We start from the raw sequence: 115,343 nt of genomic DNA, 5'->3' as shown, positions 1-115,343 counted from the left end.
ACTTCGCCGGAGCTATTCGTCTGTACTCAACGGTCCATATGAAGTTGCCAAAGAACAAGGACTGTTAAAAAGAGCTTAGACATTGACATGCGTCTGAAAATATTCTAATATTAGAGCATAATACAAACGCAAAAGTTGGTTGAGCGACCGGACTTTTCAATAACCCAAGCTGTTGGGACCATAATATCTGAAAATAAAACGTAAGTCAATATCAGATCTGAATATTTTACGTAAATATTTTTCTGGAGGTGCTCTTTTTTGTTAGAAAAGATTCAGAGTTTATGTAAGACTCACAAGATAACCTTAACTCAGCTGGAAAGAGAGCTTGGCTTTGGGCGGGGCGCCCTATACAAATGGACCAAAAGCTTTCCGACGGCAGACAACCTTCAGAAAGTGGCCGATTTCTTTAAGGTATCCACGGATTATTTGTTGGGAATCTCTCCCTTCACTAATGCCAAAGAAGCGGGATGCTCGATTCGTGTTGCCGGAATGAAAGCAGCCCTTGATAGTCCTCAAAATAAGAAGCTTATCTGGGATGCAGCCAGGATTAATATTGATTCAGGTTTTTGGTTCAAAGACAGTACAAGAAAATACATAGAAAGCCTGCTCAAAAAAGAAGCGTTTACCGATGTTGAATATTACGACCTAAGCCTTTTTGTGGTTTGGGAGCTGATCTTACCCCCCGATTTCAGGGAGAATGCTCCGGTTGTGTTTGTCCTCTGGGGGCAAAGTATTACTTTCTATCTTGATTACTGGTCTATCCCCAAACTCACCATTGAGGATGAAGAGAGTAAGATCTTCTACAAAGAAGGTCCCGACGATGTTAATGGAGAAGTTTCGAACGAGTACACTCTGTCCGAATTCATTGACAGACCCACGAGACACTTAGCCGCCGAAAGTGTAGAAGAACAAGACCCTTTGACCGGCAGCTACGAACCGGAAACCATAGCCGCTCATCACGACGGGGAAGAGTGGACCGACGAGGAATTAGCGGAAATCGAGAGGTTCAAGGAATTTGTGCGCTCTAAAAAGCGGGATAAATAGAGGTGAAGATATGACTTTGTACGAAACCCTTTGCGCTGAGCTGGCTCAACAGGAAGTTGGCGTTTATGAAGTCTCTCTGCTGCCCAAAATCAAAGGCTTATATTGCGATAAAATAATCTGGCTTAACCGTAACATCGAGACAGAACGGGAAAAAGCCTGTACCCTTGCTGAGGAGCAGGCCCACTATCTTACTTCAGTGGGAGATATTCTGGATCAGCATAAAGTGAGGAATCGGAAGCAGGAGCGATTGGCCAGACGTATGGCCTATGAAAAATTAATTCCCCTTCAAAGCTTTGTGGGGGCTTCCAGAGAGGGGATCAGGAGCAGATATGAATTTGCTGAATATATGGACGTGACGGAAGGCTTCCTGGAAGATGCTTTAGCTTATTACAAGGAAAAGTACGGTCCGCGCGTTGAGTTGGCAAATTATCTGATTTGCTTTGAGCCGCTGGAGGTTATAGAGCTATTTGATGAAAGGTAGTCATTCACCATTATTTTTTTCAATCGGTTTCCTGTGATTTATTAATTGCTTATTTCGAACTCGCTTATTGCGATAAGCATAAAAAATTGTTATGATAGGGAAGAGGAAAAAATAAATATTTAGAAAACGGCGTTATTATTTATACCAGGCATAAATTTTTACTATTTCCAATTCTTCGAAACATTCGGTGGATCAGAAGGGAAGTAAAATGGGCGACAATCGCATGACCGTACTTAAGGCGATGGCTTTCGGGACAAGTATTGCGACCACTCTGGCCGGACTGGTCGGGGGAGGATTTGTGCTGGGGCGTTTTCTTGATCAAAGATTCGGCACTCAGCCTTGGCTTTCACTTCTCTTGATGATTTTAGGTTTAGGATTGGGAGGATGTTATTTGGTTGTTACACTGAGAAAGTTTGGCGTTATGGATGACAAAAAATAATTTAATCCTCCTGCTGGTAGGAACCTCTTTCATTCTTATGGGAGTGGCAGTGACAGGCAATTCCAATCTCTTAGGTGCGCTCCCGGGCTATGTACTAGGTTTTTTGCTTACTTTTTGGTTACATAGGGATACTCTGCGCAGCGTGGATGACGAAGTGGTTATCGCGATTAAACGCATGCGTCGGAGTTTTTTTGCGCGTTTAGGCATGGTAACTTTGGTGGTTGTTGCAGTGGGCCGTTTCCAAGCGGCCTGGCTGTTTCCTTTGGCTTTGGGTATAGCCCTGGGCCTGGCAATTTCTCTCATGGCAAGCATAAAGAACATTTTAAGCAGTGGAAAGGGGTGAATTGATAGACAATGCATGAAACGATATTGTGGGAAATCGGGGGCATGACACTCCATGGCAAAACCCTGATCATGACTTGGATAGTTATGGCAATTATCATAGTTTTTGTACTCTCTGGGGTTCGGCATCTGACCAGCGGTAAGCCGGGAAAAATGCAGAATGTCCTGGAGTGGATGGTTGATTTTGTTCGCAAGCTCATCTCAGACAATATGGACTATGAAAAAGGCAAGCCCCTTCTAGGTTACTTAGTTACTCTGATTTTATTCGTCTTTACATCCAATGTGTTCGGCTTGGTGCCAAACTTTACTTTTGGTCTTTTGCATAATGTGGAGTTCGCCAAGTTGAACGAGATCTTCCATGGGGCAGCTTTAATGTCGCCAACCGCCGACATCAACACCACGATGGCTTTAGCCTTGATGACTATGGGTCTAGTTTTCTATATGGGAATAAAACATAAAGGCTCTCATTATTTTCATCATTTTTTAGAGCCCCATCCGGTATTTTCGCTGATTCACGTCATTGACTTATTGTCCAAGCCAATGACCTTAGCCTTCCGTCTTTTTGGGAATATCTATGCCGGGGAGGTTCTTATCTCCGTCATTCTGATGCTTCCTGGTATTTGGGTATTAGGCGGAATCTTGCCGGATACCATCTGGCTGGCCTTCAGCGTCTTCATCGGGGCGATCCAATCCTTTGTCTTTACGGTCTTGACCACAGCCTATGTGGCTCAAGCAGTGGCTGAGGATTAAGAAGTTATATCCAATCTTCGTTTATTTTCAGTGCTGAAATATGCACTGAGGAATAATACTTAAAATTTTATCGGGGAAATAAGAAAGGAGGAAACTCTGTGGACGTATCTGCTGCTGCTGCACTTGGTGCAGGGATTGCTGCTGGATTAGCAGCCCTCGGAGCTTCACTTGGTAATGGTAGTGTCATCACGAAAACTGTGGAAGGTATTGCCCGTCAGCCTGAAGCTAAAGGGGCTCTGCAATCCACCATGTTTATCGGTGTCGGTCTGATCGAGGCTTTGCCTCTTCTGACCTGGGTACTTGCCTTACTTCTCATGTTCACTAAGTAGTCTGCAATACATGGGCGAGATCTTAAGTCCCAGCCCGTCAAGAACAAGGGGGAACACTAAGTTCCCCCTTGAAAAAATCATCGCTGGACAAGACTTGAGAGGGGGGTAAATATTGAATCCCATACATTTTGATTTAACATTGGTCGTCCAGGTCTTATCTTTTTTGCTCTTGGTTTATATTCTCAGACGATTCGCTTGGAATCCCCTCATCAATATGATGGAGGAGCGCCGCAGTCAGATTGAGGCTAACATCGCCAATGCCGAAAAAGAGCGCCTGCAGGCTGAACAAATAAAGCGCGAATACCAGGAAGAAATGCGCAAAGCCCGTCAAGAAGCTCAGGAAGTCATTGCCAAAGCAACCAAACTGAGCGAGCAGCGAGCTGCCGAAATTCTCGCCGCTGCCCATGGCGAAGCCGAAAAGATTAAACAGTCGGCTTTGGCTGATATTGAACGGGAACGGGATCGGGCCATTGCTCAGGTCCAAGCACAAGTCGCCGATTTGTCTGTGGCTGTCGCCGAAAAAATTATTCGTAAGAACCTGGATGTCAGAGGCCAGGAAGATATGATTGAGCAATTTATTCAAGAAGTAGGGGAATTGCCATGTTAAAGGGAGCGATAGCTCAGCGGTATGCCCAAGCCTTGTTTGAACTTGCCGTCCAGGAAAATTTGGATGGTATCGAGGCTGAACTTCAGGAGCTGGTGCAGTGTGTTGAACAGAATGCTGAGGTAGCCCACGTCCTTTACCATCCGCACATTTCTCTTTCCGAGAAGAAAGATCTGATGAACAAGATTTTCGCCGGTGAATTAAGTGTCACTGTGCGAAATTTCCTCAACCTGCTGATCGATCGCAGAAGGCAAAACTATCTTCTGGAGATTGCCCGGGTCTTTGCACGTCTGGCTGACGAAGCCCGCAATATTGTGGAGGCTAAAGTTGCCAGTGCAATTCCCCTGAGTGAGACTCAAGAGCAGCGTTTGCATCAGGAGTTGGCCCGCATGACCGGAAAGAATGTACGGATGGTTAAGGAAGTACGTCCGGAGTTAATCGGCGGTGTCATGATTCAGATCGGGGACCGTGTGATGGATGGAACCGTGGCCTTTAAATTACAGAGGATTCGCCAAAGCCTCAGCCACGCTTAAAAGGGTCGAGAGAACCTCAAAAAATAGGGGTGAATAGACGAAGATGAATTTACGTCCAGAAGAAATAAGTTCAATTATCAAACAGCAAATTGAACGTTATGATAGTGCAGTGGAGGTAGTGGATGTAGGTACCGTAATCCAAGTTGGGGACGGAATTGCCCGGGTTCATGGTCTGGAAAAGGCTATGTCCGGCGAGCTTCTGGAATTCCCCGGCGGCATTTACGGGATGGCCATGAACCTTGAGGAAGATAATATTGGCTGCATTATCCTCGGTAAATTTACTGAGATCAGAGAAGGAGACCAGGTCAAGCGGACCGGTCGTATTGTGGAAGTTCCTGTAGGAGAAGCCATGATTGGCCGCGTCGTCAATGCCCTCGGTCAGCCTATTGACGGAAAAGGTGAAATCAAAACCGATAAATTCCGTCCCATTGAAAACATTGCCCCGGGAGTCGTCTATCGGAAATCCGTTCATGAACCACTCCAAACGGGACTCAAATCCATTGATGCCATTGTTCCCATTGGCCGCGGCCAGCGGGAGTTGATCATCGGTGACCGGCAAACCGGTAAAACAGCGGTGGCCGTGGATACCATCATCAATCAAAAAGGCAAGGATGTTATCTGTATCTATGTCGCTGTAGGACAAAAAGCTTCCACAGTGGCCGGGGTGGTAAAAACCCTGGCAGATCATGGCGCGATGGATTACAGCATCGTGGTTTCCGCCACGGCCTCCGAGCCTGCTCCCATGCTTTATATCGCACCCTATTCAGGATGCGCCATGGGTGAAGAATTCATGTACAACGGCAAGCATGTTCTGATCATCTATGATGATTTGACCAAACAAGCGGCCGCTTACCGTGAACTGTCCCTGCTTTTGAAACGTCCTCCCGGCCGTGAAGCCTATCCTGGAGACGTCTTCTATCTCCATTCCCGTTTGCTTGAACGGGCTGCCAAACTCTCCCCGGATTTGGGCAGCGGTTCCATGACCGCCCTTCCCATTATTGAGACTCAAGCGGGAGACGTTTCGGCTTACATTCCCACCAACGTTATTTCCATCACCGACGGGCAGATCTTCCTGGAGACTGACCTTTTCAACGCCGGCTTCCGTCCGGCCATTAACGTGGGGATTTCCGTATCCCGGGTTGGCGGCTCCGCACAGATTAAGGCGATGAAACAGGTGGCCGGACAATTGCGCTTGGATTTGGCTCAGTATCGTGAGCTGGCGGCTTTTGCCCAGTTTGGCTCCGACTTGGATAAGATCACCCAAATGCGCCTCACCCGCGGAGAGCGCATGATGGAAATTCTCAAGCAAAAACAATATGAACCTATGGTCGTCGAAGAGCAGGTCGTTGTTCTCTATGCAGCGGTTAAAGGCTTCTTGGACGATATCCCGGTGGATAAAATCAAGAGCTTTGAAGAAGAATATCTGCGCACCATGCGCACCACTAAAGCTGATCTCCTCGCGAAAATCCGCACGGAAAAAGCCCTTAACGATGAGCTGAATGCTGAGATTGAGAAGGCTATCACTGAGGTTAAGGAAGGTTTCTTAGGGTAATTTTGCCCATAAAGTTTTTCATGCGGAATAACGAATAAAGGGGGTAGGTGAACCAGGTGGCAAGTGCACGTGATATACGACGCAGGATTCGTGGCGTACGGAATATGCAGCAGATTACCAAAGCCATGAAAATGGTGGCTGCATCCAAATTACGTAAAGCTCAGGAAAAGGTCATCGCTGCCCGCCCTTATGCCCGCCAATTACAGGAAGTTCTGGCACGTCTTGCTCAGGATCAAGCGGATGTAACCCATCCTCTCCTTATGGAGCGTCCTGTGCAGCGGGTAGGCTATATCATCATTACATCGGATCGAGGCCTCTGCGGAGGGTATAATACGAACCTGATTCGGATGACCAATAGTAGTATTGCAGAAGAAACTCACGACGTAAGACTCGTTGCCGTTGGACGCAAAGGGCGAGATTTTTACCGTCGTGGCAAAATTGAGACCATTGCCGAATTCGTAGGGCTAGGCGATAACCCATCCTATGGACAGGCTAAGGAAATTGCTCAAGAAGTGATCGGTCTTTATGAAAGCGGAGAATTGGATGAAGTCTATCTCCTCTATAATGAATTCGTCAGTGCAATTTCCCAACGTCCCACCCGGATCAAGCTTCTTCCCATTGAAAAGCCTAAGCAGGTGTCCAACACGGAGTATATTTTCGAACCTTCCGCCGAGGAGATTCTAACCACTCTCCTTCCTAAATATGTGGAGACTCAGGTATTCCGCACCTTGCTCGAAGGCAAAGCCAGTGAGATGGGAGCAAAGATGACCGCGATGGGGGCTGCAACGGACAACGCTAAAGAGGCTATCGAGCGGCTGACCCTGCAGTTGAATCGTGCTCGCCAAGCGGCGATTACCACGGAAATTTCCGAAATTGTCGGGGGCGCCAGCGCTCTCGAATAATCCAGGGCCAAAACGCAAAAAGGAGGTTTCTCGCCTGTGAATATCGGCAAAATTGTGCAAATCATGGGAGCGGTAGTTGACGTAGAGTTTGCTTCCGAGGCACTGCCAGAGATTTATAGTGCTGTTAAAGTCACGGTTCCCGAGAAGAAGATCGATCTCACCCTTGAGGTCGCTCAGCACTTGGGCAACAATACAGTACGCTGTGTGGCCATGTCTTCTACCGACGGCCTGCAGCGGGGCATGGCAGCTCTCAATACCGGAGCTCCCATTACCGTTCCTGTAGGACCGGCGACTTTAGGGCGTATTTTTAATGTTCTGGGAAAGGCCATTGATAATGGGGAAGAAGTCCACACGGACACCTCTTATCCCATCCATAGACCTGCTCCAGCCTTTGTGGATCAAGATCCATCAACGGTCATGCTGGAAACAGGGATTAAGGTTATCGACTTATTAGCCCCCTACTCCAAAGGGGGTAAGATCGGACTCTTCGGTGGTGCGGGTGTAGGTAAAACCGTATTGATCCAGGAGCTGATCAATAACATCGCCATGGAGCACGGCGGTCTCTCTGTTTTCGCCGGCGTCGGCGAGCGGACCCGTGAAGGAAACGACCTTTGGAACGAGATGAGAGAGTCCGGGGTTATCGACAAAATGGCCATGGTTTTTGGTCAGATGAATGAACCCCCCGGCGCCCGTTTGCGGGTAGGACTGACCGGATTGACCATGGCGGAATACTTCCGTGATGTGCAGAACCAGGACGTGCTGCTCTTTATCGATAACATCTTCCGCTTTACCCAAGCGGGTTCTGAGGTTTCCGCCCTCTTGGGCCGTATGCCCTCAGCGGTAGGTTACCAACCTACCCTGGCCACCGAAATGGGTGCCCTCCAGGAGCGGATTACATCCACCCGGAACGGCTCCATCACTTCCGTACAGGCTATCTACGTGCCTGCGGATGACTTGACTGACCCTGCTCCGGCTACCGCCTTCGCTCACTTGGATGCCACCACGGTTCTTAACCGTGCCATCTCTGAGAAAGGGATTTATCCCGCTGTTGACCCCTTGGATTCCAACTCGCGGATTCTTTCCCCGCAGATTCTTGGTGAAGAGCATTATAAGGTGGCCCGCGATGTCCAGCAGATTCTGCAAAAGTATAAAGAACTCCAGGATATTATCGCCATTCTCGGTATGGATGAGCTTTCGGAAGATGAGAAACTCGTCGTCTCCCGGGCCCGCCGGATTGAGCGCTTCCTGTCTCAGCCCTTCCATGTGGCTGAAGTCTTCACAGGCTCACCTGGTAAATATGTTCCGATCAAGGAAACCATCCGCGGCTTTAAAGAAATCGTGGAAGGTAAGCACGATAACCTGCCGGAAGCGGCTTTCCACATGGTGGGAACGATTGAAGAAGCTATTGAAAAAGCCAAAGCATTGGGGGCATAATTATGGCAGGGACGTTTACACTCCGTGTCGTTTCCCCGGAAGGCAATGTGCTTAAAGAAGAAGCGGAATTTGTGGTACTGCCCGGGGGAAACGGTGAAATCGGGATTTTGCCTAATCACGCACCTTTGATTTCCTCCATCGAAATCGGTGTTATTCGCTACACGGTTAATGGCAAAGTAGAAAAAATAGCCACCTCCGGCGGATTCGTGGAAGTATCGGATAATAAGGTAACCATTTTAGCTGATACAGCGGAACCCGGTGAGAGGGTTGATCTGGATCGTGCCCTGGCAGCTAAAGAGAGAGCCGAAAAACGTCTGACTCAGAGAGAGGGAATTGATGTCCGACGTGCTGAGCTGGCCCTCATGCGTGCTGTAGCAAGGATCAACGCAGCTCGGAATTAGCAGCTTTATTATCTGTGTCATCATTCGATTGAAAAAGAGGTTGTCTCTAAACCAGAGTAAAAGCAGTTTTACTCGTCTGAGGCAACCTCTTTCTTTTTGGTTTATATTGGTTTACATGCGGATGAAGAATATTTTAAATCCTTGCAAAAAAACCGTTATCTTTTCGAGGCTTTGGCAAAACTAGAATTAAAGAGAGCAGAAAGCTGAACGAGAAGATAAGGTGTGAGGATATAGTGAAGAGAACAGCGTCCTTGACGTATTTTCGAAATACCCCCTTAAGCGCCCAATTGCTGATCGTATTATTAGGAGTTGCCGTATTTAGCCATGCTTTTCTATGGAATCAAGCATTTTCTCCCGCAGTGAAGGCACAGGATAAGCATCCCTTACTATTAAGTACAGGGCTGCTGGAGGCCCAGGAAGCAGAATTGCGCATCATCCTTTGGTTTGCAAAAGGTAAACCTCAGGAGAATTTTCTTAACAAGCTGCCGCAAGAAGGTTGGGTCTGGCAGGAGTCTCATCCCGCCAATTCAATGAGTGCAGGTTATTCCCTGGCCGGATATACCAGAATTAGTCAGAAGTCGGAACAAGCCGTTTTTTCATGGTACCAAGGATTGGTACAGGATGTCGGCCAAGCAGGCGGCATCGCTTACCTTGATGAAAGAGTCCCGGAAGGGATGGATATAGCTCACTATGCTTTGCAACAGAATATTCTTCCCCGGCAATTTTCCTTGTCTGAGAGTGTCTCTTCAGTGGCAGGCTGGCAAGAATCCTTGTTGCCGAGAGTTGTTGCGGGTAACGATAAAGTCAATATTCAAGTGATCAGCCAAGGGTATGGTCAAGGCAGGACCGCCTTGGCAATACCGGTTTTGCTGGAAGAATTTTAAATCATGGCTAAACCCGGTAATAAGCAGGAAATTCGGGTGCTTGAAGAGAATATAAGCAAGTCGGATAAGTTTTGGCTAAGCTTTTAAACAAATCCAGGGGGATTTGTTGGCCTATAGATAGTTTTACATAATTGGGGGTGCCTGGACACTTGAGCAAAATTATTGTTGCTGGCGGTAGTTCCTTAGAAGGGAAAATCACCGTAAGCGGAGCAAAAAACGCAGTACTGCCTTTAATTGCTGCCAGCTTGTTGTCTCCGGAGCCGATACGCATTGACGATGCCCCGCATTTACTGGATGTGGACGTCATGTGTCAGGTTATAGGAGCATTTGGTGCATCAGTGAGGCGAGAAGGATCGCAATTGTATATAAATACACCGGAAATCACCAGCCTGGAAGCGCCCCATGATTTAGTATCCCAAATGAGAGCATCCATCGTTACCATGGGACCGGTGCTGGCCAGAACGGGGAGGGTGCGGATTTCCCACCCCGGAGGATGTGCCATCGGTTCACGGCCGATCAATTGGCATCTCAAAGGCCTGGAAGCTCTGGGGGCGGAAATTCGCATGGATCATGGCTATCTGGATGTGAGTGCGACAAAATTAAGGGGCGCCCGTATTTATTTGGATTTTCCCAGTGTGGGTGCGACGGAAAACATTATGATGGCCGCAGTCGGCGCCGAAGGCACCACCTTTATTGAAAATGCTGCCCAAGAGCCGGAGATCATCGATTTGGCGAATTTCCTGAACCAAATGGGCGGGAAAGTCCGGGGGGCCGGTACCAGTGTGATTCGTATCGAAGGTGTTCAGGAGTTGCATGGTGCCAATCACACCGTCATCCCGGACCGCATCGAAGCAGGCAGCTATCTGCTCATGGCCGCCGCCGCCGGCGGCGATATCTTTGTTCAAAATGTGATCGCCGACCATTTGAAACCCCTCCTGGCCAAGATAGAAGAGGCAGGGGTGTATTTCCGTGAGGAAGATGATGGCATCCGTGTGGTAGGTGAAGGTGTCTATAATGCTGTTGATATTAAGACCCAGGTTCATCCGGGGTTCCCGACGGATCTGCAAGCGCCCTTCCTGGCCTTCTTAACCCGGGCCAATGGGACGGGGGTGGTCACGGAGACGGTGTTTGAGAACCGCTTCATGCATGTGGATGAGCTCAAACGGATGGGCGCCGAAATTAAAATTGAAGGCCGCAGTGCCATCATCCAAGGAAATTCAAATCTAACGGCAGCCCCCGTCACCGCTACCGACTTGCGTGCCGGTGCAGCCCTGATCCTTGCCGCCTTAACGGCAGACGGTGAAACAGAAATTCAAGGGGTTCACCATATCGACCGCGGCTATGAGTATGTGGTGGAGAAATTAACCGGGATTGGTGCCCAGATTCGCAGAGCAGAGTAAACATATTGTCCCTCCCCTTTGCATAGTGTTAAGCATGGGCTTGGCCTATGAGAGGAGGAGGGACTTTGTGCGCAAAGAATGGCTCAGAATTCTGGTTCTCTTGGTGATAATTATTGTTTTATTTCCTTGGACAGTACTGCGCTGGTACAATCAAAGCGAAGTCAGGACCGAGGACATTGCCATACGGGTCTTGATGCCGGATGGACAAGTAAAATCTCTGGACCTGGAAGACTATCTGGTGGGTGTGGTAGCCGCGGAAATGCCTGCCGAATTTGAAGAGGAAGCTCTCAAAGCTCAGGCCATTGCCGCCCGGACCTATGCCGCCCAACGCATCAGCCAGCGCTCCGGCAATGAGGCCGGCTATGATGTGGACACCACCGTCAACAGCCAGGTTTGGATCTCCGAAGATAAGATGAAAGAGAAATGGAATTTGCTCTCCTATTGGCGCTATCACAGCAAGATAGAAAAGGCGGTAACCAGCACCAAGGATCAGGTATTGGTGGCCGGCGGACAATATATCGATGCCTTTTTCCATAGCAGCACCGGGCGAAAACCCACGGAGCGGGCGGAGGACGTTTGGAGCTCTTCCCGGCCTTATCTGCAGAATGTGGCGGCAGGAGAAGAAAAGCCCACCCGTTATGTAAAAACTTATACCTTTACCCCCAGCGACCTTTATCAAAAAGTCGGTCATTCCAGTACGGCCAAAGCCTTTACAGAATCCGACTTCGTGGTCTTAAGCGAGACAGCGGCGGGACGGGCCAAAGTAGTTCGCGTCCTGGGCAAAAACTACACAGGAGCTCAGATCCGCACCCTGCTGGGGCTGGCTTCCACAGACATGGAGATCACCATAACTCCCCAGCAAATCAAAATCACCACTTACGGTAACGGCCACGCCGTCGGTATGTCTCAATACGGCGCCAATGACCTGGCTAAGGCCGGTAAAACCTGTGAAGAGATCCTCCAACACTATTACCCCGGCACCCAGCTTCTCAACCTTACCAAAGCTTAGGGATGCCTTGTGATTCCCTGGGATTACGGGCAGTTAAAGCGATCTGTCCACCGTTTCGTTTCAGGCTGAATTTCTCTGGATAAGGGATATTCAGCCTTGCGCTTTTTTCCGGATGGAGTGTGTTATACTAAGATAAGGGTCCTGTTTTTGCCCTGATTAAAGCGAATAAACATGGCTGGAACAGCTGCGAAAAAATATAGCTGATAGGAGAGAATCAATGGGAAAGAGTTTAGTTTTAACAGAAAAACCCTCAGTGGGTCGTGATATTGCCAAATTATTAGGCTGCAATCAAAAAGGCAACGGCTGCTTCATCGGCTCCCGCTATATCGTCACCTGGGCCTTGGGGCATCTGGTGACCCTTGCCGACCCGGAAGCTTATGGAGAGAAGTATAAGCAGTGGCGTCTGGAAGACCTGCCCATGCTCCCGAAAGATATGGAATTGGTGGTCATCAAGGAAACCTCCAAGCAATACGCCGCCGTCAAGCAGCTCCTGCGCCAGCCTGATGTGGAGGAACTGATTATTGCCACCGATGCCGGCCGGGAGGGGGAGCTGGTGGCCCGTTGGATTATCGGGAAGGCCGGTTGGAAAAAGCCTATCAAACGGCTCTGGATTTCTTCCCAAACGGATAAAGCCATCCGCGAAGGCTTTAATAATCTCAAACCGGGCAAGGCCTACGAATCTCTCTACGCCGCTGCCGAGTGCCGTGCTCAGGCGGACTGGTATGTGGGCCTGAATGTCACACGGGCCCTGACCTGTAAATACAATGCTCAGCTCTCGGCAGGAAGAGTGCAGACTCCCACCCTGGCTCTGGTAGTGGAACGGGAGAAGGAGATTCAAAACTTTGTCCCTAAGGGTTATTGGACGATCAATGCCCGGGTGCAAGGGTTTTCATTGAGCTGGCAGGATAAGGGCAATGGCCAAAACAGAATGTTTGATCAGAGAAAAGCAGAACAGCTTGTGCAGAAGCTAAGGGGGCATAAGGGCCAGGTTGCCGAGATCAAGAAAGAAGCGAAAAGGGAGCAGCCTCCCCAGGCCTATGATTTAACCGAACTGCAAAGGGATGCCAACCGAAAATACGGATTCTCGGCCAAGCAAACTTCATCCATCATGCAGCAGCTTTATGAACAGCATAAGCTGGTCACTTACCCCAGAACGGATTCCCGTTACCTTTCCGAGGATATCGTCCCTACTCTTCCGGAACGGCTCAAGACCATTGCCGTAGGGCCTTACAGTGAACTGGCCCGCCGGGTTCTGCGCACCAAAATCACCCCTACGAAACGATTGGTGGATAACTCGAAAGTCACGGACCATCACGCCATTATCCCCACGGAACAAACGGTGTTCCTCAATAAACTCAGTCCGGAAGAGGCCAAAATCTATGACCTGATTGTGCGCCGCTTTATCGCGGTCCTGTCCCCGGCCTTTGAATATGAGCAGACCACGGTTAAAGTGGAGATTCAGGGAGAACTGTTCACCGCCAAAGGCAAAATCGTCAAACAAAAAGGCTGGCGAAGTGTCTATGAAGGCAGGGAGGCTGCTGACGAGGAGGCCGACCATGAGGAGCAGGAACAAAATTTGCCGGATCTCCAGCCCAAGCAGACCCTTGAAGTCCTTGACCTGAAACTTTTGCCGGGCAAAACCAAGCCTCCCAAGCGCTACACCGAAGCCACCCTCCTTTCGGCGATGGAACATCCCGGACAGCGGGTGAATGATGAGGCCCTGCGGGAGACTCTGGAAAAAACCAGCGGTTTGGGCACTCCGGCCACCCGGGCCGATATCATTGAAAAGCTCTTTAGTTCTTTCTATATGGAGCGCAACGGCAAGGAAATCGTTCCTACTTCCAAAGGGATTCAACTGATTGGCTTGGTTCCTTCTGAGCTGAAATCTCCGGAGCTCACCGCCAAGTGGGAGCAGCAGCTCAGTGAAATCAGCAAAGGGCGGGAAGACCGGCAGCGTTTCATCCAGGGGATCAAAAGCTATGCCACCCAGCTTGTCTCGGAAGTGTCCGGGAGCGGCCGGACCTATCGCCATGACAATATGACCCGGGCCAAGTGCCCGGAGTGCGGTAAATTTCTCCTGCAGGTCAAGGGCAAACGCGGAGAAATGCTGGTTTGCCAGGATCGGGAGTGTGGTTATCGTCAGGGGCTTTCCGTACAATCCAATGCCCGGTGTCCCCAATGCCATAAAAAAATGAAACTGCAGGGAGAGGGAGAGCACAAGATCTTTACCTGTGCCTGCGGATATCGGGAGAAACTGTCCGCGTTTAACAAGCGCCGGGAACAAGAAGGAAGCAAAGGCTCCTACAATAAAAGGGAAGTCAATCACTATTTGCAGAAACAGGAAAAGGACGCTCCTTTAAATACAGCGCTGGCTGATGCCCTTGCTAAATTAAATCTACCCAAGTAAAAACTACCTAAGTAAAAATTGGAGGAACCCTGACAAAATGTCAGGGTTCATATTTTTTGCAAAAATGTCAGGGTGAAAAGCCTGACATTTTTGCAAACTGCTTCTTCAACATAAGGAAACCGTAGTTTTGCCAAAGTCCCAATCTCCTCTAGACAGCCTTTTCCATAGGGAGGCCGTGGAGCGGATCAGCATAAAGTCGTTGGCATGGCTTTTGCAAGATAAAAGAATCAAAACCAAGCAAGGTATACCTCAAGCTTTAGCAAGCTATACCTGAAGGAACAGAAAGGAGCTAAAAACATGAAAAGGCGTGATTTCATTAAATCCATGGCCGCCGTTGGGAGTGTTACAGCCATTGGCTTAGGAATAGAAAAAATTCCCCGGGTCATCGCCGGCGAAGCCATCACCAATCCTACACCTTATGATGGGGATGCCCTGCCGGTAGAAATGAAAATCGATAAGGCCACCGGGGAAATCATTCTCAATCAGGACGTTGCCTTAAAAAGCAGTGTCTGTCTGGGCTGTTGGAGCAATTGCGGCAATCGGGTGAAAGTGGATAAAAAAAGCGGCAAGATCCTGCGCGTAGTCGGTAATCCTTACCATCCCAGCTGTGCCGAACCGCACCTCCCCTTTGACACTCCGCTGAAGGAGTCCTACCTTTCCTTGGGTCAGTACCAGGAGAATGGCCACACCCAAAGGGCCACGGTCTGCCAAAGAGGGAACTCCGCTTTCCAAATGGTCTATGAGCCCAACCGTATCCTCACTCCTCTTAAGCGGGCAGGTAAACGGGGCGAAGGGAAATGGCAGCCCATCACCTGGGAGCAGGCTTTAGAAGAAACCATCGAAGGGGGCCGGCTTTTTTCCGAGCTGGGAGAAAGTCAAACCATTGAAGGTCTGCGGCAGGTTCGTGACTTAGACACCCCCATCTATCCTGAGCAGCCGGGCTGGGGTGTAAAGGCCAACCAATTTGTCTTCATCGGTGGCCGGGATGACGGACGGACACCTTTCGCGAAGCGTTTTGTCAATAACGCCTATGGTTCCCCCAATCATTTCGGCCATGGCGGTATCTGCGGAATCAGCCGCCGGGTTGCCTATCTGGCCTTCCTGGATACCTGGGATAAAAAACCCCATATGAAGGCCGATTATATGGGAGCGGAGTTTATTATGTTCTTTGGCAATGCACCGGGTCAGGCTGGAGCTCCCTTTCAGCCTATGGCCCGGAAATCGGCTTTAGCCCAGGCTGAAAACGGCATGAAAGCGGTCATCGTCGATCCCGTGCTCCAAAACGGCATGTATAACTCGCCGAAGGCGGAGGAATCCTCCTGGGTACCCATTCGTCCGGGGGGAGACGGCGCCCTGGCTATGGCTATGGTTCGTTGGGCCATTGAGAATGAAAAATACAATGAAAACTATTTGCTATCCCCCAGCAAGGAAGCGGCCCAGAAAAAGAAGTTCCCCTCCTGGACCAATGCCACCTACCTGGTCATTCAGGAAGAAGGACATGCCGACTACGGGAAATTTCTCCTGGGAGAACAGATTGGCCTGGCCGAAAAGGCCGATGAGACCAATCCCAATTATGTGGTTATCGATCAAAAGTCCGGGGAGCCCACTCTCTGTAAAGCTGCAGAGAATGGCACCCTCTTCTACACCGGTAAAATCGCCCTTGGCGATGCCATGGTTACTGTGAAGAGTTCCCTGCAGATTCTCCGGGATGAAGCCACTTCCTATACCTATGAGGAATATGCCAGGGAGTCAGGTTTAAGTCAGGAACGGATCATCAGTTTAGCCAAGGAATATTTCAACCATGGCACCAAAGCAGCCACGGATCATCACGGCGGGGTATCCATGCACTCCAACGGTTTTTATGGCTCCCTGGCTGTGGCGACCCTTAATGCTTTAAATGGCAATATCAATAAAAAAGGCGGCTCAACCAAGAGCGGCGGCGGCTATATCGCCGATGATGCGGGCAAACGCTATGATTTTGCCAAGGTCCCCGGAGGAGTCAAGCCCAAAGGGGTCAAAATCAGCCGGGAAGGAAAAGCCTATGAAGAGACTCCGGAATACAAGGCCAGAAAAGCTAAAGGAGAAAATCCCTATCCCGCTACCTTACCCTGGAGTCCCTTAGCCGATAGTTTGGAGGGTCATGTGATTCCTTCCATGATGGCCGGCTATCCCTACACCGCCAAAATCCTCATGATGTGGATGGCCAATCCTCTCTATGCCACTCCAGGGCTGTTCCAAAAGGATGTGGAGGATTTTCTTAAGGATCCGGAAAAGCTCCCCTTGATTATTTCCATTGACATTATGATGGGGGACTCCACCCAATATGCAGACTATATTATTCCCGATACCACCTTCTATGAAAGCTGGGGAGTGCCGATCATCTGGAATCTGGTCTTAAGCAAGGCCCATGGGGCCCGCCGTCCCATCATTGATCCTCTGGTCCCCAAGACCAAAGAGGGGCACCCCTATTCCATGGAAGCCTATCTGATTGAGATTGCCAAACGCCTGAATCTTCCCGGCTATGGAGAGAAGGGCATTTTAGACGCGGAAGGAAAGCCCACCCCTTTGAACTCGGCAGCAGATTACTTCTTAAAGGCCATGGCCAATATCGCTTTTGATGAAACCCCCATTGCCGATATTGCGGCGGAGGAATTAGCTCTCTCCGGCTTGGCAGAGGATCTGAAGGATGTAAAAGCCAGCCTTTCCCCAGAAGAGTGGCAAAAAGTCTATTATCTGCTGGCCCGGGGAGGACGTTTCGAGGATTATGTGAAGAACTATGACGGGGATAACCTGACCAATAAATTCGGCAAAATCGTCAATATCTACAATCAAAAACTGGGCACCAGCATCAACTGTATGACCGGCCGATACAATCCCGGGACTGCTTGCTGGATTCCCCCTACTTTCGCCGACGGGAGAACCGTGGATGAGGTCTATCCCAGCCAGGAATGGCCCTTTATCGCCGTATCCTATAAGCCCCGCTATCGCACCGGTGCCTGCCTGGACAACGTTCCTCTGCTCAAGGGTCTGCAGGATACCAATCACATCGAAATGAACCTTGAGGATGCCTCAGCCATGGGCATTGCGACAGGGGATAAGGTCAAGCTGATTACTCCCACCGGGGAAGTGGAGGGTATTGCCAAGGTCCGCCGGGGAGTGGGCAAAGGCTCCATCGGCATCGAATACGGCTACGGACATTGGGGCCAATCCGGGGACCAGGGCTTCGAGATTGAGGGCAAAAAACGTGCCGGGGGCGCCAGGGATGGCAAAGGAATTCTTCTCAATCGCCTCGCTTTGCGGGATATCAGCTTAAAGACCCCTCATCCCCTGGTGGATCTGGTAGGCGGCTCAATCGATCGCAACACAGTTAAGGCAAAAATCGTTAAGCTCTAAAAACCCTCATAAGCTGCCTGAGCTGGATAACAGGTTTCATCCTCTGCTGATTCTGCGGCCCGGCAGGGGAGTTGACTATGACAACACCAAAAGGGGGGATAAACATGCCTGAAATTGAAGGAAGTGCCCGGGAGCGGGCTTTAGGCTATGAACTGCTGGCAAGTATTTTCCTTAATGAACCCACCTGGGAGCAGTTTAGGGTTTTAAAGAAATGGGCTGCCGATCTGGAGGAGTCCTGGCTGGAGGAGCTGCTGAGAGAGATAGAGGAAGGGGATCCTGAGCTGGAGGAATTGCAGCAAACTTATTATGATCTTTTCTTCGTTCCTGTCTCGGGACGCTTTGTGCCCCCTTTTGAAGCAGCTATTCGCGGAGCCCGGCGGCAGAAAGGCGGGAAGACCAAGTTCGGAGGATTTTGGGGGGATTCTACCCTGCAGATTAGTCATATTTATCAACAAATCGGCTTTGAGCCGGAAAAAATGACGATCTTTCAACCCCTTAAAGAAATGAATATTCCCGACCAGATTGGTTTTGAGCTTGCCGCCCTTGCCTATCTTTGTCAAACTGAAGAGAGTTGGCAAAAAGCAAAGAAAGACCTGGGAGCCCTTCATCATTGGCAAAAGGTCTTGCTGGAAGAACATTTGAATCAGTGGCTGCCTCAGCTCAGGGAAGATCTGGCCGGAGCCGATCCCACAGGTTTCTACACTTATTTCGCGGGGCTGGCCGCAGAATTCTGCCGGGAAGAAGTGCGGCTCTTAACCGGATCTCCGATACCGGAAAGCACCAGCAATGAAAACATCGAACGAGAGGAGTGGCAATCGTGACTGAACAATCGATTCGTTACGGCATGGTCATCGACTTGCGAAAATGTGTGGGCTGCAACGCCTGCACTGTTTCCTGCAAAATCGAGAACAATGTGCCGGATGGAAAATACCGTACTTGGGTCAAGGAAATGGAAAAGGGAACCTATCCGCAAGTGTCCCGTCATCGCTTGCCCCGCTTATGCAACCATTGTGATAATGCCCCCTGTGAGTCGGCCTGCCCTGTCCGGGCCACTTACCGGACGGAAGACGGCACTATTCTGATCGATTATGACCGCTGTATTGGCTGTAAATACTGTATGGCGGCCTGTCCTTATGATGCCCGCTTTGTTAACCCGGTGCGCAGAACGGCGGAGAAATGCACCTTCTGCTATCACAGAGTACAAATGGGACTGCTGCCGGCCTGTGTTACCACCTGTGTAGGAGGAGCCCGAATTTTTGGGGATCTGCATGATCCCAACAGTCTCGTTTCCCGACTGATAGCCAACAACCCTGTGCAGATTCTCAAGCCGGAGATGAATACCCAACCGATGATCTACTACATTGGTGCCGACCAGGCTGTGCTGGGAGCGGACTATACAGATTTAGAGAAGGGGGGGAAATAAAATGGAAATAACCTATTTAGCCAATGTAGAACATCCGGTTCAGCTGGGTTATTTAATTTCCATCTATTTCTTCTACACAGGACTCAGTGCAGGCTCCTTCGTCCTTTCCAGCCTGGGAACAGTTTTTGGCATCCAAAAATATAAGCCCATCGCTAAGGCCGGGGTGGTCATGGCTATTGCCCTGCTGGCCGTTGCCCCCTTGCATCTTATCGCTGATTTGGAGCAGCCCGCCCGCTTTTATACCCTGTTCTTCCGCTTGAATCCCACCTCCGCCATTTCCTATGGCACCTTCCTGCTTACCCTCTATCCCCTGACCTGTATTTTTTATCTCTGGTTTATGATGCGCAAGGACTTTGCCCTGGGTGCCCAAAAACTAACGGGCTTTCGCCAAGCTCTCTATTCCTTTTTAACCTTTGGCAAAAAGGATCTCTCCCCAGACGCCCTGGCCAAAGACCAAAAATGGATTAAGGGTTTGGGAACTTTGGGAGTACCCCTGGCCCTCTCGGTCCATGGCTACACAGGGTTTATTCTTGCCAATATGCAGGCCAGAGCCCTTTGGCATACGGGACTTATGCCCCTTATCTTCCTCATGTCCGCCATGGTTTCAGGTACAGGACTGCTGATCCTCATCCTGATCCTGACCCAACGCTATTTCTCCCCGGAAAGGGCACTTACCCCCCGGCGCAAAGCTGTTCTTCAGGATATTGCCCGCCTGATGATGTGGTTTATTGTGGTGGATGGGGTACTCATGGCAATTAACTTTATTATCCTCTACTTCGGCAATGCCGCAGGCTATGCCGCTGCCGAGATGCTGCTTGGGGGCAGCCACAGCACCATGTTCCTGGGCGTCGAGATTGGCTTGGGTCTTGTCATCCCTTTCGTCATCACCTTCTGGTCCAAGACCCGGAAATCCCTGGGGCTCATATCCCTGGCCTCCCTATTGACACTGCTGGGGGTTATCGCCATGCGGATCAATTTCGTAGTAGGCGGACAGCAGATTCCTTTAAGCGGGAATGCTCTTAACCCTTATCATGTTGAACCCAGACATCTGATGTTTTTAGGCTGCTTTGCAGTCCTCGAAGTGGTGATTCTCTATCTGGCCTTTAAGTTTTTACCGGTTTATGGCATAGAACCCGAAAAGGAAAGAACCTCAGTCGAACACCATCTTCCTCCTTCCAGTGGGGTTTCAGTCCGCTCAAACTGAAGATAGATCAAGGGACTGTAATCTTACAGTTCCTTTTGCTTATTTTGACACCTCTTGATAGACTAAAAGAGATGTATATCAGCAAAGAGCCGGGGCAATGAATGGGCAAAGGAAAGGGAGAATGCCAATGAAAAAAATGATCGCCTTGCTTTGTAGTGCTATGGTCATAGCCTTTCTCCTTTACGGTCACTTCAGTGAACTCTCCCCGACCCCAAAGCAGCCGTATAAAGTCGGAGTCCTGGTCGCTAATGATTTAAGACTGGTCAAGGTGGACGGGTTGAAGGCCAGGCTCAGGGAAATGGGCTTGATCGAAGGGGAGAACATTGTTTTTCATATCGAAAATGGGGAGAGCGATCTCACTGACCTTACCGAATTAGGGAAAAAGTTGTTGCTGGGAAAGCCCGATATCCTGGTGGCCTCGGGAGCGGTCGAGGCCCTAAGTCTCAAAGAGCTCACCTCAGCTCTGGAATCGCCTCCGCCGGTAGTGTTCATGGGGACACTTTCCCCTAGTGTGATTGGCTTGGTGGAAGACACCCTTCGCCCGGGCAATCATTTAACAGGCTTAAATAATTATCATTACGAGCTGACGCCTAAGCGCTTTGAGTTATTGCACCGCCTGCTGCCGGAGATTAAAAAGGTAGCCATCCTGGGAGATACACGCGTTCCTTTTTTCGAACAAACCCAAGCGGGTCTGTATCAGGCCTCTCAGAAAATGGGCATTGAGCTGAGTACCTATACCCTAACCGACGTCCAAGAAATACAAGAGGTTTTTCGCAAAATTCAAGAGGCTGAGGAAGAAGGCATCGTTCTTTTGCCCGGATTCTTCCTGGAAAGCCATACCGAGGAAATTGTACAATATGCTTTAGCTTTTAAGATTCCCGTCTTTGGGGTTTATCCCCAGGATACTATGGCCGGTTGTCTGGCCTCTTACGGTATGTCCAATTGGAACCAGGGCACCCAGTCCGCCAATATGGTTTATAAAATTCTCCAGGGGCAAAACCCCGGGAAGATTCCTGTGGAGACACCGGACCGGATTATTTTCTCCGTCAATCTCCAAACAGCCGAACAGTTGGGAATCACTCCCTCTCAGGCAGTATTAAGTCTTGCCGATGAGGTGATTGATGATGAGTGAGAAAAGATTTCCCTGGTGGATGAGGATTAAAGCCCGGGTTTTGGTTTTTGGAGTACTGATGTCGGCGGTGCCTTTGCTCATTTTGGGTTTGGCAAGTTTTACGGCAGCCCAGGCTTATCTGGAAGAAAGTATTCAGAAACAAAATTCCGAGCGGGCTGCCCTTTTAGCCGGACAGATTCAGGATTTTATCCAGAATAATGCCGATAGCTTAATCCAGGTGACTTCCACCAACGCTTTGGAATTGGTGGGGGCGGACCCACTGGCCAGAGAAACCGTACTGGGAACGATGCTGCGCGGGATACCCTATCTGGAGAGTTTGCAGGTGGCTGACCCTCAGGTTCAGGTTCTCGGCAAGGTTTCCCGACGGGAAGTGGACTATCCGGTGCAAGCGGGGGAAACTCTTCCCTGCCTGGATTTCTCTGCTTCGGAAAGCTATTCCCTCAGTGAAGTTTTTTTCTCTGTGGATGGCCGGCCCCAGGTGTATTTGACGGTGAATATCATCGATCCCCAGACCCGCAGGAATCTGGGCTACCTCCAAGCGAAGACGGACCTTAAGGCTCTTTTCAATAAATTTACCAGTATCCAAATTGGGCAGGAGGGCATCATCTATCTTACGGATGGGAAAGGAAAGCTCATTGGTCATTCCGATTTCAGCCGGGTGCTGAGTCAAGAGGATATGACCCGAAACCCCAGCGTCCGCAATTTCTTGGCTGGGAAGCCCCCCAGCCTTGCCGGGAATGAGTATCCCAATACCGATGATACTCCGGTCCTTGGACTGTATGCGCCTGTAGGCAGTCCCCCTTGGGGAGTATTTATTGAGCAGCCGGTGCAGGAAGCTTATGAGCCCATTGCCCGCTTTGCCTTGCGGGTGATGGGAATGATGCTGGTTATTATTCTGGGGGTGACCTTGATTAGCATCTATTTTGGTCTGAAACTGACTCAACCCATAGAGAATTTGGAAGCGGGAGTTCGGAGGATTATTGCTACGGAGGATCTACAGGCCGAAGTGACTCAGGAAAGTGATGATGAAATTGGCCGGCTGGTGCAAGCCTTTAATAATCTTCTGCGCCGGCTTGCCGATAAGACGGCTAATCTGCAGGCTGAGCAGGAGCTGTTGGAAACGGTAGTCCATGGGATTGGGGCAGGGATGGCTCTTTTGGATCAGGAAAAACGGCTTATCTGGTGGAATTCCCTATTTGCCCGGTGGTTTGGCTCAGAGAATAAAAACTTTAAGAAGCTGGCCTGTGAAGAACTGCTGCGCGGGGAAGGGCCGGAATCTTCCTTTGAAGAAAACGGCAGGGTACTGGCTTTGGAAGTACAGGGAGACAAACGTTATCTGCGCCATTCTTATTACCGGCTCAACTCCGGAAACCCGGAGAATGCCGCTTATTTGCTGCTTCTGGAAGATGTGACCCAGCAGGTAGAGATGGAGGCCCGGGTCATTCAGACAGAGAAAATGGCGACCGTTGGGCTGTTAGCCTCCGGGGTGGCTCATGAGATCAACAATCCCCTGGCCATTCTTTCCGCCCACAATGAGGATCTGCTGGATCGGCTCCAGGAGGAAGGGGAACTGCCCGGCAAGGCTGAGATTGAAGGTATCCTGAGTATCATCGCCAAACAGATTGAGCGCTGCAAACAGGTGACCGGCAGGCTTCTGGGCTATGCCCGGCCGGGCAGGCATGGTCCGGACAGGATGGATGCCAATAATGCCATTGAGCAGACGGCAGCTCTCTTGGCCTATCGTCTTAAACAAAAGAAAATGGTCCTCATCAAAGAAAGTGAACCCGGTCTCTGGGTGGAGGGTGATGAAAACGAATGGCAGCAGGTGGTGCTCAATATCCTAACCAATGCTATCGATGCCTCTGCAGAAGGCAGTCAGGTCATCGTGCGGGCTCAACGGGTTAAGAGACCTTTTGCCTCGGCGGAGGCCTTGCCTATAGATAAAGGGGATGAAATACAAATTGAGGTGGAAGACCAAGGGCAGGGGATTTCAGCCCAGTACCTTAAGAAGGTGTTTGATCCCTTCTTTACCACCAAACCTCCGGGTCAGGGCACGGGTCTGGGGCTTTTTGTCAGCTATGGTATCGTGCAAAAAATGCAGGGTAAGCTGTTTATTGAGAGTACCGAGGGGAAAGGGACAACCGTTCGCATTAATCTTCCCTTTCAGGGAAGGGGGGTAGGCCATGAATGTTCATCAACGTGTCTTGATCTTAGACGATGAAGAGGATTTGCGTTCGATTCTCGCCCAGCGTTTAGGGCGGCGGGGATACGAGATTATGGAGGCGGCGACGGCTCAGGAAGGGATGGCCTTGCTCCAGGAAACTATTTTTGAGGCAGTTCTTTTGGATATCCGCCTGCCTGACGGGGATGGACTTCAGCTCTTGCAGGCAATGAAGAAGCGCCAGCCGGATCTTCAGGTGATTATGCTCACCGGCCATGGCACTTTGGAATCAGCCATTGAAGCTATGAAGGCAGGTGCTTATGATTACTTAACGAAGCCCTGCAATCTCTCCGAATTGGAGATTACCCTGCAGAAAGCTCTGGAACAGAGAAAGCTCATGGTGGAGAATACAGGGCTGCGGCAAGTGGTTCACCGGCAAAATGCCGAACTCCTGATTATTGGTGATAGTGAGAAAATGCGATCCCTTAAAGCAATGACCCGCAAGATCGCTCAGACGGATACTCCTGTTCTTTTGCAAGGGGAGAGCGGGACGGGGAAGGAGTTGTTTGCGAGGGCTCTCCATGTTTGGAGCCCCCGCAGCGGCCAAGCCTATATTCCTTTAAACGCTGGAGCGGTTCATGAGACATTGATGGAAAGTGAACTCTTTGGTCATGAGAAGGGTGCCTTTACGGGAGCCAATGCGGTTAAACTGGGATTGGTGGAAATGGCTGACCAAGGTACCCTCTTCCTGGATGAAATCGGGGAGATGCCCTTGAATCTGCAGGTTAAGCTCCTGCGCTTTATGGAGACCGGGGAGTTTCGGCGGGTAGGTGATAACCGCTTAAGGCGGGTCAATGTCCGTATTGTCACCGCCACCAACCGCAATCTCCCGGAGGAGGTGAAGGCCGGGCGCTTTCGCAAGGATCTCTACTACCGCTTGACCGGCATGGTCCTGCATATCCCACCCTTAAGGGAACGGAAGGGAGATATTCTCCAGCTGGCGGAACACTTCCTCAGGACAGGGCTAAGGAGACACACCTTACAGGGTGGGAACCCCGCCCAGGATCGCTCACAAAGTCAAACGATTCATTTAGCCCCCGAGACACAGGAGGCTTTGCTGGCCTATGATTTCCCCGGCAATGTCCGGGAATTGGCCCATCTCATGGAGCGGGGGATGATTTTAGCCGAAGGCCCATTGATTCGCATTAGGGATCTTTGGCCGGAGCATGGGGAAGGGCGAAGCAGCATTCAAACAGAACTTCCCTTGCCGGACGAGGAAAGAGCTGCTGAAATGGATGAAAAATCCATCAAAACTGAAAGACAGGGAGATCAGGCAGAACAGGAAAATCAAGGTGATGTCTTAGCGGGATACCTCACTTTAGCGGAGATAGAGAAGGACTATATCCTTGCCACCATGAAAAAAGTCGATGGAAATAAGGCGCGGGCAGCCAGGCTGCTTGGCATCAGTGTCCGGAATCTTTACCGGAAGATGGAGGAGTACAGCTGATCCGGATGGATCCTTGCCGCAACAGGATTTAAGAAAAGAGATAGTATACGCGGACAAAATGATGAAAATTTGGTCTAATTCATTCCCCTCTGGGTAAAGATAGTCCTAGAGGTGATGATGTATGTGGGGATGGAAAGCCTTGTCCGCCGCTCTTATGGCCGGATTGATCCTTTTTGGCGGGAGCGCCCTGCTGGCTGAGGGACAGGAAGACCCCGTAACCAAAAGTGAGCCTGTTGTGCGGACGCTTGAAGATTTCCCTAGTCCAATTCAAGGAAAACCCTTGCGTGTGGCAGGAGAATATTATTCTGAGGAATTAGAAATGACACTCTTTCACTCGGGAACGGATTATGCTCAAGCCGAGGGCGCTGTTATCCGGGTTAAGCATGCCGGTAGAGTAACTTACGCCGGACCTGATCCCTTTCTTGGCCATAAAGTTGAAGTGGATTGCGGTGAAGATTGGAGCGTCATCTACGGTGGTTTAAAAAACCTGCGCGTCAAAGAAGGGGATTGGGTGGAAGTGGATCAGGCTATTGGGCAGATCGGCTACTATCCGGATATCTTCGGCAATCTTGAGCAGACTCATCTTCACTATGAGGTTTGGCATGGAGACCTGGTGGTTACAGGGGATTAAAGTGAGCTTTCCCAGATTGCTTGTCACTTCTGAAAAAATTTCACCAGATTTGAACCCCGAAAAACGAATTGATACAATTTAAAACCTGGCTAAAACACCCGATAACGCTCAGAGATGAGTCGTTATGCTGAGAGAAAGCTCTCCTTTGCTGTTGAAGAAGTTTTGGCATTAAATTTGCATTCTATGACTATCTGGCAAGGCAATATTCGGGTGAAAAGGAGCGTTTCGGATGAATCGAACAGACCAGGAGATATTACAAAGTTATTCAGACGTTTTGGGGAATCTCAAAGAGATATTGGATGAAGATATTATGGTAATTATATCTGATCGAACCCATAGGCTAAAGTACTATCCGGGCAGAAAACTGGTGGTTGATCTGAGTGGAGTAGGTGATGAACTCACGGCTGATAACAGTATGAGAAAAGCTATGCTGGAAGGTAAAGCCCGAACGTTTGTTATCGATAAGGAGAAATTCGGGTTTCCCTTCAGGACAATTGACTACCCTATACGAAATGCCGATAATGAAGTTGTCGGGTGTGTTGGAATAGGAAGAAGTTTAGAAAAAGAATACCAGATCGAGGAGACTGCCCATGCTTTAGCAGCCACCATCCAACAGGCCGATGCCGGTTTGCAGGAAGTGGCAGCAGGCTCACAGGGGTTATCAAACAAAATTAATAAGGTAATCATGTCTTCGGATGTAGCCTCTGCTAAAATTCAAGAGATTAACAAAATTATATCCGCAATTACAGGAATCTCAAATAGTTCAAACCTGCTGGGGCTCAACGCTGCCATTGAAGCCGCGCGGGTCGGAGAACAAGGAAGAGGCTTTGCTGTTGTTGCGGAAGAAATGCGTAAATTAGCAAACCAAAGTAAAGATTCCGCAGGGATGGTCACGGAAATACTTACGGAAATGAAGCAGGCAGTAGAAGGCATTATTTTTGAAATTGATCAAATTGGTGGCATTGCTGAAAATCAAGCAGCGGCTACCCAGGAAATCACAGCGGCAATACAGGAGATAAACGGAAATTCCCAGGCGCTTGCGGAATTTGCGAAGATTTAATACAGCTCATGGCGGAAATGAAGAGGAGTCTTACGAATATAAAATTTCAGATGTTAGAGGACAATAAGGACCGAGGTTGAAATGAACTGCCCCCTGTCAAGTACCACAAGGGGAGCATAGCATTGCAGCCTCGGTTCTTTATTGTCTTAGCGGTGTGATTTGACTCACGCTGAGCAAGAGGAATTTACAGTAAGATGACTCTATGTTGCATTATCTACACTTTATTCGCTCCATTCAATGCTTCATTAGGAAAGGAGGGAATTGAGTTGGATCTTATGGATAGTGCCCAAATTCTTGAAAATGAACAACGGAAAAGTAAACTCATTAAATATCTGGTTAAATTTAAAGGGCATAAAAGAATCACGCCCCTGGTCTCCCCTGCACCAGTAGACATTCTGATTACCTTGCTTGGCACTATGTTAGGTATCTCATTCTTAAGCATCTTACTGTTTATTTACGAGATTCCGATGCTGGCAGCCTCCCTGGGAGCATCAGCGGTCTTAGTCTATGGAGTTCCTGATGCCCCGCTGTCTCAACCACGCAATGTAATTTTAGGGCATACGTTTTCGGCAAGTATAGGGGTATTAACCTATCAGATTTTTGGAATAACATGGTGGTCGGTTGCCTTAGGTGCTGCTCTTGCTTTACTGGTCATGTTGTTAACGAAAACCACTCATCCGCCGGGTGGGGCAACGGCCATGCTCGCCGTGCTTAATGGTGCCGGCCCCATGTTTATTGTTGCCCCAATGATCTCGGGCAGTATCATCTTGGTTTTGGTTGCAGTATTAGTCAATAATTTATCACCTAATCGGAATTACCCGCGCTATTGGTACTAAGCTAGAGGGAGAGGGTGTTATTGTGTTTGCCAAGATTCTTGTTCCAACGGATGGATCGGAATATTCCCGCAGAGCATTATTAGCAGCTTTAGAGATGGGCAAAAAATTTAATGGGGAGATTATACTGCTCAATGTGCTGATGACTCCTGAGGCGCTGGGGTATCTGCTCAGCGAGGATGCAACCGTGGTGCAACAGCAGTTTAATCCTAACGGTGAGGCCACCTTAGCGGCTACAACTAAAAATGTGGATCTGGGAGGAGTAAGGCTGACTTGCCGAGTAAAACCTGGTTACCCTGCCTTAGTAATCTTGGAGGAGATTGTCAGTGAAGATATCGATTTGGTTGTCATGGGTTATCGTGGCTATACTTCCCTGGCCGGAACATTCATGGGGAGCGTAAGTCAAAAGGTTCTCGCCAAAACATCAAGGCCGGTGCTGCTTATTAAGTAAGAATTCCGCCCTGAAACCCTTTGCCCAAATGGAGTGATTTTAACAAAATGGAGTGGAAAGCAGAAGAGCTCCCCTGATAAACTAATAGTATCTTTACATTAAATTGCGCCCAAAGGCGCTTTTTTTAAAAAAGAGGGTTAGCAGCAACTAACTCGAATAGTGAAGGAGGGAACGCTTTACCGTGGATAACACACTCCAGACCAAAGATCTGATCAACGTAGGACTATTTACTGCCATTTACTTTGTAGTGTTCTTTGTGGTGGCCATGGTGGGATACATACCGGTCATGCTGCTGGTCATTCCTTTTCTTTGCCCCTTGGCGGCGGGGATTCCCTTCATGCTCTTTCTTACCCGGGTGCAGAAATTCGGCATGGTCACTATCATGGGAACCATCCTTGGGCTGCTTATGTTTATCCTCGGCCATCCCTGGCCTTGTATCCCGCTTGGCATTATTTGTGCTTTGCTGGGAGATTTTATCTTAAAGGGCGGCAGATACAGAAACTGGACTTCCATCCGCATGGGGTATGTGGTTTTTAGCGAATGGCTGATGGGTTTGATGTTCCCTTTGTTCTTTATGCGGGAATCTTACTTCGCCACTATTCGGGACGGTTATGGAGATGCTTATGCAGATAGCTTGATGGCCATTACTCCTACCTGGTTTTTTGGGTTCTTTGTTTTGATTATCGCTTTGGGAGCTTTAGCCGGTGCCTATCTGGGAAGAGCTGCTTTGAAAAAGCATTTTGAGAGGGCGGGAATTGCCTGAATGAATGGAGTAATTTTAGGTAAGGGCACAAAGACCCGGTTTTGGCTGGATCCCCGAACTAAGTTTATGATGCTTCTGGTCGTTAATATTGTTTTGGTCACCGGAGGATTCAGTGGTCCCTCGGCGGTGCTTCGGCCTGCTTTAGCTCTGCTGCCGTTTTTCTTGTTGCTGGTGGAGGGACGGCATCATCCGGCGCTGCTTTACGGGCTCCTTATACTGGGGGCTTTTTCCGCTGAGATCATGCTAATCAGCCGTAGTCAGGGCATGTGGAATCTGATGATAGTCATCTTCACCGGTGTCATTACCCGTTATCTGCCTGGCTTGGTGATGGGCTATTATGTGGTTACTACCACGAAAATTGCGGAACTTATCGGGGCGATGGAAGGTCTGGGCCTGCCCCAAAAAATCATTATTCCTTTTGCAGTGATGCTTCGCTTTATCCCCACGGTGGTTGAAGAAAATGCGGCCATCAATGACGCGATGCGGATGCGCGGGATCAGATTGGGAGGACAACGTCCGGGAGCTATGCTGGAATACCGGCTGATACCCATGATGATGTGCACGGTAAAGATCGGGGAAGAGCTTTCCGCGGCGGCTTTGACCAGAGGCTTGGGCAGACCTGTTAAGCGAACCAATATCTGCTCCATTGGCTTTGGCCTTATGGACTGGCTTATCATGGTGATTACTTGGGGAGCCCTGGCAATTTGGCTGGTAATGTAGAGGTGAGGAAGAAATGATTGAGCTTAAACAAGTATCTTTTGCTTATGGAAACGGTGAGAGAGACAGCGGGCTTGAGGATATTGAGCTGAAAGTTGAAGAGGGCGAATTTCTCCTGCTGTGCGGCGGCTCCGGCTGCGGGAAAACCACTTTAACACGTCTGCTCAACGGTTTAATTCCCAACTTTTATGGAGGGGTCCTTAAGGGACAGGTATGGGTCGGGGGCCTGGATGTTGCTAAGGCCCCTCTCTATGAGACGGCGGGGAAAGTAGGTTCGGTGTTTCAGAATCCCCGCAGCCAGTTTTTTAATATGGACACCACCGGTGAATTGGCCTTTGGTTGTGAAAATATGGGTCTGCCCCTAAAGGAGATTTGCGCCCGGGTGGAGAGGATTGCCCTTGAATTAGGATTAGAGCCTTTGCTGGATCGCAATATCTTTGCCTTATCAGGAGGAGAAAAGCAGAAAATTGCCTGTGGCGCTGTGGCGGCGCTGGGGCCTCAGGTTTATGTCTTAGATGAGCCCTCTTCCAATCTGGATGCTTTGGCTATCGAAGAATTACGAGCTCTTTTGACCAAGCTGAAGGCTCAGGGCAAAACCGTGATCATTGCTGAACATCGGTTGTACTATCTCCGTGAATTGGTGGATCGGGTGATCTATATGAAGAAAGGACGGATTCAGCAGGAATATTCAGGTCAGGAATTCCGCGCTTTGCCAAGGGGGGAACTGGATGCCATGGGGCTGCGTTCTTTATCCTTGGAGGGTTTACTGGAGGGCGCCCCGGTACATTTACCAAGGACTGAGGGGGCCATTGCCTTGTCCGGCTTTTCCTTCGCCTATCCCCGGGGAGGCCGGAGCCTGGACATCAGGGAAACATCGTTCCCCCAAGGGGCGGTGGTTGCAGTTACCGGCCACAACGGAGCGGGAAAATCCACTCTGGCACGGTGTCTATGCGGTCTGGAAAAGAAGTGCCGCGGCAGGATGGGGATGCAGGGGGAGAGTCTGGGAAGGAAGGAACGATTAAAGCGTTCTTATATGGTCATGCAGGATGTAAACCATCAATTATTTACAGAGAGCGTGCTGGATGAGGTGCTGATTTCCATGGGGCATCCGGATGTGAAGCAGGGGGAGGAAATCCTTAAAGGCCTCGATCTGTTGCAGTTCAAAGAGCGCCATCCCATGTCCCTATCCGGAGGCCAAAAACAGAGAGTTGCCATTGCTTCGGCGATAGCCTCCCGGCGGGAATTGATACTTTTTGATGAACCCACCAGTGGACTGGATCTGCTGCATATGCAGGGAGTAGCCCGGAGTCTGTCTCAATTAGCCGGGATAGGGAAAAGCGTCTTGGTTGTTACTCATGATCCGGAATTTATCCTGTCCTGCTGCACCCATATCCTGCATATGCAAGAAGGGAAAATCATTGATAACAGACCTTTGGATGCTTGTGGCAGGGGAAGGATGCTCTCCTATTTTCTTGAGGCGGTAAAGGAGCCTGGAGAAAGAAGGGAAAGGGTGGTGTGAACAGGATGACTTTAGAAGAAGCCGCTGATCTGGGGAAAAATGTGTCACCCATAGACAAGAGTGAAAGCTGTACCGTCTTCAGGCTTCAGGACAGCACCGGAGACGGTTTAATGAGGGTCTATCCGGTTTTTCCGGGAGTGAGCCTCCTCTATAATGATTTCCATCTGGAATCTTGTACGTCCTATTTTCGTCCCGGAACGGACATGTTTTGCATTGATCATTGCCGGGAAGGGCGGTTGGAGTGGGAGATGGAGGATGGCAGGTGCCAGTATATGGAGGCCGGCGATCTGCAGATGAGCACCCGTGTGGATCATGCCGGAATGTTCCGTTTTCCGCTGCGCCATTATCACGGCATCACGGTTGCCCTATGTCTTGAGGAGGCCGGGGCAGTGCTGCCGGGAATATTGGCAGGTTTTTCAGTGGATGTGAACGCCCTTCGGGACAAATTCTGCAGCAAGGGCCAGCTCTTTATTATGCGGGCAGGGGCAAGCATTGAGCATATTTTTTCCGAGCTTTATTCCGTACCGGAAACGATTCGTGACACCTTTTTCAAAATTAAGGTTCTGGAGATGCTGCTTTTCCTGAGTACCCTGGAGATTCCTGAAGGAAGCAGGGAAAGACCTTATTTTTATAAAACTCAGGTCGAAAAAGTTAAGAGTGTTATGGCCTTGATTACGGAAAACCCCCAGCACCATTACACTCTGGAGCAATTGTCCGTTGAGTTTGATTTTCCCATTACCGCTATGAAAAACTGCTTTAAAGGAGTGTATGGAACCTCGATCTATGCTTATAGCAAGTCCTACCGCATGAATGCCGCGGCTATCAAACTCCGTCAGACCAAAGAAAGCATCACAACGATTGCTCAGCAGATGGGCTATGACAATGCCAGCAAGTTCGCCGCCGCTTTTAAATCGGTCATGGGCATGACTCCGGCGGAATACCGAAAATCCATTGTCTGAATGGAGTGCCGATATCTGGAACGGAGTGGTAAGGAAGTAAAAATAAAGGTATTTTAAAGATGGTTAGCAGATGCTAATCATTTTTCTTTAGGAGGGGAGAACATGAAAAGCAAACAAAGAGGAACCCTTGCCACTATTTTTTATTTTGCCCAGGAGTGCAGGAGCAGAATGGTCCTTTCTGTTTTATGCGCCCTAATCAGTGTGGCAGCCGGTTTGGTTCCCTTTTGGGGTGTATACCAAATCATGATGCTCTTTTTTGGCGGGTCACCGGGAGCAGGGGATATTTTGTTTTGGTCTGGGATAAGTGTGGGGGGTTACGTGCTAAAGATCCTTTTTTATGGGATTTCCACCACCTTATCACACCGATCAGCCTATCAGATCTTAGAAAATATCCGTCTGGGAGCGACAGAAAGACTGATGTCCGCTCCTTTAGGGGAGGTCCTATCCCAACGGGCAGGAAAAATGAAGAACATCGTTGTGGACCGGGTAGAAACCATTGAACTGCCGCTGGCCCATATGATTCCTGAGGGCATTTCCAATTTTCTCTTTCCCTTAGCTATTTTTATTTATCTTGTTTTTATCGATTGGCGAATGGCCTTGGCTTCCCTGATCTGTGTACCTTTGGGAGCCATCGTCTACGGGATAATGATGAGAAACTTCAACAGTCAATATGCCGCCTATATGGAGGCCAGCAATCATGTCAACAGCATCATTGTGGAATACGTGGAGGGGATTCAGGTGATCAAGGCTTTTAATCAATCCACGGAATCCTATGAGAAGTTTGCCGGAGCAGTCTCCTCCTTCCGGGAATTCACCTTAGCCTGGTTTCAGAGCACCTGGAAGCTGATGAATCTGGGCAATGCGATTCTTCCTTCCACTTTGCTGGGAGTTCTGCCCGTGGGAGTGCTCCTTTATATCGAGGGGAGTCTGACTCCTGCTGAACTGACCCTCTCCATGATCCTGTCCTTAAGTATGGTGGCTCCCGTAACCTGGTTTACCGTTGCCGTCAATGAATGGAAGGCTGTTCAGTATGCCGTTAAGGATGTCAATGAGCTCCTGGAGCTCCCCAGTCTTCCGGATACAGCTTGCCCGGTCCAGCTGGCCTCTTTTGATGTAGAGCTTAAAGACGTTTCTTTTGCCTATAAAGAGAGCAAAGGGGATGTGCTCCGGGGCATCAATCTCCAAATCCCTGAGGGCAGCTATACGGCCTTGGTCGGTCCCTCCGGCGGGGGGAAATCCACCATTGCCCGGCTGATTGCCCGGTTCTGGGATGTGGGTAAGGGCTCTATCACCATCGGCGGCACGGACATCCGGAAAATTCCCCTTGCCCAGCTTTCCCAGCTGGTCAGTTTCGTCACTCAGGATAATTTCCTCTTCAACTGCTCTCTGCTGGAGAATATCCGCCTTGGCCAACCTACGGCCAGCGACGAGGAAGTCCATGCAGCCGCCCGAGCTGCCCAGTGTGAAGAGTTCATCTCCCGCCTGGAAAAAGGCTGGGCTACTCCCGCCGGTGAAGCCGGCGGCAAGCTTTCCGGAGGCGAACGCCAGAGAATTGCCATCGCCCGGGCCATCCTAAAAAACGCTCCCATCGTCATTCTCGATGAGGCCACAGCCTTCACCGATCCGGAAAATGAGGATAAGCTGCAGCGTTCCCTTGCTGTGCTGACCAAGGGGAAAACATTGCTGGTGATAGCTCACCGGCTGTCGACCATAAAAAACGCCGACCAAATTTTTGTTCTGCAAGAGGGAAGAGTTGTTGCCGGGGGGACCCAGCAGGAACTTCTGGAAAAATGCGCCCTTTACCAGGACATGTGGCGGGCTCATACCGGAGCAAGGGCTTGGGCGGCCAACAGCGGCAGGAAGGGGGAAATAGCCCATGCTTAAAACCATGCGCCGGCTGATTGCCTGGACCGAAACCCGGAAAAATCGTCTGTACTGGGGGTTTTTTTGGTCTTTTCTCGCCACCTTATTCACGGCTATGCCTGTTATGGCGGCTGCTTATGTCCTTAACCTGATGCTTGAGGATCAGGCCGGCCGGTTTGAACTGACTCCTATCTGGGCTCTTTACCTGCTGATTTTTATGGTGTTTATGATTTTAGGACGATTCTTCTTCTCCTATCTAAGGGCTGTTTTTCAGGAAAGTGTAGCCTATGAAGTGACCGCGGAGGAACGGATGAGCATCGGCAACCTGCTCAAGAGGGTTTCTTTAGGTTTCTTTGATCGCAATACCACCGGGGAGTTGGTGGGGGCAGTGACCACCGATCTATCCTTTGTTGAGATGTTCGCCATGAAAATGATCGACTCTGTGATCGGGGGATATGTCAGTGCCCTGGCCATGATCCTCTGCGTAGCCTTTTACAGCTGGGAGGTTGCAGTGATTTCAGTCCTGGGCATCCTATTATCGGCCTTGGCCCTGGGTCTGATGGGATTTTTCAGCCGCCGGAATGCGCCTGTTCATCAAAAGGCACAAAATGAGATCATTGCGGCTACCCTGGAATATATACGGGGCATTCCTGTAGTTAAGGCTTACGGGAAGGAGGGAGTCTCGGTGGAAAGCATACGCCGGGCCTATGGGAAGCACCGGCAGATCAATGTCAAGATTGAACAGGAGTATGTTCCCTGCAACTGCCTCCATCTTTTGGCTCTCAAATCGGCATCGGTGGTCATCGTGGCGATGTCCGCTTTTCAGGCGGTCCAAGGAAGTCTGCCCATCCCTGTCTTTCTGATGTTGGCGGTGTTTTCCTTTATGATTTTTAACCATGTGGAACAGATCAACAATGCCACCCACGTTCTGCAGGTGATTGGCCCAACCCTGGATAAACTGGAAAAGATCAAGGAAGCAGAGTTTATTGATGAGAAGGGCGAGGACAAGGTATTGGACAACTACACCATAGAGATGGCGGATGTGGTCTTTGCCTATGAGCAACGCAGGATTCTGGACGGAGTCTCTCTGACTGTTCCTCAAAATACGACGACGGCTATCGTAGGGCCTTCAGGCAGCGGCAAGACCACCATCTGCAATTTGATTGCCCGCTTCTACGATGTGGATTCCGGGAGTATTCGTATTGGAGGTACGGATGTGCGGGAGCTGACCTGTGATAGTCTCCTGAGCAATATCAGCATGGTTTTCCAGAATGTTTATCTGTTCCAGGACACCATAGTCAATAATATAAGATTCGGGAAGCCGGATGCCACCATGGCAGAGGTGACTGAAGCGGCCAGGCAAGCCCGTTGCCATGACTTCATATCAGCTTTGCCGGAGGGCTATAACACCATGGTGGGAGAAGGAGGCTCCTCCCTTTCCGGGGGAGAAAAACAGCGGATTTCCATAGCCCGGGCTATCCTAAAGAATGCCCCCATTGTCATTCTGGATGAGGCTACCGCCAGTGTGGATCCGGAAAATGAGCATTTTATTCAGGGGGCTCTCAGTGCCCTGACTCAGGGCAAAACCATCATCGTCATCGCTCACCGTATGCCCACCATTGAACATGCCGATCAAATTCTTGTTCTGGATGAGGGGCGCATCATTCAAAAGGGCACCTATAAGGAGCTGGTGGCCCAGGAGGGGTTGTTCCGGCGCTTTATCACCATTCGCCGGCAGGCTGAAAGTTGGAGTATCTAGTTTCACTGCCCATTAACCAATCCAGAACGTTCACATGCCGGATGCCGTCGTAATCCCGGTTGACGATAATATCATCCAGTGTCAGCAGCACCTTAGGGTAGTTGTCCCTGATCTTCTGAAGGGGTGCCAGTTCACGCTCCAGTGTCCTTTCATCCATCACCGACGCCGCTGCTTGGTAGTAGGTGACGCTTGCCCCATACTGTGCTACGAAATCCACCTCGCCGCCGGGCATTTGGCCCATATAAATCTGGCAGCCCCGGCGCAGCAGTTCCAGGTACACCACATTTTCCAGCAAATGCTCTAGGTCCGGACGGCGTTTGTTGCTCAGAAGCAGCTGGCGCATCCCCAGGTCGGCCATATAATATTTTTCCAAGCTGGCAAGATATTGCCTGCCCTTGATGTCGTACCGCTTGACCTGATAAATCAGCAGGCTGTCCATCAGCCCTTGCAGGTATTTTTCCACAGTACGGGAATCCACCTTGCGCCCGGAGGAGGTTAGGGTGTTGGCGACTTTGGTGCTGGACAAAAGGCTGCCGATATTGTCAAAGACAAATTTGATCACGTCCTCCAGCATCATCACATCGGCAATTCGCTGCCTGGTGACCACGTCCTTTAAGAGAACTGAGCTGTAAATACCCCGCAGGTACTCCAGAATATCCTTTTCACTGCCCGTGAGCTGGAGGGCGTAGGGGAAAGAACTGTCCCGCAGGTAACAATCAAACAGCTCCCGCCGGGGCAGCCGGTTACCCTGCACCGCCATGCCTTCACTATACTCGGCGAAGGAGAGGGGCAGCATCTGGAGTTCCACATAGCGCCCGGTCAGCAGCGTAGCCAGTTCTCCAGACATAAACCACGCGTTGGAACCGGTGATGTAAATGTCCACATTTTTTTGGATGAAAAGACTGTCCACTACTCTTTCAAACTGTTCCACATGCTGAATTTCATCCAGAAAGATGTAGTTCATACGATCAGGGAGCAGCAAAGGTCTGAGATGGCTATAGAGTTCACGATAATCGGTCAGGTGCTCGAAATTCAGCTCTTCGAAATTGATAAAAATGAGCTGGGATGATTCGATGCCATTTGCCAACAACCAATCCCGGTAAATTTCAAACAGAGTGGATTTGCCGCAGCGGCGGATGCCGGAGACCACCTTGATGATCTGCCGATCTTTATTGCGGATGAGAAAATCCAGATAAGTCTGTCGGTTGATACGGTACATGGGAGGCACCTCCTTGACGCTATTATATACATTATAATGCAGTAATAGACGAGGATGAATAGGTTTTTGCATTGGAATGAAAAAGAGAAGGGTTTTCGGACTGTATTTCCAAAACCCCTTCTCTTTTAATGTTTAATTTTAGGAAGTAAGTTTTTTAGAGACTCTCCTTCACCTGTTATGACAAAGAAGTAGTATCCACCCAATCTTTAGCCTCGGCTACGGAATCCTCTGTGGGAATGGCTACCTTGGATTCGGATTTCAATTCCTTGATATCAGCCCGCCAGGCGGCAGTATCATGCCGTTCAACGGGGTTAGCCATGAACTTTTCTTTGGATTTATTCTCGTTCATAAGTAAAGCCTCCTTAACTTTAACGCTGGATTTTGTCTCCGAGGTTAATAGGGCATTTCCGCCATGCGCTTAAGGGTCCGGTATTTATCCTGGGCATGCTCCTCCGCCGCTTTGAACATTTCGTCGGCAATTTCGGGGAAGACGTTTTTGAGTGATGAGTAGCGGATTTCCCCTTGGATAAAGTCCTGGAAGGAGCCTTTAGGCTCTTTGGAATCCAGAATAAAGGGGTTCTTTCCCTGTTCCTTAAGGCGTGGGTCATGACGCCACAGGTGCCAATAACCGGCGTCCACGGCCTTCTTCATCTGCGCCATGCTGGTACCCATCCCTGTCTTGATGCCGTGGTTGATACAGGAAGCGTAGGCGATGATGATGGAAGGGCCTTTATAGCTTTCGGCTTCGGCAATGGCCTTCAAGGTGTGATTCATATTGGCCCCCATGGCAATTTGGGCGACATAGATATAGCCATAGGTAGTGGAGATCAGGCCCAGGTCTTTTTTGCGGACTCTTTTGCCGCCGGCGGCAAATTTGGCGATGGCTGCCGTTGGCGTGGCCTTGGAGGATTGGCCTCCGGTATTGGAGTAGACCTCTGTATCAAAGACAAAGATGTTAATGTCGTCCCCGCTGGCCAGGACATGGTCCACCCCATTGTAGCCGATGTCATAGGCAAAGCCGTCGCCGCCGAAGATCCAGACGGAGGGTTTAATCAGATAGTCTTTTTTAGCCATGATTTCCTGAAGGAGGGGATTGCGGTCAATATTCTCTTTTTGGAGAGCTTCCAGCAGCCGTGCGCTGGCCTTTTTGGACCCTTCACCTTCAGCGAAGTTATCCAGCCAGTCCTGGCAAGCTTCCTTCATTTCGCCGTTGATGTCGCTTTCAATTAACTGACGCATTACTTGAGCGAGTTTTTCCCGGATTTGCTTGGAGCCAAGATACATACCATAACCGAATTGAGCATTGTCTTCGAAGAGGGGATTCATCCAGGCCGGCCCTTTGCCCTCGGCATTGACGGTATAGGGCACGGAAGGAGCACTGCCTCCCCAGATGGAGGAACACCCGGTGGCATTGGCAATAATCATACGATCGCCATAGAGTTGGGTAATGAGGCGGGCATAAGGTGTCTCACCGCAGCCGGGACATGCACCGTTGAATTCCAGCAGGGGCCTTGCCAGCTGGCTGCCGAAGAGGGTTTTGACATCCAGCAGATCCCGCTTTTCCGTAACGGTCATGGCGAATTCCCAATTTTCGGCTTCCATTTCGATTTCATGATCGGCAGGCTCCATCACCAGAGCCTTGCCCGGTGCGGGACAGATATCGGCGCAGTTGCCGCAGCCGGTACAATCCAAGGGAGATACTTGAATCCGGTAATGGTAGCCTTCCAGCTTTTTGTTGATGGGTTTCTTGGTTTTAAAGGTATCCGGGGCTTGGGCTGATTCCTGATCGTCCAACAGGAAGGAACGTATGGTGGCATGGGGGCAGACATAGGCGCATTGATTGCATTGGATGCATTTATCGATCTGCCATTCAGGCACATAAACCGCGATTCCCCGTTTTTCGTATTTGGTGGTGCCTAAGGGGAAAGTGCCGTCTTCCCTGCCCACAAAAGCGCTGGTGGGCAGGTTGTCCCCTTCATGGCGGGCCATGGGGCGCTGAATATCTTTGACGAAAGCAGGCTCCTCTTTGATGGGCATGTTTTCATCAGGAACATCGGCCCAGGCTGGGGGAACGTTGACCTTGATCAGGGATTCAATCCCTTTGTCCACTGCCTTTTCGTTCATTTCTACAATCTTGGCGCCTTTTTTGCCGTAGACTTTATGGATAGAATCTTTTAAGTAACGAATGGCGTCATCGATAGGAATAACGTTAGCCAGCTTAAAGAAAGCGGACTGCATAACCATGTTAATCCGTCCGCCCAGACCGATCTCGCCGGCGATGGATATGGCGTCAATGAGGTAGAACTTAATATCATGTTTAGCGAGATAGCGTTTCAGATAGGCGGGCAGGTGATCTTCCACTTCCTCGGGGGTCCAGGAGCAGTTCAGGACAAAGGTGCCGCCTTTCTTCAGGCCTTTGACAATGTCATAGTTATAAATAAAGGATTTGTTATGACAAGCAATATAGTCGGCATCAAAAACCAGGTAAGAGGATTTTATGGGCTGCTTGCCAAAGCGTAAGTGGGAAATGGTGGTGCCGCCTGATTTTTTACTGTCATATTCGAAATAACCCTGGACATTAAGCTCCGTATTATCCCCGATGATCTTAATGGCGCTCTTGTTGGCCCCTACCGTTCCATCTGAACCCAGTCCCCAGAACTTGCAGCGGATGGTTCCTTCCGGAGAAGCGTCGATGATCTCTTCTTCAGGCAAGGAGGTGTGGCTGACATCATCGATGATCCCGATGGTGAAGCGGTCTTTGGGCTGGGCTTGGTTGAGGTTTTTAAAGACGGCCAGGATCTGGGAAGGAGTGGTATCCTTGGAGCCTAAGCCATAGCGGCCGCCGACGATCACCGGACGGGTTGCTTCATGGTTAAACATTTGGATAATATCCAGATAGAGGGGCTCACCGGTGGAGCCAGGCTCTTTGGTACGATCAAGGACGGCGATTTTTTTCACGGTCTTAGGCAGAACATCGAAGAAATATTTGGAGCAGAAGGGACGGTAAAGGTGAACTTTGATCAGTCCCAAGCGCTCCCCTCTTTGCGCCAGGAAGTCGATGGTTTCTTCAATGGTGCTGCACACTGAGCCCATGGCCACGATAATGTTTTCAGCGTTAGGATCGCCATAGTATTGGAAGGGATGATATTCCCGCCCGCTGATTTTCTTAAATTCTTGGAAATAGTCTTCAATAATATCAGGGACTGCCTCATAAAACGGATTGGAGACTTCCCGGCCTTGGAAATAAATATCCGGGTTTTGAGCCGTGCCTCTTAAAACCGGGTGGTTAGGGTTGAGGGCATTATCCCGGAATTGCTGAATCTTTTCGTAATCCACTAATTGTGCAATGTCTTCATAGGGAGTGACTTCGATTTTCTGCACTTCATGGGATGTTCTGAAGCCGTCAAAAAAGTGAAGATGAGGAATCCGTGATTTGATGGCGGCCAGATGAGCTATGTAGGCCATATCCATGGCTTCCTGAACATCGTTGGAACAAAGCATGGCAAAGCCTGTTTGGCGGCAGGCATTAATATCGGAGTGGTCACCAAAGATAGAGAGAGCATGAGTGGCCAGGCCCCGGGCGCTGACATGGAAGACGGCGGGCACCAGGTTTCCGGCCATCTTATACATTTCCGGGATCATCAGGAGCAGGCCCTGAGAAGCGGTATAGGTTGTGGTCAGGGCTCCGGCTTGCAGGGAACCATGCACTGCGGCTGCGGCCCCCGCCTCGGATTCCATCTCGACCACTTTGACAGGCTGATCAAAGATATTTCTGTGATTGTGGGCAGACCATTCGTCCACTGCTTCAGCCATGGGCGAGGAAGGTGTAATGGGGAAGATGGTCGCCACCTCAGTCAAAGCATAGGACGCTTCGGCTGCGGCTTGATTGGCATCCATCGTTTTCATTTTCTTTGCCACGAAACTACCTCCTTTAAAACAATGAGCATTTGGATTTAGGCTTAGTATTCGTTATTGGGAAACTCTCATACATTTTTTTGCGCTTTTGCTTGAATTTCAACCTATGCCGGGGCCTGGCGAAAAAAGAAAACCGTTTCGAGCCTGACGGCATAGAAACGGTTTTAGTCTACAAGCTGGATTAAGCTGAACCCGGGGTCATAGATCCCCGCCTATAAGAAGATGGGAGTCATAGTAGTGTTTAAGAATAAATAGCTGAACAAAAGGATTTAATTTTTACCGCGTGAACAGACGATTAGAAGCGCCGAAGGCCCCTGCATTCCCAAGACCACCGAAACCGGCACCACCGAAGCCGGCATTCCCAAAACCAAAGTTACCGGTATTAGCGAAACCCCGATCAACAGTAACGTTGCGTGTTATCTGTTGAACATAGGGTTGAGGAACATCAACGATATTCTGACGATTAACCGTCACGACAGGTTGAATAACGGGGATCATTCTAGGGGTAAAAGTATCCCTTACGCAGTATTGTGGTGGGCAACAAATTGGATTACCAACGCAGCCATACATTGCGAAACACCTCCTTTTTATATTACAGTGTATGATGCAAAAACCAAATTGGCAATGATTTACAATTCTTTCTGCAAAAAAATCTTATTTTTGAGTTATACAGCATTTACCAGTCGAAGACATCCTTCTGAGGATGTCTTTTTTGATTTTAAGTGCATATAAATGTATAAAATTTCGGTGCAAAAAAGGAGGGCTCAGGGTGCAGGAATATATCCGTAAACGGGTACTCGATATTGGCAATTATATAATGGAATCGAGCGCCACAGTAAGACAGACAGCAGATATCTTCGGAGTGAGTAAATCCACTGTTCATAAGGATGTCACGGAGAGGCTACCCCTGATCAATGAAAAGCTGGCTATGGAGGTTAAGCAAATACTGGAAAGCAATAAGGCAGAACGTCATATCCGGGGTGGTGAAGCCACTCGGAAAAAATATCAGGAGAGCTGAAAGCAGGTTTAGCAGGTTTATTTAGATAAATGTTCGGGAACTATAAGAAAGCAAGTTTTTCTGGATCATAAGGGGAAATATTAAAGGAATTAGTATAGTTTCATCGAATAAAAGAATGTGGTATATTATGTATAATCTCCCGCAGGGGAGATTGTACTTTTCGTTTAGGGATATATCGGAAAGATGGTTAAAACCAGGAACAGAAAATCAAGGCAGTCAGTGATGAGTGAAGATGGACAAGCAGAAGAGTAAGAAAGGGGTACCACTTAAATGTTCGGTATAGACTTAGGAATTGACTTAGGAACGGCCAGTGTTTTGGTCTTCGCCAAAGGAAAAGGAATTGTTCTTCATGAGCCCTCGGTTCTGGCCATCGATAAGAATACCAATAAAAAAATAGCCGTTGGGGAAGAAGCCAGAATGATGCTGGGGAGAACACCGGGGAATATTGTGGCTGTTCGCCCGATGCGGGATGGTGTCATCGCCGATTATCAAACCACAGAAATCATGCTTAAATACTTTTTGGAAAAGGCGGGGGCCCGGCGTTGGCCTTTGTTTAAGACCCGGGTGGTGGTCTGTATCCCTTCAGGAGTTACCGATGTTGAAGAGCGGGCAGTAAAGCAAGCCGCTTACCAAGCCGGAGCCAAACAGGTCAAAGTCATTGAAGAGCCCTATGCGGCAGCCTTGGGAGCGGGATTGGACATCTCCGGGCCTACGGGCAATATGATCGTGGATATCGGTGGGGGAACGTCGGATGTGGCCGTTCTTTCCCTGGAAGGGATTGTCACCAAGCGCAGTTTACGGGTCGGCGGCGATAAATTTGATGAAGCCATCATCCGCCATATCCGGCGTGAATATAACCTGATGATTGGGGAGCGGACAGCGGAAGAAGTAAAGATTGCTGTCGGTGCGGCTATTCCTGAGGGACGGCCTGATCATGCTGAAATCGATGTGCGGGGCAGGGATTTGGTCACAGGTCTTCCCAAAACCATTAATGTCAACTCCAAAGAGTGTTATCTTGCTCTGGAAGAAAATGTGGAAGCCATCGTGGGGGCGGTGAAGGAAGTACTGGAGCGGACTCCCCCTGAGCTTTCCGCCGATATCTTAAGCAAAGGAATCGTCATGACCGGAGGCGGAGCCCTGGTCTACGGGTTTGACACCCGGATTTCCAGGGAGACCGGTCTGCCGGTAACTCTGGCTGAAGATCCGATCTCATGTGTTGCTTTAGGGACAGGCAAGGTTCTGGATCAAAGCTTTTAGGTCACTGACATCAGGCAGTTTTTCAACAATACATAGAATTCTGGTGAAGACAAGCTTTACAGCCGAGGAAAGGGGCACTATCCGGTGAGCAGATCGGAGAAGCTATTTCTCGGCTTTTTCTTTAGGAATGTGAATGTTTTAGTTTGGAGAGGTTTACCATGAGAGCAGATATACTTGGCGTAAAAGTGGACCGGGAGTCGATGGCGGAAACCGTCCTTAAAATCCGAAAAGCAGTAGAGGAACAGAGGCCCATTCAAGTGGTTACGGCTAATCCGGAGCTGATCTATGCTACGGGAAGGGACGTCCGCCTTAAGCAGCTGATTAATTCAGCTGAGGTTGTGACCCCGGATGGGGTAGGTGTGGTCTGGGCGGCCAAGCGCCTGGGCCATCCGGTAGCTGAGCGGGTAACAGGGATTGACTTAATTGAAGCCCTTTTCCCCATAGCAGCTGAACAAGCCTGGGGGGTCTTTTTTCTGGGCAGCCAGCCCGGTGTTGCTGAAAAGGCAGCTGAGAAAGTTGCCGAAAAGCACCCCGGTTTCCGGTGGCAAGCAGCTCACGGCTATTTCAGCCGCGAAGAAGAGCCGGCCTTGCTGGAGCAAATCCGTGAATTCAAGCCGGATCTTCTTCTGATCGGTTTGGGAGCACCCCGTCAGGAGTTTTGGATGTTTTCCCATCTTGATTTAAACACGGTCAGCATTGGTGTGGGGGGCAGCTTTGATGCTCTGGCCGGAATCAACAAAAGAGCTCCCCGGTGGATTCGCCATATCCGCCTGGAGTGGCTCTATCGTTTGCTTAAGCAGCCCTCCCGTCTGAAACGTCAACTGGTTCTCCCCCGTTTCACCTGGAAGGTCATATGCTCCGGTAAGGAGCAAAAGAGAACCCGGAAAGTAAGGTAGTATTCCTTGCCAGCGGCAGATTAACACTTTATTTCTCCGCACCGACTAAAGACGGCTCCCCTAGGCGTACTAATGAACAGGAGGTTGAAAAATGCCTGAATGGGAATTCAAATGGTCCTGGGAGAAGATAACACTCGACCCACAGGCCAGAGAGGACTTTTTACAGGAGTCTCAGCCTTTTATTCGTCATGTTTCCATTCAGACGTGTCATCGCACTTTAGAATGGGGTAGAGATGAAGAATTATCCGAGGCTTTAATCGCCTTTAATGAAGCTATTGAACATTATGAAGAAGAACGAGGCGTGCCTTTTTTAGCCTATGCCCGGCTCCTGATCAAACGCCGGCTTATTGATTATTACCGCAAGCAGCGTTTGCGGGAAGCCTTGCCTATGGATCAGGATGAGGTAGGGCAGGCTGTTGATATTCATGTAGGGCTCCAGGAATTTCGTGAACGTCAACAAAATCAGGAAAGAGCGGCTGAGATTCAGGAATTTTCCTTAGCCCTGAAAAAATATGGCCTATCTTTTAAAGTCCTGGCTGAAGTGTGCCCCAAACACCGGGATAGCCGGGAAACCCTGCTCGGGGTGGCCCGAACCCTGGCACTGTCTCCGGAGTTATGGCAGCAAGTGGAGAAGACAGGCAAGCTCCCCATGCAAGCCCTGACCTTAAAGACCAAAGTTCACCCCAAAGTACTGGAACGGGGGCGGAAATATATTCTGGCGGTAGCCTTATTGATTGCTAATCAACATGATTATATTTACTTAAGGGAATATGTACTCCCGGAGGAAAGGAGGGCTGAAGGATGAGCCAAATTAAGGCTGTTGTCTTAGAGAAATATAAGAATTCCATTACCGTACTAACGGGGGATGGAGCTTTTCAAACCTTAAAGTACAAAGGGGATGCGGAGGTCGGGGAGGAAATCCAATTGCCGGTCCAAAGCAGAGCAACCTTTTGGCGAATAGGGGCAAGTGTCGCTGCGGTAGTTCTGCTGGCATTGATGGGGATTTTCGGATGGAATGCCTGGCAGCCAAGGACCGCAGTGGCCATGATTTCTCTGGATATTAACCCCAGCCTTCAGCTTACCGTGGATCAAAAGGGAGAAGTTCTGGAGCTGGAATCCCTGAACTCCGAGGCTGAACAGCTGGTCACCGGACTAGCCCTGAAAGGAAAGTCATGGGGAGAGGCCTTGAATAAAATTATTCAAAAATCGGTGGCCTTAAATTATTTGAACGAAGAAGAAAACTGGGTTGTGGTAGGATATTCAGCCGCGGCGCCGGACCAAAAGGAGCCCTCCGCCAAATCCAGTACGATTAATACTGAAGCAATAACCCAACAAGTTCAACAGGCTGTGCATGAGCAAGGGCTTAAGCCTACCGTAGCGGTCTATGAATTGACCTCTGAGCAAAAAAAGCAAGCTGAAGAGACGGGGCTCACCTTGGGAGAGTATGCTTTAGCAGATACTGCTCAGAAGGCAGGTATTAAGGTAGAGCCTAAGGATTTAAAAGCGAAGGAAGAGCGAGCCCGCTTATTGGAAACTCCGGAAATTCAGGAGCAGATGCGTAAAGATAAGCTCATTATTGAAGCCATGAGTAATAAAACCAATCAGGGTGAGGGCAAGGATAAAAAGGAAGGCTACGGTAAAAGTAAGTGGTATAACCTGGATAGAGAGAAAAATAATCAGAAAAGTACCAAAGAACAGCCCAGAAACAGCATAGGCAATCCAAAGCCTTCCCAGGACAGCAATAAGAGCAGCAATAAAGATGACAATAAGAACAGCAATAAAGATAGGAGTAAAGATAAGGACAAAGATAGAGATTACGGTTCCGGCACGAAAGGGAAGGGAACCGACAAAGGGGATGACCTGGAAAAAGGCCAAGACAACAGGTCTGATAGGACTGACAACCAAGGGAACAGTGACCGCAATAATGATCAAAATACCGACAAAGAAAAGCGCGGGGAGAAAAAAGGGGTTCCCGACTCTGAGCAGAAGCAAAGCCCTAAGCAGGCTGAGCCAGCGGAAAAAGCCGGTAAGAGGGATAATCAGGATACTAAACAAAACAGCAATCGCAAAACTGAAGGGGATTCTCGAAATAGCTCCCAGAGTAACTGGAATTTTGGGAACTTCCTGAGAATGAACTATAGTCAACGTACTTAAATATGAAGCTCTCCTGAGGCAGAAGGTTCCAGCGGAACTTCTCCCCAGGAGAGCTTTGTGCTGTCAGCATCTTGTTAATACTTCTTGATAAAAGTTCTCAGTTTGTCTGAGCATTTCCTGAACGCTGAAGTCCTGCCAACGCTGAGCGCCGGAGTCCAGGCAGGATTGAGCGAGCTCAGGGTTCTGGAGAAGGGTGCGGCAGGCCCCGGCAAGTTCCGCCGGTTGTCCCGGGGGAATCAAAAGGCCATCCAGAGAGGGGCGAATCAGTTCCGGTATCCCTCCCACAGCAGTGGCGACAAGAGGCAGATGAGCTTGCATGGCCTCAAGCAGAACGAGGCCCATGCCTTCGCTTAGGGAAGGGAGAATAAAAATATCCATAGCGGGCAGGGTTTGATAGGCATCGGGGAGATAGCCTGTAAAAGTGTGGGGCAGCTCCCAAGCCTCAGCCTGTTCCTCAAGCTCCCTGTGCAGAGGTCCGTCGCCGATGATCAGAATATGGAGATGAGGGAACTGGGGGCGTAAGATGTGAGCAGCTTCTAAAAGCGTGTGCAGCCCCTTGGTGGGATGCAGCCGGGCGACGCTGCCGAGAACCAGGGCATCCTTGGGTATACCCCATGTCCGGCGGAAGCTTTCCCGCAATTCCCCCCGCCGCTCACTGGTGGCCAGCTGAGGCAGAGGCGGGATGCCATTATAGATGGTGCGGATTCTTTGCCCGCCGCGACGGGCCACTTCTTCAGCCAAAGCTTCGGAAACGGTGATAATCCCGGAGGTCAAGGGCAGGGTCAGCCGGTCTAAAGCCAGGGCCAAGCAGGCCGCGGCAGGTGAAAGATAATCCCGCTTTAGGGAACTGTGAACCGTGCTGACCACAGGTAGTTTCAAGCAACCTCCGGCCAGTCTCCCCAAAAGATTGGCCCGGGAGCCGTGGGTATGGATGAGAGAGAACTTTTCCCGACGTATATCGGCCATAAGCTTTGGCAAAGGGGATAAATCCAGAGCGTGCTTCATGGGAAAACGCAAGGTAGGAATGCCTTTCTCTTCAGTGGAGCGGGCGAAAGGCCCATCGATTAAAGAGCCTGAGGTTAAGGAAAAGGCAGCTTTATCGATCCCTTGCAGCAAGGTCAGGACATGCTGTTCGGCGCCGCCGATTTCGCCGCCGCCGATTAATTGCAAAATTTTATAGGTTGGCACGGGGATTCTTCCCTTCTTCCTGAAACTCGGTTATACTAAAGTATAAGCAAATTGTGACTAGGTATCAAAATAGTGGTTTTGAGCAAAAACGAAGCGTATAAAAATGTTGATAAAAAAGTTATAAATCAGGAGGTTTTTTTATGTTAGAAAGTCAGGAGATTCAAAAGATAATACCCCACCGCTATCCCTTTTTGCTGGTGGATAGGATTCTGGAGTTGGAAGATGGCAAACGGGGGGTGGGCTTGAAGAATGTTTCCGGCAACGAGCCTTTCTTCCAGGGGCATTTTCCCGGCTATCCGGTAATGCCCGGTGTGCTGATTATGGAAGCTCTGGCCCAGGTAGGGGCTGTGATTCTTTTGAAAATGCCGGAATACGCAGGACATATTGCGCTTTTTGCCGGGCTGGAAGACGTTCGGTTCCGCCGGCAAGTGATCCCCGGCGACCAGCTACGGCTGGAAGTTGAGTTATTAAAACTCAAGCGGGGGCTTGGTGTGGCACAAGGAAAAGCCTATGTAGGAGAAAATTTAGCTGCCGAGGGCACCTTAAAATTTGCTGTCGGTCCTAAATTAGAGGATTAAGGAACGCCGCTGAGTTTAGTATAGCATAAACATTACATTACCTATAGCGAGTGAAGGGGCCATCATTTCCGAAAAGACAAATTGCCCTATCCTAAACTCTTGCATAGTTTAGGGTAGGGGGGAGTATGATGGGTGTACAGCTTACCGGACTAGGGGTAATTGTGGCTTTGTTATGGATTATCACGGATTATTGGGAGTGGACGGTTCCGGAAAGGATCGGCCATAAAATCACCGCTTGGAAGAGAAAGGCTTACTGCTCCCAAATCACCGTTAAATTTACCAATCAAGAATCTATCTACCGGCAGGAGCAATTTGCTTTTTCTTTAAAACGCTTTCTGGGGGAGATGGAGCGGAAAATGAACTTGCCCGTCCATTGTGAGATTGAGCTGTGGGGAGAGCAGGATGAGTATACTGAGGAAGAGCTCCTCTACCTTAAATGCTTGAATCAATCTTTCTCCGGATTTACATGGTCCATTCAAGAAAGAATCCCCCAACCGCAGTTGGGGGATCAGGGTTCCAGTTAAGAAGGGTCATTTGGTAAGGCGCATGCTCGATGAAGATTTTGCGTCGGGTGTTTCTTTTGAATCGCCCTTGGGTTTGTTGTCGCGATCTTTATGATGCTTTTTCCCAAAATCGACCTTGCCGTTGGCCAGGTCCTCTTCTACTTTCTTTTGCCGTTCTTTAATCGCATCTTTGATCTTTTCAGCCTTTTCCTTTTCCAGGATTCCGGCTTCCACTTTCTTATCGATCATTTGCACCTTGAGCTCGACCATTTGTTGATGAAGAGCTTTGATTTCCGCCAGTTTGGCAGGATCCGGTGCCGTTGTGGTTGCCCCAAAAGCTGTTCCGGCGCCAAAGGTAAGGAAGGCGAGGGTCAATAAACTTACCGCGAACTTCTTCAACAATTTACACTCCTCCTTAATAATAGACGACTTTTTAACTGGAACGTTTTATAGAATACCCAGAAAAAGAAAGAAACATAGTGGTAATCCTTGGATGGATTATTAAAATAAGCAGGGAATAGACAGTTCGGAGCGAACACTATACTCATCGATCAATAAAACCCTTCTTATGGGATGCAAAGAGAGGGTTTTTTATGTTTTACGTTTTTGTTGCCGATTCAGGGGAGATGACACTTTCCCCTTTAATAGACGATAAGCACTTGGCTGAGGAGGCTGAGGTCTTGCGGCCCGGGCTCCCTTTAAGCTTTGCCCAATCCCTGCTGGGAGAGATTGACGAGCAAAGGCAGGGCTCAGGAAGAGGCGGCGTATGGCCCTTATGGGGAGGCTATTCAAGAGAAAGGGGAGAGGACAAGAAGCGGGATGGAGCCTGGGTTAAAAGGGCAATGCTCAGAACCTTGAAAGGCTATCCGGGACTAAGGGATCAAAATTGGCGGTGGGAGAAGGGAAACTCTCCGGAGGCCTCTTGGCAGAATGGACTGAAGGATAATCTGGGGAGTATAACAGATAAGGAAAGGATTGGGGATTTCCTGGCCAGAACTGAGGGAAGATTATTAGCCAAGGCTGACCTGCAGCGGCTGGGGCAGGAATGTCGCTTATCTTATCCGGAGATTTTGAACCTCTGCCATGAGCAGGTCGGGAAAGGGGATGCCCAATGGATTCCGGCCGTGACAAGAGTAGGAAAAGGCTGGAGATGTGAGCGCTGCGGGGAGACTAAGGTCGAAGAGTGGATAAGCATCTATGGGCCGGCTGCCACTTGCCCGGCTTGTACCGCTTTAGGAGCAGTAAGTTCACTCCATGAGCTTTACCGAAGCGGGGGTCCCTCTCAAACTATGTTTTCCTCCTCTACAGAGTCAGATCATCTGAGCTATTCCTCTTTTTCCGACTGTGGGAACATGGCTTGGGAATTTTCACCCCGTTGGGAGCTTAGTCCTGCCCAAAAGCTTGCTGCCCAACAGGTCTTAGAGTTTGTAAAAGAAGGTGCCGGCGAAAGGGGCGTCATTCAGGGTAGAAACGTTGAGAAGGAAGTGTTGCTCTGGGCAGCTTGTGGAGCAGGGAAAACCGAGGTCTGTTTTCCGGCCGCAGCATGGGCCCTTGAACAAGGGAAAAAGGTATTATTCGCGGCACCTCGTCAAGATGTGGTTCTGGATGTAGCCCCTCGTCTTCAGCGGGATTTTCCCGGCTTAAAGCTGAGTGTTCTCACCGGAACAAGCCAGGAGCGTTTTACGCCAGCTCCCTTTGTTCTGGCAACCACACACCAAATTCTGCGTTTTTACCAGGCTTTTGATTTAATCTTCCTTGACGAAATGGACGCCTTTCCCTATTATGGCAGTACAGCCTTGGCTTGGGGAATGGATCGGGCGTTGAGAACGGGAGGGAAAAGGGCCTATCTGACGGCTACTCCCTCCCGGGAAAGTTTGGAGAAGGTTAAAGCAGGGAGGATGGAACTGATCCGCCTGACCGCACGCCACCATGGCAAGGCAGTTCCGTTACCGCAGTGGCGCAAGATTGGGGGAAGTATGGCACCTGAGCATGGATGCTCTGGAGAGCAGGGAGAAAAGGTTCTTCAGTGGCTGAAGGAATTAGCCCTATGGGGTCCGGTGCTCCTCTTTGTGCCCAAGATATCCTGGGTCAACCCTTGGGTCGAAATCCTGAAGAAGGAGTTCCCCCAATGGTCAATCTCAGGAAGCTACAGTGCCGATCCCAATCGTACTGAAAAAATTGCGGCACTGCGGGAGGGAAGGTTCCGTATTTTTGTCTGCACTTCGATTCTGGAACGGGGAGTCACCCTGCCTAATGCTCAAATCATGGTTCTGGAGGCGGACCATGGGGTCTTTGACGAGAGAGCCTTGGTCCAAATGGCCGGACGGGTGGGGAGGACCCAGGAGAATCCCACCGGCAATGCCTTTTTCCTATCCCGCCAAAAGTCAGCTGCCATTGCAAAAGCGATTTATTGGATTAAGGAGCAAAATGAGCTGGCCTTCGCTCAGGGTTTAATTGACAATTAAGGAGGTTCCTTATGTCCGGCTCTATTTTTTCTCTATGGCAAGATATAAAAGACCTTGCCCGATCCCTGCTCTATGATAAGGAGTCAGCCTGTCTTCTCTGTGCAACCCATGTGTCAGGAGGCCAGGTTTTTTGTGATGATTGTAAGCAAACTTATTTCCGGCCGGATTTGAACCGGTGCAGCCATTGCGGCAAGCTTCTTGAATCTCAGCATACAGAATGTGAGGACTGCGTTGCGGGCAGAGGGCCCAAAGGTATGGATCAGGCTGTGGCCTGGGGACATTATACGGGGGCTTGGCGGGAGTTCATTCAGAATGTAAAATTTAAATCCCAGCCTTATTTGCTGAAACAGCTCGGCCCGCCTCTGGGGGATTTTGCTCTTCGCCATCTGCCGCCTCCCCATTGGATTGTGCCTGTTCCTCTGCATGATGAACGATTAGGGGAAAGAGGCTTCAATCAGGCGGCAGCGATGGCCTCCCTGCTGCATTGGGAACTGGGGATTCCTTTGTGGGAGGGTTTGCACCGGGTTCAGCCCACTGCCCCGCAAGTGGGGTTAAGCCGGAAGGAGAGGCTGCATAATCTGGAGTCGGTTTTCCAAATAGTCTCTTCATCACGAGGGCTTAAGCAAATCCAAGGAGCCAGGGTTTGGCTTATCGATGATGTGACCACTACCGGTGCGACCTTGGAGCATTGTGCCAAGGTGTTGAAACGGGGTGGAGCGGCTCAGGTGTATGGGCTTGTTTTAGCCGCAGGTTTGGAGAAAGGACAGAAAAAGGACTATTCAGCCTCAGAATTCGGTGTTATAATAGGGTCGGATAGGCGTGAGTCTGTTACTATTTTTTAAGGTAAGGGGATTTTCTTCATGGCGTTTCAAGACAAAGAACTAGTATGCAAAGATTGCGGAACCACTTTCATTTTCACTGTAGGTGAACAAGAATTCTATGCAGAAAAAGGCTTCGAAAACGAGCCACAGCGTTGCAGAGACTGCCGTAATGCACGTAAAGCCAGCCGCAACAGCGGTGAAAGCCGTCAACGGGAAATGCACACAGTAGTTTGTGCAGAGTGCGGCGTTGAAACTCAAGTTCCATTTCAACCTACATCTGATCGTCCCGTTTACTGCCGCGATTGCTACCAAAACCACCGCGTAGGTCGCTAATCAGATAAACGAGAATATATGTGAGAGCATTGGAGTATATCCAATGCTTTTTTTACAGCTTTTTTTATAAACAATTCTAATTATTATAAGAAAAAGATGTTGAATAAAGTTGCATCGTTATGTATAATAATCAATATCCATAAGACAAGTAAGAAGCTTTGCTAAAAAAGTAGCATGTTTTGCCCGCTGGATAAGTAAAGTAAAAAAGAAAACTAAAAGGAGAGGGATAAAAATGAAAAAGAGTTTACGCAATGGGATCATTGCTGTGGTCATGATGGGCTTGCTGGCCCTTACAGGCTGCGGCGGTAATCAAAGTCAGCCCCCTGCAAACGATGGGGCGAATAATGGAGCGAATGGGGGAGAAGAAAAAGTACTGAAGATCGGCTCCGCTATCGAGTATGCACCCTTTGAATTTATGGACGAAAAGCAAACTCCTACAGGCTTTGATATCGATTTAATGAACGAAATCGCCAAAGACTTGGGATATACCGCGAAGTTTGAGTCATCCTCTTTTGATGGGTTGGTCGCAGCAATTGGCCTGGGAAAATATGATGCCGTCATCTCGGCGATGACGATCACCGACGACCGTGCCAAGTCGGTGCTTTTCAGCGACCCTTATTTTGAATCCGCTCAAATAATCGCTGTTAAAAAAGGTTCAGCAATTAAATCAGAACAAGACTTAAAAGGTAAAAAAGTTGGTGTTCAACAAGGAACCACAGGTCAGTTTGCAGTTGAAGATCTGGGGATCGATCCCAGAAAATTCGATACCATCGGAGATGCCATCAACGATATGATGATTGGCGGCTCTGAGGCAGTGGTTGCCGATACCCCTACCCTTTACTATTTCATTACCCAGAACCCCAATATGGATATTGAGATCATCCCCAGCGCTTTCGAAAAAGAGTATTTTGGCATCGCCTTTAAGCTTGATAATAAAGAGTTGGCCGATCAAGTGAATGCCACGTTAAAGAAGTTTATGGACAATGGAAAATACAATGAGATCTATAAAAAATGGTTTAATGAGGATGCTCCTAAGTTCTAAGCCCGGCTCAGAATGATGATGACTCAAAACGCCTAGCAATGCTGGGCGTTTTGTTTCAGTATAATGTTTGTTTTGAGCGGAGGACAGGGGGATTTCTGGAGAAAAATGTCTGGACTATAATTCTTGAATAAACTTGCGATGAAATGTATAATTACGAAGGATTTAAAGAAGGATTCATGACATGTAATTAAAGGAGGATGTGGGTGTGGAACTCCATTGGGAATTAATGCTTGAGAGCGTCAATCCCTTGCTGAAAGGAACATTGATCACTCTGGAGCTTACGGCCGGGGCTGTGGCTATGGGGATTGTGATCGGCTTGTTTATGGCATTAATGCGTTTATCCAACAGCCGGATTTTACGGGGCTTCGCTATAGCCTATATTGATTTTTTCAGAGGGACGCCGCTTTTGGTTCAAATTCTCATGGTGTACTTCGCTGTTCCTCAGCTCTTGAATTTCCAGATTCCTGATAATTATCAGTTTATTGCCGGTATCTCGGCTATGGGTCTTAACTCGGGAGCCTATATTGCGGAGATTTTCCGGGCCGGGATTCAGTCCATTGATAAAGGGCAGGGAGAAGCGGCCCGGTCTTTGGGAATGACCCAGGGCCAAGCCATGAGACATGTTATTCTTCCTCAGGCCTTTAAACGGGTTATTCCTCCTCTGGGCAATGAGTTTATTGCTCTGCTTAAGGATTCTTCCCTGGTATCTTTTATTGCTCTTCAGGATCTTATGTATTCCGGAAAGCTTATCGTAAGCCGTACCTATCAGCCCTTTGTCATTTATTTAGAAGTTGCTTTGTTCTATCTGGCCATGACCCTGATCCTTTCTCGGTTCGTGAATTATACAGAGAGGAGGTTCGGCAAAAGTGATAACCGTTAAAAATCTGCACAAGCATTTTGGCAAGCTGGAGGTCCTGCGCGGCATCGACTGTCATATTAAAGAAAAAGAGGTCGTGGTGGTTATTGGCCCCAGCGGTTCGGGGAAGAGCACGTTTCTGCGTTGTCTCAACAAGCTGGAGGAGCTCACATCCGGAGAAATCGTTGTGGATGGCATTCCTTTGAATTCGGAAACCAATGTGAACGCTATACGGCGGGAAGTGGGCATGGTTTTTCAACGGTTTAACCTGTTTCCCCATAAGACGGCTTTAGAAAACATTACCTTAGCTCCGGAAATTGTGCGCAAGACCAGCAAGCAGGAAACAGAATGGATGGCCATGGAGCTCTTGAAAAAAGTAGGCTTGGCAGATAAGGCCCATGAGTATCCCGAGCGGCTCTCGGGAGGGCAGCAGCAGCGGGTCGCTATTGCCAGGGCTCTCGCCATGCGCCCTAAAGTCATGCTCTTTGACGAACCTACCTCAGCCCTTGATCCCGAGATGGTCGGGGAGGTTCTGGCCGTCATGAAAGATCTGGCCAGGGAAGGCATGACCATGGTTGTGGTCACTCATGAAATGGGCTTTGCCCGGGAAGTAGGGGACCGGGTGATCTTTATGGATGAAGGAAGAATCATGGAGGAAGGGTCCCCGGCAGAACTCTTTGGCAACCCTCAGAATCCGCGCACTCAATCCTTCCTGAGCAAGATTCTTTAGATTTTTAATGTTTAAATCAGGGTCCTCCTGGGCATCCTTCCTAAGAGACTAGCTTTTTGGCAGATGGCCGGAGCTGTTAAGGAATCAAGGAGGTTTTTTTCTGTGTTGGGTAAAGTAAAGTGGTTTAGCAAACAAAAAGGGTATGGATTTATCGAAGGGGATCATGGACAGGATATTTTCGTTCATTTCTCTTCCATCATGGGTGACGGCTTCCGTACTTTAGAAGAAGGTCAAGGTGTGGAATTCGATATTGTCCAAGGTCCGCGGGGAGACCAGGCTTCTAATGTGCAAGCGAGATAAGTGATAGGGAGCGGAAGAGCTGCCGTATGGAGTTTTGACAAAGTTACTATCACATGAATAAAAAGAAGAATTGTTGGCATAATTTACAACGATTCTTCTTTTTTGCATATGGAAATTTAGTTAAAAGAGAAGAAAATTGTGGAAGGATTTTTTGCGTGAAGAGGGAATAATATATTAAGCAGATATTAAGGGGGTTTTACTATGAACATCAGCGTTCGCGGCAAACAAATGGAAGTCACCGATGCCCTGAAAGAGTACGTTTTAAAAAGGGTAGGCAAACTGGAGAAATACTCTGATGAGTTTATGGATGTTAAAGTAACCCTGCTGGTAGAGGAAGGCCGCCATCGCGTTGAGGTCACTGCACCCCTCCAGGGTATGATTCTTCGCGGCGAGGAAGAAAGCGGAGATATGTACGCTTCCATCGACCTGGTCGTCGAAAAGCTGGAGCGCCAAATTGATAAATACCGCACCCGGATCAACAAACGCATGCGCACTAAAGTCCTTAAAGATCATGAAATTGAGCATCCCGCCCTCTATGAAGATGATTCTGAAGAGGTTGTCCGTCACAAAAAATTCGGTACCAAACCCATGTCCGTGGAAGAAGCCATTATGCAGATGAACCTGGTAGGACATAACTTCTACGCCTTCACCAACATGGATACCAATGTCATCAATGTGGTTTATCGCCGGAGATCAGGCGACTATGGTCTCTTGGAGCCCGAAGATTGAGATAAAATTGAATAGGATGATTAAAACGAATGGTCTACGAGGGTAGACCATTCTTGTGTGCATATGGTTGTTTCAGGACGTTCCTACAGAAATTAACAAGGGATTTGCTCTGGAGCGGGATGCTCTTGGCTTGCACCCTTTTGGTTAGAGTGATAAAATGAGTTGATACCCTTGGACAGATGGAAAGGTGGTCAATAATGGGTTTCTTAAATAAACTTTTTGATGACAATGCTCGTGAGGTTAAAAAGTATCAGAAAAAGATTGCTGCGATTAATGACTTGGAGCCGGAAATCAAGGCGTTGTCTGATGAACAGCTCCGTGCCAAGACCGATGAATTTAAACAACGGCTGGAGAATGGAGAGAGTCTGGACAGCCTTTTGCCTGAGGCGTTTGCAGTGGTTCGTGAGGCTTCCTGGCGTGTCAATGGACAACGGCACTATGATGTGCAGCTGATCGGGGGGATGGTCCTGCATGATGGCCGGATCGCCGAGATGCGTACTGGGGAAGGAAAAACATTGGTGGCAACCCTTCCATCCTATCTGAATGCTTTGACAGGCCGCGGTGTTCATATCGTTACCGTCAACGACTATCTTGCCCGGCGTGACAGCGAAATGATGGGCCGCATTCACCAGTTCCTGGGATTATCGGTGGGTCTGATCGTTCATGGCTTAAACTATGCTCAGCGGCGGGAAAGCTATGCTGCAGATATAACCTATGGTACCAATAATGAATTTGGCTTTGATTATTTGCGTGATAATATGGTGACCCGTCCTGATGGGTTGGTTCAGCGGGAACTTCATTATGCTATCGTCGACGAAGTGGACTCCATTTTAATCGACGAAGCCCGTACCCCGTTGATTATTTCCGGGGAGGCGGACAAGCCGACCGAGCTCTATAACCGGATTGCCATGATTATTCCCCGCTTAAAGCCGGAAGAAGATTATAATGTCAATGAAAAAGACCGGGTGGTCACCTTGACTGAACAAGGGGTCAGCCGGGTTGAAACCATGCTCTCCGTAGAGAATCTCTTTGACGATCTGCACACAGAGCTGGCTCATCATGTGAACCAGGGCTTAAAAGCCCATGCCCTCTTTAAACTGGATCGGGATTATGTGGTTAAGGACGGGCAGGTTATTATCGTTGATGAATTTACCGGACGTCTTATGTTTGGGCGCCGTTATTCGGAAGGATTGCATCAGGCGATTGAAGCTAAGGAAAAAGTGAAAATTGAAAAGGAATCTCAAACCTTAGCGACCATTACCTTCCAGAATTATTTCCGGATGTTTGAAAAACTTGCCGGTATGACCGGTACCGCTATGACGGAAGAACCGGAATTCAAAAAGATTTACAAATTAGACGTGGTGGAAATTCCCACTAATATGCCGATGATTCGTGAGGATCTGCCTGATGTGGTCTATCGGACTGAGGAAGGCAAGTTCAAGGCTGTCGTTGAGGAGATCATCGAACGCCACAAAAAAGGACAGCCGGTTCTGGTGGGAACCGTATCGGTGGAGAAGTCCGAGCGCTTAAGCAGTATGTTGGAGCGCCGCGGCATACCTCATCAAGTCCTGAATGCCAAGTTCCATGAGAAAGAAGCCGAAATCATTGCCGGAGCAGGCTTGAAGGGCATGGTGACCATCGCCACCAACATGGCGGGCCGTGGTACGGACATTATCCTGGGCGAAGAAGTAGCCCCACTGGGTGGTCTGCATATTATAGGTACAGAGCGCCACGAATCCCGCCGGATTGATAATCAGCTGCGCGGCCGTGCCGGACGTCAGGGAGACCCTGGTTCTTCCCAATTCTTCCTTTCTCTGGAAGATGATTTGATGCGCCTTTTTGGTGCGGATAATATCACCGGGATGATGGATAAATTAGGGATGGACGATTCCGTTCCCATTACCTCCAAGATGATCAGCCGCTCTGTAGAAACGGCTCAGCGCCGGGTGGAAAACAGAAACTTCGAAATTCGCAAGCATGTTCTTGATTATGATGATGTCATGAATCTGCAGCGGGAAGTCATCTATGCCCAACGCCGTCAGGTGCTGATGGGTGGCAACATTCAGGAGAGCATCGCCGATATGCTGGAAAAAGTGGTTCGGGAAACGGTGGATATGTTCGGCGCCCAGAGCCCCTATCCTGAAGAATGGGATCTTAACAGCTTCCTGGAGTATGTGGAAAATGTCTTCCTGCCCAATCATGATATTACAGCCGAGCAAGTAGGAAGCATGGAAAAAGAAGAGATCGTGGAAATGCTTCTGGAGAGAGCACAAGCCCATTACAAAACCCGTGAAACAGCTTTTGGCGAAGAGATCATGCGGGAAATCGAGCGGGCTGTGATGCTGCAGGTCGTGGACAAGAAGTGGATGGATCATTTGGATGCCATGGATATGCTCCGGGAAGGCATTGGCCTGAGAGCTTATGGGCAAAAGAACCCCTTGGTGGAATATCGCCGTGAGGCTTATGATATGTTCCAGGGCATGATCAGCTCAATTCAGGAAGACACCATCCGCTATATTATGAGAGTGACACCTCAGGTGACGGAGCAAAAACCGGAAGAACCTCAGCATGTCCGCACCAACCGGGATGAGGAACAGCCGGCCCGTCCGGTTCATAATGAGGGGCCCCAAATCGGCCGCAACGATCCCTGTCCCTGCGGCAGCGGCAAGAAATACAAGAAATGCTGCGGAGCAGACAGTTAGTACAAGGTTTGAATGTTTTTGAATGTTACCGAGTACTAGAATAGTTACACGTAAGGCATAATGAGGCCCTCGGCTCAATATGCCTTACTTTTCGAAAACCATAAGGTGGTGAAAGTTAAGTGATATTTGAATGGAAAAAAGAGCTGGAAAGTTTAGAAGTGCGCTTAGCAGATTTGAGGGTTTCACTTTGACGTCCCTCAGCGTGAGGATAAAATCAGTATTTTAGAGATTGAACTGCAAAGGCCGGACTTTTGGGATAATCCAGAAGGGGCGCAAAAAGTGATGCAGGAGCTTTCTTATCAACAGGAGAAAGTCAAAACCTATTACACCTTGCAGCAGCAGCTGGATGATATGCTCACCCTCTATCAAATGGCGGTGGAAGAAAAGGATGAATCCCTGGAGCCTGAACTTGAGGAAGGAATCCTGGCTCTGCAGCAACGGCTGGATGGTTTGGAGCTGGAGATTCTGCTCAGCGGTCCCTATGATCGGAATAATGCCATAGTTACCCTGCATGCGGGAGCCGGCGGCACAGAAGCCCAGGACTGGGTATCCATGCTGTATCGGATGTATATCCGCTATGGAGAACGCCACGGTTATAAAGTGGAAACCATGGATTTCCTGCCCGGCGATGAAGCAGGGATTAAGAGTGCGACCTTATCCTTTGCGGGAGAAAATGCCTTCGGCTATTTGAAAGCGGAGAAAGGGGTTCACCGTTTAGTGCGGATATCTCCCTTTGACGCTTCGGGACGCCGTCATACCTCTTTTGCCTCTGTGGATGTTATACCTGAGGTGATGGAGGATAATGCTGAAATTCAGATTCCGCCCGAAGATCTCAAGGTGGATACCTACCGGGCCAGCGGTGCGGGGGGACAGCATGTCAATAAGACCAGTTCTGCGGTCCGGATCACTCACTTACCCACGGGGATTGTGGTCCAGTCCCAAAGTGAGCGTTCTCAGATTCAGAACAGGGCCTACTGCTTGCGCATCCTGCAAGCCAAGCTCCTGGAGCTGAAGCGCAAACAGCAGGAAGATGAAATTTCGGAGATTCGCGGGGAACAACAGGAGATCGCGTGGGGAAGCCAGATTCGCTCCTATGTGTTCCATCCTTATAATATGGTTAAGGATCACCGGACCAATGAGGAAACAGCGAATACCGGAGCTGTCATGGACGGAGAGATTGACCAGTTTATCGCTGCTTATCTGCAAAAGACCAAAGCTGTTCAGTAAAGTAAAAGCAGAATAAGAGCAGAAGCAGTAAGCAGGATAAAAGGATCAGCGTGAAGCAAGAAGTGTCGTGCAGCAAGAAGTGTAAAGAGAGGCTTGGCTCATGGCCAAGCCTTAAATCTTCAAAATGAGACGTTTTGTCAACCACATAAATGGAGGGATTATGGTGAGGGTACTTGAACTGAAACGGATGGCCAATCAAATACGTCAGGATATTATTACCATGCTTGTGCCGGCTAAATCAGGTCATCCTGGGGGCAGCTTATCGGCAGCGGATATATTGGCCGCCCTGTATTTTTATGAAATGAAAGTTAATCCGGAGGATCCCCATTGGGCGGAGCGGGATCGCTTTGTATTGGCGAAGGGGCATGCCGCACCGGTCCTTTATGCAGCCCTTGCTGAAAAGGGCTACTTCCCCAAAGAGGAAATCCTGGGACTACGGCAAACCGGCCGCATCCTGCAGGGGCATCCGGATATGAGGAAAGTCCCCGGTGTGGATATGTCCACAGGCTCTTTGGGCCAAGGCCTTTCCGCAGCCAATGGGATGGCCCTTGCCGGAAAAGCGGACAAGAAGGATTTTCGGGTCTATGTGGTTTTAGGAGACGGTGAAATGGCGGAGGGTCAAGTGTGGGAGGCGGCTATGGCTGCAGCACACTACAAGCTGGATAATGTCACCGCCGTTCTCGACTACAATGGTCTGCAAATTGACGGAACCACAGATAATGTGATGGCTTCTGATCCCTTGGACGACAAATGGCGGGCCTTTGGCTGGCATGTCATCGAGGTGGATGGACATAATATGGAAGAGCTGCTGGCTGCTTTTGCCGAAGCTAAAACTATTAAAGGAAAACCGACGATACTTATTGCCCGGACGGTCAAGGGTAAAGGGGTGTCCTTTATGGAAAACCAGGTAGGCTGGCATGGGAATGCCCCCAGTGCTGAACAAGCAGAGCAAGCCTTAAAGGAATTGAGAGAGGAGGCGGCACGCCTTGGCTAAACAAGCAACACGGGATGCCTATGGTAAAACTTTAGTGGCCTTAGGAGCAGAAAATAAGGATATCGTTGTCCTGGATGCGGATCTGTCTAAATCTACGAAGACCGCGGATTTTGCCAAACACTACCCGGAACGGTTTTTTAATATGGGAATTGCTGAAGCCAACCTTATGGGCACAGCGGCGGGTTTGGCAGCGGCGGGCAAGATCCCCTTCGCCAGCACTTTTGCTATTTTTGCCACAGGACGGGCTTTTGAGCAGATTCGCAATTCCATCGCTTATCCCAAACTAAATGTTAAGATTGCCGCCACTCATGCCGGTGTTACCGTTGGGGAGGACGGAGGATCGCATCAGGCGGTGGAGGATGTGGCCATTATGAGGGCTGTACCCAATATGACCGTATTGGTTCCTGCCGATGGGGTGGAAACTCAGCAAGCCATCCGGGCTGCCGCAGCCTATGAAGGCCCTGTTTATATTCGGATGGGCCGGCTTGATGTTCCTTTGCTTTTTGACGATCAGTATCAGTTCGAGATCGGTAAAGCCAATGTTCTTCGGGAGGGCTCGGACTGTGTTGTTTTTGCTAACGGGGTCATGGTGGCGGCCGCTTTGGAAGCTGCTCAAGACCTTGAACAGGAAAATATCCGGGTTGCGGTGGTTAATGTAGCCTCTGTAAAGCCTCTGGATGTGCAGACCATCGTCGCTTGCGCCCAAAAGACCGGTGCGGCGGTGACTGCCGAGGAGCATAACATTATTGGCGGCTTGGGAAGCGCAGTAGCCGAAGCCTTAAGTGAACAGGCGCCTACGCCCTTGGTCCGGGTCGGGATTAAGGATACCTTTGGCGAATCAGGCCGCCCCTTGGAGTTGCTGGAGAAATACGGCTTAACCAAAAAGGAAGTGGTGGCGGCAGTAAAGGTGGCTATAGCCAGGAAATAGAGACTCCCAAGACAGGAGCAAAGATAGTGAGTTTTGGACGGCTGCCGGGAGTGGGCGGCCGTTCCGTTTATAGTATTCTTCTATAGTTGCTAAGGAGGGATAAGCTTTGAGCAATCCGTGCGGTACGACTAGGGCCAATATTCTTCGACAATCTGAAATAAATGGGATTCCTCTTTATTTTGGTACAGGAGTCAATCCTGTGAATTCTCCGGCACAGTTTTTTGTGGCATGGGGCGATACTGTAAAAAAGGGCCTGATTCACACCTTTAATCGGGAGGAACGCCATGAAGGCTGCCTCTGGTTCATTGATGAGGATGAAGCGGAGAGGAGATTTTCAGCACAGGAGGAAGCTCTGAAAAAAATCTAAATCTTATAGCATAAAGTATGAGCCCGATGTTTGGAGTCGGGTTTTTCTTTTTTTACTTCCAACTTCTTTTTTGCCATAAGTTTTTAGCCTTTCTTCCGTCATTAATAACAGGAGATCTATACCTCGTGTCGAATTAACTTATAGGTTTGGATAAAATGGAAGCTAACGGAGAACTCAAGGAGGCCTGGGAAAAAAATGATCCAAATAACGAATGTATCGAAGATCTATCCGAACGGTGCCAAGGCCCTTGTCGATATTAGTCTAAAAATAGACAAAGGGGAGTTCGTTTTTCTGGTAGGACCCAGTGGCGCGGGGAAATCCACCCTGATCCGCTTGCTCTACCGTGAGGAATTGCCCACCCGCGGTCAAGTGACCATGAATGGTAAAAGTATGATTCGGATGCGGGAACGGGAAGTTCCCCATTTGCGCAGAAATATTGGCGTTATTTTTCAGGATTTTCGCCTTTTACCGAATAAAACTGCCTTTGAAAATGTGGCTTTTGCCTTGGAGGTCATCGGTGTCGGCAACCGGGAGGTCAAGAGTCGGACCAAAAAGGCTCTGGAGCTGGTGGGTTTAGCCAATAAGGAGAAAGCCTTTCCCCATGAGTTATCCGGAGGGGAGCAGCAGAGGGTTTCGGTAGCCAGGGCCATTGTCAATAATCCCTCTCTTTTAGTCGCAGATGAACCTACGGGTAATCTGGACTCAGAGACTGCCTGGGAGATTATGGAGCTTCTTTATAATATTAATCGTCGCGGGACGACGATTGTGATGGCCACCCATGCCCGGGATATCGTCGATCAAATGCAGAAGCGTGTCATAACGATTGAAGATGGCAAAGTTGCACGTGATCAGAAGCAGGGGGCTTACGGATATGGCACTTAACTCTGTAGAATACATATTTCGTGAAGTATTTAATTCTATTCGCAGAAATGTATGGCTAAGTATTGCTTCAGTGCTGACCGTGATGATCTCTATGGTCATTTTGGGGGCGTCGGTGTTTTTCCTGCTCAATGCCTCTAACCTGGCTTCGAACTTTGAATCCGAACTGGAGATTGCTGTATTTGCCCAGGATGATTTGGATTCCGCGGAAGTCAAGGCTTTGGGGGAGAGGCTCACAGACTTGGCGGGAGTGGATACCATTGAGTTTGTTCCCAAAGACCAGGCTTTGAAAAATTTTACCGGCTCCCTGAATTCCACCACCATTGCAGCGGATTTAGGAGATACAAACCCTTTTCCGGATAAATACACCGTCCATGTGGTGGACCCCCAGCAAGTAGAAAATGTAGCCGTCCAGATTACTAAGCTTACCGGTGTGGATAATGTGGTTTATGGTAAAAACCTGGTGGAGCCTTTGCTGAAGTTTACCAAGTGGCTCCGCTGGGCAGGAACAGCGGTGGTAGGGTTGTTTGCCATCGCCTCCCTGATTTTGATTTCTTTAAATATTAAGATGAATGTTTTTTCGCGCCGCAAGGAAATTGAGATTATGAAGCTTGTCGGGGCGAGCAATGCCTTTATCCGCTGGCCCTTTATTTTGGAGGGGATGTTCCTGGGATTGGTTGGCGGTCTGCTGGCTATCCTGCTGGTGGGATTTGGTTATGATTGGCTGGCAGATTACATTCAAACCACCCTGGCTTTTATGCCCGTAGTTAATGAAACGGAGCTCATCGGTAAGGTTCTGGGTTCTATCGTCCTGTTAGGGATGGGAATAGGTGCAGCGGGAAGCGTGATTTCCTTAAGGCGCTTCTTAAAAGTTTAACAATGAAGGAGGGGAGCACATGACCAAGAGAAGGGGGCTCATAGCCCTTTTGCTCACAACAGTATTGCTGGCAGGTTCTGTCATTCCACTTCAAGCCGGGGAATTAGAGGATGCCATAAAAGAACAAAGGGATCTGCAAAAGAAAGGGGAACAGGCCCGCAATCAGTTAAACAATCTGACGTATTCTGCCGATAAACTGCAAAACCAGATTAAGAATTTAGCAACTCAGATTACGGTAGCTTCGAATAGCTTGAATGAAAAACAGATCGCCTATAATCAGGCGGTGGAAGCTGTGAATCAATCCGAGCAGGAGCTCAAGCAGCGGGAGGAAGACCTGGCCAAGCGCCAGGAGGTTCTGCGGAATCGGGTCAAAGAAATCTATCAGATCGGTCAAGTGAGTTATCTGGAAATCCTTTTTGAAGCGGAAAATCTCAGTGATTTTATCACCCGCCTGGAGTACTTTAACCGTCTGGTTGATAATGATCAAAAGATCCTTGCCGATATCAGCCTGGAAAAGGCCAGAATCGAAGAAGAAACGAAAGTGCTGCAAGCCCACCGGGATGAAGCGGCTAAGCTGAAGGCTGAAGCGGAGCAGGCCAAAAAGGAACTGGATGCCAAGAAGAAGGAGCATCAGGCAGCACTTGATTCCAACAAAAAAGCTCAGAATGATATCTTTGAGCAAATTGCACAAATGGAAGCGGACTCTAACGCCATTGCTGAAAAAATCCGCAAATTAACCAGCAACTCCGGCGTGGTCCATGGAACCATCAGCACTTATCCCTTACCGGGTTATTATGAAATCAGCAGTGCTTATGGTTGGCGGATTCATCCCATAACGAAGCAGAAAAGCTTGCATACCGGGGTGGATTTACCGGCACCCACCGGAACCAAGGTTTTGGCGGCGGGGAACGGGGAAGTTATTATGGCCGGTTGGTATGGGGCCTATGGAAATGCCGTGATCGTGGATCATGGGGGCGGATACACCACCCTTTACGGCCACAATTCCAAACTGGCCGCTAAAGTTGGAGATATGGTGCAAGCCGGTGATCTGATATCCTATGTGGGCTCCACAGGCTGGAGCACAGGACCCCATCTTCACTTTGAAGTGCGCATCAATGGGGAAACTACGGATCCCATGCAATTTTTTCGCTAAATAGAAAGAATGAGTCTGCGGAAGCACAAGGGCAACCAAAGGTTTCGCATTCTTACGTATTCTATGAAGCGACAAATGCAAAACCTGGTTTACTTTGAAGTAAGTATGTCCTGAAGTGGATAGGCATATAATAAAGAAAACCCGATTTCGCCGTACTTTATATTTTCACTCTCACGAAAGGCGAAGTCGCTGGTTGCACTTATGCTTGGAAAGTATATAACGCAAGTTTATACTTTCTGACAGTGCAATAAAAAATAAGGAAAGCCCGCCACTTATCTTCTAGCAAAGATCAAGAGATGAGTCACGGTAATGAGAAGGGGATATGGATTTGCAGGAGAGTCGTTGGAAAGAGTATTTAAAAAACCTGGGATGGGTTCTTGCCATAGGGAGTTTGATTTTTACGGTGGTTGTCGGGGGGTTCATTGTAACCAACCTGGATCATTTAGGCCGCTTGGCAAGAGTAGTCAAGCTTGTTGAAAGTGATTATTTGGAGGAAGTGTCTGTAGACACCCTGATCGAAGGTGCCACCAAAGGAATTGTGGATTCCTTGGGCGATCCTTATTCAAGTTATATGAATGCTCAAGAGAATGAAGAGCTTATGCAACAAATCGAAGGGAAATTCGGCGGCGTGGGGATTATTTTAAGTCTGAAAGATCCTCAGAAACTTGTGGTCCTAAGACCCATTAAAAACACTCCGGCCGCTAAAGCCGGACTACAGCCTGGAGATGTGATTATTAAGATCGATGATGTGGACGCCACCACCATCGATCAGGAAAAAGCCGTCTCCCTGATGCGCGGGAACCCGGGGACTAACGTGACTCTGGTGGTCTATCGGGAAAGCATTAAGCAGAATGTGACCGTTCCTTTAACCCGGGAAAATATCGCAGTACCCACGGTGGAGGGACTGGCTCTGCCAGGGAATTCGGATATAGCTTATATCGGAATTTCCCAGTTCTCCTCCCATACAGCTCTTGAACTCAATGAAGTGCTGCGCAATATGGATATCAGCAAATACAAAGGGATGATCTTGGATTTACGCTATAATCATGGCGGGGAATTAGAATCTGCTGTAGGAGTAGCCAGTTATTTTGTTCAGCCCGGCCCCATTGTCTATATTGTGGATAAAGGAGGCAATGCTGTAACCAAGGCTTCGGAAGGCAATTATTTAGGCATTCCCTTTGTGGTTTTGGTCAATGAGGAAAGCGCTTCCGCAGCTGAAATCGTTTCCGGGGCCATCAAAGATCGGGGAACGGGCACCCTTGTGGGTACCAAGACCTTCGGTAAAGGGATTGTGCAGACGATTTATCAACTGGATAGGGGGACCAGTGTGAAGCTGACCACCGCCAAGTATTTGACCCCTAATAAGATCGATATTCATAAAAAGGGCATCGAGCCTGATGTGGAAGTGAAGCTGAAGGATGGAGAGGAAGCAACTCTTTCTCCTACTACGAAAGCCTTTGATACTCAGCTCACGGAAGCTCTTAAGGTGCTTCGCCAACAGATGAAATAACAGCACGACCAAAGCCCTGAAGAAAAACCCCTGAACATTGTTTTAGCTGCAATGTTTAGGGGTTTTCATCATATTCCCCAAATCGGTATGATCAAATTCTCGCTGTCAAATGCGGAGAGTCTGTCGGTCGTGCAAAGAACCGCTCCTGTCCCCCGTTCCAGGGTGGCCTTGTCAATGACATTAAATACGCGGGTGAGCTGCTTTTGGGGTGTCGCGGTTTTCTTGATTTCCATGGGGTAAAGCTTGCCGCTGTCCTCCAGTAGAATATCAATCTCTTTGGTGTCCTTGTCCCGATAATAGTAGATAAAGGCCTCCCTGCCATAGTTCTGATAACTCTTGATAATTTCCGAAACCACAAAGTTTTCGAGAATAGCGCCGCTCATGGCGCCGTTCATCAGTGTGGCGCTGTCACTCCATTTGGTCAGGTAGGCCACCAAACCGCAGTCATAAAAATAGAGCTTAGGCTTGGTTACCATGCGCTTGAGCATGTTGTTGGCGTAGGGATGCAAGTAAAAGATAATTCCCAGCCGTTCCAAAATCCCTAGCCAGCCTTTGGCAGTTAACTGGTCAATCCCGGCAGCATCCGCGATGGTCTTATAATTCAGCATCTGCCCGCACAAGGCCGCGGCGGCTGTGATAAAGTCCATAAAGCGCAGGGAGTTGATAGTGCCGGAAATCTCCTTGACATCCCGGTCAAGGTAAGTGCTGATGTAGCTGGAGTATAAGGCCCAGTGGTCGGTATACTGACCACTGACGAGAGCAGGCATACCTCCTCGAAAGATGCGCTCATAGAGGGCGGGAGTGTCCAGAGGGTTGCGTTCTCTAACCCGCCGGGTAAGCTGTTCCAAATCCAATATAAAGGGCGTGGTGTCTGCGCCGCAGCTCTCCGCTTGGGACATGGGCGACATATGAAGCAGGCCGACACGACCGGCCAGTGATTCCTGTACTCCATCCATCAGTTTGAACACTTGTGATCCCGTCAGCCAGAAATCTCCTGGACGATGATGCCGATCAATATGGATTTTGATATAGGAAAACAGTTCTGGGGCGTACTGCACTTCGTCAATAAACACTGGCGGTTTGTGGATTTGGAGAAACATCTTCGGGTCGTTTTTTGCCATCTGACGCTCGGTCAGATCGTCCAGAGTAACATAGTTTCGTCCGATTTTCTCCTCTGCGGCCAGCTTTTGCAGCATAGTGGTCTTTCCCGTCTGCCTTGGGCCGGTAAGCAGCAAAGCCGGGAATTCTTTGGCTAGGCGGAGAAAAGTATTTTCCATGGCTCTTTTAATATAGTTCACCTTATCACCCCTCGGCTAAAAGTTAACCTGCTATAATTATGGCCGGATGAGCAGTGAAGATCAAGTGAAAATCGTCTATAATTAGTTTTATATATATTTTGGCCGAATATCTTCTTTTTAAACTAACCCTGCTTGCATTAATCGCGGCTAGACATCGCTTCTACCCAAGATGATGTCAGTCAGATTCGAATCCGGATTCGAATCTGACAAGCCTTTTTGAGCGGTGTATCCAACCAAGCGCCAGAAACAATTTGCCGGTCTTTTTCAGCAAATCCTGTGACCGCTGACCCTCCTTGTGCATACACTACACCGCAAGCAAATTTCAAGGGGGAAAGGACATGGGGAATAAACCCAGTGGACGGCATTACTTTGCAGAGGGGATTACCAATCGCGGCTATATATCACTTCTACCCAATATGATGTCAGAATGGGAACGTACTTATGTCCTGATGGGAGGACCGGGCACAGGTAAATCCACCACGATTAAGATGATTGGACTGGATCTCCTTGATCGGGGGTATGAGGTTGATTTTCTCCGTTCTGCACGGGATCCGGACTCCATGGCGGGGGTGCTGATTCGCCGTTTCAACTGGGCGATCCTTGATCACTATGAGATTGCTCCTTTGCATTGGCGCGCACCGGGGGTGATTGAGCATTTTGTTGATTTTTCCAAATACTGCAATCAGGGAAAGCTTGAGCAACAAAGGCTGAGAGTTCTTGAATTGGGAGAAAAGATCAAACGCGGCCAACAAAGAATAGGTGAAATCCTGGCTGAGGAATTTGGAGGAAGAATTCGCGAGCGGTTTTATGCCAAGGCGGATGAGGGCAGGCCCTGGCTGCCCAAGCTTTATGCCTCAGATTTATTTAAAGAAGCAAAAGGTCCTTGGAGCAAGGCTCAGGACGCTTTGAAAAAGATCCAGAAGAGCGCTGTTCAGTCCTTTTTTCTTCATGGAATCAATCCGGAGGGCTGGCTGAATCTGGCTCCCTACTTCTTGACGGACTATGACCAGATTCGTTTCGATGGGGAAGAGGCTCATGAAGCCATGGAATGGGTGTTGCAGGAAGCGGAACAGCTGGGGCAGGTTATTGATATTGTCTTACATCCGCTTTACCCTGATGAAATTTTAGGCATTGTCTTTCCGGAAAGAAATCTGGCCATTTGGCAAGGGGATCCGGAGCATCTGGAGGATCAAGGATTAGGGTGTCCCTTTAGCAATGATCTCAAAAAAGCTCTGCTGGACACTCAGAGGCTGAGAGATAAACTTAAAGCTATTTATACAAAAACGGTCGACTTTGATCAAGTCGATAGCATGAAGACAGATTTATTGAGCTCTATTTTAAGAGATATGGACAAAAAAGTTCATACCATTGATTGACAGCAGTTGCCTTTCATATTTCATACAATCAAGGGAAGACTAGATATACTCATGATAAGCACCAAAAACGGTGCTTTTTTGGCACTATCAGAAAGCATAAGCTTGCGCTATATACTTTCTAAAGCATAAGTGCAACCAGCGACTTCGCCTCATTTGCGGGTATGTGTTTAAGGATCGGCGAAGTCGGGTTTTCTTTATAGTGTGAAACACAAGGTGTTCATAAAGTGGATCGACCCTGGAAAGGAGCGTGTTCCATGAAAAAAGTGCTTTCCTTGATCATCGTGTTACTTCTAAGTATGGCCTTAACCGGCTGCAACATGCAATCTCTTTTGGGCGGCTTAATGGGGAGCAAGGAGAAAACCTCGAGTAAATCCTCTCAGCAAGAAGAGAAAAAAATAATAGCGGTGGCTTTGAACCAGGAGGATCCCAATAAAGATATGTTTCTGCTCGGCATCCAGGAGTTGGCTGAAAAAGAAGAATTGGAAGTTAAGGTTTTGACGTCAAAAGAACAAGGGGATGCCAACGCCCTTAAGGATGCCAAGGTTCTCATTGTTCAAGCTGGGGAGCAGTCCTTTTTAAAGGAAGCGGAAAAGGGAGATATACCTATTCTGGCGTTAAACGGGCTGCCGCCCGGAGTGAAAGCCAAAGGGGTCATCCTGCCTGATCCGGATCAAACAGGCAGGCTAATGGCCCAGCAAATCCAGGGAAAGGTTACTGAAGGGCAGGTCGTCTACCTGCAGGGGGAAGCAGAAGATGCCGTCGCTCAAATGAATATGGCGGCCTTTAAGCAAGAGCTGGGTAAAAACCCCAAGATAACGGTACATAGCATTACCAATCCTCCGGAATCGGAAACCATAGCCATGCAAAGCCTTATGGAACATTTGCAGAAGAACCCCGGCCAAGTGAAGGCCATCTGCGCTAAGAATGAGAAGCTCCTTGCCCTGGCTTATGAACTGCTCAGATCCATGCAGCTTACCGATAAAGTTCAGCTTATGGGAGGACAGGCTAATTCCAAATCCTTGCAAAGGATTGCTTCAGGCAGTCAGATCGCAGATATTGATACATCACCCTATGTTCAAGGTGTTAATGCCTTTCAATGGGCGCAAAAATTAATGGATAAGCAATCCGTAGATATAACACAATCCATTACCGGCGATCAAGGTGAAGTGGCGGCGAAGATCATTCCGGTTAAAACGGTGACGACAGAAAATCTCGCCCTTATTCAGAAAAGCTATGCTAAAGCAGCCGAAGCTCAAAAAGAGCTGGAAAGGAAAAAATCGGAGTCTCAGACGAAGGGCTCGGAAAGTCAAGGGAAGCAAAAAAGTACAGAAAAAAGCAGTAATGAAGATAGTGGAAAAGAACAGAGCGGCGAAGGGAAAGATGCAGAGTCCAAAGAACAGGGCCAGGAAGGCTCTTCTTCAGCCCAGGGGCAGAGCGGCGGGCAGGGAGTTATGCCCGAAGGGGTAAGCAAAGTGACTGAAAAAGTTCATACAGAAATTCTCCGCGAATATCTGGATGAAAAGGGCAATGTTTTGGGAACAGAGAAAAATGCCAATGATCAAGTCCGTACCATTCCTCCGGAAATGCTCCTGAAAGAACAGCAACAACAACAGCAGCAACAGCAACAACAAGGAGAACAAGGACAGCAGGGGGATAGACAGGATAAGCAAGGAGGGAATAGCTCAGAACAAGCGAAACAGGGGGAATAGAGAAAGATACTTCTTAAAATTACCAGTAAAAAACAGCGAAAAGCCGAAAATATGTTCGGCTTTTTTGTTTTGTTTCTAAGCAAGAAGTGGTATAATCTTGCTTAGAATGATTTGAAGACTGGAACAAGCAGAATATAAACCAGGATTTTAGAAGAGAAAGGAGATTGGAGCACCCCATGGAGTTCCGTTTACGCGCTCCCTACAAACCCTCCGGGGATCAGCCTCAGGCCATTGATGCTCTGGTCGAAAGTATCCATTCCGGCAGACGTCATCAAACCCTGCTGGGGGTGACAGGTTCAGGAAAAACCTTTACCATGGCCAACATCATCGAAAAAGTTCAACGGCCCACTCTGATTCTCGCCCATAATAAGACCTTAGCGGCTCAGCTTTACACTGAGTTCAAGGAATTCTTCCCGGAAAATGCAGTGGAATATTTCGTCAGTTATTATGATTATTATCAGCCGGAAGCTTATGTTCCTTCCAGCGATACCTATATAGAAAAGGATTCTTCGATCAATGATGAGATCGATAAAATGCGCCACTCCGCTACGGCGGCCTTGTTCGAACGGCGTGATGTGATTGTGGTGGCCAGTGTGTCCTGCATCTATGGCTTGGGTTCCCCTGAGGAATACCGGGATTTGATGGTTTCCCTGCGGCAGGGGCAGGAAATTGACCGCAATGACATTCTCAAAAAGCTCATCTCCATTCAGTACGATCGCAATGATCTGGCTTTTGAACGGGGAACTTTCCGTGTCCGGGGAGATGTGGTGGAAGTCCATCCCGCCGGCTCCAGTGAGCATGCTGTTCGGATCGAAATGTTCGGGGATGAAATCGAACATATTTACGAGATCAATGTCCTTACCGGTGAAATTTTGGGAGAACGCCGGCATGTCTCCATTTTCCCGAATTCTCACTATGTCACGGCACGGGATAAAGTATTGGTAGCTGCTGAGAATATTGAAAAGGAATTGGAAGAGCAGCTCAGACGGTTTAAGGATGAAGACAAACTTTTGGAAGCTCAGCGTTTAGAGCAGAGAACCCGCTATGATCTGGAGATGCTGAGGGAAATGGGATTTTGCAATGGCGTTGAAAACTATTCCCGCCATTTAACCTTCCGGGAGGCCGGAGAAACTCCTTATACCCTTTTGCACTTTTTCCCGGAAGATTACCTGATGATGATTGACGAATCCCATGTCACGCTGCCTCAGGTCCGGGGTATGTATGAAGGGGACCGTTCCCGTAAAACCACTCTGGTAGACTACGGATTCCGGCTGCCCTCTGCTTTGGATAACCGCCCCTTAAAGTTTGCTGAATTTGAAACGCTGGTCCCTCAGCGGGTTTATATCAGTGCTACTCCCGGGCCTTATGAGCTGGAACATTGCCCCCAGATTGTGGAGCAAATTATTCGCCCTACCGGGCTTTTGGATCCGGAGATTTCGGTCCGGCCCACCAAGGGCCAGATCGATGATCTGATCGGGGAAATCAACCAAAGGATTGCCCGGGATGAGCGGGTGCTCGTCACTACCCTGACCAAAAAGATGGCAGAGGATTTAACGGATTACCTGAAAAATCTCAATATGGCCGTTAAATACCTCCACTCCGATATTACAACCCTGGAGCGGGTGGAGATCCTGCGGGAATTGCGTTTGGGAGATATCGATGTCATCGTGGGCATCAATCTGCTCCGGGAGGGCTTGGACCTTCCCGAGGTTTCCCTGGTGGCTATTCTCGATGCGGACAAAGAGGGTTTTCTCCGTGCCGAGCGCTCCCTGATTCAGACCATTGGCCGCGCCGCCCGGAATGCCCAGGGAAAAGTCATCATGTATGCGGACCAAATGACCCGCTCCATGGAAGTGGCCATCGGCGAAACCAACCGCCGCCGGGCCATCCAGGAAGCCTATAATGAAAAGCATGGGATTACCCCTCAGACCATTCGCAAGAAAATCTACGAAATCCCGGAAGCCACTAAGGTGGCGGAAAAGAAAGCAGCCTATGGATCAAAAATGCCGGCCGAGGAATTGGCTGAGCTGCTCAAAAGTCTGGAACAGGAGATGCGCTTAGCCGCTAAAGATATGGACTTTGAACGGGCAGCGGAGATCCGGGATGCGATGATCGAGCTTAAAGGGGAAGAGAATAAGTATAAGCGGCCCACCCAGGGCCGTGCCCGCAAGCGAGAGGCGGCGGCTCCGGCAGGGCGTAAGAGTGGGCCCAGGAAGAGGGGCGGGTAGTTCCCTTTCTAAGATGAACAAAAGAATTCTCTTCAGGATTTTGCGTTACACCGTTCGCTCGGAAAGCTGCGCGGTGCCAAACTAACGCTCAAGCTCTCCGCTCCAACGGGTCCCCGGCTAAGTCGCTCCTGCTCCCAACCCGTTTCCGCTGCTAGCTTTTCGCGAAGTTTGGCATCCTGCTCGCTTTGAAGTCGCTTCACTATTGTAACGCAAAATCCTTGGGCAACATCTTAAAGTGCTTGGAGTATTTTTTGGTGTATCGATGTTATGGTCATTCTTAAAAGCAGTAATGCTGCCTAAAAGCTTAGAGAGCTTCGTCCTTGAACCAAGGGGTATTCCCTTTCTTCAGAGCTATTCTTAAGGGATCCTCAGAAACTGCCCAAGGATTTTGATTTACAGCAGAGAACGGATTTAAGCGAGCAGGTAAGCAATCTTCGTGAAAAGACTGCAGCAGAGTCGGGTTGGAAACAGGACGTTTCCAACCGCCCATTGATAACAAGTGCGAAAGCAGTGCTTTCGAGGAGCGATTTGGGCGGGCACCTGACGGAGCGGAGGTCTTGAGCGATTAGATTGCTCCGCGCAGCTTATGGAGTGAACGAGTAAAGCAAAATCCTGGAGAGGCTGCGTTTACAAAGTAATGCCCCGAAAAGCTTCATAAAACAATCTAATCTTTACCGAGGAGGCCCCCTATGACCCAGAACTTTATCAAAGTCCGCGGCGCCCGCGCCCATAACTTGAAAAATATCAATGTGGATATCCCCAGAGACCAGCTGGTGGTTGTCACCGGCTTATCCGGCTCCGGAAAATCCTCGCTGGCTTTTGACACCATTTACGCTGAAGGTCAACGCCGCTATGTAGAATCTCTGTCTGCCTATGCCCGTATGTTTCTTGGGCAAATGGACAAGCCGGATGTGGATTATATCGAAGGCCTGTCGCCGGCCATCTCCATTGACCAAAAAACGACCAACCGTAACCCCCGCTCTACAGTGGGAACGGTGACGGAAGTCTATGATTATCTGCGTCTCCTCTATGCCCGGGTCGGCCACCCCCATTGTCCCCAATGCGGCAGAGAAATCAGCCAGCAAACGGTACAGCAAATGGTGGATCAGATCATGGTCTACCCGGAACGCACCAAGCTGCAAATTTTAGCCCCCTTAGTCAAAGGGAAAAAGGGTGAGCATGTCAAAGTGCTTGAAGATGCCCGCAAGGCGGGATATGTACGGGTAAGGGTGGATGGTGAAAATCGGGATTTAAGCGAAGAGATTAAATTAGAAAAAAATAAGAAGCACTCCATCGAAGTTGTGGTGGACCGTATCGCTTTAAAGCCTGATAGTGCGGTCCGTCTGGCCGACTCCCTGGAAACGGCTTTGAAGCTGGGGGAAGGAAATGTCCTTGTGGACATTATTGATAATACGGAAATCCTGTTCAGTGAAAATTTTGCCTGCCCGGACTGCGGTATAGCCCTTGAAGAGATCTCTCCCCGCCTTTTTTCTTTTAACAGCCCTTATGGAGCCTGCCCTGATTGTACGGGCTTAGGGGCCAATCTGGAAGTGGATATCGACTTGATCATTCCTAATAAGAAGCTGAGTCTCGGCGAAGGAGCCATCGTCCCCTGGGCCAAATCCCAATCCAGCTACTATCCGGCCATGATGGCGGCGGTCAGTGAAGCCCTCGGTTTTACCATGGATACTCCCTTGGCAGAACTCTCTGAAGAGCAATGGAAGGGCCTGCTGTACGGCATTGCAAAGCCCATAAAATACACGTTTATGAGTTTCTTTGACGAGAAGCCGAAAATTCATTCAGGACCTTTTGAGGGGCTTATTCCCTTTTTTGAGCGGCGCTACAAGGAATCCACTTCCGATTATGTCCGAACTGAAATCGAAAGCTTTATGAGCGAGCATGATTGCCCTTCCTGCAAAGGAAAGCGCCTCAAGCCGGAGGCTTTAGCGGTGACTGTAGGGGAGCTATCCATCGATGATTATACCCGCTTGCCGATTACAGAAGCGTTGGAGTTTATCACCCAATTGCAGCTTAGTGAAAAAGAGCAGACTATCGCCCGGCAAATTCTCAAGGAGGTTCGGGAACGCCTGGGCTTCTTAGTCAATGTAGGGCTGGATTATCTTACCCTGCATCGGGCGGCGGGGACCCTTTCCGGCGGAGAAGCTCAGCGGATTCGGCTGGCCACTCAGATTGGTTCCAGTCTGACGGGAGTTCTCTATGTTCTGGATGAGCCCAGCATCGGCTTGCACCAGAGAGATAATGAAAAGCTCCTGACGGCTTTAAAGCATTTACGGGATTTAGGCAATACCTTGCTGGTGGTTGAGCATGATGAGGATACCATGCTGACTGCGGATCATATCATCGATATCGGTCCGGGAGCGGGAGCCCATGGCGGGCGGATTATTGCCGAAGGAAAGATTGAGGAGATCAAAGCCAATGTTGAATCCATCACCGGGCAATATTTGAACGGCACCCGGAGAATTCCTGTTCCTGCTGAAAGAAGAAAGCTCAACGGCAAGTGGCTGGAGGTTAAAGGAGCCCGGGAAAATAATCTGAAGAACATCAATGTCCGCATTCCTCTTGGCGTTTTTAATGTGGTCACAGGTGTATCGGGTTCGGGAAAAAGCACCTTGGTCAATGAGATTGTTTATAAGACCTTGGCCACCAAGCTTAATAAAGCGACGAAGCTGCGCGCCGGGCTCCATAAGGCTGTTGAAGGTTTGGAGCATCTGGATAAGGTCATAGATATCGACCAATCCCCGATCGGCCGCTCGCCCCGTTCCAATCCTGCCACTTACACTGGAGTATTTGATTATATTCGTGAACTTTTCTCCCATACTCCCGAGGCTAAAATGCGTGGTTATGCTACCGGGCGCTTTAGTTTCAATGTCAAGGGCGGGCGCTGTGAAGCTTGTAAAGGGGATGGTATCATCAAGATTGAGATGCACTTCCTCCCGGATGTCTATGTTCCTTGTGAGGTTTGCCGGGGAGCCCGCTATAACCGCGAGACCCTGGAAGTGAAATATAAGGGAAAAAGCATTGCGGAAATCCTGGATATGACGGTGGATGAGGCGGTGGAATTTTTCCAGGCTGTTCCCCGGATTTTACGGAAGATGCAAACCCTGCAGGATGTGGGGCTGGGTTATATCCGGCTCGGTCAGCCGGCGACTACCCTGTCCGGTGGTGAGGCTCAGCGGATTAAACTGGCCACTGAACTCAGCCGGCGCAGCACGGGCAAGACGATCTATATTTTGGATGAGCCGACCACGGGGCTGCATATGGCCGATGTGGATCGTTTGCTGGAAGTGCTGCACCGCCTTGTGGATGGGGGCGATACCGTCCTGGTCATTGAGCATAACCTGGATGTGATCAAGACTGCGGATTATCTCATTGATCTTGGTCCGGAAGGGGGCAGCGGCGGAGGCCGGGTGGTCGTTACAGGAACCCCGGAAGAAGTTGCCGCTTGCCCAACATCTTACACCGGCAAGTTCCTCAAAAAATATCTGAGCTGATCATTGAGTCCATACTGGACTTAGCCGCCCTTGGGTACCCGCCGCCTATAAAGGCGGGGGTCTTAGGGAGGGTTAGTTCAGTGATAACGATGAGTATGACTGTGAAAAATTAGCGGACGATTCCTCCAAATAGGTTATTAATATAAATAGGCCATAAGATAGAATTGAACTGCACTCCCATTGCTGGCAAATAACAATGGGAAATGCAGTTCAATTTTTTTGTATTGGACAGATATTCTCTGGTTCTTATTTTAGGAAGATGTCCTTTGGCGGTTTTTTTATACTGGGGATGGGGTTATTATAATCCGATAGTAACAGGTTGTAACATGGCTTGAGCGTCAGGGTTTATGCTTTAATAGGGACACGCTTAGTAAGATGACGGATGCAGCAGAGGATAAAACCGATAACTAGAACAGAACCGAGGAAGGAGGCTGCCATAGGAAGAGTGAGAGAGAGGAGCAGCCTTCCAAAGGGCAGGAAGACGCCTACAGGTGTTCCCCAAAAAGAACTATAAACCATACCGAGCAGGATGCTCAGCAGGATTGTACCCAGCCCAACCAAGCCATTATAGCGGTAATAGGCTGAACCGATCATCCACCCGACCACATAGTAAAAGTATTTTCCTAAGGTGGCAAGGCTGATTCCGATCAGGGAAAAGCCGCTGGCTTCCAGAGGAGAAGGAACGATGAGGGTCTGGATAAGGTTAGCGATGAAGACCTCTTCAGCCTCCAGCTCAATGGCGGAAGAGGATTCCAGGACAAGAGGCAGGTTCAAACCGTTAACAAGCAAATGTTCTAAACCGGTCAACAGCAAAGTGACCAGAGTGATAGCGATAGCCAAGGCAAAAGAGCCTAAGGCTGCACCTTTGAAATAATCTTTGCGGGTCACACCATTCTGAACATAATAAGGGAGAAAAGAATAAGCGGCGATAATTCCGATAACCAGCATATAGATTCGTGAAGAAACATGGGCGGATACGAAAAAGCTGGTGTTGGAATTCCCTGTATTGAGGGCGAGGACATGCTGGATGATTTGAACAAGGACAATAATGCCGAGAAAGAAGAGGGTCCAGACTCCCTGGGCCATAAATGAATCTACCGCTACTTTAGGATAAACGGCTTTTTTGGTGTTCATATTATTCCTCCTCCTTGGTCAAATGTATGAACAGCTCCTGAAGTGAAACAGGCCCAATCTGCAATCCTTTGGCCTGAGCGGCGCGCTGCTGTCCCTCGCTAAGGGTATCGTAGATCATGACTGATTTGGTGTTGCCAAGTTTTTGTTCGTTAAGCTTCTGGAGGCTGTGCACGAATTCATCCACCACTTCGGCAGGACCGGTAAGGGAAGAACCCCGGGAGATGAAGTCTTCATAATTTTCCTGAAGGATGAGACTTCCCCGATCCAGGATCAGCACTTTATCAAAAAGGTAATCCATTTCCGAGACCAAGTGAGTGGAGAGGATAAAAATACGAGGATGGTTCTCCTGATCTGCCAGCAGTTCCTGATAAAAAATTTCCCTGGTGGGTGCATCCATGCCCAGATAAGCCTCATCCAGAATGGTAATGGGGCAGCGGCTGGCCAAGCCTGTAACTACGTTAAAGACGGATTGCATTCCCCTGGAGAGGCTTTTCAGTGGTTTATTCATCGGCAGCTTGAAACGTTGCATAAGCTTATGGGCGTAGTCCTTATCGTAGTGGGAGCGATAGCGCTCTGCTGTTTCCAATAAAGTAGAGACATCTTCCGATTCGTCTTTATAGTCTTTCTCGTAGATAAAGCAGACTTGCTCCATCACCAAGGGGTTTTCAAAGGGCTCTTCCCCATTGATGAGAATTTTTCCTGAGGTAGGCTCCCGGAAGGAGGCCAGCAGGGAAAGCAAAGAAGTTTTTCCGGCACCATTGCGACCGATGAGGCCGTAAATTTTACTCTCTGCCAAGGTAAAAGAAATGTTTTTTAAAGCAGGAAAGTTCTTATACTGAAGAGATACATTCTGAACCTCAACTTGAATATTCATAGAATCACGTCCTTTCATCGCAGTAATTAATCCCGTTTCATCTTGTGGATGAGTTCAATGATTTCTTCCGTGGATATTCCCAGTTTACCAGCTTCCTGGAGTAAGCCTACGAGATACTCATTAATAAAGGCGTCCTTACGCTTTTCCAGAAGCCGGGCCCGGGCTCCCTCTGTGACAAACATGCCTAAGCCTCTTTTCTTAAACAAAATACCCTCGTCAATCAATTGATTAACCCCCTTGGCTACCGTTACATGGTTGATCTTATAGAAATTGACCAGTTGATTGGTGGAAGGAGCTTGCTCTCCCTCCTTAAGCTGATTGTTAACAATTTGATCTTCAATCAATTCCCGGATTTGCATGTAGATGGGTTTGCTATTATCCAATGGTTGACTCAAGGAGTAACACCCCCCTTCATAGAATACAATAAGTGTTTAACGCCGTTTGAATGAAACTTCTTAGCCACTCTGGACACCCACCGCCTATAGAGGCGGGAAGGCAAACGCGGAGAGTTCAGTGGTAAAGCATCTAGTATTATGGTTATATACTTGTGTATATAACCATAATACAAAAAATGCCTGGCGTCAAGAGGAAATGGGGGAATTTTCAAGGATTCCACCTTCGGCATGTCGAATTAAAGAATCAAGGAGTTGAAGTCACTTGAAGATTAAATTGGTAGCCACAGATTTGGATGATACTTTATTAAGGGATGATTTAACCCTGTCGGAGCGGGTTGTTGAAGCCATTCGGCAGGCCAGGGGACAAGGTGTTTATGTGACCTTTGCCACTGGAAGGATGCCCGTTTCAGCCAGGCCCTATGCTGAGCAGTTGGGTTTGGATGTTCCGATTATTACTTATAATGGTGCCATGATTCAGGAAGCGATCAGCCGGGAGATTCTGTACCGCAAGGTCATCCCGGTGGCCTTAGCCCGGGAAGTGGTCGGCTTCCTGCTGGGAGAAGGGGCTCATCTTCATATGTACCGCAAGGATAGGGTTTTTGTTCAGAAAATGAATGAATGGTCCCGGTCCTATGGGCAAAAAACCAAAGTTACCGTGGAAGAGGCTGACCTTATAACAATCCTGGAAGACGAAAAAGAAGGCGTGGAGAAGATCATCGTCTTTGGTCCTCCGGAAGAGCTGGCAGATTGGCGGCAAAAATTAGGCCAAAGATTGCCGGGCAGGCTTCATTTGACCTCTTCCAAGTCTTATTTTCTGGAGATGGGTCATCCGGAGGTTAACAAAGGGAACACTTTGTTGACCTTTGCCCAAGGGCTGGGCATCAAGCCGGAAGAGGTTATGGCGATTGGCGACAGCCTCAATGATCTGGAAATGATCCGGTGTGCAGGCCTCGGAGTGGCTATGGGTAATGCTCTGCCAGAGGTAAAGGATGCGGCCGATGTGGTGACTGCTTCCAACGAAGAGGATGGGGTCGCCAAGGCTATTGAGGAGTATGTGCTGCTTAAGCATCGATGAGCCTGGACATGAAAAAGGACAGAAAAATGCCAAAGAGGGTCTTTGCAAGACTCTCTTTGGCAAAATCCAGGGTGAAGTCGGTGAAGTGGTTAAGGTGATATCTAACGAAATTAAGGACTGGGTTCTAAAGTCGCCGTTGTTGTTACTCCGCTCTGGGGGTCGGTAATCGTTACTGTGATGCCGGTAAGAGATGAGGGATCCACGTTTGGAGGGAATTTCACCTTTAGTACGCGATCTGTAGCCGTGGAAGCAGTACCTATATCACTTGTCACCTTTAGATTATTGGCAAGAGGAAGGTGGGTAATATCATAGCCATTCTGATCTTTCACAACATAGACGGCATAACCCACATCTCCATCTTCTCTCCTGTCGATAGACAGTATGGTTGAAGTGATTGTGATTTCAACGATTTTATTGGTGTACTGGATGGGATTTGTGAGGGGCAATTCAGGTTTAGGAATACCGATTGGATAAGTGAAACTGGAAGAATCTATGCCGGCAGCTGAATCAAGACGGACCACTGCCCCGCTTGTTAAGTCAACGAGTGTAATGATAATGGGTTTATCCGTATCTGCAGCAGAGTTAAAGGTTACGGTCCCTATCCCTTTGCTGGGATCTAAAGAAATGGAAGAACCTAGGGAGGCAACCGCAGATAGTTGAGAGGTGGGAATTGCTGCAGTAATATCTTTACCCGCCTCATCAAGCAGTTGATATCTAAACGTAGCAGTATCAGCACCGGCTTTTGTATAGTTGCTTATATTCATCGTCCTATGTTTTCCGGCTAAGCTATTTACAGTAACAAGGCAGGAAGCTTGGTTGCCGTCCTTTGTCTTTACCGTAATAGAGGCCGATCCGTTATTTATCCCCACAACTTTTCCCTGATTTACTGTTGCCACAGTGGGGTTGCTGGACAACCAAACAAGCTCATTGCTGCTTTCTTCAACTGAACCTGCGGGCCTATCCAGTATAGCTGTCAGAGATTCGCTTTGCCCTATGGTTAGGGCGATGTTGCTTTTATCCAGTCTGATTCCCACGGGTAAATCAGCAAAATCAGCGGAGGGCTTTAAATCCTGCATGACCTTATCTGCAACGATCCCTGTTCCACCAAACACAATGATATGATCTAAACTTGTCGACCGCTGCTGGTAATACTTTTTTGTGGTATCAGGAGTGGCGTTATTGACGAGAAGAATCGGCTGGGATTTTTGGGCTGCCAGTGCGGAGCCGGCAAGAGCGTCGGCAAATCCCTCGCCACTGGCGATGCAAAGGGCCTCGGTACTAAACAGGTGATTGAATTGTTCATTGACGGCAATATTTCGGGCATATTTATCGGCCCCGACGATGCGCTCGACATGAGGAAATTGACCGGCGACCTGATCACTGATAACATCTGAATAGCCAATGACAAAGGTTTTGGTGATATGAGCTGAATTTAAATCAAGGTATTCTTGGACAGAGTTTGCTAAAGAGTCGCCGGAAACTAAAATAATCGGAATCTGTTCGATGGCCGCAATGGGTGCCACAGAAAGAGCATCCGCAAAATCATCGCCGGTGCAAACGAACAATTGGGTCGGTGAGTTTTGAACTTGGCCGGCAATCTTCAGAGCGGTCTCATACCGGTTCTGACCGGCCAGCCGGGTTGTGGAGATCCCCATGGCTTGCAGTTCTGCTTCAATAGAAGGTGCAATAACTCCGGTTCCGCCAATGATGATGACCTGGTTCACCTCTAAATCGGCTAAAGCCTGTTTCGTGGAAGCCGGCAAACTATCTGAAGCAGTTAATAGGATCGGTGCCTTATGTTTTTGAGCCAGGGGTGCACTGGCAAGAGCATCCGGATAGTTTTCACCGGACACCAGAATCGCATAGTCCGAATGTGACCATTGCCTGGCAATGGCTGCTGCCGTTTCATATCTGTCCTGGCCGGCCAGCCGATTCACTGTGGGCGTTGTGCTTGCCAAGGTCTGTCCGGGAAAGATCAAAGCAAAGAGCATGATTAATGTCAAGACAGCACTTGTCATTCTTTTCTCAAACATGTTTATTCGCCTCGCTTTTCTATAATTTTACAATTAATAGTATAGCATCTCAGGTTTTTAATTCAACCGATCAAAGGAGGCTGGGTACCAGGGCTGATGATTGTTTGATAATTGTTGGCAGGGCTGAACTTCCCTGAGCCGCCTATCATCATGCTTGAGAAAGAGAAGGTACACTTTAACATTGGAAAATATTAATTTTTTATTAACTCCCATTTTCGCGGAACAAAAGATATGCATTATACGTCTATTAATGTAAAGGATTCTTGTATATATAAGAAATCTTGACGTACAGGGGAGACAGGCAGTAGAAAAGAGGCGTATAATCGTGAAAAAAGACAGCAGCAAATGGAGAAGATTAGGACTGATAGTGCTCGTTATCGGAACCCTTACGTTAATCGGGTGCAGTTCGCTCTCCTTAGAATCCTTTAAAACAGTCAAAGGCTCTAATATGGATCAAGAGGATAGGCAAGGGGCGGGGGGGCAAGGTGAATCTCCGCCGGAAGGCTCCCAGGGGGAGGATGTCACAGCGGAGAAACCTGCTCATGAAGAAGATAATCCTATACAAGAGGGGAATGAAGGCTCCGACACCAATGAAGAAGGGAACGATAATCCAGTTTTTACAGAAATCCCTCCTTCCCAAAACACCCAAGAGAGTCCGGTGACTGCATCGCCGGAACCGGCCCCGCCAGGGACTCCGGTGCGTACTTTTTATGAGTTGTCCGGCACACCTCCTACGGCTCCGGGTTTAGCCATGAAGCATCGTGTGTTTAAAGAAGAGCCGCCGAAAATTGTCTACTTAACCATAGATGATGGACCATCGGAAAATACAGTCCATATCTTGGATATACTCAAGCAGGAAGAGGTTAACGCTACTTTCTTTGTGATTGGCACCCAGGTCGAGAGATACCCGGAGCTGCTCAAAAAGGCTTATGAACAAGGCAACGCTATTGGCAATCATACCTATTCTCATAATTACAGTGAGATTTATCAAAGCCCGGAAGCCTTTGTAGCCAACCTGAAAAAGAATGAGGAGTTAATTTACAAACTTATTGGTGTGCGCCCCAAGGTGATCCGTACTCCGGGGGGAACCCATGGCAATTTCCATATCAGCTACTACAATGCGGTGGATGCCCAGGATTATCTGGTTTATGACTGGAATGTAAGCACAGGGGATGCCTCAGCTCCTCTGGTGCCGGCGGAGACCCTGATCAAGAATGTCAAGGAACAAGCCCCCGGCCGGGACCGGATCATTCTTTTAATGCATGACGCTCCAGGCAAATGGACGACAGTGGATGCCTTGCCGAAGATTATTCGTTTTCTTAAGGAGCAGGGTTATGAATTTGGGGTGCTGTCCCCTGAAGTTGCCCCCATTCTTTTCCCGGGGGGATTTTACAGTTAAGATTGAGGATAAACTTAGGAAAGGGCTGTGCAAAACCTGATGATGGTTTGGCACAGCCCTGTTTTCGTCTGTATCGTTATTGAAAAAAAGGATTTTTTATCTTCTGCCGGTGCTGAGGAAACTGTTGAAAAACGGGACCTGTCCCCTTGATTCACTTACTCCAGCCGGTCCTGGATCACGGTGTAGATCTGGGGATCGTCGCCGCCGGGATGCCAGATGGATATGCCCCGGAGGTTGTACTGATTGACGATGTCCACGAAAGTAGCGAAGTTCAGGGCATTGGTAAACCAGACCTGGTGAGCTATGCCGTCGGCGTCAGTATAGTTGAAGTGGGGGCCTCTTTGGGGATCCTGGATAATTTGGGCTCCATGCTGCTGAGCCAGACGAATGGCGTCGTCATAGGTAATGCTTCTCCGGGTGGTTCCCCAATCATAACCATAGGTGGGCAAGCCGGCTTCCAGTTTGGCGGGGGGGATGACGGTCACTGCATAATCCAGAACCTGGCGAATCCAGCTGGCTGGGGCAATGGGTCCGGGATTATCCCAGCTGTAATCATAGAGCATGAGGCGGACAACATCCACCGCAGCGCCGATCCCCCCATAATCGTGGCCGATACTGACGGGCTCATCGGCACGGGTTTTCGCTTGGATAGCGACGTAGAGTTTTTTGTTATACGGCGCCAGTGCAGCTTTAAGCTCTCTCAGGAAAAGGACAAAGAGCTCCCGGTCGGCGGCGGCAATATTCTCATAATCAATCTCGATTCCGGTATAATTCATGGAACGAACCTTATTGACGATTTGAGCGATATTGCGTTGACGGAGGTCAGGGTTGTTCAATACGGTGGAGATCAATTGCCGATCGTAATTATTGGCGACCAGAGGGATCAGCTCGATGCCCCGGGAACGTGCGAATTCAATGAGGGAGGAGTCTTCGGCATTGGGATAAAGGAGCAAATCGCCTGTAGGGGTGAGTTCATACCAGAAGGGAGAAAGGGTTGTCATGAGTTCGGCATGCTGGCGAACGACGGCCATGGCCTCCTGCTGTACCCAATAAGGAATCCAGGCCGAAAAAGTATGTCGTCTTCCCGGTCCTCCTTTAGGTATCCTGACCTGCTGGCCGATGCGCAATTGGTAGGGATCGACACCGGGGTTGGCGGCGATAATTTCATTGAGGGATACTCCGAAGGCCAGGGAAAGCTTGTAGAAGGTATCTCCGGCTTTGATGGTATAGAGGACGTAGCCTGGTTGTGGCCCGGGCTGAAAGAGGGCCTGATAAGTAAGGGGGCCGACAATACCGTCGGGGTTCAGTCCCCGGTCCTTCTGAAAGCGGATGACAGCCGCCTCCGTCTTAGGGCCAAAGATCCCATCAATGGGTCCGGGGATGTATCCCAGCTCACTTAAGCGGACCTGGACTTCGGCGACATCGTTGCCGCGGGACCCTCTGCGTAACATTCTCATCTTATCACCTCTGAATACAGCGCTCTATGACAGTATATTCAGAGGCTTGGGGAAAGGGTGAATGTATAAAATTGTTAATTGCTTTTAAAAATTTTATATATGGGGAGAGTTGGCATAGGAATTGCAATAAAACCAGGATAAGGCTATACTAGAGAGGAAGGGAGTCGATCCTTTTTGCGAATTGTGTTGGTCGCTTTGAATGCCAAGTATGTGCATACCAATCTAGCTATACGCTACTTACGTGCCAGTGTCCAAGGTGAATTCCCCGATGTTGACCTGCGGGAATTTACTATTAATGAGTCCATGGAGCGGATTGAAGCAGAATTATATGAAGCCAAGGCAGATGTCATTGGCTTTTCATGTTATATATGGAACTTGAAGGAGACCCTGGCCGTCATTCGTCGGCTGAGGCCTGTCTCTCCCCATACCCGGATTGTGGTAGGGGGTCCGGAGGTTTCTTTTGAAGGGGAAGCCTTTTTAAGAGAGAATCCTGAAATTGATGGAGTGGTTCTGGGGGAAGGTGAAATCACCTTCCTGGAACTCCTGCGGGCCTGGGAATCAGGCGCCAGCCTCTCTCAAGTACAGGGGCTGGCCTGGCGGGCTTCTTCCCGGGAGATCATCCTCAACCCGCCCCGCCGGCAGCTGGCCATGGCTGAACTGCCTAATCCCTATAACCATGAAGAAGAGCTTAAAGGGCGCTTGGCCTATGTGGAGACAACCCGGGGCTGCCCTTTTAACTGCCAATACTGTCTTTCCTCCACCTTTCAAGGGGTCAGGTATCTTTCCCCGGAACGTTTCCGCCAGATTATGCGTCAAACGTTGCGCTATGGAGCGCGGACCATTAAATTAGTGGATCGCACGTTTAATGTGAATAAAGAGCATGCCTTGAGGATTTTGGATATTGCCCGGGAAGAAGCGGCCCATTACCCGCCGGAGGCAGGTATCCGGGTCCATTGCGAGATGGCGGGGGAGCTGTTGGATGAGGAGTGGCTTCTTTATTTGCAGGATTATCCTCAGGACCTGGTTCAGTTTGAGATTGGGGTGCAGTCCACCCATCCGGAGACTCTGGCCGCGATTCACCGCCCTCAGCATTTTGAGCGCTGGGCAAAGTATATCCGGGAGATGCAAAGGTTGAATAAAGCCCATCTGCATCTGGATCTCATCGCCGGTCTGCCTAAAGAAGGCTGGGAGAGTTTCCGCAGATCCTTTAATGAGGTCTATGACGTTCAACCGGATATGCTTCAGTTAGGCTTTTTGAAAGTGCTTAAGGGGTCGGGACTGCGTGAGCAAAGGGGGGAATATGGGCTGGTCTTTGCTCCGGATCCTCCGTACACCATTTTGCAGACCGATGATTTAAGCCATGACGAGCTGCTCCGGCTTCACCGGCTGGAGGAACTTCTGGATCGCTATTATAACTCGGGCCGCTTCAGTCATTCTTTGGCTGGGGCTGTCGGGAACTATCCCACTCCCTTTGACTTTTATCATGAGTTTGCTGAGTTTTGGCACGGGCAGGGATGGTTCAGGCAGAGCTGGTCGGCTAAAGCGCTTTTTGAAAAACTCTGGGATTTTGTTGCCGCTCAGAAAACCCCCTGGGGTTGTGAGCTGACGGCAGCCCTAAGAGAACGGTTGAGATTGGATTATTATCTGTGGGAACGGCCCAATGGTGTTCCGGACTATCTGCTTCCAACCGAGGGTGCCCTGCCGCCCAACTATGGGGAGATGAAATTTTCCCTTCAGCAGCATCGGGGCTGGGAGCAAATCATACCGGAGTTTCCCGGGATGGACCGCCGGCAATGGAGCCGGGCGACGGCTGTAGAGTATTTCCAGGAGCCGCAGCCCCGCTGGCTGCTGTTTTTTTACAACAAGGGGCGGACTCAAACCTATCCCGTCCCGGGAGAGTTTTTCAATGAAGTGTATTAGATTTCATAATGTTAGATTTCAGCATAATGTTGGAGTTCAGCATAGTGTTGGATTCTAAATAAAGAGTTATTGAGACAAAGTATTTAGAGAAGTATAAGGAGAATGCCATGGTTAAGGGTTTAGTTAAACAACTCCGTCATAGAATGCTAATAAGCGGGTTTTTGATAGTTATCCTTCTGCTGGCGGGCTGCGGGGAGGATCCCCGGCAAGGGTTGCCTGGGGGTGCTGCTCCGGCGGTGATCGAGCTTTGGCATTCCCTTGCCGGGGTAGAAGGAGAGGCCTTGGGCAAAGAGGTCCAAAGAATTATGGACAGTCACCCCGAAGTGCTTATTCATTTGGAATATATAGCAGAAGGGGAAATAGCCCAGCTTGCTTATCTTGCTCAAGCCGGCGGGGAGGGGCCTGAGCTGTTCTTAACCACCGCTCAGGCCTTGACGGAGCTCTTCCAACAGGGAGCACTGTCTCCTGTCCTGGGCAACGCCGACTCCTTTATTGGTTTAACATCTCAATTTAAATATGGGGAAAAGCTTTATGCCCAGCCCTTAGCCACGGATGTTCCTCTGTTTTTCTATCGGACGGATTTGGCCCAATTGCCTGCTACTCTGGCGGATTTCCATACAGCCAAGGGAGTGCTGGCCTTAACTGCTCTTGACACCAGGAATTTGACTCCCTGGTGGTCGGCTCAAGGAGGGAAATTAACCGGCAATGGCCAGCCTGTCCTTCAGGATCCGGCCAATCTGATTTTTCTCCAGCAGCTTTTGGCTTGGCGGGAAGGAAATCTTTTGCTGGTCGACCCTAATGCCTGGAATCTGTTCCTTAATGCTCAGGCTGCTTATACCATCGCCAATGCCAGCCAGGCTCAAGGATTAAGCGCAGATATACCCTGGGCAAGTGTGCCTTTAACGCAATTGACTGCCGGGCAGGGGGGAATTTTAACGACGAGAACCCTGGGTATCGCCAATTCGTCCATCAAAACTTCCGAGAGTTTAAGTCCGCTGATCCGCTTAGTGGAAGATGAGCTGCTCTCCGCCGATTCCCAAGGGGCGATTGCCAAGGCGGGCAAGCGTTTTCCTGCCAGCAGTTCATTCTATAGCCGCGAAGAAGCTCAGACGGGAATTCTCCGCCAAGTGGGGCTGGGTCTGGCTCAAGTCTGGTCCTTACCGGGAAATGCCTTGGAAGGAAAACTGATTCCTATCCAGGACAAGGCCTGGCAGAAGGCCTGGAGCGGGGTTGTGCCGGAGGAAGCGTTGGCCGAGGCTCAGACGGAGGCGGTAAAAGCCCTTGAAGCAAAATAGCTTCAGGGTATGCAGTGTAGAGAAGGGGGAGTGGTTATGCTGTCAAAGCAGGTACGATTGCTGGTGATTACGGGACTTTCGGGAGCGGGTAAGACTCAGGCGCTGCAAAGTCTTGAGGATCAGGGATATTTTTGTGTGGATAATCTGCCCCCATCCTTAATTTTGAAATTTGCGGAGCTCTGTACTCAGTCCCAAGGCAAGGTGACTCGTGCGGCCATCGTCTGCGATTTGCGGGGCGGGGAATTTTTCTCCTCACTGGCGGAAGCCTTGGGGGATTTGCACAGGGAGGGATTTCATTATGAGATACTCTTCCTGGAAGCCTCGGATGAAGTGCTGGTGGGGCGCTATAAGGAATCCCGGCGCCGGCATCCCCTGTCTCCCAGCGGCGGAATTCTGGAAGGGATTCAAATGGAGCGGCAAATGCTGACGGAGCTCCGGGGGGTAGCCCACAAGATTATGGATACCTCCAATCTGTCTTCCCAGCAGCTGCGCCATCAGGTGGCTGAGAGTTTCGGAAATGAACAGGCTTCAGGACATTTAGCTGTCTCCGTAGTCTCCTTTGGTTTTAAATATGCCATTCCTTTGGATGTGGATTTACTGATCGATGTGCGCTTTCTTCCCAATCCCTTCTATGTTGCTGAGCTGCGGCCTCTTACCGGAGAGCACCCTCAGGTGCAGGATTATATCTTCAGCAACCCGGTAGCCCAGGAGTTTGTGGATAAGTATCTGGGCCTTCTGGAGTTCATCCTTCCTTATTATGTGAAGGAGGGCAAGCGGCATCTGGTCATTGGAGTAGGCTGTACAGGGGGACAGCACCGTTCGGTGGCTATTGCGGAACGGATTGGGCTTTTTCTTCAGGAGCGCAGTTATATGATGAGTGTTAAACACCGGGACGCTGCCCGCAATCGGAAGGGTGATAAATCAAAATGAAAGTTAAATTGATCAAATCACTCCCCAGATCCCTGAAATGGCTTTACCCTAACTTAGGTGTTAAACGCTGGTTTTTACTGGCGGTGCTCGGCGTGTTCATCTTTGCCGCAGGTTTTTCCGTGATGAATGATGGCATCGCTCTGGGCTACCTGGAACTGCAATTCCGGGAAGGAATTTACCGCCTGACGGGCAGTGCGCCCCGTACGGCTGTTCCCATGGGTCTGTTCATCAGCGCTTTGGGAGCGGGGGCGATGGTGATTGGTTTTAAAAGGATGCTTCATTCCATTATTTCGGTGCTCTTGCCTGATGAAGAAGCCCGGATTGTGGATGTTATGTATTCACGGCAGCATTTGCGGCGGGGTCCGAAAATCGTGGTCATTGGCGGCGGGACGGGCTTATCAACTTTGCTGCGGGGTTTGAAGAATTATACCCGCAATCTCACAGCCATTGTCACCGTAGCCGATGATGGCGGGAGCTCAGGCAAGCTGCGCAGTGAAATGGGAATTCTTCCGCCGGGTGATATCCGCAATTGCCTGGTGGCCTTATCGGATACGGAGAATATTATGGAGAAATTATTCTCCTACCGCTTTGATACGGGTACCTTGAAAGGGCATAGTCTGGGAAATCTGGTTTTAGCGGGGATGGCGGATACCTTTGGGGACTTTAAAAAAGGCATCGAGCATGTGGGTGAGGTGTTTGCCCTGCGGGGCAGTGTCTATCCCTCGACCATGGAGCAGGTGGTTTTAACGGCGGAGCTGGCCGACGGGACCATCGTCAAGGGGGAAACTCAGGTCAGAGATACTCAAGGGCGGATTAAACGGGTCTATCTGGAGCCGGAGGATTGCCAGCCGGTTCCGGAAGCGTTAAGAGCCCTGGAAGAAGCGGATCTGATTGTTTTAGGGCCGGGCAGCCTTTATACCAGCGTCCTCCCTAATCTGCTGGTGAAGGAACTCAAGGAAAAGATTCAGGAAGTGGATGCTCCCTGTATTTATGTCTGCAATATCATGACTGAACCGGGGGAGACGGACCAATTCCAGGTCTCGGACCATCTCCAATCCCTTATGGATCACTGCGGCGCCGGGTTTGTGGATGTGGTGGTGGCCAATAAACAAGGGATACCCGAAGAGCTGCTGAAGCGCTATGAGGAGGAAGGCTCCTATCCGGTACAAGGGAACAGGGATAGTGTGGAGTGGCTGGGAGCTAAGTATGTGGAAGCGGACCTTCTGCAGGAAGGGGATACCCTGCGCCACCACTCGGACCGTCTGGCGCGGCTCCTGATTCGCTTGCTTTTTAGTTTAAAACCCATGGGAGAGCGGATTGCTTTAGTGGATTCATATTTGCTGAACCAGAAGCTGAGAGAAGAGTCCTAGTGCTTTGACCCTGGGGCTGTGAAGTACTGGTAAAGGAAGTGAAAAAATGTCCTTTAGTGCTGAAACCAAAGATGAGCTGGCTCGGATCGAGGAAGGGAAGCGATGCTGCAATCTGGCCGAATTGGCTGCCTTAGTGCGGATGGATGGGACATTGCAGATTGCCAACCATTCCTATGCTTTGAATGTGATCACGGAAAGTGCCCCGGTGGCGCGTAAAGTGTATCGTTTGGCCAAAAACCTGCTGGGATTGCCGGTGGATATTATGGTGCGGAGGAAACTGCGCTTAAAAAAGAATAACTCCTACATGGTAAAAATCTATCCCCGGACCTTAGAGGATCTTCAGCAGCTGGGGCTTCTGGATGAAGAGGGGGAGATATTACCGGGTATTCCTAACGTTTTGGTGAAAAAGAAATGCGATAGAATAGCCTACCTGCGCGGGGCCTTTTTGGCCGGAGGCTCCATCAATAATCCCGAGGGAACGTACCATCTGGAGATTATCACCAATGATCCTCTCCATGCTGAGGCCTTAAGCAAGCTGCTTAATAAATTTCATTTGGGGGCCAAGGTCAGCATGCGTAAAAACTGGCATGTGGTCTATATTAAAGAGAGTGAGCATATCGTTGAATTTCTGGGCTTTATCGGCGCCCACCGGGCGCTGTTGGAATTCGAGAATGTCCGTGTGCTCAAGGACATGCGCAATCAGGTCAACCGCCTGGTCAACTGTGAAACGGCTAACCTTAATAAGACGGTGGACGCGGCAGTGCGGCAAGTGGAGAATATCCAAAGGGTAGCCAATACCATCGGTTTGCAGGCCTTGCCGGAGCCGCTGCGGGAAATTGCCGAGCTGCGGCTGGAATATCCTGATGCCAGTTTGAAAGAGTTAGGGGAGATGCTGGTCCCCAAGGTAGGCAAATCGGGAGTCAATCACCGGATGCGCAAGATCGATGAGCTTGCCGAAAAGCTGGAGGAACAGAGTAAACGAGTCAGGAAAGGAGGATAAATGTGCGCATAGGATATGGCTTGAACCTGGAGCAGACACAGAAGTTGATCATGACGCCGGAGTTGCGTCAAGCGATTGCCGTTTTACAGTTATCCGCTTTAGAACTCTCCGGTTATGTGGAGCAGCAGATGCTGGAAAACCCTCTTCTCGATGTGATTGACGATTCCGCCGACAAAAGCGCGGATCATACCCAGGAAGATTCCCCGGCTCAAGAGAAGAACGAGGGGGCGGAGGAAGGGCCCTGGGATATGAACTGGGAAGAGTATTTTCAACATCAGGAAGAACGCATCAGCAAGGAGTATGACCCGGACGCCGGGCAAAGCACCCGCTTTGAGCCTTTTTTAGCGGCAGGTCCTTCCCTTCAGGAGCATTTGCTGGAACAGATTCATATTCAAAAGGTTCCCATGTCCCAGAAGCTGCTTGAATATATTGTCGGCAATTTGGACGATAACGGCTATTTAACCCTTTCTTTAGAGGAAATAGGGAAGCAGCTCCAGCTTCCCCTTGAGGAAGTGGAAAAAGGCTTAGCGGTGATTCAAGGGCTGGACCCTTTGGGGGTGGGGGCAAGAAGCTTGGAAGAATGTCTGTTGCTGCAGCTTCCCCTGCTGGCAGACTACCCTCCGGAGCTGCCTGAATTTCTTAAGTATCTGGAGGATTTAGCTGCCGGTCGTTTGCAGAGGATCGCCGCCCAGCTCAAAATTACCCCCAGTCAGGTTCAGGATATGGCCGATTTAATCCGCACCCTGGATCCTAAACCCGGCCGGAGCTTTGCCGGGACCGGCGAGGTGCGCTATATCGTTCCCGACGTTGTGGTTGAAGAGGTTGAGGGCGAATATATTATCCTGGTCAATGATGTGACCGTACCCCGTTTGGGAATTAATCAGGTCTACCGCAAAGCCTTAAGTCAGAATAATGAATCAGAGATTCGCAAATTTGTCGAGCAGAAACTCAATGCGGCAGCCTGGCTGATTCGCAGTATCGAGCAAAGACGGCTCACTCTTTATAAGGTTGCGGATGCTATTATCAGACGCCAGGAAGAGTTTTTGCGGCGGGGCATCCGCTGTTTAAAACCCCTCAATCTCAAAGACATTGCGGAAGAGATCGGGGTCCACGAGTCCACGGTCAGCCGGGCTACGGCTAATAAATATATCCAAACCCCCCGGGGGATTTTTGAGTTTAAGTTCTTTTTTGCTACGGGGCTGGGCAGTGAACAGGGCATGGCCACGGAAGGAATTAAACAAGCCCTGAAAGAGATCATTGCCGCCGAGGATCCCAAGAGTCCGTATTCCGATCAAAAGCTTTCCGAGATTCTTAAAGAAAAGAATATGGAGATTTCACGACGAACTGTGGCAAAATACCGGGATGAACTGGGGATTCCGTCCACGGCGCTGCGGAAACGCTATTAGCCGCTGGCGAGCAGCCGCAGATTGGTGCGGATGGGCAGGGATAAGGAAGGAATTTTAGAAAAGGGTGCTGAATAATAACAGTAACTCTTTTGTTACACTGCCAGAAAGTATAAGCTTGCGCTGTATACTTTCTAAGCATAAGTGCAACCAACGACTTCGCCTCATTTGAGAGCATGGGTTTAAGGCACGGCGAAGCCGGGTTTTCTTTAATATTGCCCAGGTTATGATGGGCTTGGTCTTAAGAGTAGAATTTTCCTTGGAGCGGTATACTAAGATGATAGAAAGTGCTAAACTTAGACAGGTTGAATTGATATGAAATTGCTGTTGGCATACATATAGACATAAATAGCAAGTTTAAAGAAAAGATATAGTTTAAAAACGATTAAGCGAAAGAGGAAAGGAGAAAATACTTAATGATGAATAAGAAAGGGCTTAAAGACATTGCGGTACAAGGAAAACGTGTTTTTGTGCGGGTTGATTTTAACGTACCTATGGATGACCATGGCAATATTACCAACGACACGAGGATTCGGGCGGCTCTGCCTACCATTCACTATCTGATTGACGAAGGGGCTAAAATTATCCTCGCTTCCCATTTGGGACGTCCCAAGGGAAAACCGGATCCGAACTATTCCCTGGCTCCGGTGGCCAAACGTCTTGGTGAATTGCTCAAGCGACCGGTGGCCATGGCGACCGATTGTATCGGTCCGGAGGTAGAGAAAGCAGCAGCTCAGCTGCAGGAAGGTGAAGTCCTTCTTCTAGAAAATGTCCGTTATCATGCCGAGGAAGAAAAGAATGAACCGGAGTTTGTCAAGCAATTAGCCCGCTTAGCTGAAGTGTATGTTAACGATGCTTTCGGTACAGCCCACCGGGCTCATGCTTCCACAGAAGGAATCGCTCATCATCTTCCCGGGGTGGCCGGCTTTCTCCTCCAAAAGGAAATTGAAAGTATGGGCAAGGCTCTGGAGAATCCGGAGCGGCCTTTTGTGGCCATCATTGGCGGAGCCAAGGTCAGTGACAAAATCGGGGTCATTGAGAACCTGCTCCATAAAGTGGACGCTTTGATCATTGGCGGCGGCATGGCCAATACCTTCCTGAAAGCCCAGGGCTATTCTCTGGGTAAGTCCCTGGTGGAAGGAGATAAATTATCCCTGGCTCAGGAGATTCTTGAGCAAGGGCGGGAACTCCAGGTGGACATTCTTTTGCCCCAGGATGTGGTTGCGGCCAAAGAATTTAAAGCCGATGCCCCCTATCGGGTCACCCCTGTCCGGGAGATCGCCGAGGACGAAATGGCTTTGGATATCGGACCGGAAAGTGCCGGACTGTTCAGTGCAAGAATACAAAAGGCCCGGACTATCGTCTGGAACGGCCCCATGGGTGTCTTTGAAATGGAACAATTTGCCAAGGGGACGGAGAAAGTTGCTCAGGCTGTGGCCTTATGTCCGGGTCTGACCATTGTCGGCGGTGGAGATTCCGTGGCCGCCGTAGAAAAAATGGGTGTAGGGGAGCAAATGAGCCATATCTCCACAGGAGGGGGGGCTTCCCTGAAGCTCCTGGAAGGCAAGACCCTGCCCGGTATAGCGGCACTACAAAACATCTAAACTTATCCCATCTTGAAAGGAGCTCATTTCATGGCCAAACGACATCCTATTATCGCTGGAAATTGGAAGATGAATAAAAGTCTCCGGGAGACTCAGGAATATGCGGTAAAGCTCTTAGGAGTGCTTGGCGAAGTCACTGCAATCGATGTTGTCGTGTGTGCGCCCTTTACAGCCTTAAATGTTCTCAAGAATGAGCTGGAGGAGAGCGTCATTCATATTGGGGCTCAGGATATGTTTTATGCCCCCGATGGGGCTTATACGGGAGAGATCTCTGCGGCGATGCTGGTGGATGTTGCCTGCACCTATGTCATCCTCGGACATTCGGAGCGCCGGGAAATTCTCCGTGAAACGGATGAGGAGATTGCCAAAAAGGTGAAGGCGGCCCTTAAGGCAGGGCTCACCCCCATTCTCTGTGTGGGTGAAAACTTAGCCAACCGGGAAGAAGGCAAGGCCTTTGCAATCGTGCGCGGCCAGGTGGAAAAGGATCTGACGGATCTTGCCCCAGATGATTTGAAACGGGTGGTCATTGCCTACGAACCTATTTGGGCTATCGGCACGGGTAAGACAGCCTCCAGTGAAGATGCCCAGGAGATGTGCGCCATGATTCGCTCTACTTTAGCCGGAATTGCCGGTGTGGTTGCCGATGAGGTCAATATCCTCTATGGCGGCAGTGTTAAGGCGGACAATATTGGTGAGCTCATGAGTCAGCCGGATGTGGACGGCGCTCTGGTGGGCGGGGCCAGCCTGGAAGCCGAAGGATTTGCCCAATTGGTTCAGAATGCGGTGGCTGTTCTATGAAGCCTCTGCTCTTGATGATTCTGGACGGATGGGGTTATAATCCCCAGAGCGCAGGCAATGCTGTGGCTAAGGCCCCCAAGCCCCATTTCGACAGACTGCTTGAGGAGTATCCCCATACCCTGATCGTTGCTTCCGGGGAGGAAGTGGGATTGCCCCCAGGCCAAATGGGGAACTCGGAAGTGGGGCATTTGAATATTGGGGCAGGCCGGGTGGTCTATCAGGAATTCACCCGGATTTCCCAAGCCATAAGGACCGGTGAGTTTGCCCGGAATACGGTTTTGCAGGAAGCCATGGAACGGGTCAAGGATGGGCCCAATGCTCTGCATCTGATGGGGCTGCTCTCCGATGGAGGGGTTCACTCCCATAGTGAACATCTTTTCGCCCTCCTGGCTATGGCCAAAACCATGGGGGTTAAAAAGGTATTCATCCATGCCTTGTTGGACGGCCGGGATGTGCTGCCCCAAAGTGCCAAAGGGTTCATGACCCAACTTAATAGCAAATGCCGGGAATTAGGCCTTGGCCAGGTGGCCACCGTCAGCGGCCGTTATTATATGATGGATCGGGATAAACGTTGGGAACGGGTGGAAAAGGGTTACCGGGCTTTAGTGAATGGGGAAGGTCTGAAAGCGCCTAATTCTTTGGCAGCCATTGAACAATCCTATGATGTCAGGGTCACGGATGAGTTTGTGGCACCTACAGTCATTGTCGACTCGGCAGGGGAGGCTGTGGGACCCCTTCGGGACGGTGACAGTTTTATTTTCTTCAATTTCCGCTCCGATCGGGCCCGGGAGATCTCTTATGCTCTCTTGGATGAAGAATTTACCGGCTTTGACCGGGGAAGACCTTTGCAACTCCATTATGTGTGTATGACCGAATATGACGATAAGCTGAAAGGGGCGGCCGTGGCTTTTCCGGCTCAGAACTTAGACAATACCTTGGGGGAGGTTCTGGCCAAACATCAGAAAAAGCAGCTGCGCATCGCTGAGACAGAAAAATACGCCCATGTCACCTTCTTTTTTAATGGTGGAGTAGAGGAGCCTTGTCCTGGGGAAACCCGCTGTCTTATTCCTTCTCCTCAAGTCCCTACCTATAATCTGTTGCCGGAAATGAGTGCTTATGGAATTACCGAGGAGCTCTTAAAGCGTCTGGAAAGAGAAGAGGATGAGGTGATCATTCTGAACTTTGCCAACGCGGATATGGTGGGTCATACAGGAGAGTTTGAGGCTACGGTCAAAGCCATCGCAGCGGTGGATCAGTGTATCGGGCAAATCGTTCCCCAGGTTTTAGAGCGCCAGGGAACCGTCATTATAACCGCCGATCATGGCAATGCGGAAGCAAAAGTGGACCTGCAAACCGGCCAGCCCTTAACGGCCCATACCACCAATCCGGTGCCCTTGATCCTGGTTAATGATCAGCTTAAGGGTAAAACCCTGCGGGAAGGCGGGGCCCTGCGGGATGTGGCGCCGACCATGCTCCGGCTGCTGGAGATTCCGCAGCCCCAGGAGATGACTGGAAAGTCCTTGATTTGTTGAATACTATTTAGGAGGTAAACCCTATGAGTTATATCGAAGAGATTTATGGACGGGAGATTTTGGATTCCCGCGGCAATCCTACCGTTGAGGTGGAAGTTCTTTTGGAGGACGGTTCCATGGGCCGGGCGGCTGTTCCTTCCGGTGCTTCCACAGGTGCTTTTGAGGCCGTTGAACTGAGAGATGGGGATAAAGGCCGTTTTCTGGGTAAAGGCGTTCTTCAAGCCGTAGCGAATGTCAATGAGGTGATTGCTCCGGAATTGGAAGGATTAAACCCCTTTGACCAGCCGGCTATCGATCGGGAGCTGATTGCTCTGGATGGCACTGAAAACAAGGGCAAGCTGGGAGCCAATGCTATTCTGGGGGTTTCTCTGGCGAATGCCAAAGCGGCTGCGGAATGCGTCGGGCTTCCTCTTTATCAATACTTGGGCGGGGTTAATGCCAAAGAACTCCCCGTCCCCATGATGAACATCCTCAACGGTGGTCAGCATGCCGATAATAATGTGGATATTCAAGAGTTTATGATCATGCCTGTCGGTGCCAAGAGCTTTGCCGAAGCTCTGCAAATGGGAACCGAAGTGTATCATAGTCTGAAAGCTGTTCTTAAGGAAAAGTCACTGGCTACTGCCATTGGGGATGAGGGCGGGTTTGCTCCCAGCCTGGAATCCAATGCCGATGCCCTCCTGGCTATTATGGACGCTATCCAGCGTGCCGGCTACACACCTGGCAAAGATATCGCTCTGGCCTTGGATGTAGCGGCTACGGAGCTTTATCGTGATGGCAAGTATCATCTTGAAGGAGAAGGCCTGACCAAGACGGCGGATGAAATGATTGCCTACTACGAAGAGCTGGTTGAAAAGTACCCCATCGTTTCCATCGAGGATGGTTTGTCCGAAGAAGACTGGGAAGGATGGAAAAAGCTTACCGAGAAACTGGGAAGCAAGATTCAGCTGGTCGGGGATGATCTGTTTGTCACCAATCCCGCCCGCTTGGCCAGGGGCATCAAAGAAAAATGCGCCAATTCGATTTTAATTAAACTCAATCAGATCGGAACCCTAACCGAAACGCTGGATGCCATTGAGATGGCCAAACGTGCCGGTTACACAACGGTCATCTCCCATCGTTCCGGGGAGACCGAGGATGTGACCATGGCTCATGTAGCTGTCGCTGTGAATGCGGGACAGATTAAAACAGGAGCTCCCGCCCGGACAGAACGGGTAGCAAAATATAACGAGCTTCTCCGCATCGAGGAAGAGCTGGGGGAAACCGGAGTTTACCCGGGCCATGAGGCTCTGGGCCGTTAAAGGCCATATATTGACAGCTAGGGTATAGACTATTGCCATTTGTCAAATTTTTATGCTAAAATAGCGGTACTGGCTAAAACCATAGGGAATGACCGCCACACCCTCTCTGTGTCTTAAAACAGGGGAGAAGTGGCGGTTTACCTGGTATAGGCAGGCGATTGCTTCCGATTGGTTTTCAATAGATTGAGGAGGTGAATAGGTATGGTGATTTTTCTAACCGTAATATTAGTTCTTAGCTCCTTAGGCCTGATCGCAACGGTTTTACTTCAATCCGGTGTGAGTGCAGGTTTGGGAGCTATTGGTGGTGCCAGCGAATCCTTCTTTGGGAAAAAGAAGGGCTTGGACGCTGTCTTTCAAAAAGTTAGCATAGCTTCAGCTGCAATATTTTTGCTGAGTTCTCTGGGGGTAGCCTGGCTCATGAAATAAGGCCAGGTCCCCTGCTCCCTTTATTCAGCTTCCGTAGAAATAGAAGATCATCGCAGAAAGATAATCCTTTAAAAAAAATATCCATTACCTTACCAAAATCAATAATGAACAATCCCAAGTTGTAATTTTAATGGCGCCAAACGGAAACTGAATTAGTATTTGGGGGACACCTGGCTCATTACATAATATAAAAATTTTCATTATTTAGGGGGGTTTTTTGACAATGGATTTTGCTTCAACGCCTATATGGGCTGTCCTAGCAGGTCTAGTCGGGCTGGCATTTGCCTTCTATTTCGCAAGTAGCGTTTTAAAAGAAAGCCCGGGAAATGCTCGGATGCAGGAGATTTCTCTCGCGATTCAAGAGGGTGCCATGGCATTCCTCAACCGTCAGTACAAAACACTGATTCCCTTTGTAATCATAATCTTTCTTATTCTAACTTTTTTAAAAGGCTGGCAAACGGCTGTATCTTTCCTGGTGGGAGCGCTGCTTTCCGCTGTGGCCGGTTATGTGGGCATGGGAATTACCACCCGGGCTAATGCCCGGACCACGGAAGCTGCCCGGACCAGCCTGAACAAGGCTTTGGGCGTGTCCTTCCGCGCCGGGGCGGTTATGGGTCTTTCTGTTAACGGCTTAGGTCTCATTGGGGTTGCCGCTCTTTTCCTATGGTTCCAGGATGCGGAGACCATTAACTCCTTCGCCTTTGGTGCCAGTGCCATTGCCTTGTTTGCTCGTGTCGGCGGTGGTATCTATACCAAAGCAGCCGACGTGGGTGCGGACCTGGTAGGTAAAGTCGAAGCCGGCATTCCTGAAGATGATCCCCGTAACCCTGCTGTGATCGCCGATAATGTCGGGGATAATGTGGGTGATACCGCCGGGATGGGCGCCGACCTGTTTGAATCTTATGCTGCTACCACCATTGCGGCGATGCTGATTGGCGCTGTGGCTTTCAAATCCCTAGGAGGGGGAGTTTCCGGACTTATGCTGCCGCTGATGATCGGTATCGCGGGAATACTTTCTTCGATTATCGCCAGCTTTTTCGTGCGCACCGGGGAAAATGCCAACCCTCAAACGGCTTTAAACAAAGGCTTATGGGGAACTAACCTTCTAACGGCCATTGCTTCCTACGCCATCGTCCAATTGATGATCACTGAACCTGTCCATGTCAGTGAAAGCTTAACGCTGACTGCTAACAATATATTTATTGCTATTGTCTGTGGATTGGTTGTGAATATTCTGATCGGTTTATTGACCGAGTACTATACTTCGAATCAGAAGGCTCCTGCCCAAGCTATTGCCAAAGCTTCTGAGACCGGTGCCGCCACCAATATTATTCAAGGTCTGGCTACCGGAATGAAGAGTACCGCTCTTCCTGTTGTCGTGATCTGTGTTGCTACTTATGTTTCTTTTGCAGCAGCCGGTATCTTTGGTATTGCTATGGCTGCTATGGCCATGCTTTCTACGGCCGGTATGGTTGTAGCCATCGACTCCTTTGGACCTGTTGCCGATAATGCCGGCGGTATCGCAGAGATGGCTGATCTGGATCCCAGTGTCCGCAAGACCACGGATAAACTGGACTCTGTAGGGAACACCACTGCTGCGGTGGCGAAAGGATTTGCCATCGGTTCCGCGGCCTTGACAGCTTTAGCTCTCTTTAATGCTTACTCTGAGCTTGCTCATCTGGATCGAATCGACATCCTGGTACCCACCACGATTATCGGTCTCTTCATCGGAGCTGCGCTGCCCTTCCTCTTCTCTGCTTTTGCTATGGAAGCTGTAGGTAAAGCTGCTTTCGAAATGATTGGTGAGGTCCGCCGTCAATTCCGTGAGATTCCTGGTCTTATGGAAGGAAAGGCTAAACCGGATTATCGTGCTTGCGTGGATATCTCCACTAAAGCTGCTATTCGTCAAATGATTGTTCCTGGACTCTTAGCCATCGGCTCTCCGATCCTGGTAGGATTTTTACTCGGTAAGGATGCTTTAGGTGGAATGCTGGCCGGTGGAACAGTTTCCGGATTGCTCATGGCCATCTTCATGGCTAACGCCGGTGGAGCCTGGGACAATGCCAAGAAGTATGTTGAAGCCGGAAATCTCGGCGGTAAAGGAACCCCCACCCATGCTGCAGCTGTCATCGGGGACACTGTAGGGGACCCCTTCAAGGATACGGCCGGTCCGTCCTTAAACGCCTTGATTAAGGTTATGGGTACGATTTCTCTGATTATCGCGCCGCTCTTAATTTAAAACGACTTAGGCTGGGAAGCAGGGGAGTAAGTTCCCCTGCTTCTTTTTTGCACTGAGCCGGGCAGGAAGGCTGTGGGGGAAGAGCGACTGGGCTGGACGGCGGCCTCTGCTGGAAAAAGGCGAAAGTCTATGTTATACTGAGGATCTGAAAGTTTACACTGTACGTGATAACTCATAGAGAGGAGGAGCTTTGTGGCATCTGAAGGGATAAAAGTCATCTCTGACAATCGAAAAGCCTATCATGATTATTTTGTGGAAGAGAAGCTGGAAGCTGGAGTTATCCTCACCGGAACCGAGATCAAATCCATTCGCAACGGGCGTGTCAATCTCAAGGACAGCTATGCCCGGATCGAAAACGGTGAAGTCTGGCTTTATCAGCTGCACATCAGCCCCTATGAGCAGGGGAACCGTTTTAATCATGATCCCCTGCGCAAGCGCAAACTCCTCCTTAACCGCTCCGAGATCATCAAGCTGGTCGGGAAAGTGCAGCAACAGGGCCTGACCCTGATTCCCACCAAGATTTATCTTAAGCGTGGCCTGGCTAAGATCGAACTCGGGGTCTGCCGGGGGAAAAAGAACTACGATAAACGCCAGGATATTGCCGAGCGGGATGCTAAACGTGAGATTGAACGGCACTTCCGGGATCAGGGCAAAGGATATTGAGCTGATAAAGAAAGGCTCCTCCGTGCAGTTTGAGGAAACTGCATAGGGGAGTCTTTTGCCATCCTTCTAGCTTAGTTGGCGATGTCTGATTTCTTCAATTTGCTCAATAGGCAAATCCGTGATCTCGGCGATCATATTAAGAGACAAACCTTTTTTCAGCATGGATAAGGCTATTTCGGTTTTGCCACGTTCTATTCCCTGTGCTATCCCCTGTGCCAGTCCTTGTTCTATTCCTTCAGTTTTAGCATTATCCATAGCCGACAGATGATCCCTGATGCCCTTTTCCCGCATTTCATAGAGATACCGTTCCTTATCATTCTTCAAGAAGATTTCTTCAACTGTCAAGGCTTTACCGATGGCTGGTTCACTCATGGCGATTTCCTCCAATTCTTTAGGATCTGTATTTGAGAGATACATTAACCATTTATCCAGGCGAGTCCGCGGTTTAGTACTCAGGGCTTTCCATTTCTCCAGCTCAAGAAAATGAATTTCCAAATCGCGATTCAGCCTTAGACCGGAATGGGCTTCGTACAATGAGAACATGCTATGGTAGCGTTGAGCATCAGGAAGAAAGCTGAAGTTCAGCACATTGACTGTGACTGTGCGGGCAAGGTCCTTATAAAGCATGCCGCTTTGAAGCTGGCTTTGATAGATCTTGGCCCAGTAGTACAGTGTTCTTTTATCTATATTCTTTTCGCTGGCGATTTGTACTTCGATATTGATGAGGCTGCCATCGTTGGCAACGCCTAGGATATCCAGCCTGGACATCTTATCTTTGAGATGTTCGGGGTCCAATTCCCGATCCGATAAGGTGATGTCGGTCAACTCATCTTCACCGGCGGGAGAGAGGACAGCGTTCAGGAAGCTCAGCAGAATGTCCTTGTTCTCTTGGCGACCAAAGATGTATTTAAACAGGTAATCGTTGATTCGGTTTAAGCGCTCGGCCATATACACCCCTCCAGGATCATTATATCATATCCTGGGACATTGCAATCATATTTACAGAGAGGACTTAAAAACATGTTAGATAAGTGTTTGCAGGTGATCTTTGCAATTAAATATAATTATAGTATTGGCGAGAGACAGAGTCAAAGTAACTGTACCCATGCCTGTTGTTGTTCTGGGATATGCTGGTATCAAATAATAAAATGCGAAGAATGGAGGGATAAAAGACAATGCAATCCAAAAGAAAATGGAGGAGAATCGCCGCAATGTTGCTGGCGGTGATCTTATCCCTTGTCATTAGTTTACCAATCATGGCGGCCGGACTTCAGAGCGAGGATCAGGAAAATGTGCCCAACCTGCCGAGTAGCGCCAAAATTCTGGACCTGCCCCATAAGTCAATCAGCTGGCCGCTGCTCAAGGATCTTCGCTGGGAGGAGACACAGACATCTTATCTGCTTGTGAATAGAGATCACACGCTTTCACTGCTCAATGCTTCCTCCGATGGAATACTCGTGGCGATGCTGGATAAGGATTAGCAGCTGCTTAGTCAGCAGAGCATCGAGCCGGAGCTGCCGATTTTCGGTGCTTTTTACAGCGGCGGGGACTACAACTTTATTGCCTTTGGTCAGGAAAATAAGGAAGAAGATGATGGCAAAGAGGTCATCTGCATCGTTCGCTATGATAAGGAATTCCGGCGTATCGACAGTGTTTCCGTATCCGTGGGCGGGCTGGCTGTCAGTGATACCGCCTACCTTGTCGCTATGAACTCGATCGACCATTCCCAGGTCTTAGAGTATACAAATTATGACTTGGTCGGCTTGCCCGCCGATCAGCGCGATATCATCCTCTGTGTCGTACCCAAAAATGGTTCTGCCGGTCAGGTCAGACAAGTGACCCTGGCTTCCTATACCGACAGCAGCTTTACTACCACGGTCCCCTCCCTGCTGCCCATCAGCGGCAACAAATTCATGGTTCTTTGGGAAGAATTTAGCTTGAAAGAAAGTGATTGGGGTTGGAGAGATAAAATCCAGAGCGACGACTTATGTTATGTCTATGTGGATGCCCAGACCCAGTCGCCGATTGTGCTCATGCAGGCCGGCGGCCTGATCGATACGAAATTCGGCGGGATCAAGGAGAGCACAGAACTGCGTGCCTTCGGCGGCAAACGGGAGCAGTGACACGAACTCCGGTGCCGGAGACGGGTGCATGAGCCGGAGGAGTTAAGCCAACCAAAGGATACCCCTTTAACCAGGGGTATCCTTTGGTTTTTCTTACTGGGCCAACCCCATGACTCTGCTGATCCTCCCCCTAAGCCATGGGGGGATCATACATATCATTGGTTGTGGTTCCCACGATCCGAATATCTCTCTTGCTCACCAGCTCGCCGCTGGGAGCAAGAAAAATATTCTTCTCAATGACGGTTTCCATAGCGGCTTCAATCTCGCCCTTACTCACATCAGGTCTGGGCTCATCCAGGCTGATGGCAAAGGTTTTGTTCCCCGCCGTGTTAAACGTCATCCGGAGAATCGTTTTATTCATAATGGCCATCTCTTCACCTCCTCTCTAATCAATGAGCAGAAATCACTCATCGACCAGATCAAAGTTCTTCCTGAGGATGGTCTGGATAGTCAGACGCTCGCTCAATCCGAACAAGGCTGCCGCCACGTCATAAATATCTTGATCCGTGGCGTCGGCTTTGACATAGTTCAGGCTTTTCTGCCTGATAATCGGTGCACCGGAAGGGGTTTCCCCAACCTGGTATCGTATCACCACTGTCGAACTCAGTGGATGCGCTATGACCGCCATGTGCCTTCATCTCCTTTCTGTGATATTGACGGTATTGACGGCCGGGAGAACCCGTCCCGTCTCTTTAGCTTATGGACTTGTTGATCAGGATGTGACGGAGGTGAAGTTATTTATCATAAAAATATAAATTTTGGTGAAATTGAGTTAAATCTGTCACATACAGGGCCTTGGCCGCATAGTTTATGAGTAAATGGAGTAAAAAGGGCGGGAATTCCCGATTAAAGGCAGGTAACCATCATGGAGGATGTGGGCGCGGAACGCACACCCCTTGTAATAGCCGCTGAAATCAATACGATGAAGCAACAGGTAAGCAAGGTTCTTCTCCACAATGCCATCGAGATCGGCTGCCGCCTGGCGGAGGCCAAGAATTTGCTCCCCCATGGGAAATGGGGCCGGTGGCTGGAAGAGTCGGTCAGTTACTCTCAGAAAACGGCAGGCAACCTGATCCGCCTGTTTGAAGAGTATGGACTCCCACAGCCTGCCTCACCAAATTGGAAAGCGCTTTCCAATTTGAGCTACACTCAGGGGCTTATCCTGCTGGGGGTCCCGGAGGAGGAGCGGGCTCAGTTTATCGCCGAGCTGGATCTGGAGACTATGTCGACCCGGGAGCTACAGAAGGCGGTTCAGGAACGGAATCGGGCTGCGGCGGAGCGGGATCAGGCCCGCCAGGAAAAGACAGAGCTCCAGCAGCTCCTGGCGGACCAGGAAGGCCAGCTAACGAAAATGAGCGGCGAACAGGATAACCTGCTGAACAAAGTGGCCGAGCTGACCCAAGCCAAAGCGAAGAGCGAGGCCAAGGCCGAGCAACTGAGCCTGGATCTGCAAAGCCTTAGGCAGGATACTGCCGCCCAGGTTATCGACCGGATGCGCAACAGGCTTGACGAGGCGTATCACAAGGCCAGAGCCAATAAAGTGGCCTTTTTATATGAAAGCCTGGACCGGACGTTCAGAGAGCTTACATGGGAACTGCAGCAATTTGCCAAGGAGGAGCCGGAGAGTTATAAAGTCTACAAGAATAAGCTTATTAATTTTTTAACGAAGAGTTTGAAAGCAAATATGTAAAGATAATCCACTCCTTGGCGAGAGAAGGAAAGGCCCATGATCCGAATGCGATGCGGATCATGGGCCATTTTTCATAGTAAGGGGTACTTAAAAGAAATTATGCACATAGTAAAGACAAAGTGCGATTTTATGGTAAACTTATATAAGAATATTGAGAAAATTCGCAATAAAACATTGTAGATTCACGTCAGGCTCAAACTTTATGATGAAAGGATGTCTATAGATGATTGAACAAGTATACCCGGATATTTTTAAAATCCCCATCGTTCTTCCCAACAACCCTTTGAAAGCCACTAATGCCTATTATATTAAAGGGAAAGAACGAAATCTGCTCATTGACACAGGCTTTAACCGGAGGGAATGCAAGGAGTCCATGGATCAAGCACTGGCTGATCTGGGTATTGCTATGGAGAATACGGATATCTTCATAACTCATCTGCATGGGGATCATTCAGGTTTAGCCGGTTATCTGTCCCGGCCGGATAACACAATCTATACCGGCAAGTATTGTGCCGATACGCTGCTGGGGTATGCAGGGGCAGGGCTCCATGGCTTCTTAAATGAGCTGATCGCTCAAAGCGGACTGACCAATATCACGATGTCCGACCACCCCGGGTATACCTATGCCAGCGACATCATCGAGGAGGCAACAAACATACAGGATGGGGATATTCTTCAAGTTGGCGAATTCAGTTTCCAGTGTATTGAGACCTCAGGTCATGCACCGGACCATTTTTGCCTTTATGATCAAGAACGAAAAATCCTTTTCTCCGGCGATCACATCCTGGGAAAAATTACTCCCAATAATACCATTTGGGCACCGCCGGCGACAATCACCAGGGATTATCTCGGCGACTATCTGGAAAGCCTAAATAAAATTGCCGCACTGGATATCAAGGTGATTTTTCCCGGACATCGTTTCGTGCTTGAGGATGGATATAAACGGATCGAAGAACTGAGAGATCATCATCAACGGCGGCTGGAAGATGTGATGAAGATTCTTGGTGAAAAGAGCATGACGGGAGCCCAGGTGGCTGGCCAAATGCAATGGGATCTGACCATTAGGTCCTGGGAGGATTTTCCGCCGGCCCAAAAATTATTTGCCACTGGAGAAGCTCTGGCCCATCTAACCCATCTGGTCTTTCAAAACATGGTGGGCAGAGAATTAAAAGACGGGGTGGTTTATTATACAAGAGTATAAGATTTGCCGTCCAGTTAATCGCCAATGTGGGGCAAGCAGAAAAAAGTGCTGATCTGCCAAGGCTGCTCTACCGATAGTCTATTCAAAAGCGAGTCCGCGTTTTAGGCCAACGGACTCGCTTTTTATGTTCGCCCACGGACAGGTTGTCGAAGGTCAGCATAGCTTAGCTTAGGCTCCAGGATTAGGCTCTAATGTAGCGGGTATTCTTTCCTGCACCGACAGGCCGAATCAATCCTCTTATGACCAGCCGCTTTAATAAATTAACGGCAGCGGCCTGGGAGAGCGATAGCTTCCCTTCGACCTCTTTTCTGGTGATGGATTCATTGGTCTTAAGCATCTCCACAACCATTAATTCGTTACCGTACAACGGTGCGGCTTCTTTAACAACACCGTAATTGGAGTTTAGATTGGGAAGGGTGATTTTAAAGGCGTTATCGGTAATTTCAATCAAGGGGGCCACTGGATAGCCTTGATAGCTTTGCATAATTTTCGGCATCCCGGTACCGTAGGCCTCAATTAAGGTTAAACGGTAAAAGATGTGTGCTAAATTCTCATTGCGTGTCACGGAAATGCCCAGCATGATATCATCATGGGAAATACCTTTAAGCAGACCGCCAATGGATACAAATTCAAGGCGGTCATCAAAGATGCTGATCAGTGTGCTGGCGCTGAAGGAGTAATCTCTATGAACAAGGGCGTTGAGAAGCGCTTCTCTGATCGCTTCTACGGGATAGTCCCGGCGGTCAATACGATACAAGCCGTCAAATTCAGCCCGGGTCCGGTTGTAGTGGCTGATCGTTTCATAAACTTCGTTGAGTTGCTTAAGCAATGAACCGGAAAATTCGCGCCTGTCCTTGAAGACAGATTTGGTCGTTCCTTCAAATACAGCAAGTCGGATGGTATGGCGGCATTGATCAGACAGCAGCAATCCCAAATTGGTGTAGATACCATCAGCATTCGTTATTTTCAATGTTTTCTGCTGACTGGTGCCAAAGGGAATTTTTCCAGAGCTGAACGCTTTCTCCGCTTCGCTAAAGGTTAATTCTTGTTGCAGAGAACGTACATCCTCATAGTTTTCCCCATCTGTGTTTTTGATCATGTTTAGAATGGTTGCTTCAGTGGCGGGAACGGAAGAGGGGCCCTGACGAATGTAAACCCCTTGGGGACGAATACCCTTGTTGGCAAGATAATAAGGACTGGCGGTACCTTTTTGCACCGTGATTTTTATGATGTGCCGGTTATCTACCATTTGAACTTCATAACTTACAAATAGTGTTACATCGGGCTTAATTGTGTCCCGAATCGCGTTGGATACCCTGAGCAGCGTATTATCTACATCCCCTATTCCTACAGCCTGACCACTGTCATCGATACCTATATAGAGGGTTCCGCCACTGGTATTGGCAAAAGCTATCACAGTTTTCTTGATATCGTCAACATAGTCACGTTTGAACTCGGTAGTAGCGTCTTCGCTCCGTTTCATAGGATAACCTCCCATTACAGCATGCATTTTAATGTGTTATGATATATTTTAACACATTCTTATCAATTATAATACATTCTGAGCGAAAGATTCTGGGGAGATTAGAGAAAGCATCATAGAGGCCCAGTGCAGGCCAAAAATTAAAGAAAAAGGCGATTTTCCGCCGGCTGGGCGGGAAGTGCCTTTTTTTGAACGATTAATTTGCAAGTATGATTAATATGATATATCATATCGATCATAGGGAGGTTGGATAGATGCATCATGGTAAGTTTTACGGCTCCACAGTGATGGGGGAACGGGGACAGGTGGTTATTCCTGCGGAAGCCAGAGAAGAGCTGGGGATTGAAGCGGGAGAGAAGCTGGTCGTCTTTGGCAATAAGCGCAAAGGGGTCGTCATTATCTTTAAATCGGAAGTCATGACCCGCTTCGCAGATATGATCTTCAGAAAGAGCAGGTTCTTTGAGGAGATGTTCACTGCCGATTCCCCGCAAGAAAGGGCGGGGCAGGCCGGGACGCCGCGGGAGAAGAAAGGTGATCCGGAGAAGAAAGATGATCCGGAGGAATAGGACCGGCCAAAGTGTAGTTATAGAAGTAAATGATCGGGGAGGTATCCATGCCGATAATTATTAGGTTTTTTAAAGATAAACGGTTCCGGGTCATCATTACCATGTTCCTGCGGTTTGTCTTCCAATTATGGTGGCTGAGCAAAAAAAGACGTTTTTATGGAGAAGAAGCTTATCAGAAGCAGCTTAAGGCCGTCTACCAAAAACAAGCCAGGATCTTTGCTGAGATAGCCATGGGGATGGGCGGCTTGCTCATTAAGCTGGGACAATTCTTCAGTTCCCGGGTGGATATCCTGCCGGAGGAATATACCCGGGAGCTTGCCCTGCTCCAGGATGCGGTGAAGCCGGTGCCGACGGCGGATATTATCAGGAGGATCGAGGCGGAATATGGCCGCCCGCTGGGGGAGATTTACCTGAATTTTTCTCCGGAGCCCATCGCTTCAGCCTCTTTAGGACAGGTTCATACGGCTGAGATCAAAGGCCATGACCAGGTGGCGGTTAAGATTTTACGCCCCGGTATTGAAGAGATCATCAGCAGCGATTTTGATGCCCTGCGCTTCGTGGTCACCTTTGCCAAGCGCTATCCCCGCATCCGGGCTGCGGTGGACTTAGAGCAGATCTATGCTGAATTCACAGAAACCACCCTGGATGAATTGGATTATCTTAAAGAAGGCCGTCATGCCGATCAGTTTCGGGAGAACTTTGCCGGAGAACCGGGAATTGCCGTGCCAAAAGTGTATTGGGAGTATACCACCCGGCGCGTCCTGACCATGGAGTATATCACAGGCTATAAGATCAATGATTTTGCCGCTTTGGACAAGGCGGAGCTGGACCGGGTCAAGCTGGCCGACACCCTGATCACGGCCTATGTGCAGCAATTTCTCAGCGACGCCTTTTTCCATGCCGATCCCCATCCGGGGAATCTCCTGGTCAAGGAAGACGGCACCCTGGTATTCCTGGACTTTGGCATGGTGGGACGGATCGACGAAGGGATGCGGGAAGAGCTAATCTCCTTTGTCATGGCCCTGTTTAAAAAAGATACGGAACAGATGGTGGAGGTGTTTGCTAACCTGGGTTTCCTGCGCCCCCATGCGGAGAAGGGCACCTTGGCCAAGGGATTGAAGCTTATACTAGCCAATATCTTTGCGGAGAAAGACCTGAAAAAGGTGAATTCCGAAGAATTTCTATGGGAGTTGAGGGAATTCATGTACTCCCAGCCCTTTCAGATTCCGGCCCGGACCTTGTTCCTGGGCAAGGCGCTGCTGTCGATTATAGGAATCTGCGGAGGATTGAATCCCCGGTTGGATCTGATTAAGACCCTGCGCCCTTATGCGGAGGAGCTGCTGGCCGGAAAAGAGCAAGCAGACGGAGCACAAGGCTTTGCCCAAAAGTTTATCCTTGACCAGGCCAAGAAAACCTTCACTGATGTGGTTGGTCTGCCGGAAAGAATCAACCACTTGATCACAGGCCTGGAAGGCGGCAGCATCAGACTCCATCCCGCGCGGAGCTTTGAGCAGAATCTGCTGCAGAGCCAGAGGGAGCAAGGCAATCGCATTGTGCAAGCCATAGTGAGCAGTGGTTTCTTAATCGCCGGCACCATTTTACTTGAAGGGCCTTATCTTAAGATTGGCATCGGATTGATTGCTTTCTCAGCGCTTTCCTTCCTCTCCCTCCTCAAAAGCAATGCAGGGAGGGCCAGATCTGAAAGAAGGGGCAGGGGAAACCGGGCCATGCGCAATGCGTCAGCCACGGGATTTAAGAAACCCCGTTTTCATCCCTAAGCATCTTAAGATGCCCCTCATCGTTTGGCATTGGTAAAAATGACTCGGCCTGATCATAATCAGAGTAAAATCTATCGAGAGTAAAGAGAGGCACTCGTGTTTTTTGATCTGCCCCTGTCAAGGTCAATGTCATTAAGTTAAGCTTGTAGGCATGGGAGGCAATAGCCTTTCCAAAGAATTATATGATTGGCTGGGTTATTCGTCAGAGACTGCAACCGCTTCAGCATTTGTCCAACAGAGAGACAAAATTCGTCCAGAAGCACTGAAACTACTGTTTCACGAATTTACAAGATTAACAGTATCGGAGAATTCATTACAAGACTACAGGCTGCTCGCTGTTGACGGTTCGGATTTGAGACTTCCGTCAAATTCAAAGGATGGATTCTCCTCCATCAGGAACAGCGAAGATAGCAAAAATTACAATCTTGTGCATTTAGACGCTATGTATGACCTGATGGGCAAGGTTTATGTCGATGCATCCGTACAATCCAAGAAAGGCATGAATGAGCATAAAGCCTTAGTATCCATGGTAGACCAGTCTGAAATCAACGGAAATGTCATTGCAATCATGGATCGGGGATATGAGTCATTCAACAACATCGCTCATTTTCAGGAGAAATCATGGTACTATATCATCCGGGCGAAAGAATCCTATGGGATTATATCAAGGCTTTCTCTGCCAGATTACCCGGAATATGATGAAGAAATTATGTTAACCCTCACCCGGCGCCAAACCAAAGAAACGTTACCGCTTTTAAAAGCATACCCCCATCGGTATCGATGGATTCAACCTCATACGACATTTGACTTCATCAAACCGAAAGATTCCAAATTTTATGATTTACATTTTCGTGCCGTTCGCTTCGCTATTGCTGATGGTGTGTATGAAACGGTTTATACAAATCTCAATGCCGAAGATTTTCCGCCGGAGAAACTAAAACAGCTCTATAATCTACGCTGGGGAATTGAGACATCTTTTAAGGAACTTAAATATGCTGTAGGTTTGGCAAGTCTGCACAGCAAAAAGAAGGATTTTATCTTGCAAGAGATTTTTGCCAGACTAATTCTATACAATTACTCTTCCATTATCATGCACCACATCAGTATTTCGGAAGATTTGCGAGTAAATTTTCCAGTGGCGTTAAATATATGCCGTCAATTTCTGAGAGAGTTAATTCCAGCGGTCCAAGTTCTTAAACTGATAGGTAAGCACCTTTCTCCAATACGCCCTGGCCGACAATTTCCTAGACATCAGAATCCGATTTCAGCAGTAGGGTTCCAGTACAGAATTATTTGAGAGTTAACTTTCTGTGAAAGGGCTTTTACAGATGCTTTTCGGGCATCTGCTTTTGTGTTGCTCAAAATTCAAAAACACCTACGTTTTCTATGTTATTCCGTGTATGCGACAACCCCAGCGGTATTACTTTTCTACTGCTGGGGTTTCTCATAAGCTTAACTTAATGACATTGACTTTAGGAGGAGCATATCATTTTGAACACGGGTGTTTCTCTATTGAGTGAATCTTTGCGGGATATACACCAGGACAATTATTAAATGAAATGTTAATAAAAATTAATAATTCATAACTTTTTAGAAATAGAATTAATATATTCAATTTGTTAAAGTTAGTACAAGAACGATTTTATTATAGCTACTATGGACTTATAACACTGAACACTTGGTATGAAAGTAAGGAGGAAGGTGCTGTATGGGAAACATTCTCGAAGGTATTGTCAACCAGAAAATCAACCGCAGGAACTTTCTAAAAGCCAGTGCTCTTGGCGCAGCCAGTTTGGCGTTGCCGGGTTGCAGCAGCAACACACTGACCAAAGCCGGGGCCGACGCCGCAATCGTCAACAATGAGGGCCAATGGATTACCGCCGGTTGTTGGCATAACTGTGGGGGACGATGTCTGAACAAAGCCTATGTAGTGGATGGGGTTGTCCTCAGACAAAAAACGGATGATACCCATCCCGACTCGCCTGATTATCCTCAGCAAAGAGGGTGTCACCGGGGGCGTTCCCAAAGACATCAGGTCTTTGGGGCGGATCGGCTCAAATATCCCATGAAACGCAAGCATTGGGAGCCTGGCGGCGGCAAGAAGGAATTGCGGGGCAAGGACGAATGGGTACGGATTTCCTGGGATGAAGCCCTGGATTCTGTGGCCGCTGAATTAAAGCGGATCAAGGAAGGTCATGGCAATAAATCCATTCTGGGCACCAGCAGACTGCTGAATTACTACGGCGGAGGCCTGGTAAGATGGGGCTCCTCTTCATCAGGCGCCTGGGGTGTGGTTCAGGAATGCATGACCGGCTTCTTCTCCTGGAAAGCCAACGACAGACCGGACTGGAGAAATGCGAAACTGATCGTCATGTGGGGGGCTAATCCTGCCCGCTCCAATCTGGGAAATCCCACTTACAATCTATTGCAGGCTAAAAAGGCCGGAGCAAAGTTCATTTTTGTCGATCCGGTGGTATCCCCTTCAGTAAAGACCTTAGCTGATAAACACATCCCTTGCCGGCCGGGCACGGATACGGCACTGCTTCTGGGCATGGCCTACCACATGATTGAAAACAATCTCCAGGATCAGGATTTCCTTGATCGATGTACCGTGGGATTTGATCAAGATCATATGCCTGAGGGAGCAGACCCTAAGGAGAATTTCAAGGACTATGTCTTAGGAACTTATGACGGGGTCCCCAAAACGCCTGAATGGGCCTCGGCAACCTGCGGCACCGATCCTCAACTGATTAGAGAGTTCGCAGCAGAAGTTGCCACAACCAAACCGGTGATTTTCAATTCATCCTTTGCCCCGGCCCGCACTTACCGGGGTCAGCAGTTCTGCCAGGCCTTTCTGACGGTGGGCTGGATGACCGGCAACGTAGGCAAGCCCGGTGCCGGAGTATGGACGATGAACTATGCGGCAAGCCAGGGCTACGGGGGCAAAACCCTTGTCAAAGGCGGAGGCAGAGGCCTCCCGCCGGTGGTCAACCCCTTGTTCCCGGATGCCACCTATGGAGCCTATGACGGTTACCGGTGGGCCAATCCCACCAACCCCGATGCCAATGGTATGGCCTATTGCGAGACCTATGACGCCATCTTAAAGGGTGAATATACGGGAACGGGCGGCAGAGGGAAAGTTCCTTGTGATATTCGTCTGATTTGGCTGGTCCGGGATGGCAGCGGCTACAACTTCCTTAATCAATCTTCCGGAATCAACAAGGGGATTGAGGCCTTCCGCAAAGTGGATTTTGTAGTCACCAATGATATTGTTCTTTCCAGCATCTCCAAATATGCGGATATTGTTCTCCCCACAACCACGGAGTGGGAAAAAGAAGGCAAGATCTATCAAGGGAATCCGGAAGCTATCTTTATCAACCAAAAAGTGACGGAACCCCTTTATGAAGCAAAAACCGAAGAATGGATAGACCGTGAACTGGCCAAACGCCTGGGACTGAATCCGGATGAGATCTACCCGCTCACGGAGAAACAGCAATTCTTTAACAGCCTGGCCGGAGCCCAGGTGATTGGCGGGGACGGGGAGACCTACGAGCCCCTGATCACCATTACCGAAAAGGATATTCAGGAATGGGGCATCCAGGGCAAACCCCAGCAGGGAAAGATTGCCTTGCCGGACCTGATGGAGCAGGGTGTTTATCAAGTAAAGAGGACGGCCGGTGATAAGTTAACCGTGATCCAAGGGGAAGACTTTGTCAAGGATCCTGCCGCTAATCCCCTGACAACCAAGAGCGGCAAACTGGAAATCCACTGCCAGGCCCTCTCCGATAAGATAGCGTCCTATGGTTTGACCACGGTCCCGCCCATCGCCATGTATGAGCCGCCTTTAGACGGCTATGAAGATACTTTCGCAGATTGGCAGAGCAAGAAGAAGGGCCAATACCCCTTCCAGCTGGTGACCATCCACTACGGAAGACGCTCCCACTCAGTGTTCGATAACATTCCCCAGCTGAGAGAGGCCTATCCTCAGGACTTTGTGATGAACACCAGAGATGGAGAAGCCCTTGGTTTGAAAGATGGGGATACGGTTTTAATCGAGAGTGACTATGGCAAATGCATCCGTCCCCTGACCCTCTCTGAAACCTTAATGCCGGGTGTGGTGACCTTAGGGGAAGGCGCCTGGGTAGAGATGGATGATGAAAAAGGCATTGATAAAGCAGGTGCCACCAATACTCTCTGCGGAGCACGCCTGAGCGGGCAGGGGGAAGAGCCTTGGAATACAACGGTTGTCCGTGTTGAGAAATACGCGGGGGAACCCTTAAAACCGGATGCCCAGTGGGAACAAAGAATTATATTTTAGGAGGTGACACCTGATGGGACAATTAGGATTTTATTATGATATGACCACTTGTATGGGATGCAAGGCCTGCCAGATTGCCTGCAAAGACAGAAATGACCTCAAAGTAGGGGAGCTGTTCCGCAGAGTCTATGAATTTGAAGGGGGTATCTATCCCCAGGTAGGAGGCTATTACCTTTCCATGGGATGCAATCATTGTGCAGATGCTAAATGTGTCAAAGGTTGTCCGACAGGGGCCATGCACGTTGCTGCAGATGGTACGGTCCAGCATGATCAGGAACTCTGTATCGGCTGCAAATATTGTGTGTGGAACTGCCCCTACAGTGTCCCTCATTACTTCGAAGATAAAAGTGTCGTCGGGAAATGTGACTCCTGTAAAGAATTAAGAGACGCCGGGCAAAATCCCGTTTGTGTGGATGCCTGTATTATGCGCTGCCTAAAATTCGGCGATTTAGACCAATTGAAAGGGGAATACGGAACGGATCTGGTCCAGGAATTACCCATTCTGCCTGCGGCGTCCCAAACCAATCCTTCCCTCCTGATCCAACCCAAAGATGAGGCCCTGAAGCCTGATTACAAGAAAGTGGGGGTGTAATCCATGGGTGAACATTTTGCGTTGACCGTGTTCTCCATCTGTATCCAGGCCGCCGTAGGCATCATGCTCTTTGTGGCCATCGGCCGGCTTATGA

Annotated in this window: 102 protein-coding genes (1 of these 102 only partly in view); 86 read left to right on the top strand and 16 right to left on the bottom strand. The window is 49.3% G+C overall.

What is annotated here, in order from left to right; all coding sequences use genetic code 11:
* The first annotated feature begins 258 nt into the window (after window positions 1-258).
* The 33 genes from DHAF_RS23925 to DHAF_RS23765 all read left to right on the top strand — a co-directional run bounded on the left by DHAF_RS23925 (window position 259) and on the right by DHAF_RS23765 (window position 35,886).
* A complete protein-coding gene (locus DHAF_RS23925) occupies window positions 259-1,044 on the top strand; it encodes a helix-turn-helix domain-containing protein (RefSeq protein WP_005815455.1) in 786 nt (261 codons plus the stop codon).
* Between the two features lie 10 nt (window positions 1,045-1,054).
* Window positions 1,055-1,525 carry an ImmA/IrrE family metallo-endopeptidase gene (locus DHAF_RS23920; RefSeq protein WP_005815457.1) on the top strand — a complete coding sequence of 157 codons (471 nt, stop codon included), beginning with the start codon at window positions 1,055-1,057 and terminating at the stop codon, window positions 1,523-1,525.
* A 208-nt stretch (window positions 1,526-1,733) separates the two neighbouring features.
* Window positions 1,734-1,964 carry an AtpZ/AtpI family protein gene (locus tag DHAF_RS23915; protein WP_015945472.1) on the top strand — a complete coding sequence of 77 codons (231 nt, stop codon included), beginning with the start codon at window positions 1,734-1,736 and terminating at the stop codon, window positions 1,962-1,964.
* On the top strand, window positions 1,939-2,307 hold the full coding sequence (locus DHAF_RS23910; protein WP_015945471.1) for a hypothetical protein: 369 nt from the start codon (window positions 1,939-1,941) through the stop codon (window positions 2,305-2,307). Before DHAF_RS23915 ends, DHAF_RS23910 begins: the two co-directional genes overlap by 26 nt.
* 11 nt (window positions 2,308-2,318) lie before the next feature.
* Window positions 2,319-3,056, top strand: coding sequence for a F0F1 ATP synthase subunit A (gene atpB, locus DHAF_RS23905; RefSeq protein WP_015945470.1), 738 nt, complete (start codon window positions 2,319-2,321; stop codon window positions 3,054-3,056).
* 98 nt (window positions 3,057-3,154) lie between these two features.
* The gene (gene atpE / locus DHAF_RS23900; protein WP_005815466.1) at window positions 3,155-3,385 is read left to right on the top strand and encodes a F0F1 ATP synthase subunit C; all 231 of its coding nucleotides are present in this window, start codon (window positions 3,155-3,157) and stop codon (window positions 3,383-3,385) included.
* 112 nt (window positions 3,386-3,497) lie between these two features.
* On the top strand, window positions 3,498-3,992 hold the full coding sequence (atpF, locus tag DHAF_RS23895; RefSeq protein ID WP_011462233.1) for a F0F1 ATP synthase subunit B: 495 nt from the start codon (window positions 3,498-3,500) through the stop codon (window positions 3,990-3,992).
* The gene (locus DHAF_RS23890; protein ID WP_005815471.1) at window positions 3,986-4,522 is read left to right on the top strand and encodes a F0F1 ATP synthase subunit delta; all 537 of its coding nucleotides are present in this window, start codon (window positions 3,986-3,988) and stop codon (window positions 4,520-4,522) included. The genes atpF and DHAF_RS23890 overlap by 7 nt, the downstream gene beginning before the upstream one ends.
* Before the next feature lie 43 nt (window positions 4,523-4,565).
* Window positions 4,566-6,074 (top strand): F0F1 ATP synthase subunit alpha, encoded by a 1,509-nt coding sequence (gene atpA / locus DHAF_RS23885; RefSeq protein WP_015945469.1) that lies wholly within the window; start codon window positions 4,566-4,568, stop codon window positions 6,072-6,074.
* 56 nt (window positions 6,075-6,130) lie between these two features.
* Window positions 6,131-6,976, top strand: a complete 846-nt coding sequence (atpG, locus tag DHAF_RS23880) for an ATP synthase F1 subunit gamma (protein WP_015945468.1) — start codon at window positions 6,131-6,133, stop codon at window positions 6,974-6,976.
* Window positions 6,977-7,012: 36 nt separating this feature from the next.
* Complete coding sequence (gene atpD, locus DHAF_RS23875) at window positions 7,013-8,410, top strand: F0F1 ATP synthase subunit beta (protein ID WP_015945467.1); 1,398 nt, start codon at window positions 7,013-7,015, stop codon at window positions 8,408-8,410.
* Between the two features lie 2 nt (window positions 8,411-8,412).
* Window positions 8,413-8,811, top strand: a complete 399-nt coding sequence (locus DHAF_RS23870; RefSeq protein ID WP_015945466.1) for a F0F1 ATP synthase subunit epsilon — start codon at window positions 8,413-8,415, stop codon at window positions 8,809-8,811.
* Between the two features lie 233 nt (window positions 8,812-9,044).
* On the top strand, window positions 9,045-9,695 hold the full coding sequence (locus tag DHAF_RS23865; protein ID WP_015945465.1) for a hypothetical protein: 651 nt from the start codon (window positions 9,045-9,047) through the stop codon (window positions 9,693-9,695).
* 149 nt (window positions 9,696-9,844) lie between these two features.
* Window positions 9,845-11,095, top strand: coding sequence for a UDP-N-acetylglucosamine 1-carboxyvinyltransferase (gene murA, locus DHAF_RS23860; protein ID WP_011462226.1), 1,251 nt, complete (start codon window positions 9,845-9,847; stop codon window positions 11,093-11,095).
* 67 nt (window positions 11,096-11,162) lie between these two features.
* Window positions 11,163-12,104, top strand: a complete 942-nt coding sequence (gene spoIID / locus DHAF_RS23855; RefSeq protein ID WP_015945464.1) for a stage II sporulation protein D — start codon at window positions 11,163-11,165, stop codon at window positions 12,102-12,104.
* A 217-nt stretch (window positions 12,105-12,321) separates the two neighbouring features.
* Window positions 12,322-14,511: a DNA topoisomerase III gene (locus DHAF_RS23850; RefSeq protein WP_015945463.1), complete on the top strand. Its 2,190-nt coding sequence runs from the start codon at window positions 12,322-12,324 to the stop codon at window positions 14,509-14,511.
* Between the two features lie 297 nt (window positions 14,512-14,808).
* A complete protein-coding gene (locus tag DHAF_RS23845; RefSeq protein WP_015945462.1) occupies window positions 14,809-17,904 on the top strand; it encodes a tetrathionate reductase subunit A in 3,096 nt (1,031 codons plus the stop codon).
* A gap of 104 nt (window positions 17,905-18,008) precedes the next feature.
* Entirely contained in the window at window positions 18,009-18,725 is a 717-nt protein-coding gene (locus DHAF_RS23840) for a TorD/DmsD family molecular chaperone (RefSeq protein ID WP_015945461.1), read from the top strand.
* Window positions 18,722-19,327: a sulfate reduction electron transfer complex DsrMKJOP subunit DsrO gene (gene dsrO / locus DHAF_RS23835; RefSeq protein ID WP_015945460.1), complete on the top strand. Its 606-nt coding sequence runs from the start codon at window positions 18,722-18,724 to the stop codon at window positions 19,325-19,327. Before DHAF_RS23840 ends, dsrO begins: the two co-directional genes overlap by 4 nt.
* A gap of 1 nt (window position 19,328) precedes the next feature.
* On the top strand, window positions 19,329-20,531 hold the full coding sequence (gene nrfD, locus DHAF_RS23830; RefSeq protein ID WP_005815490.1) for an NrfD/PsrC family molybdoenzyme membrane anchor subunit: 1,203 nt from the start codon (window positions 19,329-19,331) through the stop codon (window positions 20,529-20,531).
* 97 nt (window positions 20,532-20,628) lie between these two features.
* Window positions 20,629-21,663 (top strand): ABC transporter substrate-binding protein, encoded by a 1,035-nt coding sequence (locus DHAF_RS23825; RefSeq protein ID WP_080518305.1) that lies wholly within the window; start codon window positions 20,629-20,631, stop codon window positions 21,661-21,663.
* Entirely contained in the window at window positions 21,656-23,884 is a 2,229-nt protein-coding gene (locus DHAF_RS23820) for a PAS domain-containing sensor histidine kinase (protein WP_015945458.1), read from the top strand. The genes DHAF_RS23825 and DHAF_RS23820 overlap by 8 nt, the downstream gene beginning before the upstream one ends.
* Window positions 23,847-25,331: a sigma-54-dependent transcriptional regulator gene (locus tag DHAF_RS23815; RefSeq protein WP_015945457.1), complete on the top strand. Its 1,485-nt coding sequence runs from the start codon at window positions 23,847-23,849 to the stop codon at window positions 25,329-25,331. Before DHAF_RS23820 ends, DHAF_RS23815 begins: the two co-directional genes overlap by 38 nt.
* Window positions 25,332-25,452: 121 nt before the next feature.
* Window positions 25,453-25,962, top strand: coding sequence for a murein hydrolase activator EnvC family protein (locus DHAF_RS23810; protein ID WP_015945456.1), 510 nt, complete (start codon window positions 25,453-25,455; stop codon window positions 25,960-25,962).
* A 229-nt stretch (window positions 25,963-26,191) separates the two neighbouring features.
* A complete protein-coding gene (locus DHAF_RS23805) occupies window positions 26,192-27,022 on the top strand; it encodes a methyl-accepting chemotaxis protein (RefSeq protein WP_015945455.1) in 831 nt (276 codons plus the stop codon).
* A gap of 266 nt (window positions 27,023-27,288) precedes the next feature.
* Window positions 27,289-27,858, top strand: coding sequence for an HPP family protein (locus tag DHAF_RS23800; protein ID WP_015945454.1), 570 nt, complete (start codon window positions 27,289-27,291; stop codon window positions 27,856-27,858).
* A 22-nt stretch (window positions 27,859-27,880) separates the two neighbouring features.
* On the top strand, window positions 27,881-28,306 hold the full coding sequence (locus DHAF_RS23795) for a universal stress protein (RefSeq protein ID WP_011462216.1): 426 nt from the start codon (window positions 27,881-27,883) through the stop codon (window positions 28,304-28,306).
* 181 nt (window positions 28,307-28,487) lie between these two features.
* Window positions 28,488-29,069 (top strand): MptD family putative ECF transporter S component, encoded by a 582-nt coding sequence (locus tag DHAF_RS23790; RefSeq protein ID WP_005815501.1) that lies wholly within the window; start codon window positions 28,488-28,490, stop codon window positions 29,067-29,069.
* Window positions 29,070-29,789 (top strand): energy-coupling factor transporter transmembrane component T, encoded by a 720-nt coding sequence (locus DHAF_RS23785; RefSeq protein WP_005815503.1) that lies wholly within the window; start codon window positions 29,070-29,072, stop codon window positions 29,787-29,789.
* A gap of 13 nt (window positions 29,790-29,802) precedes the next feature.
* Entirely contained in the window at window positions 29,803-31,305 is a 1,503-nt protein-coding gene (locus DHAF_RS23780; RefSeq protein ID WP_015945453.1) for an ABC transporter ATP-binding protein, read from the top strand.
* Between the two features lie 5 nt (window positions 31,306-31,310).
* Window positions 31,311-32,264, top strand: a complete 954-nt coding sequence (locus DHAF_RS23775; protein ID WP_015945452.1) for a helix-turn-helix domain-containing protein — start codon at window positions 31,311-31,313, stop codon at window positions 32,262-32,264.
* 102 nt (window positions 32,265-32,366) lie between these two features.
* Entirely contained in the window at window positions 32,367-34,148 is a 1,782-nt protein-coding gene (locus DHAF_RS23770; RefSeq protein ID WP_015945451.1) for an ABC transporter ATP-binding protein, read from the top strand.
* Complete coding sequence (locus DHAF_RS23765) at window positions 34,141-35,886, top strand: ABC transporter ATP-binding protein (RefSeq protein WP_015945450.1); 1,746 nt, start codon at window positions 34,141-34,143, stop codon at window positions 35,884-35,886. Before DHAF_RS23770 ends, DHAF_RS23765 begins: the two co-directional genes overlap by 8 nt.
* Here DHAF_RS23765 and DHAF_RS23760 read toward each other — a convergent pair.
* From DHAF_RS23760 to DHAF_RS23750, 4 genes are all read right to left on the bottom strand, one after another.
* Window positions 35,849-37,105: an ATP-binding protein gene (locus tag DHAF_RS23760; protein ID WP_015945449.1), complete on the bottom strand. Its 1,257-nt coding sequence runs from the start codon at window positions 37,103-37,105 to the stop codon at window positions 35,849-35,851. The genes DHAF_RS23765 and DHAF_RS23760 overlap by 38 nt on opposite strands.
* Window positions 37,106-37,280: 175 nt before the next feature.
* The gene (locus DHAF_RS25510; RefSeq protein WP_015945448.1) at window positions 37,281-37,454 is read right to left on the bottom strand and encodes a CDIF630_02480 family spore surface protein; all 174 of its coding nucleotides are present in this window, start codon (window positions 37,452-37,454) and stop codon (window positions 37,281-37,283) included.
* Between the two features lie 44 nt (window positions 37,455-37,498).
* On the bottom strand, window positions 37,499-41,023 hold the full coding sequence (gene nifJ, locus DHAF_RS23755; RefSeq protein WP_011462210.1) for a pyruvate:ferredoxin (flavodoxin) oxidoreductase: 3,525 nt from the start codon (window positions 41,021-41,023) through the stop codon (window positions 37,499-37,501).
* A gap of 273 nt (window positions 41,024-41,296) precedes the next feature.
* Window positions 41,297-41,590, bottom strand: coding sequence for a hypothetical protein (locus tag DHAF_RS23750; protein ID WP_015945447.1), 294 nt, complete (start codon window positions 41,588-41,590; stop codon window positions 41,297-41,299).
* Window positions 41,591-41,789: 199 nt separating this feature from the next.
* Here DHAF_RS23750 and spoIIID point away from each other — a divergent pair, with 199 nt between their 5' ends.
* The 5 genes from spoIIID (at window position 41,790) to DHAF_RS23725 (ending at window position 46,345) form a co-directional block, all read left to right on the top strand.
* Window positions 41,790-42,038 (top strand): sporulation transcriptional regulator SpoIIID, encoded by a 249-nt coding sequence (gene spoIIID, locus DHAF_RS23745; RefSeq protein WP_014795808.1) that lies wholly within the window; start codon window positions 41,790-41,792, stop codon window positions 42,036-42,038.
* Window positions 42,039-42,308: 270 nt separating this feature from the next.
* Complete coding sequence (gene mreB, locus DHAF_RS23740; protein WP_005815540.1) at window positions 42,309-43,295, top strand: rod shape-determining protein; 987 nt, start codon at window positions 42,309-42,311, stop codon at window positions 43,293-43,295.
* Window positions 43,296-43,453: 158 nt separating this feature from the next.
* Window positions 43,454-44,191: a WecB/TagA/CpsF family glycosyltransferase gene (locus DHAF_RS23735; protein WP_015945446.1), complete on the top strand. Its 738-nt coding sequence runs from the start codon at window positions 43,454-43,456 to the stop codon at window positions 44,189-44,191.
* A gap of 91 nt (window positions 44,192-44,282) precedes the next feature.
* Entirely contained in the window at window positions 44,283-44,996 is a 714-nt protein-coding gene (gene sigI, locus DHAF_RS23730; RefSeq protein WP_005815544.1) for an RNA polymerase sigma factor SigI, read from the top strand.
* Complete coding sequence (locus tag DHAF_RS23725) at window positions 44,993-46,345, top strand: anti-sigma factor domain-containing protein (protein WP_015945445.1); 1,353 nt, start codon at window positions 44,993-44,995, stop codon at window positions 46,343-46,345. The genes sigI and DHAF_RS23725 overlap by 4 nt, the downstream gene beginning before the upstream one ends.
* A 63-nt stretch (window positions 46,346-46,408) precedes the next feature.
* Here DHAF_RS23725 and DHAF_RS23720 read toward each other — a convergent pair whose 3' ends face one another.
* Window positions 46,409-47,533 carry a glycosyltransferase gene (locus DHAF_RS23720; RefSeq protein WP_015945444.1) on the bottom strand — a complete coding sequence of 375 codons (1,125 nt, stop codon included), beginning with the start codon at window positions 47,531-47,533 and terminating at the stop codon, window positions 46,409-46,411.
* A 140-nt stretch (window positions 47,534-47,673) separates the two neighbouring features.
* Between DHAF_RS23720 and fabZ the strand changes: the two genes are divergently transcribed.
* Both fabZ and DHAF_RS23710 read left to right on the top strand, forming a co-directional pair.
* On the top strand, window positions 47,674-48,111 hold the full coding sequence (gene fabZ / locus DHAF_RS23715; protein ID WP_005815550.1) for a 3-hydroxyacyl-ACP dehydratase FabZ: 438 nt from the start codon (window positions 47,674-47,676) through the stop codon (window positions 48,109-48,111).
* Window positions 48,112-48,236: 125 nt separating this feature from the next.
* A complete protein-coding gene (locus DHAF_RS23710; RefSeq protein ID WP_041272029.1) occupies window positions 48,237-48,635 on the top strand; it encodes a hypothetical protein in 399 nt (132 codons plus the stop codon).
* Window positions 48,636-48,641: 6 nt separating this feature from the next.
* On the opposite strand, the gene DHAF_RS23705 is transcribed toward DHAF_RS23710, so the two are convergent.
* Window positions 48,642-49,016: a DUF2680 domain-containing protein gene (locus tag DHAF_RS23705; protein WP_005815554.1), complete on the bottom strand. Its 375-nt coding sequence runs from the start codon at window positions 49,014-49,016 to the stop codon at window positions 48,642-48,644.
* A 191-nt stretch (window positions 49,017-49,207) separates the two neighbouring features.
* On the opposite strand from DHAF_RS23705, the gene DHAF_RS23700 reads away from it, so the two are divergent.
* The 17 genes from DHAF_RS23700 to DHAF_RS23625 all read left to right on the top strand — a co-directional run bounded on the left by DHAF_RS23700 (window position 49,208) and on the right by DHAF_RS23625 (window position 66,527).
* Window positions 49,208-51,079, top strand: a complete 1,872-nt coding sequence (locus DHAF_RS23700; protein WP_005815556.1) for a helicase-related protein — start codon at window positions 49,208-49,210, stop codon at window positions 51,077-51,079.
* Between the two features lie 11 nt (window positions 51,080-51,090).
* On the top strand, window positions 51,091-51,921 hold the full coding sequence (locus tag DHAF_RS23695) for a ComF family protein (protein WP_015945442.1): 831 nt from the start codon (window positions 51,091-51,093) through the stop codon (window positions 51,919-51,921).
* Window positions 51,922-51,939: 18 nt separating this feature from the next.
* The gene (locus DHAF_RS25505) at window positions 51,940-52,233 is read left to right on the top strand and encodes a zinc-ribbon domain containing protein (protein ID WP_005815560.1); all 294 of its coding nucleotides are present in this window, start codon (window positions 51,940-51,942) and stop codon (window positions 52,231-52,233) included.
* Window positions 52,234-52,465: 232 nt separating this feature from the next.
* Complete coding sequence (locus DHAF_RS23690) at window positions 52,466-53,275, top strand: basic amino acid ABC transporter substrate-binding protein (protein WP_015945441.1); 810 nt, start codon at window positions 52,466-52,468, stop codon at window positions 53,273-53,275.
* Between the two features lie 205 nt (window positions 53,276-53,480).
* Complete coding sequence (locus tag DHAF_RS23685) at window positions 53,481-54,155, top strand: amino acid ABC transporter permease (protein ID WP_015945440.1); 675 nt, start codon at window positions 53,481-53,483, stop codon at window positions 54,153-54,155.
* A complete protein-coding gene (locus tag DHAF_RS23680; protein ID WP_005815569.1) occupies window positions 54,142-54,861 on the top strand; it encodes an amino acid ABC transporter ATP-binding protein in 720 nt (239 codons plus the stop codon). The genes DHAF_RS23685 and DHAF_RS23680 overlap by 14 nt, the downstream gene beginning before the upstream one ends.
* Before the next feature lie 102 nt (window positions 54,862-54,963).
* Window positions 54,964-55,161 (top strand): cold shock domain-containing protein, encoded by a 198-nt coding sequence (locus tag DHAF_RS23675; RefSeq protein WP_011462200.1) that lies wholly within the window; start codon window positions 54,964-54,966, stop codon window positions 55,159-55,161.
* Between the two features lie 201 nt (window positions 55,162-55,362).
* Entirely contained in the window at window positions 55,363-55,890 is a 528-nt protein-coding gene (gene hpf / locus DHAF_RS23670; protein ID WP_005815573.1) for a ribosome hibernation-promoting factor, HPF/YfiA family, read from the top strand.
* 197 nt (window positions 55,891-56,087) lie between these two features.
* Window positions 56,088-58,592: a preprotein translocase subunit SecA gene (gene secA, locus DHAF_RS23665; RefSeq protein WP_015945439.1), complete on the top strand. Its 2,505-nt coding sequence runs from the start codon at window positions 56,088-56,090 to the stop codon at window positions 58,590-58,592.
* Window positions 58,593-58,711: 119 nt separating this feature from the next.
* A protein-coding gene (gene prfB / locus DHAF_RS23660) for a peptide chain release factor 2 (protein WP_015945438.1) occupies window positions 58,712-59,819 on the top strand; the annotation gives its coding sequence in 2 pieces (ribosomal slippage) (window positions 58,712-58,780 and window positions 58,782-59,819; 1,107 coding nt in all).
* A 160-nt stretch (window positions 59,820-59,979) separates the two neighbouring features.
* Entirely contained in the window at window positions 59,980-60,813 is an 834-nt protein-coding gene (locus tag DHAF_RS23655) for a transketolase (RefSeq protein WP_015945437.1), read from the top strand.
* Complete coding sequence (locus tag DHAF_RS23650) at window positions 60,806-61,741, top strand: transketolase family protein (RefSeq protein ID WP_015945436.1); 936 nt, start codon at window positions 60,806-60,808, stop codon at window positions 61,739-61,741. The genes DHAF_RS23655 and DHAF_RS23650 overlap by 8 nt, the downstream gene beginning before the upstream one ends.
* Before the next feature lie 106 nt (window positions 61,742-61,847).
* Complete coding sequence (locus DHAF_RS23645; RefSeq protein WP_005815582.1) at window positions 61,848-62,108, top strand: hypothetical protein; 261 nt, start codon at window positions 61,848-61,850, stop codon at window positions 62,106-62,108.
* Window positions 62,109-62,303: 195 nt separating this feature from the next.
* Window positions 62,304-62,990: a cell division ATP-binding protein FtsE gene (gene ftsE / locus DHAF_RS23640; protein ID WP_005815584.1), complete on the top strand. Its 687-nt coding sequence runs from the start codon at window positions 62,304-62,306 to the stop codon at window positions 62,988-62,990.
* The gene (ftsX, locus tag DHAF_RS23635) at window positions 62,980-63,864 is read left to right on the top strand and encodes a permease-like cell division protein FtsX (protein WP_015945435.1); all 885 of its coding nucleotides are present in this window, start codon (window positions 62,980-62,982) and stop codon (window positions 63,862-63,864) included. Before ftsE ends, ftsX begins: the two co-directional genes overlap by 11 nt.
* Before the next feature lie 19 nt (window positions 63,865-63,883).
* Window positions 63,884-65,017 carry a murein hydrolase activator EnvC family protein gene (locus tag DHAF_RS23630; RefSeq protein WP_015945434.1) on the top strand — a complete coding sequence of 378 codons (1,134 nt, stop codon included), beginning with the start codon at window positions 63,884-63,886 and terminating at the stop codon, window positions 65,015-65,017.
* A 322-nt stretch (window positions 65,018-65,339) separates the two neighbouring features.
* A complete protein-coding gene (locus DHAF_RS23625) occupies window positions 65,340-66,527 on the top strand; it encodes a S41 family peptidase (protein ID WP_005815587.1) in 1,188 nt (395 codons plus the stop codon).
* Window positions 66,528-66,595: 68 nt separating this feature from the next.
* Here the strand turns inward: DHAF_RS23625 and DHAF_RS23620 are convergent, their stop codons facing one another.
* On the bottom strand, window positions 66,596-67,825 hold the full coding sequence (locus DHAF_RS23620; RefSeq protein ID WP_015945433.1) for an ATP-binding protein: 1,230 nt from the start codon (window positions 67,823-67,825) through the stop codon (window positions 66,596-66,598).
* 293 nt (window positions 67,826-68,118) lie between these two features.
* Between DHAF_RS23620 and DHAF_RS23615 the strand changes: the two genes are divergently transcribed.
* From DHAF_RS23615 to uvrA, 4 genes are all read left to right on the top strand, one after another.
* Complete coding sequence (locus DHAF_RS23615; RefSeq protein WP_080518303.1) at window positions 68,119-69,201, top strand: hypothetical protein; 1,083 nt, start codon at window positions 68,119-68,121, stop codon at window positions 69,199-69,201.
* Window positions 69,202-69,455: 254 nt separating this feature from the next.
* Complete coding sequence (locus tag DHAF_RS23610) at window positions 69,456-70,910, top strand: sugar ABC transporter substrate-binding protein (protein WP_015945431.1); 1,455 nt, start codon at window positions 69,456-69,458, stop codon at window positions 70,908-70,910.
* Between the two features lie 176 nt (window positions 70,911-71,086).
* On the top strand, window positions 71,087-73,138 hold the full coding sequence (gene uvrB, locus DHAF_RS23605) for an excinuclease ABC subunit UvrB (RefSeq protein WP_015945430.1): 2,052 nt from the start codon (window positions 71,087-71,089) through the stop codon (window positions 73,136-73,138).
* Between the two features lie 689 nt (window positions 73,139-73,827).
* On the top strand, window positions 73,828-76,650 hold the full coding sequence (uvrA, locus tag DHAF_RS23600) for an excinuclease ABC subunit UvrA (protein WP_015945429.1): 2,823 nt from the start codon (window positions 73,828-73,830) through the stop codon (window positions 76,648-76,650).
* A 345-nt stretch (window positions 76,651-76,995) separates the two neighbouring features.
* On the opposite strand, the gene DHAF_RS23595 is transcribed toward uvrA, so the two are convergent.
* Genes DHAF_RS23595 through DHAF_RS23585 form a run of 3 tightly spaced genes read right to left on the bottom strand, consistent with a single transcriptional unit; the run spans window position 76,996 to window position 79,053 of the window.
* On the bottom strand, window positions 76,996-77,784 hold the full coding sequence (locus DHAF_RS23595) for a hypothetical protein (RefSeq protein ID WP_005815608.1): 789 nt from the start codon (window positions 77,782-77,784) through the stop codon (window positions 76,996-76,998).
* A gap of 1 nt (window position 77,785) precedes the next feature.
* A complete protein-coding gene (locus tag DHAF_RS23590; protein ID WP_015945428.1) occupies window positions 77,786-78,658 on the bottom strand; it encodes an ATP-binding cassette domain-containing protein in 873 nt (290 codons plus the stop codon).
* A gap of 26 nt (window positions 78,659-78,684) precedes the next feature.
* The gene (locus tag DHAF_RS23585) at window positions 78,685-79,053 is read right to left on the bottom strand and encodes a GntR family transcriptional regulator (RefSeq protein ID WP_015945427.1); all 369 of its coding nucleotides are present in this window, start codon (window positions 79,051-79,053) and stop codon (window positions 78,685-78,687) included.
* A gap of 262 nt (window positions 79,054-79,315) precedes the next feature.
* Here DHAF_RS23585 and DHAF_RS23580 point away from each other — a divergent pair, with 262 nt between their 5' ends.
* Window positions 79,316-80,128, top strand: a complete 813-nt coding sequence (locus tag DHAF_RS23580; protein ID WP_015945426.1) for a Cof-type HAD-IIB family hydrolase — start codon at window positions 79,316-79,318, stop codon at window positions 80,126-80,128.
* 110 nt (window positions 80,129-80,238) lie between these two features.
* Here DHAF_RS23580 and DHAF_RS23575 read toward each other — a convergent pair whose 3' ends face one another.
* Window positions 80,239-82,161 (bottom strand): cell wall-binding repeat-containing protein, encoded by a 1,923-nt coding sequence (locus DHAF_RS23575; protein WP_015945424.1) that lies wholly within the window; start codon window positions 82,159-82,161, stop codon window positions 80,239-80,241.
* Window positions 82,162-82,486: 325 nt separating this feature from the next.
* Here DHAF_RS23575 and DHAF_RS23570 point away from each other — a divergent pair, with 325 nt between their 5' ends.
* Entirely contained in the window at window positions 82,487-83,560 is a 1,074-nt protein-coding gene (locus tag DHAF_RS23570) for a polysaccharide deacetylase family protein (protein WP_015945423.1), read from the top strand.
* Between the two features lie 155 nt (window positions 83,561-83,715).
* On the opposite strand, the gene DHAF_RS23565 is transcribed toward DHAF_RS23570, so the two are convergent.
* Window positions 83,716-85,017: a glycosyl hydrolase family 18 protein gene (locus DHAF_RS23565; RefSeq protein ID WP_015945422.1), complete on the bottom strand. Its 1,302-nt coding sequence runs from the start codon at window positions 85,015-85,017 to the stop codon at window positions 83,716-83,718.
* A 174-nt stretch (window positions 85,018-85,191) separates the two neighbouring features.
* Here DHAF_RS23565 and DHAF_RS23560 point away from each other — a divergent pair, with 174 nt between their 5' ends.
* The 13 genes from DHAF_RS23560 to smpB all read left to right on the top strand — a co-directional run bounded on the left by DHAF_RS23560 (window position 85,192) and on the right by smpB (window position 101,498).
* Entirely contained in the window at window positions 85,192-86,937 is a 1,746-nt protein-coding gene (locus DHAF_RS23560) for a B12-binding domain-containing radical SAM protein (protein WP_015945421.1), read from the top strand.
* Between the two features lie 107 nt (window positions 86,938-87,044).
* The gene (locus DHAF_RS23555; protein WP_015945420.1) at window positions 87,045-88,232 is read left to right on the top strand and encodes a type 2 periplasmic-binding domain-containing protein; all 1,188 of its coding nucleotides are present in this window, start codon (window positions 87,045-87,047) and stop codon (window positions 88,230-88,232) included.
* A gap of 36 nt (window positions 88,233-88,268) precedes the next feature.
* Complete coding sequence (gene rapZ / locus DHAF_RS23550; RefSeq protein ID WP_011462179.1) at window positions 88,269-89,162, top strand: RNase adapter RapZ; 894 nt, start codon at window positions 88,269-88,271, stop codon at window positions 89,160-89,162.
* Window positions 89,159-90,532, top strand: coding sequence for a gluconeogenesis factor YvcK family protein (locus DHAF_RS23545; protein ID WP_011462178.1), 1,374 nt, complete (start codon window positions 89,159-89,161; stop codon window positions 90,530-90,532). Before rapZ ends, DHAF_RS23545 begins: the two co-directional genes overlap by 4 nt.
* 46 nt (window positions 90,533-90,578) lie before the next feature.
* A complete protein-coding gene (gene whiA, locus DHAF_RS23540; protein ID WP_015945419.1) occupies window positions 90,579-91,532 on the top strand; it encodes a DNA-binding protein WhiA in 954 nt (317 codons plus the stop codon).
* Between the two features lie 2 nt (window positions 91,533-91,534).
* On the top strand, window positions 91,535-92,938 hold the full coding sequence (gene rpoN / locus DHAF_RS23535; RefSeq protein WP_015945418.1) for an RNA polymerase factor sigma-54: 1,404 nt from the start codon (window positions 91,535-91,537) through the stop codon (window positions 92,936-92,938).
* 413 nt (window positions 92,939-93,351) lie between these two features.
* Window positions 93,352-94,539, top strand: a complete 1,188-nt coding sequence (locus tag DHAF_RS23530; protein WP_015945417.1) for a phosphoglycerate kinase — start codon at window positions 93,352-93,354, stop codon at window positions 94,537-94,539.
* Window positions 94,540-94,569: 30 nt separating this feature from the next.
* Window positions 94,570-95,337 carry a triose-phosphate isomerase gene (gene tpiA / locus DHAF_RS23525; RefSeq protein WP_015945416.1) on the top strand — a complete coding sequence of 256 codons (768 nt, stop codon included), beginning with the start codon at window positions 94,570-94,572 and terminating at the stop codon, window positions 95,335-95,337.
* Window positions 95,334-96,869: a 2,3-bisphosphoglycerate-independent phosphoglycerate mutase gene (gene gpmI / locus DHAF_RS23520; protein ID WP_015945415.1), complete on the top strand. Its 1,536-nt coding sequence runs from the start codon at window positions 95,334-95,336 to the stop codon at window positions 96,867-96,869. The genes tpiA and gpmI overlap by 4 nt, the downstream gene beginning before the upstream one ends.
* Before the next feature lie 23 nt (window positions 96,870-96,892).
* Entirely contained in the window at window positions 96,893-98,170 is a 1,278-nt protein-coding gene (gene eno, locus DHAF_RS23515) for a phosphopyruvate hydratase (RefSeq protein WP_015945414.1), read from the top strand.
* A 201-nt stretch (window positions 98,171-98,371) separates the two neighbouring features.
* Window positions 98,372-98,596 (top strand): preprotein translocase subunit SecG, encoded by a 225-nt coding sequence (gene secG, locus DHAF_RS23510; protein WP_005815654.1) that lies wholly within the window; start codon window positions 98,372-98,374, stop codon window positions 98,594-98,596.
* Window positions 98,597-98,819: 223 nt separating this feature from the next.
* Window positions 98,820-100,835: a sodium-translocating pyrophosphatase gene (locus DHAF_RS23505; protein WP_015945413.1), complete on the top strand. Its 2,016-nt coding sequence runs from the start codon at window positions 98,820-98,822 to the stop codon at window positions 100,833-100,835.
* A gap of 192 nt (window positions 100,836-101,027) precedes the next feature.
* The gene (gene smpB, locus DHAF_RS23500; RefSeq protein ID WP_005815658.1) at window positions 101,028-101,498 is read left to right on the top strand and encodes an SsrA-binding protein SmpB; all 471 of its coding nucleotides are present in this window, start codon (window positions 101,028-101,030) and stop codon (window positions 101,496-101,498) included.
* 66 nt (window positions 101,499-101,564) lie between these two features.
* Here the strand turns inward: smpB and DHAF_RS23495 are convergent, their stop codons facing one another.
* Entirely contained in the window at window positions 101,565-102,446 is an 882-nt protein-coding gene (locus tag DHAF_RS23495) for an Rpn family recombination-promoting nuclease/putative transposase (protein ID WP_015945412.1), read from the bottom strand.
* Between the two features lie 227 nt (window positions 102,447-102,673).
* Here DHAF_RS23495 and DHAF_RS23490 point away from each other — a divergent pair, with 227 nt between their 5' ends.
* Together DHAF_RS23490 and DHAF_RS23485 are read left to right on the top strand one after the other, a co-directional pair.
* Window positions 102,674-102,979, top strand: a complete 306-nt coding sequence (locus DHAF_RS23490) for a hypothetical protein (RefSeq protein WP_011462169.1) — start codon at window positions 102,674-102,676, stop codon at window positions 102,977-102,979.
* Window positions 102,980-103,162: 183 nt separating this feature from the next.
* Window positions 103,163-103,621 (top strand): hypothetical protein, encoded by a 459-nt coding sequence (locus DHAF_RS23485; protein ID WP_015945410.1) that lies wholly within the window; start codon window positions 103,163-103,165, stop codon window positions 103,619-103,621.
* A gap of 130 nt (window positions 103,622-103,751) precedes the next feature.
* Here the strand turns inward: DHAF_RS23485 and DHAF_RS23480 are convergent, their stop codons facing one another.
* The gene (locus DHAF_RS23480; RefSeq protein ID WP_015945409.1) at window positions 103,752-103,991 is read right to left on the bottom strand and encodes a DUF2922 domain-containing protein; all 240 of its coding nucleotides are present in this window, start codon (window positions 103,989-103,991) and stop codon (window positions 103,752-103,754) included.
* 33 nt (window positions 103,992-104,024) lie between these two features.
* Window positions 104,025-104,249, bottom strand: coding sequence for a DUF1659 domain-containing protein (locus DHAF_RS23475; protein WP_015945408.1), 225 nt, complete (start codon window positions 104,247-104,249; stop codon window positions 104,025-104,027).
* 237 nt (window positions 104,250-104,486) lie between these two features.
* Here DHAF_RS23475 and DHAF_RS23470 point away from each other — a divergent pair, with 237 nt between their 5' ends.
* Together DHAF_RS23470 and DHAF_RS23465 are read left to right on the top strand one after the other, a co-directional pair.
* On the top strand, window positions 104,487-105,311 hold the full coding sequence (locus tag DHAF_RS23470; RefSeq protein ID WP_011462166.1) for a DUF3102 domain-containing protein: 825 nt from the start codon (window positions 104,487-104,489) through the stop codon (window positions 105,309-105,311).
* Between the two features lie 223 nt (window positions 105,312-105,534).
* A complete protein-coding gene (locus DHAF_RS23465; RefSeq protein WP_015945406.1) occupies window positions 105,535-106,512 on the top strand; it encodes an MBL fold metallo-hydrolase in 978 nt (325 codons plus the stop codon).
* A 181-nt stretch (window positions 106,513-106,693) separates the two neighbouring features.
* Here the strand turns inward: DHAF_RS23465 and DHAF_RS23460 are convergent, their stop codons facing one another.
* Entirely contained in the window at window positions 106,694-107,995 is a 1,302-nt protein-coding gene (locus DHAF_RS23460) for an RNA-binding domain-containing protein (RefSeq protein WP_015945405.1), read from the bottom strand.
* Window positions 107,996-108,249: 254 nt separating this feature from the next.
* On the opposite strand from DHAF_RS23460, the gene DHAF_RS23455 reads away from it, so the two are divergent.
* The 6 genes from DHAF_RS23455 to DHAF_RS23430 form a co-directional block, all read left to right on the top strand.
* Window positions 108,250-108,561: an AbrB/MazE/SpoVT family DNA-binding domain-containing protein gene (locus tag DHAF_RS23455; RefSeq protein ID WP_018212143.1), complete on the top strand. Its 312-nt coding sequence runs from the start codon at window positions 108,250-108,252 to the stop codon at window positions 108,559-108,561.
* 47 nt (window positions 108,562-108,608) lie between these two features.
* The gene (locus DHAF_RS23450; protein WP_015945404.1) at window positions 108,609-110,339 is read left to right on the top strand and encodes an ABC1 kinase family protein; all 1,731 of its coding nucleotides are present in this window, start codon (window positions 108,609-108,611) and stop codon (window positions 110,337-110,339) included.
* 151 nt (window positions 110,340-110,490) lie between these two features.
* Window positions 110,491-111,636: an IS4 family transposase gene (locus DHAF_RS23445; protein WP_015945403.1), complete on the top strand. Its 1,146-nt coding sequence runs from the start codon at window positions 110,491-110,493 to the stop codon at window positions 111,634-111,636.
* 411 nt (window positions 111,637-112,047) lie between these two features.
* Complete coding sequence (locus tag DHAF_RS23440; protein WP_011462161.1) at window positions 112,048-114,657, top strand: molybdopterin-dependent oxidoreductase; 2,610 nt, start codon at window positions 112,048-112,050, stop codon at window positions 114,655-114,657.
* 13 nt (window positions 114,658-114,670) lie between these two features.
* A complete protein-coding gene (locus DHAF_RS23435) occupies window positions 114,671-115,249 on the top strand; it encodes a 4Fe-4S dicluster domain-containing protein (RefSeq protein ID WP_011462160.1) in 579 nt (192 codons plus the stop codon).
* A gap of 3 nt (window positions 115,250-115,252) precedes the next feature.
* A protein-coding gene (locus tag DHAF_RS23430) for a dimethyl sulfoxide reductase anchor subunit family protein (RefSeq protein ID WP_011462159.1) crosses the window boundary here: on the top strand, window positions 115,253-115,343 show its 5' portion. Its footprint extends 743 nt past the window's final position; 91 of the gene's 834 nt are visible here — the first part of the coding sequence; it begins with the start codon at window positions 115,253-115,255; its stop codon lies beyond the right edge, outside the window.

The sequence above is a fragment of the Desulfitobacterium hafniense DCB-2 genome (genome assembly GCF_000021925.1).
Lineage (GTDB): Bacteria > Bacillota > Desulfitobacteriia > Desulfitobacteriales > Desulfitobacteriaceae > Desulfitobacterium > Desulfitobacterium hafniense.
This window is presented reverse-complemented; position numbering and strand designations above follow the sequence as displayed.

Bases quoted from the DNA above. Each gene is read 5' to 3' on its own strand.
- DHAF_RS23915 (WP_015945472.1), top strand. From the start codon at position 1,734: ATGGGCGACAATCGCATGACCGTACTTAAGGCGATGGCTTTCGGGACA.
- secA (WP_015945439.1), top strand. From the start codon at position 56,088: ATGGGTTTCTTAAATAAACTTTTTGATGACAATGCTCGTGAGGTTAAA.
- DHAF_RS23545 (WP_011462178.1), top strand. From the start codon at position 89,159: ATGAAAGTTAAATTGATCAAATCACTCCCCAGATCCCTGAAATGGCTT.
- ftsX (WP_015945435.1), top strand. From the start codon at position 62,980: ATGGCACTTAACTCTGTAGAATACATATTTCGTGAAGTATTTAATTCT.
- uvrA (WP_015945429.1), top strand. From the start codon at position 73,828: ATGACCCAGAACTTTATCAAAGTCCGCGGCGCCCGCGCCCATAACTTG.
- DHAF_RS23750 (WP_015945447.1), bottom strand. From the start codon at position 41,590: ATGTATGGCTGCGTTGGTAATCCAATTTGTTGCCCACCACAATACTGC.
- nrfD (WP_005815490.1), top strand. From the start codon at position 19,329: ATGGAAATAACCTATTTAGCCAATGTAGAACATCCGGTTCAGCTGGGT.
- DHAF_RS23775 (WP_015945452.1), top strand. From the start codon at position 31,311: ATGACTTTAGAAGAAGCCGCTGATCTGGGGAAAAATGTGTCACCCATA.
- DHAF_RS23765 (WP_015945450.1), top strand. From the start codon at position 34,141: ATGCTTAAAACCATGCGCCGGCTGATTGCCTGGACCGAAACCCGGAAA.
- ftsE (WP_005815584.1), top strand. From the start codon at position 62,304: ATGATCCAAATAACGAATGTATCGAAGATCTATCCGAACGGTGCCAAG.
- DHAF_RS23725 (WP_015945445.1), top strand. From the start codon at position 44,993: ATGAGCCAAATTAAGGCTGTTGTCTTAGAGAAATATAAGAATTCCATT.
- whiA (WP_015945419.1), top strand. From the start codon at position 90,579: ATGTCCTTTAGTGCTGAAACCAAAGATGAGCTGGCTCGGATCGAGGAA.
- gpmI (WP_015945415.1), top strand. From the start codon at position 95,334: ATGAAGCCTCTGCTCTTGATGATTCTGGACGGATGGGGTTATAATCCC.
- DHAF_RS23785 (WP_005815503.1), top strand. From the start codon at position 29,070: ATGAATGGAGTAATTTTAGGTAAGGGCACAAAGACCCGGTTTTGGCTG.
- DHAF_RS23475 (WP_015945408.1), bottom strand. From the start codon at position 104,249: ATGGCGGTCATAGCGCATCCACTGAGTTCGACAGTGGTGATACGATAC.
- DHAF_RS23810 (WP_015945456.1), top strand. From the start codon at position 25,453: ATGTGGGGATGGAAAGCCTTGTCCGCCGCTCTTATGGCCGGATTGATC.
- DHAF_RS23470 (WP_011462166.1), top strand. From the start codon at position 104,487: ATGGAGGATGTGGGCGCGGAACGCACACCCCTTGTAATAGCCGCTGAA.
- DHAF_RS23850 (WP_015945463.1), top strand. From the start codon at position 12,322: ATGGGAAAGAGTTTAGTTTTAACAGAAAAACCCTCAGTGGGTCGTGAT.
- DHAF_RS23695 (WP_015945442.1), top strand. From the start codon at position 51,091: ATGTCCGGCTCTATTTTTTCTCTATGGCAAGATATAAAAGACCTTGCC.
- rapZ (WP_011462179.1), top strand. From the start codon at position 88,269: ATGCTGTCAAAGCAGGTACGATTGCTGGTGATTACGGGACTTTCGGGA.
- DHAF_RS23770 (WP_015945451.1), top strand. From the start codon at position 32,367: ATGAAAAGCAAACAAAGAGGAACCCTTGCCACTATTTTTTATTTTGCC.
- DHAF_RS23815 (WP_015945457.1), top strand. From the start codon at position 23,847: ATGAATGTTCATCAACGTGTCTTGATCTTAGACGATGAAGAGGATTTG.
- DHAF_RS23575 (WP_015945424.1), bottom strand. From the start codon at position 82,161: ATGTTTGAGAAAAGAATGACAAGTGCTGTCTTGACATTAATCATGCTC.
- uvrB (WP_015945430.1), top strand. From the start codon at position 71,087: ATGGAGTTCCGTTTACGCGCTCCCTACAAACCCTCCGGGGATCAGCCT.
- DHAF_RS23870 (WP_015945466.1), top strand. From the start codon at position 8,413: ATGGCAGGGACGTTTACACTCCGTGTCGTTTCCCCGGAAGGCAATGTG.
- DHAF_RS23455 (WP_018212143.1), top strand. From the start codon at position 108,250: ATGCATCATGGTAAGTTTTACGGCTCCACAGTGATGGGGGAACGGGGA.
- DHAF_RS23805 (WP_015945455.1), top strand. From the start codon at position 26,192: ATGAATCGAACAGACCAGGAGATATTACAAAGTTATTCAGACGTTTTG.
- DHAF_RS23845 (WP_015945462.1), top strand. From the start codon at position 14,809: ATGAAAAGGCGTGATTTCATTAAATCCATGGCCGCCGTTGGGAGTGTT.
- DHAF_RS25510 (WP_015945448.1), bottom strand. From the start codon at position 37,454: ATGAACGAGAATAAATCCAAAGAAAAGTTCATGGCTAACCCCGTTGAA.
- DHAF_RS23760 (WP_015945449.1), bottom strand. From the start codon at position 37,105: ATGTACCGTATCAACCGACAGACTTATCTGGATTTTCTCATCCGCAAT.
- DHAF_RS23465 (WP_015945406.1), top strand. From the start codon at position 105,535: ATGATTGAACAAGTATACCCGGATATTTTTAAAATCCCCATCGTTCTT.
- sigI (WP_005815544.1), top strand. From the start codon at position 44,283: ATGCCTGAATGGGAATTCAAATGGTCCTGGGAGAAGATAACACTCGAC.
- eno (WP_015945414.1), top strand. From the start codon at position 96,893: ATGAGTTATATCGAAGAGATTTATGGACGGGAGATTTTGGATTCCCGC.
- DHAF_RS23710 (WP_041272029.1), top strand. From the start codon at position 48,237: ATGATGGGTGTACAGCTTACCGGACTAGGGGTAATTGTGGCTTTGTTA.
- DHAF_RS25505 (WP_005815560.1), top strand. From the start codon at position 51,940: ATGGCGTTTCAAGACAAAGAACTAGTATGCAAAGATTGCGGAACCACT.
- DHAF_RS23440 (WP_011462161.1), top strand. From the start codon at position 112,048: ATGGGAAACATTCTCGAAGGTATTGTCAACCAGAAAATCAACCGCAGG.
- DHAF_RS23735 (WP_015945446.1), top strand. From the start codon at position 43,454: ATGAGAGCAGATATACTTGGCGTAAAAGTGGACCGGGAGTCGATGGCG.
- DHAF_RS23490 (WP_011462169.1), top strand. From the start codon at position 102,674: ATGCAATCCAAAAGAAAATGGAGGAGAATCGCCGCAATGTTGCTGGCG.
- secG (WP_005815654.1), top strand. From the start codon at position 98,372: ATGGTGATTTTTCTAACCGTAATATTAGTTCTTAGCTCCTTAGGCCTG.
- DHAF_RS23530 (WP_015945417.1), top strand. From the start codon at position 93,352: ATGATGAATAAGAAAGGGCTTAAAGACATTGCGGTACAAGGAAAACGT.
- DHAF_RS23625 (WP_005815587.1), top strand. From the start codon at position 65,340: ATGGATTTGCAGGAGAGTCGTTGGAAAGAGTATTTAAAAAACCTGGGA.
- tpiA (WP_015945416.1), top strand. From the start codon at position 94,570: ATGGCCAAACGACATCCTATTATCGCTGGAAATTGGAAGATGAATAAA.
- mreB (WP_005815540.1), top strand. From the start codon at position 42,309: ATGTTCGGTATAGACTTAGGAATTGACTTAGGAACGGCCAGTGTTTTG.
- DHAF_RS23825 (WP_080518305.1), top strand. From the start codon at position 20,629: ATGAATGGGCAAAGGAAAGGGAGAATGCCAATGAAAAAAATGATCGCC.
- DHAF_RS23450 (WP_015945404.1), top strand. From the start codon at position 108,609: ATGCCGATAATTATTAGGTTTTTTAAAGATAAACGGTTCCGGGTCATC.
- DHAF_RS23555 (WP_015945420.1), top strand. From the start codon at position 87,045: ATGGTTAAGGGTTTAGTTAAACAACTCCGTCATAGAATGCTAATAAGC.
- fabZ (WP_005815550.1), top strand. From the start codon at position 47,674: ATGTTAGAAAGTCAGGAGATTCAAAAGATAATACCCCACCGCTATCCC.
- DHAF_RS23690 (WP_015945441.1), top strand. From the start codon at position 52,466: ATGAAAAAGAGTTTACGCAATGGGATCATTGCTGTGGTCATGATGGGC.
- hpf (WP_005815573.1), top strand. From the start codon at position 55,363: ATGAACATCAGCGTTCGCGGCAAACAAATGGAAGTCACCGATGCCCTG.
- DHAF_RS23495 (WP_015945412.1), bottom strand. From the start codon at position 102,446: ATGGCCGAGCGCTTAAACCGAATCAACGATTACCTGTTTAAATACATC.
- DHAF_RS23700 (WP_005815556.1), top strand. From the start codon at position 49,208: ATGTTTTACGTTTTTGTTGCCGATTCAGGGGAGATGACACTTTCCCCT.
- DHAF_RS23630 (WP_015945434.1), top strand. From the start codon at position 63,884: ATGACCAAGAGAAGGGGGCTCATAGCCCTTTTGCTCACAACAGTATTG.
- DHAF_RS23780 (WP_015945453.1), top strand. From the start codon at position 29,803: ATGATTGAGCTTAAACAAGTATCTTTTGCTTATGGAAACGGTGAGAGA.
- DHAF_RS23445 (WP_015945403.1), top strand. From the start codon at position 110,491: ATGGGAGGCAATAGCCTTTCCAAAGAATTATATGATTGGCTGGGTTAT.
- DHAF_RS23565 (WP_015945422.1), bottom strand. From the start codon at position 85,017: ATGAGAATGTTACGCAGAGGGTCCCGCGGCAACGATGTCGCCGAAGTC.
- DHAF_RS23610 (WP_015945431.1), top strand. From the start codon at position 69,456: ATGAAAAAAGTGCTTTCCTTGATCATCGTGTTACTTCTAAGTATGGCC.
- DHAF_RS23920 (WP_005815457.1), top strand. From the start codon at position 1,055: ATGACTTTGTACGAAACCCTTTGCGCTGAGCTGGCTCAACAGGAAGTT.
- DHAF_RS23480 (WP_015945409.1), bottom strand. From the start codon at position 103,991: ATGGCCATTATGAATAAAACGATTCTCCGGATGACGTTTAACACGGCG.
- DHAF_RS23890 (WP_005815471.1), top strand. From the start codon at position 3,986: ATGTTAAAGGGAGCGATAGCTCAGCGGTATGCCCAAGCCTTGTTTGAA.
- DHAF_RS23820 (WP_015945458.1), top strand. From the start codon at position 21,656: ATGAGTGAGAAAAGATTTCCCTGGTGGATGAGGATTAAAGCCCGGGTT.
- atpB (WP_015945470.1), top strand. From the start codon at position 2,319: ATGCATGAAACGATATTGTGGGAAATCGGGGGCATGACACTCCATGGC.
- DHAF_RS23435 (WP_011462160.1), top strand. From the start codon at position 114,671: ATGGGACAATTAGGATTTTATTATGATATGACCACTTGTATGGGATGC.
- DHAF_RS23595 (WP_005815608.1), bottom strand. From the start codon at position 77,784: ATGAACACCAAAAAAGCCGTTTATCCTAAAGTAGCGGTAGATTCATTT.
- DHAF_RS23505 (WP_015945413.1), top strand. From the start codon at position 98,820: ATGGATTTTGCTTCAACGCCTATATGGGCTGTCCTAGCAGGTCTAGTC.
- atpA (WP_015945469.1), top strand. From the start codon at position 4,566: ATGAATTTACGTCCAGAAGAAATAAGTTCAATTATCAAACAGCAAATT.
- DHAF_RS23590 (WP_015945428.1), bottom strand. From the start codon at position 78,658: ATGAATATTCAAGTTGAGGTTCAGAATGTATCTCTTCAGTATAAGAAC.
- DHAF_RS23840 (WP_015945461.1), top strand. From the start codon at position 18,009: ATGCCTGAAATTGAAGGAAGTGCCCGGGAGCGGGCTTTAGGCTATGAA.
- DHAF_RS23655 (WP_015945437.1), top strand. From the start codon at position 59,980: ATGGTGAGGGTACTTGAACTGAAACGGATGGCCAATCAAATACGTCAG.
- DHAF_RS23460 (WP_015945405.1), bottom strand. From the start codon at position 107,995: ATGAAACGGAGCGAAGACGCTACTACCGAGTTCAAACGTGACTATGTT.